This window comes from Rhizobium sp. N731 (assembly GCF_001664145.1).
In the GTDB taxonomy this organism is placed as follows: Bacteria; Pseudomonadota; Alphaproteobacteria; order Rhizobiales; family Rhizobiaceae; genus Rhizobium; species Rhizobium esperanzae.
In genome coordinates this window covers 57,672-173,014 of sequence record NZ_CP013604.1, presented here as the reverse complement: position 1 = coordinate 173,014, position 115,343 = coordinate 57,672, and the positions used below count along the sequence as shown (strand labels likewise).

Here is a 115,343-nt window from a genome sequence, read left to right as displayed (position 1 = left end):
TTCGGCGATCTTCTTTGAGTCCTCATAAGACCAGCTTCCGTGCTGGGTCGACGTGATCTGAAGTCCAGACTTGCTGAAGACTTCCATGGCGCCTGCATAACGATCTGCATCGATGGGATGCCCGGCGACGCCACGCAGAACCCATACCTTGCCCTTGTTGCCAAGCTTGTCGACGAGGAACTGAGCCATCACGCGCCCGAAATAGAAGTCGTCGCCCTGGACCTGAACCGTAAACTCCTCGGTGTCGACGCGTCCGAGATAGACTACGGTTGGAATGCCAGCAGCCTTTGCCTTCTTGATGCCCTCGACGGCGGAACCGGTGGTTAGCGGTGCGATGATGATCGCATCGACCTTCTGGGCGATCAGATCCTCGATATCGGCAACTTGTTTGGAGGCATTGAGATCAGCGCTCCGGAACTGGTAATCAGCGATCCGATCCTTGTTCTTTTTTACTTCATATTCGGCTTCAAACGCCGTCTGGTAGGTATGCGTTGAACCAGCGAGGCCGTAGTGGCTGTGTCCGATCTTCCACGGGCCTGACTTCTTGAACTTACCCGCGTCGACAATTGGGTTGGCGCCTTCGGAGGGCCAAGTGTCAGGTAGGAGACTGATCGCGTCGTCGGCGCGAAGAATCCCCGGCATTCCGAACGTGCCGGCTACAGCAATTGCGCCGCTCGCTTGTAGAAATGTACGTCTCTTCATGAAAATTCCTCCTCCGGCCGCTCTGGGCGGCATTGTCTGTTAAGGCGAGAGCCTTGCCTTCCCAAGCCGTGCCGGACTCTCCTCAATACGGCGGAGTGCATTGGTATGAACTATCAGACAATCTGTCAATAAATATAAACTTCGACGTTTGTTTTTTTCGACATCGTTTTGTTTTCACTTGCACATAGTCGCACTTGACGGATTGTCCGATAGTGCGACAATATTCGTGTTCGCTAAATCGATGGGAGGGTTATGAATGTCCACTCTGGTGATTGTCCGGCATGGCCAAAGCGAAGGGAACGCGCGCGGGGAGTTCACGGGTACGAGCGACGTTCCGCTCACACAGGAGGGCTGGTCTGAGAGCAGGCGAGCCGGCTCACTGCTCGCGAACCTCGGCATCTCGTTCGATATTGCGTTTAGCTCTGCCCTCTTGCGCACAGTCGACACTTGCAGAGCGATTTTGAACGAAACCAACGGCGATCTGCTGGAGCCAATCAGGAGAACCGAGTTGAACGAACGCGACTACGGACAGCTCACCGGCATCAACAAGAACGTGGCACGTGAGCGGTGGGGCCAGGATGTTGTCCAGGTTTGGCGCCGCTCGTACAGCACTCCACCACCTGGGGGAGAAAGCATACGGGACATAAGCGCGAGGGTTCTGCCCTTTTTGATAAGCGAAGTGTTCCCCCCCTTGTTGAGAGGGAAATCGGTTCTTGTGGTGGCCCACGGGAATACGATCAGGTCACTAAAGCAGGGCATCGAACGCCTCACGATCCAGGATACGCTCGCTATTGAGTCACCGACCGCCGCGCCAACTGTATACCGGATCGCGTCGGACCTCTCGATCATCGAGAAGACTAACGTCCTGGTTGGTACTGTCTGTTAAGCCTGGCTGGCAGTAGCATCGTTTGTAGTCGGTTGAACTTGGCAATACCGGTGTCTCGAAGCTGTCGATAGCCTTCAGAACCGGCTCGACGTCGGCAAGCGACGCCATCCGGCTCGCCTCACACGTTGCTACTAAATTTTCGTCTGCCGATCTTTCAGCCCAAAGCGGGACAAGACGCATGCTCCCTTTCGAACATGCATCGGAACCCTTTGATCACTTCAAATCAGCGTTCACTCGTGACTTTGCAAAAATGCAGCCCTGCTCCGGTTGAACTGATCTAATTTATAGAGTAATTATTGACTGATTGTCTGACGATGAGTACGTTCGCGCGAATTGCGTTGTGAGCCTTGGAGGACAGTTACATGAAGCAGGCATATGCGGCGGTCTCGCGCGAAAAGGCGAAGCCCTTGATCTTGGAGTGCATAGGGATTGAGGAACCTCGTGCAGACGAGATTTTGGTCCGCATCGTCGCATCGGGGGTATGTCATACCGACCTGGTGGTCAGGGACCAGGGATATGACGTACCTCAACCTGTTGTGTTGGGACACGAAGGCTCTGGCGTCGTCGAGGCCGTCGGGAGCGCAGTTAAAGATCTTGTGCCCGGTGATCACGTTGCTTTGAGCTACGCCTATTGCGGCAAGTGCGAAAAGTGCCTTTCCGGTACACCTTTCTACTGCGAGGACTTCTTCGGTCGCAATTTCCGCGGCACTCGTCCGGATGGCACCTGCCCGATCCATGATTCTCACGGGAAACAGATTAGTGGCTGCTTCTTCGAGCAGTCGTCATTTGCAACCTACGCCATCGCCAGCGAACGAAACGCCGTGAAGGTTGCAAAGGATGTTCCACTCGAGTTGATCGGACCGCTCGGGTGCGGGCTTCAGACCGGTGCTGGCGCGGTACTGAATTGCCTCAAGCCGAAGCCCGGCTCGTCAATAGCAGTGTTCGGTGCTGGTGCGGTTGGCATGGCGGCTACGATGGCCGCGAAAATCGCCGGATGCGCGACCATCATCGTGATCGACTTGAACGATGAACGGCTGGAACTTTCGCGCGAACTCGGGGCGACGCACACGATAAATGCCCGCAGATTGGACAGCGTTGCCGCGATCAGGAAGATCGTCCCCGCAGGCGTTGATTTCAGCTTGGAATGCACGAGTTCGCCGCGAGTTTTCCGTCAGGCAGTCGACTGCCTTGGTACGCCGGGAACATGCGGTCTCGTTGGCTCGTCCGCTCTCGGCACTGAAGGCACGATCGATATCGGGAACTTCCTTTTCGGCCGCACATTGATCGGCGTTGTCGAAGGACAAAGCGTTCCGTCCGAGTTCGTCCCGCAGTTGATCGAGTATTGGCAGCAGGGACTTTTCCCGTTCGACAAACTGGTTCAGTTCTATGACCTCGACCAGATCAACGAGGCGATGGCTGATTCCGAGAGCGGCAAAGTCATTAAGCCGATCCTTCGCATGAAGCATTAGTTTTGCGAGACTTTTCGAAAGACAAGACGGACCGCGATTAAATGCGATCCGTCGGAACAGCCGTGCTCAAGACGCCTGGCAGGGCCCACGCAAAAGCTCTAGAGTCTGTCAGGTTTATTTTGAACCATACCCTGCATGTCTGAGGTAGTTGGAGCACTCTTGGGGACTGAACGTCTTCAAGAGTTCTCCAATGCGTCTCCATGTTGTTTCAACGGTTCGTTCGTCTGCCTTTCTGACGAGTGTCTTGAGCTTTGCGAACATCATCTCGATGGGATTGAGGTCGGGGCTGTAGGGCGGCAGGAAGAAGAGATGTGCACCGACATCTCGGATCGCATCGCGGGCCGGCTTTCCTTTGTGGCTTCCGAGATTGTCGAGGATGACGATGTCACCGGCTTTGAGTGTCGGGACCAGACATTGCCGAACCCATGCGGTGAAAGCGATGCCATTGATGGGACCATCGAGGACGAAGGGGGCAACGATGCTATCGCGGCGTAAGCCGGCCAGGAAGGTCAGTGTCTTCCAATGACATGAGGGACTTCTGCAATGAGGGGCTCTCCCCGCTGACACCATCCGCAGGTGCGTGTCATATTGGTCTTGACCCAGGTCTCGTCGATGAAGACGAGACGGTCCGGATCAAGCCGATGCTGATGGGTCTTCCACCGCATCCGGAACCGGGCCACCTTCGGGCGGTCTTGCTCGCTTGCCACCAGCGTTTTTTTTGAAGGTCTTGCCTTCGCTGCGCAGAAAGCGCCAGACGGTGTCGTGAGACACGTTGATCCCCGCAGCCTTCAGGTCCGCCGACAGTGCGCGCACCGTCCAGTCGGACTTGACTTGTAGCCGCTGACGCACGGCGTCGGCGGCCGCACCCCTCAGTGTCGGTTTGACATAGCCGCCGATCTTCGCCGGCGCCAGGCCTTTACCTGAACGATCGAGCTGTCCGATCCGTACCGCTGTCGCAGCCGATATGCCGAACCGCTCCGCTGCGGCGCGAACCGTCATGCCATCATTCAACGCTGTAGCAATGCGCGTTCGCAAATCCAGAGAAAGAGGTCGCACCATCATCGCTGGCCTCCACACCAGCAATGACCTTGAATCACAAAATCAAAGACAAGGGAATCTCCGCACGATTCCGATTAGCGCTGACAGACTCTAGGACTCTGCCGGTCAAAGGCGGCCCCCTACAATCACCGGCAGGTAAGTGGCGAGGGCGGCTCCGTTATCCAAGGGGTCCAGAGAACACCTGCGCGCCAAACACTGAAAAGACGTTGTTCCGGCCGACGTGTTCAGCTGACGTGTCCTGGTCCAACAGGTGGCCAAACCGATCGCGCTTTGTCTTAAGATAAGTGATGTTGGACGCGCTAGATGCGGCGATCAGACTCTGGCGAGACGACACGATGACGCCTGACGTTCGCAGCGCCTCTATTTTTGTAGGATTGTTGGTCAGAAGCCGAACGCTGCCGATACCGAGGTCGCGGATGATATCCGCCGCTGCGTTATATTCGCGGGAATCAGATGCGAAGCCGAGTTCCCGATTTGCCTCAAGAGTATCACGACCATGATCCTGCAGGCTGTAAGCCGCAATTTTGTTTCCTAAGCCAATGCCACGCCCCTCTTGCCCACGCATGTAGATCACGCAACCAGCGCCCGCTAACTGGACCGCCCGAAGAGCCATTTCGAGCTGTTGACCGCAGTCGCATCGCATGGACCGGAACGCCTCACCTGTCAGACATTCAGAATGCACCCGTACCAGAACGTCTTCCTTCTCGCACAACTCGCCAAGTGTCAAAGCTAAGTGTTCCGTTCCCGTCAAACTATCGCGATAAGCAATTGCCTTGAAATCCCCAAACCGCGTTGGCATAAAGGACTGCGCGTAACGCTTTACCCTCGTATCACGACTCCTGCAGTACTCAATCAAAGCGTCGATCGTTACTATGTGCAGGCCATGTTCGATTGCGAACTTCTCGAGATCTGGCAGTCGAGACATGGTTCCGTCGTCATTGGCGATCTCGCAGATTACGCCAGCCGGCGCCAGGCCGGCAAGTCGTGCAAGATCCACGGCAGCTTCGGTGTGGCCAGGACGGCCCAGGACACCGAGACGATTTGCACGCAAAGGAAAAATGTGACCCGGTCGCGATAAGTCTTCCGGCCGCGTCTGCGGATCGATGAGCGACTTGACGGTTGCTGCTCGATCTTCGGCTGAAATCCCTGTCGTTGTGCCGTGTTTGCAATCGACGGAAACGGTAAATGCCGTCTGCAGTGAGTCCGAATTACGTGTGACCATCAGGGGGATCTCGAGTTTGTCGAGACGTTCGGCTGGAAGTGGCACGCAGATAAGGCCTCTCGCATATTTCATCATGAAAGCGATGTGCTCAGCTGTTATTTTTTCGGCAGCAACGACTAGGTCGCCTTCATTCTCCCGGTTTTCGTCGTCGACCACGATAACCATCTCGCCCGCTTCGATCGCCTCGATCGCCTCATCTATGCTCGAAAAAGACATGGAATCCTCCTCCTTATTATGGGCTGACGGCGCGACGCGCGGCATCGAGCTCTCTGTCGACAAGCGCGCGCAGGTTCTCAGAAAGAGCATCGTTCTGAAAATCTTCATCGAGAGCGAAAATGAAACGGCTATGTATTTGCGCTTCGAAAAAGTCGAATAAGGCTTCCATCGAGGCTTCGACGAGCGGCTTGTGACTCGATGCTTTACCGGTTGCAAAAGGGATCACATAGCGGCCCTTAAGCGCTTTCATGTCGACAAGGTCGAATAAATGCTTCAGCAACCCAGTGTAAGATGCTTTGTAGACCGGACTACCAACAACTAGCACGTCACTAGCCAAAATATCGTTGAGTGCCGCTTTAACAATCTCAGCGGCGCTGGAGGGCAACACTGTTGCCCCAAGGTGCGGATGAAGGTCGACAAGGTCCCAGCAGCTTGCTTCGTTGCCGGACGCGCGCACCCGATCCACCATGAAGTCTGCTACGGCCCGGGTTTTCGAGGGGCGCGATAAATTCCCCGTTATCACAACAACTTTCATGTCACAGGACTCCCAACATTCTCGCATAAGACAATCTTACAATTTTCACTCACACCGCAATGGAGGTCGTTGAGGACCCGTGGGGGCAAAAATAGTCCTGCGGTGTCCTGAGCCCTCACAACCCGTAATTTCCCAACCTCGAAGGCTGGATTGCTTCGCAGAAGTCTTCTGTCTCGTACGACTTTATTCTCTCAATGGGTGGGCTCGCCGTGCAAACGCACCTACTGTCTGCAATCCCTGCCGCTTTTACCGACCCAGCACGTTTGCGTTAGAACCTCCTGGACACGGAATGAGGCGTTGCCGCTTGATATACGGTCGCCGTGGCTCCACCTCAGTTACGACAGGTAGTATCCCGGTCACTTACGGGAACTCTGGTGAGCTTGCCTTCGATGGATCATGGGCGAGCCAAGGTGCCGCATGCGATACCCATACGTTTGACATCGGCACACTTCCAGGATCGGTATCGAACGTGCCGGCTCTAACGACTTTGAGCTCCGGGCTGGCCGGCCGCTCCGCATAAACGTGCGAGCCACATACCGAACAAAACCACCGCAGCTTTCCAGGCGTCGATTCGAAGCTATGAAGCGTATCTTGGCCTGTAAGGATCTTGAAGTGCTCGCTTTTCACCTTCGCAGCGGTATTGTGATCAGCGGCGTGTGACTTCCGGCATGTTTGACAGAAGCAATTCCACATGGGTCCATCAATTTCCTGAACCTGGTACGTAACCGCTTTGCATTGGCATGATCCGAAGATTGGCATCGGGTATCCTTTCACTGATTCATTACGTTGATTTCAAATTTCTCGTCGCCGCTAAGCCAGCGTTTGATGTTGCGCGCAGCCTGGCGGATGCGGTGTTCGTTCTCGACGAGCGCCAGACGGACGTAGTCGTCGCCCATTTCGCCGAAGCCGATACCCGGTGCAACGGCGACGTCGGCCTTCTCGACCAGCAGCTTGGAAAACTCCAGCGAACCGAGATGACGGAACTTTTCCGGGATCTTCGCCCAGGCGAACATGGTGGCGGCCGGCGGCGGCACGTCGAAGCCGGCCTTGCCGAAGCTTTCGACCATGACGTCGCGACGACGCTTGTAGACGTTGCGAACCTCCGCAATGTCGGAACCGTCGCCGTTCAGCGCATGGGTCGCGGCCACCTGGATCGGCGTGAAGGCGCCGTAGTCGAGATAGGACTTGACGCGGGTGAGCGCCGCGATCAGCCGCTCGTTGCCGACGGCAAAGCCCATGCGCCAGCCGGGCATGGAAAAGGTCTTCGACATCGAGGTGAATTCGACCGTCACATCCATTGCACCCGGCACTTCGAGAACCGATGGCGGCGGAGCGCCGTCGAAGTAGATCTCGGAATAGGCAAGGTCGGAAAGCACGATGATGTCATGCTTCTTGGCGAAGGCGACGACGTCCTTATAGAAATCGAGCGTCGCGACGAGGGCCGTCGGGTTCGACGGATAGTTGAGGATCAGCGCCAGCGGCTTCGGGATCGAATGCCGGACCGCCCGCTCCAGCGGCGGGAAAAAGCTCTCATCCGGCTCAACCGACATGGAGCGGATCACGCCGCCCGCCATCAGGAAACCGAAGGCGTGGATCGGATAGGTCGGATTCGGGCAGAGGATGACGTCGCCAGGCGCGGTGATCGCCTGCGCCATGTTGGCGAAGCCTTCCTTGGAGCCCAAGGTGGCGACCACCTGGGTATCCGGGTTGAGCTTGACGCCGAAGCGGCGGGCATAATAGGCGGCCTGGGCACGGCGCAGCCCCGGAATGCCCTTGGAGGAGGAATAACGGTGGGTGCGCGGATCCTGCACGACCTCGCACAGCTTGTCGACGATCGACTGGGGAGTCGGAAGGTCAGGGTTTCCCATGCCGAGATCAATGATATCGGCGCCGCCCGCTCGCGCGCTTGCTTTCAAACGGTTGACCTGTTCGAAAACATAAGGCGGCAAACGTTGAATTCTGTGAAAGTCCAGCACACTATTTCCAATCAAATCGCAGATACCTCCCGCGCCGATTATAGAAACCGACGCGGGAGGCTGGGAGGTCTCCTTCCGGAGAACATTCATTACTTCTTCGGCCGCCAAGCTAACGGATCTTCAGGACGTTCGAAGTAGTTTGCAGCGACGTCTGCAGGCCACCAGCCGCTGTTCTTCGGCTCGATCCAATCCGTGGAATTGGGATCGCAATCTTCCTTCAGCACTTCCTTCACGTCATCAATGGTGTAAGGAAGCGCAGGACGAAGAATCGACTGGATCTTTGGTCCCTGGCCTTCGAGCGTTCGCATCATGACGTCCCACACAAGGCGGGCATCAGACCGCGGCGGCCAGAAATGGAAGCTCTTGCTTATGAAATCAGGGTTCTTACGCCAGTAGCAGGCTGCGGAAGCCTCACCCCCGAGCACGATAGGCATCATGTCGCGGCCGGATTGCTGTACTGCGTTCACGACACCGTTTTCTGAAGCGGACTGAACGAGAATGCCATTAACCTCAGCAAGATTGGTGGCAAGAAACTTCTGAACCTCAACCTGGGCGACCTGGTCGGTCCATTTGCCAGCTATCGTGCCTACAATTTTGATACCGGGGAATTTATCGAACGCGTTCTTCGCGCCGATGTCGAAGCTGTCCGATGATGCGAAACCGGGGATGCCCGATACCATCAGGACGTTGCCTTTTTCACCGATTTCCTTGGCAAGCCATTCAGCAGCCTTGTAACCACCGTCGGTGTTATTCTCTGTGGCATTGATTGCGTAGGGTGATGTGACATAGCCCGAGACTGAGAAGACTGGCACGCCTTTCGAATGAGCATACTCTATGGTCTTGTTAAGTGCGGTAATGTTCGAGCAGCAAATGACGATCGCATCAACACCGTCGTCAACCATCTGCCGCATCTGCTGGATTTGGACAGCGTCTTTGAGGTCAGACTGCGTGACGATTAGATCGGAGACTAGGCCTGCTTCCTTATATTTCGGAAGCAATACGTTGGTGAATTCGTCCAGGATGTTCGCGCGCCAGGTATTACCGGCATATGTGGATGCATAACCAATTTTCCACGGCGGTGGACGTTTTGGAACAAAATCCTTGTACACCGTCCCCCCGAGCGGAATGGCGGGATCGATATTCTCGTAAAGCGCCTTTTGGTCCGGCGGCAACGAATCGAGGCCGTCAGCCTTCGCCACGCCGTTCATGTGATAAAGGCTCGACAGCGTAAAAAGCGCTGCAACGATTTTCTTCAGCATTCAGGGCCTCCTCCCCTTGTGGTTCCGCTCAACCGCCGGCCCCTTTGGCCGCCAGCCGCGAAAATCCTGCCAGAATCTGGCAGAGTTCGTGTCGGGACAGCAATCGCCGTCCCGAGGACTGGTTCAGTTGCGCAGACCGGCTTGCTTGAGCAGCGGCATGACACGGTCGTTAAAGAAGGGAAGTTCCTCGTTGTAATCGACCATTGTCAGCAAGGCGCCGTTGACGCCTGTATTGCTGAGATCCACGAGCTTGTCGGCGACTTGTTCTGGATTGCCGACGATCGGGTATCCACCCCAGCCAGCGACGAAGCGTTCCTTGAATTTTTGATACATTTCGGCAGAATGGTTTTGAGATTGCACCTGCAGAACTTCACAGATGTTCTCGCATGCCTCCCAGTCACCCTTCTGGTTGACGTAGTAGTCGTAGTATTCCTTTGCTTCCTTCTCCGTTTCGCGAACGATAACGGGGCAAGCTGTGAATGTGCCAAGATCACGGTTATATTCATTACGCGCCAGGTCCTTCACCTTTTTGACCCAGGCAGCGCCGGATTCCATGTCTTGCATGAAGCCGAAGTTGAAGTCGCAGAACTTGGCGGTGAAATGCAGTCCCTTGCCCGAGGCGCCGGCGCAGATCAGGAGCGGGCGACCCGCCTTGTTGTAGGGTTTGGGTTCACTGAAGGCGTCTTTGACTTTGAGGAACTCGCCTTCGAAGGTAACGCCATTGCGTTTCCAGAGCGTCTCGACGATATCCATCCATTCAGTGGCGTATTCATAGCGGGTGTCGTGCTCCATCATAGGAACTCCGAACATTTCCATTTCGGGAGTGAACCAGCCGGTAACGAGATTGAGGCCGTATCGACCCTTCGAGATGTGATCGATTGTTGTCGCCATCTTGGTTGCAACAATCGGGTTTAGCGTCGGAATGTGAGTCGTTGAGAAGAACTGGAGCTTCGTGGTGACCGCCGCGAGAGCGGCCGCCCAGGTGAACGTATCCATGTTCACGCCATTGAAGTTTGAAGGACCGCCAAAACCACGCCAGCGTGCAATCGGCACCATGCATTCCCAACCGGCTGCCTCAAGCTTCTTTGCAATCTCGACGTTGTGGTCGAAGGTAGGTTCGAACGTTGTCTCAGCGAGCGTAATCGCGCATGCATTCGAGCAATTCGTGCCAAATACGCCGAGCTTGAGCTTGTTATCATTGAACATTGGGTTTCCGGCAGCGCGGAAATCGTCTTGTGCGGTCACTGTAGTCCCTCCTCGGGCCGGCAACGGATGATGCTCAGCCCACTCAAATGCGTTGAATAACTAGATGCCCATCTCGTCGAAAACTTCCGCTGCCACGCGGAAGCTGTCGATGGCCGCAGGAACACCGCAGTAAATCGAAACCTGGAGGAAAACCTCCCGAATTTCCTCTTTGGTAAGACCGTTGTTGATTGCTCCGCGAACATGCAGTTTCAGCTCATGCGGACGATTGAGGGCCGAAATCATCCCGAGATTGAGGATGCTGCGCTGCTTGCGCTCCAGGCCCGGCCGATTCCAAATTGCGTCCCAGCAGTATTCCGTGACGAGGGTTTGCATCGGCCAATTGAAGTCGGTGGCTTTGCTGACCGACGCATCAACATAGGCCCCCCCCAAGACTTCGCGCCGGGTCTTTAGTCCGCGCTCAAAGCGCTCTGTGACTTCACGTCCATGAATTTCTCTTGCGGGTGCCATATTGCTCACGCTTTTCTCCTTGCCGCCCTTGGGCTTTCGATGAGTGATGTGATTGGTGGTTAAAGCCACCTACTATGCGGCCGATCCACTGATGGACGACGACCTGACGAGTTGACCGTTTTCGTAGAGAAGCGGCGCGATTGACTCGATGAACCGTGCTTCGAGCACTTCTCCGAGCACAACATCATGCGTTCCAACGTGAACGACATCTTTTAGCTTGCAGACAAACGCCGCCTGCGCATCGGACAGGACCGGCATGCCGTCGAGAGACAGCCACTCGCCGTAATGAAAGCGCTCTTCACCCTTCAATTGCCCACTGAACAGCGGCACAAGATCGGCATGTGAAAGATGCAGCATGTTCACGGCGAACTTCCCGGAGATCTTCAAAGGCTGATTCACCGAAGCCGATTGGTTGATGCAGACAAGAACAGTTGGTGGGTCCGCGGTAACCGACTGGACCGCGGTGGCGGCCATGCCATGACGGACCCCGTTGAGTTCGGTCGTGATCAAGCAGATGGTTGATGTGAACCGACGCATAGCTGCCTTAAAAGCCAACTGCGCCTCAGTGCTGGTATCGGCCATATTGTCCTCCCACGGCCAAATTCGATCGAGCCTAGATAAACAGATCAGCAGACAATCTGTCAACCGGATTTTCACAATTGACAGATTGTCTGCTAAAATGTCTTCTAAGGCACCCAAAAATGAGGAGATGGTCGATGGATTTGAATCAAAGGGTTTGTATCGTCACAGGGGGCGGCAGCGGCATTGGTCGTGCGACCGCCGAGCTTTTCGCAAAGAACGGCGCCTATGTGGTTGTTGCTGATGTCAATGAAGACGCCGCGGTTCGTGTGGCGAACGAGATCGGCTCGAAGGCTTTCGGTGTTCGCGTCGACGTCTCGTCCGCCAAGGACGCGGAAAGCATGGTTGAGAAGACGACCGCAAAGTGGGGCCGGGTCGACGTGCTCGTCAATAATGCCGGGTTCGGAACGACGGGGAATGTGGTGACCATTCCTGAAGAAACTTGGGACCGGATTATGTCCGTAAACGTCAAAGGGATCTTCCTTTGCTCAAAGTACGTCATTCCTGTTATGCGACGGAACGGCGGAGGTTCGATCATCAATACGACTTCCTACACCGCAACCTCAGCAATCGCGGACAGGACTGCCTACGTAGCATCGAAAGGAGCAATATCTTCGCTGACGCGCGCGATGGCCATGGATCATGCGAAAGAGGGAATTCGTGTCAACGCGGTCGCTCCAGGGACAATCGACTCTCCTTACTTCACGAAAATCTTCGCCGAAGCGAAGGACCCCGCGAAGCTTCGCAGCGATTTCAACGCCCGTGCCGTCATGGATCGGATGGGGACAGCTGAAGAGATTGCTGAAGCAATGCTTTTTCTTGCGTCCGATCGTTCGAGGTTCGCGACCGGTAGCATTCTGACGGTCGATGGCGGCTCCTCGATCGGAAACCACCTGGTCAAGTGAAGGAAAGGGCGGCACTCGTCATGCCCTTACATTTGAGGCAGGAACACCGGGTATAAGGCTCCAGCCTCGTTGATCATTGACGTGTTCCTAACCCGTCAATGACAGCACAGAGCTGTTGGCCTAGGCGCAGCTCTTGTCGGACTTGCGGCACGCTCCAGCAAATATGATAGAGAAGGAGAAGGACTGCCGGCGACAACTAGATCTAACAGCGGAAACTGGATCAAGGACATTTCGCAATTTTTGTCGAATAACCCCACGATGTCGGTCAGATGACGTCATGCGAGTGCCGACCTTCCGGAATAGCCGCATGCTGGTTCCGAATGCCCTCTATCGCAACGCTGTCGGCATAAGTTTAGTCCGGAATACAAGGTGATACGATCGTGTCCCGGGAGGTGGTGTAGGTCGCGGCTGATGGCCGTGCTTTCCCGACATGGGTCGGAAGGGGATATCAGCGTGCCACAGCGGGGCAGGCTGATTTGGGGATCATCGCTCATTTGGGCCATGGTCTCAAGCGTCATATACCTGGCGCGTTGAACGGCCCATTCGTCATTCTGTTCGAGCAGCAATGCACCGACGAGACGGACGATGGCTTCGTCGTTCGGAAAGATGCCGACGACCTCGGTGCGTCGCTTGATTTCGCCGTTGAGACGCTCAATTGGATTCGTCGAGTGCAGCTTTGCCCGGTACTCTTTCGGGAAGGTCATGTAGGCGAGCACGTCCTCTTCAGCGTCGTCCATGATGGTGGCAAGCTTCGGCACTTTCGGCCTGATTTGATCGGCGACACTGCGCCATTGTGCGGCTTGCTGCCTCCGGGGTCTCCTGGGCAAAGGCCGTCGCGATGAAGGCGGATACGACCCGCCTGCCGCTCTTTCCAGCATGCGCGAGCACGTTCCTCATGAAGTGAACCCGGCACCTTTGCCAAGTGGCATTGAGAACCTTGGTGACGGCGGCCTTGAGACCTTCGTGCGCATCGGAGACAACAAGGTTCACACCACGTAATCCTCGACGTGTCAGCCTGCGCAGGAATTCCGTCCAGATCGGTTCGGCCTCCGAGGTGCCAACTTCCATACCCAGGACCTCGCGCCGACCGTCACTGTTGACGCCGACCGCGATAATGACGGCGACTGAGACGATGCGGCCGCCACGCCGGACCTTGAGATAGGTCGCGTCCACCCAGACGTACCGCCACTCACCTTCAATCGGCCTGTCGAGGAACGCCTTCACTTTGACGTCGATCTCTTCGCATAGGCGGCTCACCTGGCTTTTGGAGATGCCGCTCATACCCATGGCCTTGACCAAGTCGTCGACAGAACGAGTCGAGATTCCCTGGATATACGCTTCCTGGATAACGGCCGTCAGAGCTTTCTCTGCCATCCGACGCGGTTCAAGGAAGCTCGGAAAGTAGCTGCCTTTGCGCAGCTTCGGAATGCGAAGCTCGACGGTGCCAGCCCGCGTCTCCCAATCGCGGTCACGGTAGCCATTGCGTTGTGCGAGCCGCATCGAGTTCTTCACACCGAAGTCTGCACCCGTAGCCGAGCCTACTTCCAGCTCCATCAGCCGCTCGGCAGCAAGGCCGATCATCTCACGCAACAAATCTGCATCGGCACTCTTCTCAACAAGGGAGCGCACGTTCATCATGTCATTGGTCATCGGTGATCTTTCCGTCAGGTTGGTCTTGAACAACCCGACCCTAGCGGAAAAACACTGATGGCCGCCCGCAAAGCCGATCACCCGCTACAGCGCAACGAGAAGCGCGCGGGCGCTCGGCTTTACTCCCTACCATCACCTACGCCACGTACTGGGACACGATCGGTAAATGGCCAACGCGGTTGCTTTGTGATCAGCCGTTATCTTCGACGAACCGAATAGCGTCTTGCAAGAAGCTCCGGAAATAGTCAGGATTTTCGCACATCGGAAAGTGCCCAAGCCCCTCCATAACGACATGACGGCTGCCAGGAATGAGGGCCGCTAGCGCTGCTCCGTCTGCAGGCGTCGCAGAGTAGTCATAGGTCCCGGAGAGAAGAACGGTCGGTGTTCGCTTGGCATCAATCTTCGGACCGACGACGGCACCGTCGAACTCGTCGCTGTAGAACGAAAGATCGCCGGGATAAACTCCAGGAGCACCCTGCGAGTAGATCCAACTGGCGCGGCGTCGCTCTTCTTGCGGGCTGAGCGGGCTCATGATTCCGCGGACATAGGCTGAGTTATGAAGCGACCCATGAACGTTGACGTTGTGTTGAAAGGGGTTGCGACGGCCCTTTGACTTCAACGGCGGCTCGACCGCAATTACACCCATTAGACGTTCCGGTCGCTCCGCCGCCAGCACCATGCACATCGCCGCGCCCATAGATCCTCCAACGACGATAGCTCTGTCTCCGACGAGCTGGTCGAGTATCGCCGTGCACCAGGTCAGGTAGAGATCCGTTGTGAGTTGATAGGGCGAGCCGTCCCAAGTTAAAGGAGGCATCGAACGTCCGTGAAACGGCAGATCAACTGAGATCAATCGGTTCGTACGCGCAAACCCAGTGTCGGAGAGTTGCGGTAGAAACTGACGGCCGTCTGCGCCAGCCGTATGGAGGAAAAGGATAGGAGTTCCTGCACCGGCTTCCTCGTAAAAGATATCGTGTTCTACGCCGCCGACCTCTACCCGCTTATAGCGTCCGGTGACCTGTTCAATATTTCGATCGACCTTCGGCGCAACTAGGGGCGGAGACGCTACGACGATCTCGAACAGTCGCTCCAGAGCGGGACGCGCTTGAGCGATTGCTACGGGCGAACCAGATAACGTGAACTCAGGGTTAGCGAGTTGAAAGGCGGTGAACGAATGGTAGGTTGCCGGCGGCGGCACCTGCATAACCTTTTCCCAAGCTCCTTCTGGGGCACTCAGTATGACGTCAGCATTTTCGTCCGCGCCGTCCAGTGCGACTATCCCGCCTCCCACAGCAAGTGATGACTTTTCTGGTCCAACTTGCAACGAGATCCGTGTTGTAAGACCTGGGGTCAGTCGCGGTAGCTCCGGATCTTCGATCGCCAGGGTTACGCGTTTAATCAGCTCGGCATGGGCGCCCATACGTCCTCCCTAACAAAATGATGTTGTTGGGAAGCCGCACTTCCTGTGTCTCACCTCCCATAAGAGAGGTAAGCAGATTTTCAGACAATCTGTCAACCTTAGCCGTCGCCTGAACTTCGTTTTGTGGAACTACTCGGAGGTTTCGACGGGGTTCTTGCTCAAGTAGTCCAACGCCACCTTAGCCGCGATTTCGATATGGCGCTTGCAAAGCGCGGCTGCCCTGTCGCCATCACGCAACGCAATAGCGGCCGCAATCTCTCTTATCTCGAAAACGCTGTTCTGCAGCCGCCCTGGCTGGGTCATCGATGTCATCCGCAACAATGTGACCCGGTTGTGCAACGACGTGAGCATTTGCTTCACAAACACGTTCTTGCTGCCGGTCATCAAACAATCGTAAAAAGCGGTCTTGGCTTCGATGATCCGCGTTCCGGAACCGCTCTTGGCTGCGGCTTCGAACGCTTCCACGGTCTCGAGGAGAGCAACGATCTCTTCATTCGAACCGTTCTCGGCGAACTCCTGGCCGGCAAAGCTTTCAAGCAGCGCGCGTACACTATAAAGCTGCCTAGCCTCCTCGTAGCTGATAGTGCTGACAACCGGCCCCCGATGCGGATAGCTAGTAATAAGCCCTTCAGCTTCTAACTGGCGCAGCGCCTCGCGAACTGAAGTTCGGCCAACCCCGATGAGTTCGCACAACTCGCGCTCCACCAGCCGCTGCCCGGGCTTGAAACGGCCACTTGAAATAGCCTGCCGGAGCTTATCCTCAACAAGGATTCGAAGAGAGGCGTTTTGACGTGTAATCTGGAGGTCGATCGTTCCCATTCACAACAAACCTTCGATGAAATTTCTAGTGACGCACAGAATCAATATACTGCCGGAGCGTTTCGTAGGACAACCCGATTGTCTGCAAACAGCAAAAATTTCAATCGGTTTATTGTGGGTCACAGGAGAACTCTAGCGAACTGGAGGTCTGGCGCAAGGGGAGAAAATTTCTGTAGCACCTCAGGGTCATGACCCGGAATGATGAGTCCGTTTGCTCCGGCAAGGACGCGGAGCTTGTTGTAACCCTCGATTACCTCTAGGTAATCTGCAAACAGGGGAAACGCGCCGTCATTTTCAAGATAGTGCTGGAAATGAAGCGCGTCGGAAGCGATAACCAGCAAAGCGCCGCCTGTTGCCACCGTAACAACTTGCAAACCTTTCGAGTGACCGCCAACCAGATGCACCCTGCATCCAGGAACAATTTCCCCATCCCCATCATGGAACCGTACCCGTGACTGAAAAACGAGCCGGACCGCGTCGACGACACCTTCTGTAGCAAAAGGCCGACGCATTCGCTCATGGCACATACACCGCCCCGTTCCATACGCCATCTCCCGATCCTGAATGTGAAAAGTGGCGTTAGGAAAGGCCGGGAGGTTTCCGGCGTGATCGTAGTGCAGGTGTGTCACAACGACATCAGTAATTTCGCTGGATTTGATGCCAAGGCTGCTCAGTGCTGCCACCGGATGGATCAAGAGGGTCCGCCCTCTGGCCGCGCCCTCTCCGGCTTCGAAACCAGTGTCAACAAGAATTAATCGGTCCTCGAGACGGATCAGCCACACGAAGTAGTCGATTTGTGATGGACGATCATGAATGTCATCCGTCTCTAGTATCAGGTCACTTACTGGTCTTTGCGCGGTGCCGTAATGGATGGCGAGCACTGTCCACTCGTTCAAGAGAATTCTCCCCGCCATCAGTCCATCAAGACTAGGTGTCGATTGATCTCGGCCCTGTCAAGACGGTCGAAAACCTCATTGATCTCATCAAGGGGGCCAGTGCTCGACAGCAATTTGTCCACTGGCAGCTTACCTTTGAGGTAAAGGTCGATATAGCGGGGTATGTCGCGCGATGGCACGCAGGAACCCATATAGCTGCCCTTGATCGTTCTCTCCTCTCCGACCAACGGCAAGGGCGAAACCTCGAAACGGGAATTTGCGCTGGCCAGTCCGGCCGTAGCGGTCATCCCTCCGCGCCGGGTAATCTCATATGCAAGCTCGAATGCCTTTTTGGATCCAGCCATCTCTATCGCGTAGTCTACCCCGCCGCTTGTCGCGCCTTTTACTTGGGCAACAATATTCGGCGAGGTGGCCAAAAAAGTCTTCGTCGCTCCCAGCTCCTTGGCAAGATCCAGCTTCGCTTGGATTAGGTCGATCGCCACGATATCGCTTGCACCGCTCGCAACAGCGCCAAGTATCGCCGAAAGGCCTACGCCGCCGAGCCCGATTACCGCCACACTACGGCCTGGGCGGACCCCACACGTGTTCATCACAGCTCCAACGCCGGTCATAACGGCACAGCCGAAGAGAGCAGCTGTCGCCAAATCGATATCTTTGGTCACTTTGACTACCGAGCTCGCCGACACGACAGCATATTCGGAAAACGCAGAAACGCCGCTATGGTGGTTAATTTCGTATCCTCTCAAACGGATGTGCTTGCCGCCGGATAGAAGCGTTCCTGCAGCATTGGCCTGGTAGCCCGGTTCGCAGAGGCTGGCGCGGCCTTCAGCGCAATATGAGCAATGGCCACAAACCGGCAGAAATGACATGACTACATGGTCACCAACCTCAACCTTCTCGACACTCGGTCCGATTGCTGCGACGACGCCAGATGCCTCATGGCCTAGAGCGACTGGAAGCGGACGCGGTCTGTCCCCATTGATTGCGGACAGGTCAGAGTGGCAGACACCGGCAGCCTTGATCTTGACCAACACCTCCATGGGGCCAGGCGGCGTCAGTTCCACAAGCTCAATCTTAAGAGGTTTCGAATTTGAATAGGGCTTCGGCAGACCCGACTCCCTGAGGATTACCGAACGCATCTGCATCTTTGAGATTCCTTATCGATGTGCAAGCAACTGCATTGGAGAGGGGATATAGCGGAATCCGTCTCCGTTTCGCACCACATGCCCGGCACCTGGCCATGCGAAGTGATAGGACATTACCGCAATGCGATCTGTCGCCAGCATATCAAGCACGCGCGTGCGGGATCTAGCTGACAGCTTCGGGTCCGTGTCGTATCGGAATTCCATCATCGGCCTCTCCATCAACAGGATATGATGGTGCGTAAGGTCGCCGAGAAAACAGAGGCGATCGTTTCCCGACTGCAGCATAAAACAATGATGACCGAGCGTGTGGCCGGGGGCCGAAATCGCGTGAACGCCCGGCAAGAACTCCTCGCCGTCTTTGAAAAAGAAGGTCCGATCCTTGTGGGGAAGCAGGTTTCGCCGAGCGTTATCGATTTGAAATTGAAATGAAGAATCGATCGACGACCCGTCCGTCCAGTCCGTGAAGTCTCGCTCACTGATGAAGATGTCGGCGTTCGGGAAATTTAACCTTCCATTGGCATCGCACAGACCGCCGATATGATCGATATGGGCGTGCGACAGAACCACCGCATCGATCTCCGTCGGATCTCGACCTGCCTCTCTCAGGCTTGCTAGGAGCCGACCTGTGGTGGGCCCGAAAGCTTTGGAAGACCCCATCCCGGTATCAAATAGAATTGTTCTTCCATTTATCTCAACAAGCGGCACGTTTTGCTCGAGTACAACTTTGTTCGTTGGCAGGAAATTGTCCTCTAGCATCAGGCTGACCGTGCGTGGCTCTACCCCCAAGAAGTTCAGGCGAGGATCTCCTAGCTCTAACGGCCCGTCGGACAGTACCGTGATTTTTCCATCGCCAAATTCGAACGGATAAAAATACGGAAGCTTGGCCAGGTGATGCATACTAAGAGACACTGATTTTCCTCCCATCAGGTGCTTGGCTACATTTTTGGCAGATTGTATGATAATCTGTCAAATATTTTTGAAGAAAGCCATATCGAGAGCGACTGCCTTGCTTTAGGAGCCGGTGTACCGCGTTTTCCCCGGCCTACCGAATGCCGCGCAGTAGGAGCAGAGCATTCGAGAATGCGGCTCGCGGGGCCGCACAACGCATGGTCGTTGACCCAGCGTTGCCCCCTGTTCCGCGAAAAACCGCAGACATTCAGAGATTGACGAGGCTCAAGTTGAGTTGTCTCACAGCGCGCACCGCATCACCGTCCATCAGACAGGTGACTTTTTCCCATATTCGCGCTCATCATCGCGAAGCGGCGTAACGATCTGAAACGAAGCCGGTGGCGGACGCGCGCACCCAAAGAGCGATCAATTCCATCTTCGGCAGGGCCTTGCTGTAAAAGAAGCCTTGCGCCGAACCGCATCCGTTCGCTGCGAGAAATGCTGCCTGCTCGGCGGTCTCAACACCTTCCGCCACCACGTCCTGTCCAAGACATTGTGCAATGGACAGAATCGCTTTGACCAATTCTTCGTTCCTTTTGTCCGAGCTATTTATGAATGACCGATCGATCTTCAGCGTGTCGATCGGGAAGCGGGCTAGATAGTTGAGCGCCGAGTAACCGGTGCCAAAATCATCGATAGCAATCGAAAATCCCATTTGACGCAGCTTAAGAAGCGTCTGCAGGGTCTCGCCCTTCCGATCGAGAAGCAGACTCTCCGTGATTTCGATTTCGATCCATTCCGCGCGGCAACCGGTTTCACCGAGGATTGCAGCGATCTCGTTTACCAACCGTGAGCATTGGAATTGCTTACCCGAAAGGTTGACTGCAATCTTGTGCAGGTGGTGGCAATCGGCGTTCAGCTCCTTCGCCGTCTTGCACGCTTCACGCAGCACCCATCGCCCGAGTTCAACGATCAGCCCGGTATCCTCAGCGACCGGAATGAATCGAACCGGCGGAATCATGCCCATCTCGGGATGAGGCCATCTCAACAACGCTTCCGATCCTATCATAACGCCGCTGTCCAGAAGCACCTTGGGCTGGTAGTGCAGCTCCAATTCTTCGCGCTCGATAGCGCGGCGCAATTCAGATTCCAACTGCATGCGCTCCTCCACGCCCACAGTCAAATCCTTCGAATAAAAGCGAAAACTGTTTCTCCCCGAGCGTTTGGCAAGATACATCGCAGAGTCGGCGTATTTCACCAGATCGTTGACATCTGTGCTGTCGTCGGGCGAGATCGCGATGCCTACACTGCATGACACGTAGACTTCCTTGCCATCCAATAGGAAAGATTCCTTGAATCTCTCGAGGATCGAGCACGCAACCCAATCGAGATCGTCGGTTGTCTGGATTTCCGGCAACAGAATCGCGAACTCGTCGCCGCCGAGACGCGCAACCGTGTCGAGATCGCGGACAGATTTCTTAAGCCGGGTAGCGACCTGGCAGAGTAGTTGATCACCCACAGGGTGACCCATCGTATCGTTCACGACTTTGAAATGGTCGATGTCAATCAGCATTACCCCTGTCCGCCGACGTTGAGACGACGCGTCACTGACGACCTTTTGCAATCGCTCGTTAAACAGCAAGCGGTTCGGCAAAGAAGTCACCGGATCGTAAAAGGCCATTTGCCTGATTTTTTCCCGCGAGGCGTTCAGTTCCGTGACATCGCGAGAGACCCCGAGGACTCCTGTAACCTCTCCCCCGGCGCCGAGGACCGCAAGTTTACGTGTTTCGAGAAGAATGGACTGACCGTTCTCCGGGGAAACCACCCAATTCTCGTCGATAAGTATGCCACCGGCTTCGATCGTGGCCTCATCAGATTTTCCGGAAATGTGAGCTCTCTCAGCCCCGAACAATTCAAGGTCCGTTTTTCCAACGACCTCCGCCTCTGATTTCCCGGTCAGCCGCTCAAATGCATGATTGCACAAAAGGTGTACGCCATCGACATTCTTTACCCAAACCATGTCAGGAATGGTTTGCAGCACACTTAGCAATTGCGTCCGCACGGAGTTGATGGCGTCTTCCGCCTGCCTTCGTTCCGTGACATCACGCGAAAATGCCAGGAGCGTGGTGGCGGCGTCAGGATCGGCGCTTGGTCGTCTAGCCACCGACAACTCGAACCATCGGGTCTCGCCGTTTGGCAAGGATACGCTAATGCATCGACCGTAGGCAACTCCTTCACTGCTTGCAGTTCGAAGCGCCTCCATTGCAATAGCCGCTTGATCAGGCGCAAGAACTTGGTCGACCGTCCTACCCAGTAGCATTTCCCGCTGCTGGGCTAGTAGTTCGGGATTTCTGGTCCAGACCTGAAGATATCGCCCATCCTCGTCGACCTCAAACAGAACGTCTGGAATAGCGGTGACGATCCCTTGGGCTAGTTCGAGAGCGTTTTTGAGTTCCTGCTCCGCCAACTTGTGTTCGGTTATGTCGATGATAACGCCAATCAGACCCGCGGGCTCGTCGTCGTGACCTCTGAAAACTGCCTTGTTGCAGACAACATCCAGGATGGCGCCGTTTGCGAGAGCGATCTTACGCTCGGAGACTTGGGCTCCACCCCTTTCAAGAAGGCCTTTCTCTTCAATAGAATAAATTTCCGCCAGTTGCGTTGAACTGAGATCAAAATCTGTATTCCCGATGATCTCGTCGCGCGAGCGACCGAGGAGATCTTCGAAAACCTTGTTGCAACCGACATAGCGACCGTGCAGATCTTTGAAGAAAATTGGGAGGGGCAACACGCCGATCAATGCTTCAAGCAGCGCTCCTCGGTCGGCTGAGGTATCATGATGCAGCGCTTCGTCTCTCCGGCGATTGCGCCTTTTCTGAAAAAAGGAGCGTTGCCAAAGCGGTTGTAAAGTCGAATTCATCGTGAAGCTCCTTACCGAGGGCCAAGACAGGATGCATCATCCATCCGATCAGGAATTCCGGGAACGCCACCCAAATCATTCGAGCAACAAATTGATGCAGATATGTCAGTAAGGCGTCGAACCGCGCGTCGGCCTGAGCCGGATAGTGCGATCGGAAATGAACTTTGCTTTCACATTCGAAGCAACAACCTTCGCGGCAGCACGTAGATTGATTGGCGCAATGAGTATGTTGTCCCGTTTGGCGAGAGGAGGGCCGGAGGAAGAATGCTACCGCGGAGCAAATATGTTCGGGGGAACCGGATCGCTTGTCTCATGTCTCCTGAGGCGACCCGGGCATTTCCCAATTTGAACTGTCATTCCTTAGCGCAGCCTACCTTGCACGAGAGCCGATCATGAAGGCACCGCATTCCACACAGACCCCGCATGCGATCTTCAATTGGCCGGCTTCCAGGAGAGCGGATCCGCTGGGTTATCGAAATATTTAGCAGCAGCGCTGGCAGACCACCAAGCTGTATTCTTCGGCTCGATCCAATCCTCAGAGTTAGGATCGCAATCAGCTGGCAAATCCGCCATTACATCCTCTATGGTACTGGGAATTGCTGGCCGCAGGATTGTCTGAATTTTGGGGCCCTGTCCCTCAAGAGTTCGCATCATTACGTCCCATACGAAACCCGCCTCAGAGCGCGGCGGCCAGAAATGAAAACTCTTGCTTACGAAGTCGGGGTTCCGTCGCCAGTAACAGGCTGCCGAAGCTTCGCCCCCTAGAACGATTGGGATCATGTCGCGCCCGGACTGGCGCACCGCGTTGATAACACCATTCTCAGCTCCCGACTGAACGATAATACCATCAATTCGACCGGGATTCGCTGCAAGGAATTTTTGCACCTCGGCCTGCGCGACCTTGTCTGTCCACTTCCCGTCGACATGACCTACGATCTTTATCTCGGGATAATACTCCAGAGCCTTCTTTGCGCCGACGTCAAAGCTGTCCGAGGAGGCAAAGCCGGAGATCCCCGAAACGAGAAGCACATTGCCACTTCCTTCGATTTCTTCAGCGAGCCACTTCGCCGCCTCAAACCCGCCTTGCATGTTGTTCTCAGTTGCGTTGACGGCGAACGGCGATGTTACGTAACCAGAGTACGAGAACACAGGCACTCCTTTTGAATACGCATACTCTATCGTAGGATTAAGCGCCGTGAGGTTCGAACAGCAGATAATAATTGCATCAACGCCGTCGTCTACCATCTGCCGCATCTGCCTGATCTGGACAGCGTCTTCAAGATTTGACTGGGTGACGATGAACTCGGAGACCAGCCCCGCTTTCTTGAAAGCTGGAACAATCTTGTTTGTGAACTCATCAAGAATACTCGCACGCCAAGAATTGTCAGCATATGTCGATGCGTACCCAATTTTCCACGGCGGTGCTCGCTGTGCCTTAAACGTGCGGAAGACAGATTCACCTGTAGGCAACTTTGGATCGAGCAACTCGTAGGTTTTTCGTTCCTCCCGCGGCAATTCCGTAAGGCCACCGGCGGCCGCTACAGAAGGGATCACCAAGCCGGTGATTAGAATAATGGCTCTTGTAATTTCACGTATGCGCACGGATTTGATACCTCTCGTGTCTCTGAGCATTGCAAAGCAGTTGATCTCTTGAAGGTTGATCGGCTCTAGGTGGGTTTTTTACAGTCAGACGGGCGGCGAAAGGGAGACCAAGAGCCTAAGGCCGGATTTCGCTTCCGTAAGCGGATTTCCCTTCAGTAGAACGCCGCTATCACAGTGGCCATCCGACGCGTGGCAGTCTCGTTCGATGCGCAGCTTACGCCACTAACCTAACCCGACGCGTCGACTTATCTTCGGTCAATTTGAATGAAGCGAGCCGCTCGCTGAGTTCGTTAGTCTGATCCGAGAGAGTCTTTGCCGCGGCATTTGTCTGCTCGGCCATGGCAGCGTTTTGTTGTGTTCCCTGGTCAAGTACATTGACGTTATTGTTGATCTCGGCGAGGGACGCCGCTTGCTCGCGGCTCGAATTGACGATTTGATCAATCCGATCGGAAATCTTCAAGATCGACGCCGTTATGTTGTGTAACGCCTCACCTGCTTTCCCCACGTAATCTGAGCCGATCGCCACCTCCGAAGAGGATTCCGAAATCAGGTGGCGAATCTCGCGGGCTGCAGCTGATGATTTCTGGGCAAGTTCGCGCACTTCCTGGGCTACGACTGCAAAACCCTTTCCGGCATCTCCAGCACGAGCCGCCTCGACACCAGCATTTAGTGCCAAAAGATTTGTCTGGAACGCAATCGTATCGATCAAACCAATGATTTGGCCGATCTTGTGGGACGCGTCTTCTATTCTGCCCATTGCGTTGATCGCATCGGTCACAATGGTTGCCGCACCCTCGGCGTGTTCTTTAACAACGGACACGAAAGCCTGGGTTTCATAGGCATTCTCGGATGATTTTCTGACCGTGACCGTCACCTGTTCGACGGCGGCCGCAGCCTCCTCCAGTGAGGCGGCTTGCAATTCAGTTCGCCGCGACAGATCATCTGAGGCTTTGAAAAGCTCGCTGGTTCCCCATTGAATTTGATTGGTATTCTCGTCGATATGAGACACTGTCTCTCTCAGGATCGAAAGCGAGTGATTGAAATCGCGCCTCAGCGGCTCAAGATTGGGATGGAATTGGCGGTCAATTTCTTGAGAGATGTCGCCACGCGCCAATCGAGATAACGCCTCTCCTAGAATGGTGACGGCAGTTGCGACCTCCTCCTCCATCTGAGCGCGTTCGCGTTCACGATCCATCCGCTCCTGTTCAACGGTTTTCCTATCGGCTTCCGTTCGTGTCTCGATGTCCATCTTCGAGACAGCATTTTCACGGAAAACCTCGAGTGCGCGAGCCATTTCACCTATTTCGTCTCTCCGGTCACGTCCGACAATCTGCGATCGAAGATCGCCCTTTGCCAGCTCTTGCATGCGCTTCGCGATCCGTTCGATCGGGGCGCGAAGTGTCGCCATCAGGCCGGCGCCAGCCGCCAAGGCTACCAAGACGCCGGACACTGTGGCGATAGTTGACAGCAAGCGGGCAAGATTGCTTTCATTGCGAGCATCGTTTTCCTGAGTTGCTGCAAAGGTTACGAGGTTTTTCCAGATCTCCTGGCCGGTTTTGTCCGCCTCAGAATATTGCGCTTGGCGGGCTTCCGCTATCTTGACCAGCTTCTCTGTGTTCTCTTGGATAGAATCCACCTGGGCGAATAGATCTTCCTGCATTTTATCGAAGCCAGATATCGAGCTGGCAACGCCTCCAACTGCCACGGTGTCACGCGCCAATTTTGTAAGTTGCTCAACGAGGCGCTGCTGATTCTCTGCGTTGGCTGTACGGAACAGGTTATTGATTTCGATTTCGATCGAATCGGCGTCCTGGCCGATCGTTGTCGCCGTCGCAACAAGCATTTCGGAATCCGTCAACGCTTTATCCAACGCCCGGATCGCATTTGTTCCTTCAATCATGTGCTGGATCGCATCCACTCGCAGGTTCGTCGCAAAGCTCTGTAGGTCAGAGCCGGCAAGCCGTGTGGAAGGGTCGACAAATTCGGGGTTGGCGATTAGCTTGGCGATAGTCCTCTCAATTTTAGTAACGGCCTGCTCGTCAGCAGTCGAGACTACCCGCTTGACTGTTTTTAGCGACTTTTTGATCACAAGCCCTTGCTGGGCGACAGTCGGAGGCTGCTTCGCTCCGTCCGGCAAGCTCACCAAGTCTTCCGCCATGTGTTGCATAACTGATGCCGTATCGAGTGAGCGGGTAGCCTCCCGGAGCATGGTTTTCCCGGAGTTCTCCTGATTGCGTACTTGTGAGCGCACATCAACCGCAGCCAATTTAAGGGCGCCTCCGACCTCCTTGATCTTCGACAAGTTGGAAACAATGTCGCTGCGAACGGATTCCTCGTCATTATGCAAAGACCACATGCGGCCGATGCTGCCCGAGATAACGGACATTGCCGATACACTGTTTTCGAGCGCACCAGTTTCGCTCCCGCTACCTGCCGCCGCTTCCTGGAGCGACTGCATGGTTGCGCTCTGCCCGTTTAAACTTGTCAGCGCCTCATCTCGGTACTCCGTTGAGCTTTGCGCCAAAAAGCGGTTCATGCTTTCCGCGACACTTCGAAACCCGCTCAAGGTCTGAAGAACCTCATTTGAAAGCCGAAGACGAGACTGAAGCAAGCCAGTTGCTTTTAAGCCGACCCCACCAACTGCCGCCAATATCAGGATCAAGGGTACAAGTACCAATAACACCTTTGCTCTTATGGTAAAGGTGGACAACAGGCGATCGACGAACATACTTACCTCCAAAGGGCTCAAACGGTGCTGGGGCCTCGCTTTTGGAATAGTAATGTTTGAGCCTGAACGAACATGGATAAGAGTTTCACTAAAACAATCGAAACTTTTTTACGTGTTGTTAGGATTTGACCTCTTACCCATTGCGTCTTTCGAGAAACTTAACGGAAGGTTAATACCTGCAGATTTGCCGGATCAGAACGTGTGAGTGGATCTATCTGCACCGAGGATCGATCTCCAGCACGTTCCCTGTCAGCTTTCCGGACAGTTCCGAATTCGCCAGGAATTGCACGGCGTGGATCACTGTTCGAAGCACGTCATTTTCGCTTGAAGACGTAGAGTTCACATCGCTGGCGTGTACAGCATTTATCCTCAGCCCGGAACCGAAATATTGCCTAGCAATTGCGGAGGTAGTAGTGCGCAACGCCGCTTGAAGGACGGCTTCTGCTTCCAGCGAGGTCGTCTCTTCGAACCATGCGACGTCCACTACGGCAAGCTCCGCGCCCTGAAGTCGAGAGCTAAAGGCACCTGTAACTCTGATTAGATTGGATACGGCATCAAGCCCCAGATTCGCGCTGGATAGCAATCCCGTTACAGTTTGGGTTGTTTCATTTCTGCGGAAAACTATGTTCACCAGAACGTCGACCCGTCTCCAGCGCAAATACACCTGGTCAGCCATTGAGTTGACGTAAACGTCTCTGTTCGGGTTGACTTTGACCGGTAAAAAATTGTTTCCCTGGCCTTCAGCCAGGGAGGCGAAGTCGGCGGGATTGGCGTCGCCTACGGCGACCCGATAGCCTTTTTCTATAAATGAGCGCGCCAAACAAAGACCAACAGGATTTGACGCGCCTATCAAGACACAGACTTTTTCCCCAGGAGAAATGTTGGCGTCACTGTCACGTTCAACCAGTACCTCGGTCGATGGAGTATGACACGCCTTGTGAGTCAGAGACGCTTGTATCACGCGCCGGTCGCCGCTTCCGGCAGATTAAGAAGGTCGACAATTTGTGCATTTTTGGCCAAGTTTAGCACTTATAACTCCCGGTCCGTCGCTGCGTCTCCCGCGAACAAGCAATGCGCAGGCGATATAGTAAAATTTTTGTCCGACAATCTGTCAATTCCTTTTTGCGATTTTCGGCGGACACATGTCGAGACCGGCGTCATTTTGAGGCCTCATGCCCGCAATGCCGTAAGCATCGGTATTCCGACACCCGGTTGAGTTTGATGTGGTCTTTCCTGTTAATCTTCTCTCGCCGCCACGTTCCGATTTGATCGCGCTTTTCGCGTTCGCGCGGCACAGACAACAGCACGCCTATGGCAGCACAAGCTGTTTGACCATCATCAGGTTTCGTCCTTAAGCTCTTCTTTTGCCCAATCAGACGCCCGGAGTCCGTACCCGCTAAGAAGAGCGCAAAGTCAACTCAATGCGACGAGGCGCGGCTGACGCATTGATATTTGCCGCGACCGCCTCGCTTAGTAGGCCAAAAGAACTCGTCGACGTCTTTGCGTCTCCGAGTGTTGAGCCTGGAGCGTGCCTCTCTTATACGTCATAACCGAAGTATGCTGATGCGCAGGTTAAGAGGACCAGCGTGTGGCGAAATCGTGGGGCCATCCTACAGCACAATCATTTTTCTCCGTGTCGACTCAACGGCCTCCAAGGTCGGTTGGCGTAGGTTCTCTCCCACTCATAGCACTCCCACCCTTCCCGTGACGGGCTGCGATCGAAAGCAGCCCGTCACCCCTCGCCTTGGGAGGCATCTTTAGATTGATTTGCCGTGCGGGAACTCCACTAGAACCGTGGCAGATTTCCCTGATGCTGCCTTGCCTTTGATCAGGAATAGCATTAACGTATATCAGACAATCTGTCAATCTGTTCGAGGCTTGTGGAAGCCAGTCATCGCATCATTAGAGGCTTCCCAACTGCAGCGCTGAAAAACTAGGAGGCCATCTCGAGCGGGAGAACGTGGATGTCGGTGCTGGTGATGATCCGCCATGACGAAAGCCTAGGGAATGAGAGATTCAACCGGCCTCCACAAAGGTCCGAATCGGTCATGTACGCGATCAAAATCGCTCGCACGCCATCCGGTCTCGAGCTTTGAAGGTTTGGAAAACTAGTCCCGGCATGTGCGAGTTGGTGTTCATAGATAGGTTTATATTGGATGACCGAAAGTTTGTTCAGCAAGCCCGATGAAGGGACCTTAGTGAAAGACAACTTTATCGAGGGCTCCGATCCCGAACGTCTTTTGCCTTTGATATCATCGCCCCTGGCGTCCTCTGACCTTGCTCAACACGACAGTAGATCGCTTAACTCTCGCTGCAGTCGAATTTCCCTTGATGGTTTTGGCGTTGCGGATGCCCATCATGAAGAGGCGTTCTCGGTCATGATAGATTCCCCAGTTGACGTCGTAACGGTCTTCCTGCCGGCGTCCGGGAATGCAGTCTTTCATTGGTCTGGGCAACAGGTAGAGTCGCCGCATGTTGCAAATGCTCCGCTGAATGCCCGACAAGATGGCATAAGATCTCAACTGTCATTGACGATCGATACGCAATCCTTGCGTGACAAGCTTTCTCGCATGCTCGATCGGACGATCAGCGGAAATCTGCAAATTCAGCCGACCCTTGATCTTGCATCGAGCGCGGGAACGCTCATGCGAGAACTAGCCCTGTCTGCCCATCGCGGCCTCAGTGCCGGGGGGGCTCTGCGACAATGCCCGTCGGCCTATAGCTCGCTCCTCGACGCGATAGAGTACCTTTTGATCGAAAGCTGTATGCATCGCTATACCGATGAACTTCGTCGTCCGGCTCCGTCTCCCACGCCTCGCCACGTGAAACGGGCAATGGAGTTTATGGAAGAGCATATGGCTCAACCCATTTCCCTTAACGATATCGCCGCTGCGGCCAAGGTCAGCGTGCGGACTTTGCAGCACGGCTTCCGACAATTTCGTAATACCAGCCCCACAATGCACCTCCGAGACTTGCGTATGTGCGCAGCTCGACAGGAACTGCTGCAAAACGGCGCTAAAATCAGCGTTTCGGAAATAGCGCTGAAGTGGGGCTTCACACACCTCGGCCGTTTTGCTGCAGAGTACAAGAGACGTTACGGCGAACTGCCATCTAAAACAGTGCATATGAGCGATGTTCTGCCGCATAGGCGATCTATGTGTGCTTCGCAGGCCTCTCCGCCCGAAAGCTGACCCGGAAATAGCCCTTCGCGATGGCGCTGTGGTTCGCAGCGCTCCACCGGGCTATACCATCGCTGCGCCCTTAATTTTTCGGTCTGTCGCCACAGACGGTCAGCAGCCGAGCGTACAGTGCTTCAAGGTGATTGGTGATTTGGATCATTTGCAGCCGCTCTTGCTCCAGGCGCTGCGACTGTGCATCTTCGTGGCTTTCTAAGTGGGTATCTGTCTTAGCCTGTTGCCCGAAATTGATTGCGATAACTTTGGACATCTTCGAACTCTCGTTGAATTTCGTTAATACTCCGCGTCTTGAAGGAAGACAGTCGCGGAAGGTGAAAAAGCAAAAGTCTGCTAGGCAGCTGCGATGCGTCCTGATTGGTGCCAAACCTTTGCTCAAAACTAAGGAAGCATTCCATCCCTTGTTCAAGCGGAGTGATTCCGTAGCTGAAGGTTGGGTCGAAGTCGCGCCTAAGTCCGAACCGGTTGGATCCGATCGCCGTTGATCGATAGAATGCCAGAGACCTGATCGACGACCGGGCCGATGATACCATCTGCTACCTCAACGACGACAATGGCGCTGTGGCTAGACCGATGGGATTGGTTATCTCGGCAGCAAGCTCTATCACCGGAATGACAGAACCGGCAGATCCCTGAACCGAGAACATGCGTTAGGGGCAGCGGCGTCGCCTCTGCTAACCCCCGGATTTCCGGGATCAACGTCGTCTTCATGCAGAACTGCTGGCTGCCAGATGGAAACCGATAATATCCTGCGATGAATTATGACATGATTCATTAAAACTCTTCCCATTCCTTAGTCGCGACAGCGGCTGTAGTACGTCCGCCGAAGGCGCCGGCAAGCTTCTGGGAGAGGGCACGCGCTGGCGAGGCGGCCGGCTTACCGTTCTGGTGGGCAACACGCCGTACAAAAGTCGAACCGTCGAGCCTGAAGCGCGCAATAAGCCGCGCCAGATTGGAAGCCTCATCCGCCAACCGGTTGGTGGCCGCCGTCGATTCTTCCACCATCGCCGCATTCTGCTGGGTTGTCTGATCCATCTGGTTGACCGCAGTGCTGACTTCCGCCAGCCCGGTCGATTGCTCTCGTGCCGCCGTCGAGATCGTATGAACGTGCTCGTTCACCTTGATCACGTGGCCTCGGATTAGACCAAGGGCATCGCCTGTGGCCGTTACCAGCCTGACCCCAGTTTTGACCTCGTCGCCGGACCGGTTGATCAGCGCCTTGATATCCTTGGCGGCAGTGGCGGAGCGCTGTGCCAGTTCACGCACCTCCTGAGCCACAACGGCGAAACCCTTTCCAGCGTCACCCGCACGCGCCGCCTCGACGCCGGCGTTGAGGGCCAAAAGATTGGTCTGGAAGGCGATCTCGTCAATGACGTTAATGATCTGGCCGATTTCATCCGAGGCCTGCTCGATGCGGCCCATGGCGGCGACCGCGTCTTTGACAACCGCGCTCGACTGCTCGGTGCTTCTGCGTGCCTCATCGACCATATGGCTGGCTTCCGTGGCTCTTTCTGTCGAGCTTTTTACCGCCACCGTGATTTCCTCAAGCGCCGAAGAGGTCTCCTCCAGGGCCGCGGCTTGCTGTTCCGTGCGCTTTGAAAGGTCGCCTGAGGCGATGCGCATCTCGCCGGCTCCGCCGTTGATCGTGTCGACGGCGGAGCGAACCTCGCCTAATACGGATCGAAGGGCTGCCATGGTGGCGTTGACATTACTCTTCAGTTCACCAAAGGCTCCCTGAAACTCGCCGCACATGTTTTCCGTCAGATCCCCATCGGCAAGCGCTGAGATAACTCGGCGAGTTTCGGCGATGCCCCGGTCAACAGAGGTGACCAGTTCGTTGACGCTTCCTGCAAAACGGTCGAGAGCCGCATCGCCGTATTTCTTGGTGATGCGATGGGTGAAGTCACCGGCTACGGCGGCTGACACCACCTCGGCAATGCTCGACTGCAAGTCGGCGCTCTTGGCCTGCAACGCGGCCTCCTGCGCGTTCAGATCGCGGGCCTTGATGCTGTTTTGCTTGAATACCTCAACGGCTCTCGACATCTTGCCGATTTCGTCGGCGCGCATTGCGAAAGGAACCTCAGTGTCGAGATTACCATCTGCCAGTACGCCCATCGTGGTAGTCAACCGCGAGATCGGATCGGTAATCTTCCGGATGCAGTAAAGCAGGGCTATAATGCCCGTCGTAGTTGCCAGCGCCATGGCAAGAATGGTGACCAAAACCGTCGATGAAACGGCGCCCATCGTATTTCCGACGGCCGCGACTCCACCACGCTTGTTAACTGCGACATCCTGGTCAAGGAGCGCTCCGCTATCATTATACAGTTTCGTCGTGGCGTCACTCGTTAGAAGAGCGAATGCTTCATCCTTCTTGCCTGCCTGCATTAGTTTAACAATCCGCTCGCCATCCTCCTGATATTGCGTCCACAAAGCGGAGAACGCGTCATAGGCCTGACGCTCCTCGCCGGATGTCACCATCGGCTCATATTCACCACGGGCATTCGCGAGATCCTCCATCTTCTGGCGGAAGGTGGTGATATTATGCGCAAGGCTCGTCGAATCTGATGAGTTTGTCACCAGCCTGAACTGCAGGATGCGGTAGTCCCCGGTGATCGTATTGATCCGATTTATCACATCGATCGATGGCAGCCAGTTGCTGGCAACTTCGGATATATTGCTCCTAATGGACAGCAGCTTGACGATACTCACGATGCCCTGGCCCGCCGCGAGAAGAGAGAGCAGAACAAATATCAAAGATAAAGCGAGTCTAATGGACTTGGGCATAAAGGCAAACCTTTTAGGTGAGGTGGACGATCGACTTGTCTACTCAAATCTTCCAATTGCCGTTTCATTCATTCGAACGGCAGATCAATCTTGTGGGTCTGTGACATAGCTGAGAATACCTATTGGTTGCGTTGGTTAATGAAGCCTTTCCTGCCCGTCTCGAATGCAAAAAGACGACGTTTTAAGGATAGTCAGGCGTCCAATGGATCGTCCGCGCTTACAAGGAGGATGCAGCCGGCAAAATTTCATTTGGCGCCGTTCGAAGAGCATCATCGTTTTCAGCAACCGAGTTTCGCCCCGCCACGAGCGACCTAGAGCAAGTCCTGCGATCGATGAATCGATTGTGATGTGACGGCGTCCATCGAAGCTGATTCAACTCCACAGAGAAGAGGTGGATGATGGGACAAGCCCTGAGCGATGATCTTCGAATACGGGTTTTGAAAGCGTCTGCGGCGGGCATGTCGGCTCGACAGGCTGCGGCCCGTTTCGGAGTTGGGATTTCGACGGCGATCCGCTGGATTGCAAGAGCGAAAGAGGGTGAGTTAACTGCTCTGCCACAGAGCTGGAGACGACCTTCGGCAGTGGATGCACACGAGGAATTCGTTGTCGCGTTGATCAACGAGCGTAGGGATGTGACGCTCGATGAGATGGTTGAGCGCTTGTCCGTCGAGCGGCAGGTGAAGATCAGCCGCAGCGCACTTGGCGCCTGGCTTCGAGGCCGTGGGTGGACCTTTAAAAAAGACCGCACACGCACTGGAGCAGGACCGACCGGACGTCTGAAGCGCCGGCGCGCCTGGTTCGATGGTCAATTGGACCTCGATCCGGAGAAACTGATCTTCATCGACGAAAGGTAAGCGTCCGGCGAACGCATTTTCGGGTGTCGAGAGATGGAATCTATAGGCCGCGTTTCATCTCATCGGCCATGATGCGGTCGATTATTTCAGGATCGCACTGTGTGTCGATGAGGAACTCGCGGATACCGCCGTCCCACGTCCTGATGTCGGCGAGTAGGCTTTGAAGTTCTTCGATGCCATTCTCGGTCAGACCCTTCGTGCCGTCTTCACTGCCATCGCCGACGTAAACCAGTTCGCCTTCGGAGATGTTGTCCGAGTTTGCGGTCACTTCTTCGATCAGTTCGAGGTTTTCGCCGATCATGCCGGCGACTTGGCTGAGTGTGTAGATGAACCTCGAGCGCGCCATCAGGCGGCCTCGCATCGAGCTTTTGCCGGCGTCCAGTTCCAAGGCAGGAGGTCTTCAATTCGGTCTTCGGGGTGATCCTGGATCCGGGTCAGGACATCCGTCAGATAGACCTCTGGATTATGGCCTTGCAGTTTGACCGTCTCGATGATGGTGAGGATGTTGGCGATGCGCTCGCCGCCCTTGTCCGAGCCGGCAAACAGCCAGTTCTTCCTTCCAATTCCAAGCGGACGCATGGCTCGTTCAGCGATGTTGTTGTCGATTTCGACACGGCCATCGTCGATGTAGACGCTCAAGGCTGCCCATCGCGACAGGGCATATCGCATCGCCTCGGCCAGCCTCTGCTTCTGAGGCAAAGTCGAGAGTGTCGCCTCGATCCAGGCCTTGAGTTCGTCCAGAACAGGCCGGGCATGGTGTTGGCGCAGGGTGCGCCGCTCGTCAGCCGACATGCCTCGGATACGGTTCTCGATATCGTAGAGAGCGCCGATGCGTGACAGCGCTTCCTCAGCGATCGGAGACGGCTTGAGCTTTATCACATCATGGAACTTGCGGCGCACATGCGCCATGCAGGCGGCTTCAATGATCTGGTTGCCATAGAGCTTCTTGTAACCCCCGTAGCCGTCGGCATGCATGACGCCGCTGAAGCTTGCCAGGTGATCAGCCGGATGTGCGCCCCTGCGGTCGGGGCTGTAGTAATAGGCAATGGCTGCGGGAGTGGCGGATTGATAGCCACTGCCGTCAAAGATGTAGACCCAGACCCTGCCGGTTTTTGTCTTGCCCCGCCCGGGGTCGAGAACATCGACCGGGGTATCGTCCGTATGTATTCGGTCGAGTGCGGCGATATGGGCCCTGATTAACAGGACAAGTGGTGTCAGCAATGCAGATACCCGGCCGACCCAGTCGGCCATTACGGATCGGGAGATGTCTATCCCCAACCGGTCGTACATCTCTGACAGGCGGTAGAGGGGAATGTGATCGTCGAATTTGGCGATCATGATGTGGGCGAGCAGCCCCGGCCCGGGTTTGCCGCGCTCGATCGGCAAGGTCGGCATCTCGCCAGCCACTGTCGTATCGCATTCCCTGCAGATCATGCGCTTCTCGACATGCCGGACAATCTTGACCGACGCCGGCACGTGCTCCAGCACCTGGACCACTCTGTCGGCCGCCTTCAGGAACGAAGTGCCACCGCAGGTCGGGCAATTGCAGGGAGCTGCATAGACCAGTTCTTCGGTGGTGAGATCATCGGGTAGAGGCTTGCGCTTCGGCTTCTCGGATGCGTCGTCCAACTCCGGCAGAGGCGGTTTCCCGGAGCGCTGTTCAGCCTCGGCCCGGGAGGCCTCGATCTCCTCCAACATCAGCTCGAATTGCTCGATCTTCCTGTCGATCTTTTCCGAAGACGCGCCATGTTGCCGATGTCGGAGAAGCTCCAGTTGCGCGCGAAGAAGCCCGATTATGGAGTCTCGCTTGATGACCTCGGCTTCCTGGCTCTCAAGTTTTGCCGCCTGTTCCGCGACGAGTGCGCGCAAAGTATTGAGCTCGTCCTGACTGTCCAGCGGCGCTGTTTCCATATCCGCGAAACTAGCCGATTTGCCTCTGACGCACCAGCGTTAAGCTTCCCATGCCCCTGCAAAATATAGCTTTTATCCCGTTCGGCCGGGAGCGGAAGTCCACGCCGGGCGTCGCCAATCGATCCCCTCAACGAGCATCGAAAGCTGCGCCTGCGTCAGGTGCGCTACACCCTCTTTCGCCGTCGGCCAGGGAAAGTATCCGCGCTCCAAAATCTTGTAGAACAGACAGAACCCCTGGCCATCCCACCAAAGCAGCTTGATCCGGTCCGCGCGTTTTCCGCGAAAGCCGAAGATTGCGCCCGAGCCCGGTGCCTCCCTCACGACCGTCTCCACCAGCGCGGACAGACCATCAATGCCACGCCGCATATCGGTCACTCCGCAGGCCAGATAGACCCTCACATTCCCCGATGGGCCGATCATACCGCCTCCACGCAAGCGACGAGCGGGCCAAGCAGCTTCAACTCAACGTCAACCGCAACCTTCAAGCTCCGACCGTTTCGAAGCAAGATCTCAACGATCGTCGGCCTTGTTGATGCGGTAGACGGCTGGCTTACGCCAACCTCCTCCGTGATTTCCACCGGGAGGAACACCGTCGGCCGATCGGCATAGTTGAATGATTGCCGCCACAAGCGGATCTGGCCCGGATGAATGTCGTGCCGGCGCGCCACATCGCCAATGCGAGCACCGGGCTCATCAGCTTCCGCAAGTATCCTCAGCTTCGCCTCGTCCGACCAACGCCGTCTGCGCTCGGTACCGGACATGATCTCTATGCGAGCCATGAAACCTCTTCGTTCTGGTATTAATGTCAGCACTAATGCTGGTTCTAATGCCAGAACATCGCCTGATTTGGCCGATCAGCAAAAACAGCTCACCGTACGCTCACGACGAAAGTGTGCTGCAGAGGCACGGAAGGAGTTCAGTGTGAGCTAACCCCGTAACGTGAAGCTGCGTGAATGATGGAGGATGGCCCTCCGGGATCGGCTTTCAGGAGCGGGTCTTAAACCAGTCCGAGCTGCTGCGGTAAAGAGCCGTGGTGGTGAGCGCCGGATGAAAAGTTCGGACGAGATCCGAGCAGGTGCGTGTCCGAAAGACGAACGAAAGTGAACCCTCCGAAGACGCGCCGTTATGAATATAAGCGTCGTCGAAACCAGGACTGTTTCGTCATCCTGGGACAAGTCCGCCGGGTGCCTGATGATTGGGCGGGCGGCGACCGGCGTAGAGGGGGCGTGTTGGACACAGGCTTTCACCCGGAACTGCAGGAACCAGGCTCCTGATGCCAAGGGAGAAGCCCAAGCGGAGAAACCGTAAGGCGAGAGTACCGATGCAGGAGACTGGGGCGGACCGATCCGTATGAGCGTTGAGGGCCCTGTAATGGGGCCGGAGCAAAGGGATCGGATCAGGTGGTCGTATTGTTTGGAACAACTGGAAACAGGATGACTCGATAGGTACGACAGACAAGCCGTTTCGGATTGAGAAGCGGCAAGTGTACGAAGCTTACAAAGCGGTCAAAGCCAACCGTGGTGCAGCCGGGTGGACGGTGAGACCCTGGAGATGTTTGACAAAGACCTTGCGAGAAATCTCTACAAGATCTGGAATCGGCGGTCAGTGATCGGATCGCGCAGATGGTGGTCAAGCAGATGATTGATCCGGAATCCGACATCAAAGCTGTTCGACAATCTTCCGCATGATCTCTTGCTGAAGACGGTCAGAAAAGACGTTAAATGCAACTGGGCTCTGCTCTACATCGAAAGATGGTTGACCGCGCCTATGGAAAAGAACGGAGAAGTCATTGAGCGGATGCGTGGTACCCCGCAAGGGGGCGTGGTCAGCCCGATCCTATCGAATCTCTTCCTGCATTACGCGTTTGACGTCTGGATGACCCGGACGCATCCGGATCTACCATAAAGGCCTGGCGCCGGCGAAGATCGGCGGCTACGTCAAACCGACACTGAGGGTGCGGCCGCCGACAACTACACCTTGACGCGTCGCTGGTTGACGCGAATGGCTTTCGCTTGACCCTCCACGCTGGCACGTGCAGCATCGTCGGCCTGATCGATTTCAGGACGAACGCGTGCATCGATCGGGTGGTGATCATGCTCCTGCTCAGGACTCCGATACGTTGAAACGACAACGCCACGGTGCAACAGCTCGTTCATGTCGTGTTACCTCTTCGAAGGATACAAGCTATCTGGGAAAGACTTACCTTGTAGGGCATTGGCGGAAGGATCGACAATCGAAAAGACAGGCAGAAATCTCGTCTGCAAGGCCGGCCCCAGAAGGGGTCGGAAGGGAAGATCCGTAGGACAGCTCCCGCGAAACCTCTAGAAAAGTCCAGCCTTTTGAGACCTCGCAACCGGCGGAGAGGATGTTGCTGTCCTGCCTCTATTCAACAGACCTCTCCCCCTTTAAGTTCAGTCGGCGAGCGACCCTTGGGCGATCGCTATGCGCCGATCCCGCCCATGCAGACGTATTTCATGGATAAGAAGTCATCCATTCCGTACTTTGAGCCCTCTCGGCCGAAGCCGGATTGCTTGACTCCGCCGAATGGCGCTAATTCGGTGGAAATCAGACCCGTGTTCACGCCAACCATGCCGTATTCCAGCGCCTCTGTGACCTTCCAAACGTTCCTGAGGTCGTTGGCGAAAAAGTAGGCTGCCAAGCCGAATTCCGTATCGTTCGCGAGTTCGATGACTTCCTCGACAGTATCGAACTTGAACACCGGAGCCAGAGGCGCGAAGGTTTCCTCACGCGCAACCTTCATATCCTTTGTGGCACCCGAGAGAAGCGTTGGTTGGACGAACGTGCCTCCGCGAGCATCGCGGTCACCACCAACCACGACAGTCGCACCCTTGGTCACAGCGTCATCGATATGACCATAGAGCTTTGCTACCGCTTCATCGTTGATCAACGGGCCGATCGTCGCCCCGCTCTCAAACCCGTCAAGAACCTGCAAGGCACTCACGCGCATTGCCAGCTTCTCGACGAACCTGTCATGGATCCCGCTCTGTACGTAAATACGGTTCGCGCACACGCAGGTCTGACCCGCGTTACGAAACTTAGAAAGCATAGCCCCCTCGACCGCCTGGTCGAGATCTGCATCGTCGAAAACGATAAACGGCGCATTGCCGCCGAGTTCCAGGCTCAGCTTCATGATCTTCTGGGCGCCTTGCGCCATCAAGATACGGCCAACTTCGGTCGAACCGGTGAAGGTCAGTTTCTTGACGACCGGGTTGGAGCAGACCTCCTCGCCAAACATTCTTGCATTATCCGTCGGGAGGACGCTGAACAAGCCATCGGGTATTCCGGCACGCTCCGCGAGGATCGCCAATGCAAGCGCCGATAACGGAGTCTCGGCAGCAGGCTTGAATACGATCGCGCAGCCGGACGCGAGCGCCGGCGCGATCTTGCGGCACACCATCGCCGACGGAAAGTTCCAAGGAGCGATGGCGGCCACAACGCCAACCGGCTGCTTGATGACAAGCAGTCGCTTGTCGGCCTGGTGACCTGGAATGGTGTCACCATAGACACGCTTGGCTTCCTCACCGAACCATTCGATGTAGGAAGCGCCGTAAGCAATCTCGCCACGCGCTTCCGCCAGTGGCTTGCCCATTTCCGATGTCAGAATTACGGCCAGGTCTTCAGCGTTAGCTACCACCTCTTCGTAGAACTTCCGCATGATCAGCGAGCGTTCCTTCGCCGAAACCTTAGCCCACTTCTTCTGTGCAGCCTTTGCAGCATCGATAGAGGCTCGCACTTCAGCAAGGCCAGCGCTAGGCAAAGAGGCAAGGACGTCCATCGTGGAGGGGTTTAGCACGTTGATGCGTGTGCCGTTTACCCCTTCGCTCGACCACTTTCCTCCAACCAGCATCTGCTCGCGAACGAGAGTCTGGTCCTTTAAACGGCCTAGCAGGGTGCTGGAGATTGCCATGGATCTTCCTTTCTATGCATTGATCATATCTGATTTCGAATGTGTGGTGACCGTGCGTATATCGCGACCATCGGAACGATGAGCAGACCGACGACAGCCTGCTGCGCCGGAAAGTTCAGTCCGAGGCCAACTAGAAGCGAGGTCAGTACAGTCAGGACAAGAACACCGAGCACTGTCGCGCCATAGCCGCCCGCCCCACCAAGAAGCGACGTCCCTCCAATCACCACCGCTGCTACGGTGGTGAAAAGATAAGGGTCGCCCACGCCGACGAAGCCACCACCGGAAAACCCTAGTAGCAGCATGCCCGTGATTGCAGACATGGCACCGCTGACGCTATGGATGACGGTCCAGACCTTGAATTCGGAGATTCCGAGGCGGGCGGCCGCCGTCCGGCTTCCGCCGACGGCGTAAATGCTGCGGCCAAACCAGGTGTTGTACATGAACCATCCAAGCGCGATGGCGACGATAGCCCAGATCACGATGACCGGAGGCAGCGACAGGCCGAAAAACTTTCCGTTGAACGCCGAAATGTTCCTCAGCCATTCGGGTACCGGAGCAAACACTGTACCACCAAACGCCGAGCCGAGTGAGGTGTAGATCTGGACCGCACCGACGGCCGCGAAGCCAACTCCGAGCGACATGATCAGCGCTTGCCCTTGGAGACGGAAGCTCAGGGCGCCATTGGCGGCCCCGACAAGCGCACCGAGGAGCATGACAACCAGCATCGCGAGGGGAGCGGGAATACCTGCGACCATAAGGCTGGGAAGGAGGATGTTCGCGCCTCCAATAATATATGGTATCGAAAGATCGAGCGCACCGACCAGAGCGCACAGGGTCTGGCCAATGGAGGCAAGCCCCAGAAACGCTGCGAGAAGAAGGATTGAACGCGCGTTTTGGGATGATACGAAGCCGGGGACCAGCAATGCACCGAGTGCTAAGAGAGAGGCCAGAAGAACAAAGCCAATGACGATGCTCCGATGAGCCTTGAGCGGGTTAGACTTCTGAGCCGATTTGATTTCGGAATTCATAACTGTCGCGACCATTATCTTGCTCCTTACACAACCGCGCGGCGACTGATGACAAAGACGTTCACGAGAAGTGATCCGACGAGGATTAAGCCGAATGCCATCTGGGTAACGAACCCCGAAACCGTGCCGAAGTTGAAGGTGGAGAGGAGATAGGAGATGAGGAACATGTTGATCGCGCCAAGCGTAGATCCAAGTGCTCCACCACGACCACCGGAGAGGCTCGCACCTCCGAGAACCAGGGCCGTAACAGCCTGAAGGGTGTAGGTGCTGCCCTGCGTCGGATCACCAGAGGAGATCAGCGCCGTGTAGCTGAGGGCGGCAAGTCCAGCGAATGCTCCACCAACAACGTGGGCGATGATGCGGACTGCGTCCACTCGAACGCCGCTCGTATACGCCATGCGCTCATCCGCACCCGTCATGCGAAGGTTGCGGTAAAACATAGTCCCCCTGAGAAGGAGCCATAATGCATACGCTGCAACCAGCAACAGCAAAACAGGTGACATGATGTCGGTCCCCGCCCCCCAGCTAAGCATCCAGTCGGGCGCGACTCCACCCGGTCGGGACATCACCATCAGGTTCAACCCGGAGAGGACAAGAAAACCCGACAGCGTAACGATTATCGGAGCGACACGCACATAAATGATAACCAGCGCCTGGAGTAGCTGGAATGCCGCTCCCAGGCCGACTGCCCATACTATCACTGCGATAGGGTTGGTAATTCCGTTACCCACAAGCCAGGTAATAAGGGTAACGTTGATGAACCCCATCAAGGGGCCAACTGAAAGGTCCACTGCTCCACGACCCGCCATGACAATGGGGGTGAGGGCAAGCGCCGTTAGAATCAAGGGCGTGGCGACAAGGATTGCACCTGCGAGGCCGTTGTTCGTGAATAGCCCGTGTCCGCGTAGGGCAACGGCGACCAAAAGGACAATGAATAGGCCGGCCGGCACGAAGAGGGAACGGTCCTGGGTGATTTGACGGAATGCGATTCCAGACATCATGCAGTCCTTTCCAGATCGAACTCGATGGAGGCGTTTGGCGATTTTCCAAACATTGCGGCCAAGATTGGCTCTTCCGCTATGTCCTCGCCTGCTAGCGACCGGAAAAGCCTTCCAGCAAAGAAGACGTCGACGCGGTCCGCAAAGCCGATGAACTCTTCGATTTCGCTTGATAGATAAATCACGCTGCCACCCTTCTCCGTGAACAGGCGCAGTTCGCGGTAGAGATCGCGCTTCGTTCCGAGGTCGACACCGCGAGCGGGATCGTTAAGGACGATGACGGACGGTTCGTTTGCAAAGGCACGGCCGATCAAAACTTTTTGCTGATTTCCGCCCGACAGTGAGGTGATCTTGTTCGCCGGACTTCCAATCTTAATCCGGAGCCGATCCACCTCGCGTTTGAACATGGGTTTGAGGCCGGCCTTATTGATTATACCAAGAGGACCGAGGTTCTTGCGATAGACGCCGATGGCAAGATTTTCGAAGATGCTCTGCTGAGGGAAGATACCTTCACGCTTGCGGTCGCCGGAAATATACGAGATTCCTGCTTTGGTAGCGTCTTCGAGCGATGCGACCTTTTTCATTCTCTCGGTGCTGGATGACCAGACTTGGACATTACCACCAAAAGGCTGGATGATACCCGCAACGGCGCGTACGAAAGCGTCCTGCCCCTGCCCGTCGAGTCCTGCAACACCGATGATCGCTCCTTTCGGTAGATCGAAATCGAAGGGCGCTGCCGCGCTGTGAGTAACGAGGTCTCTTACCGCTACCACGGCCGGCGCGGCGGCGCCTACTTGCTTTGATTCGTACGCCTTCGCGTCGCTTGCGTTTCGGTCCGCGGGCGTCATCATTGAAAGCAGGTTCTCTTCAGTTATTTCATGCTTCTCGAGCGTACCAATCGTGACGCCGTCGCGAAGGATCGTGGCTCGATCGGCGATGCGGACAAGTTCAGCGATCCGATGCGTTACGATCAGCACGGTCGCACCTTCCCTACGGAGACGATCAATTTCCTCGTGGAGGCGGATCGTGGAATCGAGGTCTAATGCCGCAGACGATTCATCGAGGATGAGGACCTTCGGCCTGCGCAAGACCGCTCGCGCAATAACTATCCATTGCTTGACGCTCAGAGGCAATGCCCCAACGTTCTGATCGAGATCCACGGGCTTGCCGACGAGGCGTTTCAGGATCTCCTCAGCCTCGGTACGCCGACCACTGCCGCCCTGCGAGCGGAAGATGCCGTCGCGCCCGACATACAGGTTTTCCAATACACTGGCCTCGTCGGCCACCAGCACTTCCTGGAAGATCGTTGTCAGCCCGATGCGCTTGGCGTCAGTCGGAGTCGAAATCTCTTCTCCAAGGACCGAAACGCTCCCGGAATCTGGGTGCAACACTCCAGACATGATCTTCGCCATCGTGCTTTTGCCACTTCCATTCTCTCCGACGATGGCGTGCACTTCTCCGGCCCGGGCTTCAAAATCACACTTCTTTAAGGCCTTAGTCTCGCCGAAAGACTTGGCAACATTGATCAACTTGATCGTAGTTTGGTTTTGCATCGGAGATCCTCTAATCCCAACGGCCGCGCGAGGCGGTCCTCCCACAAGAGAAACTTCTGTCCGGTGGCAAGACCCACCGGGCAGAACAGTTTCACTTCGACACAGGCTTCCAGGGATCAGCCGGGCGTTCGAAGTAGTCTGCAGCAATCGCAGCAGGAAACCACCCGTCCGCCTTGGGCTCCACGAAGTCTGTCGAGTTCAAGTCGCAATCTTCTGGTATTGCCGCGCGGACTTCATCGATGGTGTAAGGCAAGACGGGTCGAAGGAAGGACTGAACCTTAGGGCCTTGTCCCTCCAATGTGCGGAGCATGATCTCCCACATCTGTTGCATCTCGCGACGCGGCGGCCAAATATGGAAACTCCTGTCCACAAACTCGGGGTTCTTGCGCCAGTAGCACGCGGCGGAAGCTTCCCCCCCGAGAGTAATCGGGATCATGTCTCGACCTGACTGCAGCATTGCGTTGAGAACGCCGTTCTCTTGGGCCCCCTGCGTGAGGATCCCATCAATCTTCGTCGGGTTCGTCGCAAGAAACTTCTGAACTTCGACCTGGGCCACCTGGTCGGTCCACTTCCCTGCAACTTCACCGACGATCTTTATGTCGGGGTACTTAGCAAGTGCTTCCTTAGCCGCTTTGTCAAAGCTGTCCGAAGAAGCGAAACCGGGAATACCAGAAACGAGAAGGATATTGCCCTTCTTTCCTATTTTTTCCGCCAGCCACGTCGCCATCTCGGCACCGCCCTGCGCGTGATTGGCCGCGCCATTGATGGCGTATGGCGACGTCACGTAGCCCGAAAATGAGAACACCGGCACACCGGCTTTGTAGGCATATTCGATCGTCTGATTAAGAGCCGTGACGTTCGAGCAGCAGATGATGATTGCATCGACGCCTTCGTCCACCATCTGACGCATCTGCTGGATCTGAACGGCGTCTTTAAGATCCGACTGGGTGACCACGACATCAGACACCAGGCCCGCAGCCTTTGATCGCGGTAAAAGATCGCTCATGACCGCATCGAGAGCTGCGGCTCGCCAGGTGTTGCCAGCGTAGCTGCTTGCATAGCCGATCTTCCACGGAGGACCCTTTTTGGGCTTGAAGTCTTTGTAGGCGCTCGCCCCCAATGGAATCTGCGGATCTACAGTTTCATAGATCTTCTTTTCTGTAGCCGGTAGCTGATCGACACCATCCGCGTAAGCGGTTGTCGCCAGGGCGCTAACCGAGATCAGCGCCCCAAGTGTGACATTCAGAATGCACCTCATTGAAGTTCTCCTCCCGAGAAAAGGATCAGGCAACCTTAGACCGAGCTGCTGATGACTGTTGGATCTCCTCAAGAATCGGCAACAGATACTTCCGGAACTCGCTATAGTCCTCAGTAACGGGAAAATGTCCGAGCTTTTCCATTGTCCAAAACTTGGAGCCTTTGACCAGGTCTGCAGCAATCTTGGTATCGGCCGGGGACGTGTTTGGATCGTATTCGCCCGTGAGGAAGTATAGCATACATTTCGACGTATCGATTTTGCTGGCTTCCTCTGGCGACACATCGTGGTCGTAGTAGTAGTAATAAAGATCACCCGCGAAGATTCCCGGTCCACCGCAGCTGTATTCCCACTGGATTTCACGGACATTCGCTTCTGGCGAGTACGGTGAGATATTCAGCATCATCGCCGCACCGATGGAGGTGCGATTGACGTTTGGATTGTCGAACTCCCTGCGGATGCCAGCCATACCGACGTCGACGTACTCCGCCGCCGAGCGCAACGCACCTTCGACCGAGATCGTGGCGCGGAAGTTGTCCGGATAGTTCGATGCCAGGTCGATCGCGAGATGGCCGCCCATGGAGCTGCCCAAATAAACGGGGCGGTCTAGGTCGAGCGCTTTTGAGAGTTCGAGCTGGAAGTCCATCATGAACTTCTTGGTCATGTTGTATTCCTTCTCCCACCAGCGAACGCCGTAGGGGGGAAGGGACTTGCCGTGATACGGCAGATCGAACGCGATGACGCGAAAATTTTTTGTCACGTCGGAATCGCAAAGCATATGACGGTATTGGCGACCGTCGGACCCTGCCGTATGACCGACGAGAAGCGGAATCCCCTGGCCCGCTTCTTCGTAATAGACGCGGTACTCGATACCTTCTACGGTGAGATAGAGATAACGGCCGATAATGGGGTCAAACTTGGTCATGCTGCTGCTCCTTCAGAACGGGCATTGCGCATCAGGGTGGTCATGCGGTTGAGAGCAGGCAGATACGCGAAGGTTTCGTTGTTACTGCTAAGGTAGAGGCCATGCTTGATGTTTGATGACTGCAAGCACTGATAAAACGGCAAGGGTTTGTGCTGAAGCAGCGCCTCCCACTGTGAACCGGTCCCGCGTATGACGATAGTGCACTTGTCGTCGTCGTATTCGGCCTCTTCCACCTTTAGCAACGTACCGTCCTCGAAATGAAGCGCTACACTGCGGGTAGGGAAATCGCATTTTAATATACCGTTAAGATAACGAGTTTCGCGCTTGAACTCGAAATCCTCCCGCACGAATTCTATGAATTTCTTGAGATCTATCGCCATTTTAGGCTCCTCCCTTGTTGATAAGCGCTGAGAACTCCGCGCATGTTGTACATGCCCCCTCACGGGACAGCACATTCTCAAATGCCCATTTCGGTGAATACTTCCTGGGCATGCCTGAAACTGTCGATGCCTGCTGGCACACCAACGTAGATAGCCACCTGAAGGAAGATCTCCTGGATCTCCTGTTTCGTAACACCGTTGTTGATGGCGCCGCGGATGTGGCCTCTGAGCTCGTGCGGTCGGTTTAAAACCGCTATCATTCCAAGGTTGAGGATCGATCGAGCGCGACGGTCGAGGCCAGGTCGGTTCCAGATATTGTCCCAACAATACTCGGTGACGAGTTCCTGCATCGGCCAGGTGAAGTCGGTCGCCTTTCCGAGGGCCGCATCAACGTAAGCGTCCCCCATCACCTGCCGACGAGTAGCAAGTCCGCGCTTGAACTGCTCCGATGGAGCTGTTCGCTCGCCGGCCTTAGACCCCTTATCTTTCCTGTCCAAAGTGGCCATTGGGTTTCGCTCCCTTCATCATATTTGACAGATTATCAGACAATTTTCAACTGTCAGTTTGGCGTAGTTTTTCGCGGTCAGGCCTGATCTTTCACGAACTGCGCAATTTTCGTATGGTCGACATCGGGGCCTAAAGCATGCCGAGCAGCATCCCAGGCATCAGCGGTACCGGCCAATGTCGGCAGCTGGAGATTGAGCGCCTTCGACAAGTCCGCTGCAATCCTAATGTCTTTCGCCATAAGCCCCAAAGCAAAACCAGAGCCAAAAGTCTCCGAGAGGATGAACTGCTTCATCTTCACTTCTGTTGCGTTGTTCTTGCCAGACGACGAGTTGAGAATATCGACGATCGTTCTAGGATCGAGACCAAACGTTCGGCCAAGAAGAACGCCTTCGATAGCTGCCAGAACCCCGGCTCCCGATACGAAATTGTTGATGGCTTTCATGGCGTGCCCTGAGCCGATCGGGCCTGTCCTAAAAATCTGGCCGCCCATGGCGCACAGGATGGGATCAGCTTGATCGATATCGTCAGAAGCACCGCCTGCCATGATAGTAAGAGAGCCTTCGACGGCTCGCTTCACTCCGCCTGACACGGGAGCATCGACCAGCCGCAAGCCCTTCTGATGCAAGCGCTCTGCGAGCTCACGAGTATCATTGGGCGCCGATGAGCTCATGTCGATGACAAGCGCGTCAGCACTCAGGGATTGCCAGGCCCCATCCTTGAAGAGCGCGTCTTGAACAATCTTGCCGTTGGGAAGCATGGTAACCGCAACATCGGCGCCATTGAATGCTTCCGCTACCGTCTCTGCCGGAACGCCGCCGACGGCCGCGAACCTTTCCCTAGCCTCGGCCGATAGATCAAAGCCAGTGACTTCGAATTGAGCCGACAACAGATGTTGTGCCATCGGCCCGCCCATTGCGCCGAGACCAATAAAGGCGACGCGCAGATTTTTTCGTGGTGACAACGTCCCGCTCCCGAATGTGAGGCAAGCACAATCAGCTACCTCCGTTAGTGAGGAGTAGTTAACGACCTATCAGACAATCTGTCAATCGGAAAATTCATGCTTGGGCCGGCCCTCCCTCGCTACGACGCCAATTTTGCCGTCGCTTCTTCAATCACCTCACTTAAAATGACCGTGCAAGCAGCACCCATCTTATCGTCCGATGGACACCAGAGAGGTTGTTGCGTTGTCAAAAGCACCGTGCCCTGAAGGATTTAATTACACCCGGCCACCTCCAGCATCAGACAATCTGTCAATTTTCGGAAAATCTTATGGCATCAGCCTGAGGTGTTGTTGCGCAGGTACTCGAGTGCGACTTTCGCAGCCATATCAATGTGGTGCTTACAAGCGGCCGCAGCCCTGGGTCCGTTGCGATTTTGGATCGCTTCGGCAATCTCTTTGATTTCTGCAATGCTATGTTTGAGGCGCCCCGGTTGTGTCATCGAAGTCATGCGCAGAAGATTGATCCGGTTGTGCAGCGATGTTAGCATTTGCCTGACGAAGACGTTTTTGCTGCCATCCATCAAGCAGTCATAGAAGGCGTTTTTGGCAGCGATGAGCCTGTGTCCCACGCCGCTTTCCGCCGACGCTTCGAATTCTCTAACGGCATCTTGCAAAGTGGCAATATCTTCCGCCGTTCCATTTTCGGCGAACTGCTGACCAGCAAACCCCTCGAGCAGCGCGCGGACGGTGTAGAGCTGAGCGGCCTCCTCATAGGTTATGATACTGACAACTGGACCCTTGTGGGGGAAGCTTGTGATCAATCCCTCTGCCTCAAGCTGCCGAAGCGCTTCACGGACGGACGTGCGACCCACGCCGATCATTTCGCAAAGCTCGCGCTCGACGAGCCTTTGCCCCGGCTTGAACTTGCCCGTCGCAATAGCCTGTCTGAGCCTTTCTTCGACTTGCACTCGAAGAGAGGCATTTTGCCGAGCGACCTGCAGCTCCACATCTACCATGATCAATGTCCTACGTAGCACTAATGAATTTGAGCTAAATATATGGCTGCTTCGCGGGGAACTTTCAATCAGATTGTCTGATGAGCGGTCATTAGCAACTATTCTAGAGGATTGAGCCCGCTGTGTAGAGGTCGGCTTCCCGATCCATGAGGAACCGATCGGTTGGCGCGCCATAAGTGGAAATTCTAGTCCAAATGGCCTAGGTCGTGTGGACAGTTATCTGATCCATAGCATTGTCGCCGCGATAGTGACGACGGCGAGGTAGTTTTCGGCGGTTTTCTCGAAGCGCGTCGCGACCCTTCTGAACTGCTTGAGTTTAGAAAAGCAGCATTCGATCAGGTGTCGCTGAGCATAGAGATGTTTGTCGAGCGGGTATTTTCGCGCACGCGAAGGATTGTTGGGGATCACTGCCACGGCGCCCTTATCGGCGATGGCATTGCGCAGGTGATTGCTGTCATAGGCGGTATCGGCCATGATGATGTCGGCGGGTAGGCCCTCGATCAGGGCGTCGGCTTGCGGCGCATCGCCCTTCTGGCCTGCGGTCAATGTGAAGCGGACCGGGCAACCGAGACCCCGCACGGCCATGTGGATCTTGGTGCTCAATCCGCCGCGGGAGCGGCCAAGGGCTTGATCTTCAGCCCCTTTTTTGCGCCGGCAGCGTGCTGATGGGCGCGGATGATGGTGGAATCAACAATCAAGTACTCGAAGTCTGGATCGTCCGCCATCGCCTCGAATATGCGCCACCAGATGCCCTTCCGGCTCCAGCGGCTGAAACGACGGAAGACACTGTTCCACTCGCCGAACACTTCTGGCAGATCGCGCCAGGGCGAGCCCGTTCGCACAATCCAAAGCACCGCTTCCATAAACATGCGGTTGTCGCGGCCGGACGAACCGCGTGTGCGCTCGTCACCAATGATGTGGTGCGATATCCGCTCCCACTGCTCGTCCCGAAGGATCAGACGATCCAAAACACCCATGACTGCCTCCAAAAGACAGTCTTGAATCTGATTTGCTCAGCCTTGGGAATCCCAAGAGTCCACACCGCCTAGTTCAATTGGTGTCCTGATGGCCGACAATGTCCGCCCGCCGATTTCTCAAAACCAGCCACGGTTGCGACCCTGATCGACGAGGTGTCCACGGTCACCGACACCACCGCATCTTCCAGGAGCACCCGTTCGACTAAGGGCCGGGTGCAGCTTGGCAATCGGCAAAAGCCGCATCAGCAGACGATAGTGGTTCCGATCGCGCTTCCAGTCCGGAGGCGGCATCGATCTTGAGCACCTCAAGATCCGCCATCTTTCTTCGCCTGCCAGCCTGGCTCGTACTTGCGCTATCGCTCCCGCGATTCCCATTCTAACCACTTTTCTCTCTGACCATCTCTCTTGAAAAATTGTAACCTTCGTGCTACATATCTAGTGCAATCTGTAGTGCGAAGGTGACAAATTCCGACACCTCACAACGCTCCGGCCGCTGTGCGGCGCGCGCTGCGCAAACTGGGCGCAGACATCCACGACGCACGTCGACGTCGCCGCCTGCCTATGGCGGTAGTAGCCGAACGTGCCTTCACCTCACGCTCAACGCTTCAAAAGATCGAGGCCGGCGACACCAATGTCAGCATCGGCATCTATGCAGGCGTCCTCCAGGCACTCGGCCTGCTAGATGGGCTGAGCCAAGTCGCCGACATCCGTAACGACAGCGTCGGCCAGTCTCTGGCCAATGCAGAGTTGCCCAAGCACGCTCACCCAAGGCGATCACCGGGATCGTCACGCGATGGCTGATTTCGAAGTTCATCTCGACCTTCACGGCCGCACACGTCCCATCTGGCCCGGAGCAATCGCGCCCGTGGTGCCGAAACAATCGTGTTTGAGTATGATCGTGCCTGGCTCGAGGACCCCGGCCGCTTCTCGCTGCAGCCCGCTCTAGCTCTGAGCTGGGGAGAAAAATCACGGCTTTCTGTGGCTCAATAAAGCCAGCTGGTCGTTGTCCCCTGCCTATGACCTCAATCCAGTGCCTACGGATGTCAAGGCGCGCGCGCTGACGACAAACATTGATCTTGATGAAGGCACCTGCTCCCTTGACCTGCTGGAAGAAGCTGCAGGGCTCTACGCCCTAACGCTCGCCGAGGCTCGCGCGATCATTAAGGAAGTCGCGACACCGCAAGGTGGCGCGAGACCGCCAAGGCGGTCGGTGCGCGGTCAGCCGAGATCAACCGTATGGCCAGTGCGTTCGATCACGATGATTTGCAGCGAGCGCCAGCCCTATGACGAGAGCCTTCCTCCACAGTTTCAATCCGCCCTCTGCCGGCCCGATCACTGAACCGGATTACGGCATCGTTGCGTTGTAAAGGACGGATGTCCAATGGCAATTTTCCGATCTGCGGTCCTGGCTGAATTTGCGATGGAATTGTTTCAAGCGCCTCCGTGACCAACGAGCGAAAACCAATAATTATGTGATTCGGTGAGATCGAGACGCTACTCTACGAACAAACTATGTCACTGCCAGCGGATCCTCAATCACATCGACGATCGATGGCTGGCCAAGCACGTCCGCGAAGCGCTGTAGCATGGCAACAGTACTCGATGACATCTCCGCCCTGGAGCCCGGGATATAGCAAGCGGCTGCATAAGCGAGTTGCCGTTGCCTCGGTTCCGTTAGCAACAGCGGCAGCGTCTCCATTGCTTGCTCCGGCTCAAAGGTGACGATAGCCGTCTGCACGCGAGTGATTTCGGCCAAATGATCAGCGCTTAGTGAGCGGAAGGGCTCGTCCTCGGTCAGCACCCGTGACCAGCGCGCCAGGCGGTCGCGTCGGATCCCGCCACGATCGCTCACCAGGAGTACGACCATACGGATGATGGCATCGGCGAGTCCGCCGATCGCGATCCTCCTGAGCGCATTGGCGATGTCCGGCTGCCATCTCATATCGTCAAGTGTCGTCCCTTTGCGGTATGCTTCGTGGGGATTGTCAAAATATCGCTGCCAAGGGTTGTTCCAGATCATGTGAAACGCGAGCTCATAACCCATGTCGCGCCAGTCGCGCATGACCACGATCGCCTGTTCGACAGCCTTGAAATAGAGCGCTTCCGCAGCCAGGAAAGGATTTTCCGCTGCTGCGTTCGCCCGGGAGTTCCGTACCTGCTCTGAAATTGACTTATAGCCAACCATGATCGGATTCTGAGAAGACAGCAGCGATCGCTCCAGCCGCTTTGGATGGAACATTCGGCTGGCGTCTGCTGAGATGTCTGTGACCGCGGCCTGCACAAAGGGGCGGGCAACTGTGTGATAGATCTGCGCTTGCAGTTCAGAGACGCGGGCGACGGCAGCGAAGGGACCTCCATCGTCATGGCCATCGTTAAACTCACGGATATTCTCGAAGGTGCGCTCGATCAGTTCAACACTATAGCTCTTGTGTCCAGCATCTTCTTGAATGTCCGTGATGCGCATCTCGTAAAGGCCAGGCAACAACGCCTCAATTGCCTCGAGCGTGCTTGCAACCTCATTGTATTCTTTGTTGATTACTCTCGAGGAAACGAATGTACCGAGGTGACCGACGTCGTTGTGTACCATATAAATAATGTGCTGGCCGAGAAGGCGGATTTCCTCCTCGTTGTCATAGATTTCGGGGATCCAATTCAGCGCCTGCTGCGGCGGCGTGACATTGTCGCCATGACTGGCAAATATGATAATAGGCGCCCTGATCTTCTTAAGGTCGAAATGCCGCCGGTCCGGCTCCCCATACGCCTTGTTGTGCGCCAGTCGATTACCAACAAAGAGGTGCTCAACTATCCAGCGGATCTCGTCTCCCCGCATCAGGCAGAAGCCGCCCCACCACTTCTCAGCCTTAAGGAAGGCTTCGCTCGCCGCATCCACATCTCGGAACAGTTCGACATACTTCATGAATAACTGGCGCTCGGGATTGAGCGTTTCGAAATTCTGTACGAGATGGGCGCCGTCGAAGATGCCTCCGCCCAGATCTGACAAAAACATGGTTATCCAAGCTCCCCCGAAGAGGCCCGCCATGTAGCGGAGGGTATTTTCACCGATATTTCCCGAGGTAGGTGTCACCGGCGATCCGTTGAGGATGATCGGGCCAGCTAAGTCGAGATTTGTCGCAACCATCAGAAGGGTAGCCCAGCCAGCTTGGCAGTTGCCGACTACGACTGGAAGGCGGGCAAGCGGATGCAGGCGCATGACCTCACGAACAAAGGCCGCTTCCGCATACGTGACATTAGAGAGATACTGCCCCCCCTCTGGCTCTCGGCGGAAGGACACCAAATAAACCGGGTGACCTTCCCGGAACGCTACGCCGACCTGGCTGTCTTCTTTGTGGCCACCGACGCCGGGACTATGTCCGGCGCGCGGGCAAATGATTATGAAGGGGCGCTTCGTGTCATCGACGTTAACACCTTGGGGCGGGATCATTCGAAGTAACACGTAATTGGATTTCAAGGGCAGATCGTTTCCATCCATAACTGTCTCGTAGTCGCAGAAGAAAACCGGCGGACAGCCTGCCGCTTCATGTTCGAGGAAGATGTCGCCGCGCTGTCGGAGAAGATCCATGCACAATATGGCGCGCTCACTAGCGTCGCGCAGGTATTCCGCCCAAGCGTAGCCCAAATTCCCATTGCCGTGCACCTCGCGTAGACTCTCGGCAAGACGTTCGGCCTCAGTAAAGAGCTTTCCCTGGCGGGTAGAGTGGCTGTCGCACATGACTTGCACGCGGCGCAATAAGGCAACCTGCAGAATTTTAGCGGTTTCAGCGCCCGCTTCCGCCAAGCGTTGGAACATCGGGAATAGACTTTGGGTCACTTGGCTCTCCAGTTCCGTGGATGGCGCTTCAATCCACCGGAGCGGGTTTAGAGATGTAAGAATATCCGCCATCGTTTCAACTCCTCTATGGTTATGATCCCGTACGCATACATACGTGCCAGATCGATCGTGCTTCCGTCTGGCGAGGTGCTCGGTAGGCAATGCCGACGCCTAGGAAAGCAGTTTGACGACTTCCGACCCCAACGAGTTACCGCCGCATTCATCCCCTGCAATGTCTATGCCAAGCACTGGGTCAGCCAGCTACGCCGGGAGAGGGGCAGCAAGCTCGTCGCCAGGGAATGCCACACAAAGTCTTCATTCAGCCTGGATCAGCAGTTTCTCCCAGCTCGTTGGAGACTATCGGAGGACAGGAGGTGATGGATTCGCCTGCGGTGTGGGATCCCACCAACTAGGATGTTTCAGCGGCCGTCCGCGTGGCTTTGGTTGGGGCTAAGGCTGGTGGTGGCATGGTTTATAGACGATGCCTTCTGTCTGACGCTCACCGATGACGGCAGTCTTCATCCGGTCGCAAAGCACTCCCGCGGAGCGCCGCCGAGAGCCTCGAAGGCCGCGATGTGGAAACGCAGGCCGGTCATCTCATGCATGACGAAGCGTGCCCAGATGGGACGGCTATGACCCGGCACTATCGTGAACTGCCAGATGATCCTCGGCGCCAGTTAAAGTGCCGACCGCGTGACACCGCCATTTTCGCTGGCGTTAGTGTTGGTCAGGTTTACAGCAGATCACCGATAACAGTGGACAGGTTAAACGGAACGATTCCGATCTCACCACGCGGCATCCTGTCGAGCAAGTCGACCGTGCGGGCAAAGGTTTCGACTTGCTGAAAGGCGTAATCAGGGTCGAGCCGGTCCAAGCCTCCGCCCGGCAAGACCTGGCAAAGATAGTCCGGTATCGGACAGCTTGATATCGTCGGAATTCCTGATGCGTATAATGGCTGTCCTTCGCCCAACATCACCTGCGCCGCCGCTGGGGCGACTATCAGCGCGCGTACCTTTTTGCGCCCGCGTGCGGCAGCGATGTACACGCCACTCATCGACTTATTACTGGTATAGATCAAATCGAGTTCCGGCTTCCCGGTGGGCGCGGGGTGCCCTTTTGCAAAGTCATCTCGCCACTCGGTACATCCAAGATGCTCAATCGTAGCTCCTGCAACGGCTTTAGCATGGCCGGGTTTGCCGTCCCACAATTCTGGATGCATTTCGAGCCAGGTCGCCGTCGCCTGATTCCCGTGGCGGCCGAACTGGGCAAGCTGGAAATGACCCGTGACGAGTACGAAGACGAGGCTTCGGTTGCGGGCAGATTTCGGTAGCGAGGAGAAATAATGCGCCAGAGCGAGTACCCCAGCACCGCCGTTCTCTTCGCACGCATTAGGTCCATCGGTGTGGGTGTTGATGATGATTGTCTCAAGCAGGTTGCAGCCCGGCAAAACCGCATAAATCGTATCGGTCGCAACGTCTTCCAACGTGCCATCCAAGGTCAGGCGACCGCTCAAACCGTGCTTGATCGCGGCTTTGATCCGCTCTCCTTCAGATTGCGCCACCCATATTGCAGGTAAGCCCCAATACGGTGTGGTGAATGGCAGCACCTGCCCCTTCAACTGCACTTCCGAGACGCCTTCGAAAATGCAAACGACGGCTAAAACCCCTGCTTCACGCGCCTTGTCGATCGGTACGCCAAGCAAACCGGTGATAAGCGGCGTGGTTACGGCTTTGGGAAAGTCTATGCCTTCCGGCAGGCTGCCGCGTCGATTGGTCACCAGTTCGAGGAATGCCGCCAGATCCCGACGCTTTACCGTCACCACCGCAATTTTGCCGCGGGCTTTCTCAAACGCCTGAACCCGACCGTTGAAAAGAACCATCTTACCCGAGATACCGCCGGGAGGTGTAAGCCCGGAATACGGGAACGGCGCCGCTACCTCAATTACTTCACCATTTGACAGTTTGAACGCGGTGGTTCGTGGCATCCACCGGCGCATCGTGAGTTGATCGCGCTTCACCTCAAGGCCCATCCCTCTCAACTCACCAGCAAGATAATCGATTGCCCGTGCTTGCGCCGGGCTGCCGGTCAATCGGGGGCCGAAACTGTTGAGCCTTTTGATCCAACTCCAAAGTTTCCGCTGATCAGGGAGTGCGGGGATGGACGGCTTTCGCTGCTCACTGAATCCGGTGCTGGGAAAAGCCGGGAATACGATCCCGGCGAGAAGAGCAGTGAGCCCAACAGTCGAAAAATCTCTTCGTTTCAAGACTAACCTCCGCGCCTCTCTATCACGAATGGAAGCGATACCTATGGCCGCACGCCGCCCGTGTCCTTGCAAATCCAGTGCCATTAAAAGCACACGTCTAATCTTCAGTTTTGAATTGAACGCGCAGTCTGAATCGGTTTTGGACCGCGTGCGAAGTCAATGCAGCTTTCGGACAGACTCCGCGCAAGCATCTGAAGTGGTTGAAGAGTCACTTTACTGATCTAGGAACGCGTCGTTGGTTCAATGCCTTTAAGAGCGACTTTATCTTGAGCCTAGTCTCGGGTCGGCCAAAAACCTTTGCCTGCTTGCAGACGACCATCAGTCGCCGAATGCAGCGGCAAGACTGTAAACTGTTGACCACGATAGGCGCTGCGCGTTGGACCTTTGTCACAACAACCTATCAAAACCCTCTATTTTATCCGGCGGACTTTCATTGCCGCCAAGGTTCTGGAGCTAGCGGCAAATCAGCCCCGACTGCCAATCTATTCGATGCTTGCGTCGCTGATAGTGATGCTGGCGCCCGAACCGCCGCCTGTTTGAGGCTCCAGCCGGATAATGACGGTCTGTGGCTGACGGCAAGACGGGTCATCGGGCAAGGGAAACCCAAATCGTTGAGGCTTTGCCCCGTCCAATACCGAAAACGCCTTGTTCGGAAAAATACCAAACCTACCAATTTCGCGAACGTTACTGCCGCAGTCAAGCGAAACGACCGTCGTCACTGGTCCTGAAGTCGACGGTTCATAACCAGTGACAGTAAGGACGACCCGCGCACTGGTATCAGCCGATGAGTGGACTGCTCTGCTCGATATGGTTATCGTCGCGGGCTTACTGGTCGTTGCCCGCATGTCGCTCTCGTTAGCTTGAACCGGGCTGACGATGCGCAGCATCGATAATGCCGCCGCACGAATAGCGATAAGCACCCAACGATGATAGCGCATCGATGTCTCCACAACCCAGCCAGTCCGGATGTTAGGCGGACACTATGGCTATTTCTAGCTTTGCGGGCTCTACGGCGCCGGGTTTGCCCGCTCCCGATCCGACAGGAATGAGCTGCAGGTCGATGGCCTCGCCATCCGTCTGCCCCCTTCCGCCGTAAACCCGCTGGATCGCGTCCGTCAGATCGAGGACGAAGGATGGTTTGCGATGATGGTCGCCGTCATGACCGAGAACGGCGAAAGAACCGACGTAATGGGGATCGGTGACGGGCGTATCGGCCTTAAGGTCGTTCTTGCCGAGAAACACCCGAACGCTGGTCGTGCTGGCACTGGTGATCTCGACATCGCGCAGGAATGCCAGCACACGAGGAGCGGAGGCCGCCTGCTCCTGTGCCGCGCCGAAATCCATTGTATCCATGCCGGATGGCAGAGGCGGTTGGCGGACGATCTCCTGCAATGCGCCCGCCGGGATCTTGATCGGCAGCGAAAGCGGCACGTTTTCCGTTGCCGCCTTGCTGTTGTCCGTGGAGGTGGTCGTCACGCCGGCGACTGCAGCATCGGTCGCCGTCGCCGCGATCACGGACGTGAGTTTATCGTTCAGGGCCAGCGTTTTGGCGCTCGCCGCCGCGACCTTGAAGTAGGTCCGGAAACCATAATTGTATCCGAGTTCCTCTGGAACATAAAGGTCAGAGACCTTCGGGGACCAGAAGTTGCCGTCGACATCGTAAAAATTGTCGGTGAACGGCATGTCGGCCCAGAGCCGATCCGTGCTGTTGGCGTTGCGCAAATTCCACGTCGCCCAGATGCGGTCGATGTTGCAATGATGCATGAAGAAGATCGGATCGCGGGGCGACGACATTTCCGGCATCCAGCCACCGATATTGTTGTGCACCTGATTGTGCGGTGTGTATTCCAGCGTCCCCTGCGTGCCGCTGCTGGTGGTGACCCAGGAAGGATCGAGTGAGTTCTGTCCCTGGGGGCGGGTGGTGCCGAAGACCTCGTATGGCTTCGCCGTTAGGATGGTGTTGAGAACCTGTGGCCCAACTATATTGTCCGGCATCGGCTGCGTGATTGGCCAGGTGCGCGACGAAACATAAAGTGGATTGTCCTTGCCGTCGGGCGTCTTTTGCATTGTGAACACTTCGGGCAGGTACGGATTGTCGGTCCAGTCCCAGAACGGCATAGCGAAATCGTTGTTCTTGGTCACGTGCCGAACGATGCGCTCGTACATAGCCGTATAGGCCCTGTGCCACGGCAGGAAATACCAGTTGCCATGCGGGCAGTATTTGACGACGTCACCGCTGCCGTGAATTTTCGAGAGGTTGACCCAGTTGAATTTGTCGCTGGCGGGAAGGGCGTTGAGAAGGCGCACTGCGTCGCGATAGGTCTCGATGATCGGGTCGTTCCAGGCCAAGCCCTGCAGTGAGCGCCGCCAAGGGATTGACGGTATCTGCGCGAAGGCTTTTGTCCCCGGTAGGCCGCTGGCGAGCAGGCCTGCTGCAATGACGCCACCCTGAACGATGACATGTCTGCGTGTGATGCTCATCTTACTCTCCCTTGGATTTGAATTGTCCTTCGCCAAGATTAATGCCGCTTTTAGGACGGTTCCGCGCCGTCTGGGCGCGGGAGCAGTGGGCAATTCGCACCACCATAGAGCTTGCGTTGGCTCTTTCTGAGTTTCGGTGAATCGGCGGCACGAGAAATGAAGCAAGCGACGTGCCACTCGAAAATGCAGCGTAAAATGCGAGCTAAAAACGCTACTACCGATCGTCTTCCTGCATTCCAGTTGGAATCCAGATTCCGGAAAACTTAGTATCGCATTCCATGATCGTTCGAGCGACGGCTTGCCGACCAGCCACGGCAAGCACGTTCGGTTGCGAAAACCTCAAATGATCAAGCTGAAACAGTTGTTCAGACCGGTGAGAGGGCCCAAGATGCTGAAAACGCCCTGTGCGACGATAGAGAAGCACGCATCTCGAACAGGCTTTCGCTATCGGACCCCCAGCAATGACGGAGCCGTAGCCCGCTCGCTCTCAAATTCAAAACTGCGAAGCAGGCACCACTCCGTGGCTTGACGGGTGCGTAGAGCAGAGCGGGACAAACCGATTGTCGTGATCTCGACAAATGCGACAAAGGGCGGCGGCTGTCCGACATTTGCGAGAATAGCGGCGGGATCTCCGCGCGGGAACAACGGGCTCACCAAGTGATCCCACTTTCAGTCCCATTGTGCCCACTCATTCGGGCTTACTGTCGGACCCTATCGAGACCTCGCCGCAGCTGCGAAGCCCCACTCATATCCGTTTGAATTTGGCATCAAGGCTTGACGCTTGCCGTCCACACGGGGCAATTCGGGCAGTGTATTAGCCTGCTGTCCCGCTCGTTTCCTGACCCGACATCACAGCGGGGCAGGCCGATTTGGGGATCATCGCTCATTTGGGCCATGGTCTCAAGCGTCATATACCTGGCGCGTTGAACGGCCCATTCGTCATTCTGTTCGAGCAGCAATGCACCGACGAGACGGACGATGGCTTCGTCGTTCGGAAAGATGCCGACGACCTCGGTGCGTCGCTTGATTTCGCCGTTGAGACGCTCAATTGGATTCGTCGAGTGCAGCTTTGCCCGGTACTCTTTCGGGAAGGTCATGTAGGCGAGCACGTCCTCTTCAGCGTCGTCCATGATGGTGGCAAGCTTCGGCACTTTCGGCCTGATTTGATCGGCGACACTGCGCCATTGTGCGGCTTGCTGCCTCCGGGGTCTCCTGGGCAAAGGCCGTCGCGATGAAGGCGGATACGACCCGCCTGCCGCTCTTTCCAGCATGCGCGAGCACGTTCCTCATGAAGTGAACCCGGCACCTTTGCCAAGTGGCATTGAGAACCTTGGAAACGGCAGCCTTGATGCCCTCATGTGCATCAGAGACAACAAGGTTCACACCACGTAATCCTCGACGTGTCAGCCTGCGCAGGAATTCCGTCCAGATCGGTTCGGCCTCCGAGGTGCCAACTTCCATACCCAGGACCTCGCGCCGACCGTCGTTATTGACGCCGACCGCGATAATGACGGCGACTGAGACGATGCGGCCGCCACGCCGGACCTTGAGATAGGTCGCGTCCACCACAGGTCGTCGACAGAACGAGTCGAGATTCCCTGGATATACGCTTCCTGGATAACGGCCGTCAGAGCTTTCTCTGCCATGCGGCGCGGTTCAAGGAAGCTCGGAAAGTAGCTGCCCTTGCGCAGCTTCGGAATGCGAAGCTCGACGGTGCCAGCCCGCGTCTCCCAATCGCGGTCACGGTAGCCATTGCGTTGAGTGAGCCGCATCGGGTTCTTCACACCGAAGTCAGCACCCGTGGCCGAGCCGACCTCCAACTCCATCAGCCGCTCGGCAGCAAGACCGATCATCTCACGCAACAAATCTGCATCGGCACTCTTCTCAACAAGCGAACGCACGTTCATCATGTCATTGGTCATCGGTGATCTTTCCGTCAGGTTGGTCTTGAACAACCCGACCCTAGCGGAAAACACTGATGGCCGCCCGCAAAGCCGATCACCCGCTACAGCGCAACGAGAAGCGCGCGGGCGCTCGGCTTTACTCCCTACCGTCAGCTACACCAGGTGCTGGGACACGATCCGCGTTGCCGGTTGCTCACACCGCGCCACTTGGCGTATCAAAACCGCCGAGGCTCTAATCGCCGCTGGATGAAAGTTCAGTGGCAGGTCACGCAGGCTCAAGACCCTCAAGGGCCTCACACTACGAGTTCGTCTGCAAGACATAGACTTCGCAGCCTGAACGTTTCACCCTCGATCCGCTCCATGAAAATGCCGGGACTGAACAACGACGGCTGAGTGCAGGCATCAAGACTTAAGTCTGTCGTAAAGCAGACAAAGCGAATACAAACGTGGTGCGAACTGTCGGCTATTGGCTGACACGAAGATGCAGAACCCTCGACGTGCTGGAGGTGCCCCAGGCACCTGCTATCATCGCAGGTTGGGGCCAAGGCTGGCCTGCTCTGATCCCCGGTAGTGGGCGGGGTACACCCTGCCGATTTCAATGAAGCTACGCCTTTTTTCCCGGCTGATCTCGTCCACCGTTCAAAGGCCCAACCGCCACGTCAGCAGCGTTTAGGCGAATATACGCTCCAGCATCTCTCTTAACTGCAGCGCTTCGCCGCCATCTGAGGTTTCGCGACCGCACGCGCTTGCCATGGCAGGTCCCGCAATCCGTCGCCCAAAGCCGTTATGGATGCAATACGAAATTTCCCGGCAATCTGGACATCTGCCGCGTGAGACCTGGAATGCAATATTCGAGTTCTGGTGCCTATTCAGCTCGCATTCGTGCTGCATGTCCGAGTGGCACGTCCCTTGCTTCACTTCATGCTACTGATTCACCGCAGAGAGCGAGGATGAACTGACGTAAACTCTATTTCTATCGCCCCAGTCGCTTTGTCGGAGATGGGTCACGAGCCGCATCGACGGGGCAGGAAGGCCTCAGATCGGGATTTAGCCCCAACGAAGCTGAAACCAGGGAGGCGCTCGCGCCGTGCTGGCCTTCGCGCCAAGGGCCGGCGAATTCTCCTGCGATATCGTGGCGCGGATGCACTCTGAGCCTCGAGAGGTAAGTGCTACCCTGCTCGTCAACGAGACGCCAATGAGCGTGCGGCGTCACGGAAACATATGGGACGGATTTTTTCCACGGTAAACGTCCGTACTTTCGAAAGCTGGCAATGGTGAATCCTTCAACATACTCTGCGCAACTCGCCGACGGCACTATCTCGGTTCACGTGGATCGAAGCCTTGTACCCCCCATCGAGATGTTCGGCTTCGGGCAGCGAATCAACCCGAACCGCTCGTTTCTGTTTGTTTCCAAGGTTCTTGGTCGATTCCTGCCGATCCGCCCTTCGGTCATGGGAAATGCATTCGACCTCCTTGCACGTCAGATTCCTGCCGATATTCCTGGTCCGGTTTTGTTCATCGGAATAGCCGAAGCGGGCATTGGCCTTGGTGCGGGTGTCCATCGGCGGTTCCGCGAACTCACTGGTCGCGGCGATGCAATATATATCTGCTCCACTCGCCATGATCTTAAACTGCCGCTGCTGTGCGAATTTGAGGAAGAGCATAGCCATGCCCCGCGGCACCTCCTGCACGAACCATGCGAGGCAAGGCTCCGCGACTTGGTTCATGGTGCGACCGGCTTGGTACTCGTTGACGATGAGGCTTCGACAGGTAAGACATTTGCCAACATCTTCGCTGCCCTTCCCGCAAAAATTCGTTTGAAGCTGAAGCACACAGTCCTACTTACGCTTACCGACTGGTCAGAAGGCGCTGCCCGCGCGGAGATCACGGGAACAGTCAGTGAGGCTACTATCGTTTCCGGACGGTACAGTTGGACTCCGCGTGGGGATTTCACGGCAGCTACTCCGCAGGTCCCTTCCTGTGACCGTCCTAAGCGGCCCGAGGTCTGTCCCGACGTCGCTCGAGACTGGGCGCGTCTCGGCGTCGTCGATCACTTGCAGGGTCTCAATGCAAACGCTGCCGATGACGGGATTACCCTCGTACTCGGAACGGGCGAACACGTGTGGCAGCCCTTCCTGCTTGCGGAGCGCTTGGAAAAGGAGGGCGCTGAGGTTTTCTATTCATCGGTGACGCGTTCTCCCCTGTCGAAAGGCCACGCGATCGGTTCAGTACTTTCGTTCTCCGACAACTACGGCGGAACAGTTCCACATTACCTCTACAACGTCGATCCAGCGCTGTACTCGAAAATTATACTCTGCTCGGAGACAGGCCCGGAAAATGTCTGTGCCAGCCTGATGTCCGCACTGGGCGATCCCATTGTCCTTTCAGACGTAGAAGGTGAATGAAGCCGCCTTAGGCCATGCGGTCTGCCGCTTCGAAATCGGCTCACTCGATCGGACATTTCCGCCAGTCCACGGCGACACAACACTGCTGTCGCGTTATCTAAGGACATCACTCCCATGGGGGATACCTATGACAGCATCGCCTCCCCTGCCACACTGGGCTCCTACGCCGAATACGACGTGACGCTCCTTCTCAAGAGAGTGGATATTCAGCCTACTGACACGGCCACGAGGGAAGAGGCCATCCAATCCGGGCGGCGGCATTACTCGGAAATGATTTCCGCCGAGATGGCCCCGACCCGCGAATACATGGAGCTGTTTGCTAAGGCCATGGCCACTGGTGGCCCGCGCATGGGCGCCGAGACGGCACGCCTCGCCCTCGCGATCGTGCAGTCGGTCGAGGGTCCTATTACCCTTGTCAGTTTGGTCCGCGCCGGCGTGCCCTTCGGCATCCTTCTCAAGAGGGCCATCGCCTTACTCGGCCGGGACGTCGGACACTACGGGTTGTCGATCATTCGCGACAAGGGCGTTGACGACGAGGCTATGCGCCACATTCTTGCCAGGCGTCCTGTCGAGAGCATCGTCTTCGTAGATAGCTGGACGGGCAAAGGAGCAATTGCGAACCAACTCGAAAAGAGCTTCAAGGACTACTCAGACCGGCCTGCGCGGCTAGTTGTATTGGCCGACCCCTGCGGCTGCGCATGGCTCGCCGCATCGGGCGACGACTGGCTTATTCCCTCCGGAATGCTAGGATGCACCGTATCCGGGCTTATCAGCCGCTCGATCCTCAACGCTGCCCTCGTCGGTCCCGGTGACTTCCACGCCTGCGTCCAGTGGGATAATCTCGCGGAACACGATATTTCCCGATCATTCGTGGATGGTATGTGGAATGATGTCTCCACTGTGATTGCAACCGAAATCCCGAGCGTCTGGAGTATCGAGACCCGCCGGGCGCATCGCGATGCCGCCGCCGCTGCCGTCGCCTGGGTGATGGGGGAGGACGCCGTAACGAACATCAACCGAGTAAAGCCGGGCATTGCGGAGGCGACCAGGGCCATCCTGCGACGTGTGCCGGAAAAGGTGTACGTCTCGTCGCCAACCGATCCAGAACTCGCGGCCCTCATGTACCTGATCGACAACAAAGGCGTCCCGTATGTCGTCTCCCCTAGAAAGATCGCCCCCTACCGCGCCGTCACGCTGATCCGGCACGTCTCCTAATCTCCACGTATGTCTACTTACGAGCTCGGCGCGCAGGTCAAGGAAACTGAGATGTGACAAATTCCGTATCGTAAAATTCATTGCCAATGGAGAATCCGCGAAAGCTCACATCTGGCAATCGATCAAATATTTAACCAGTCGCATTTTGGAGTACGCATATGAAGCCCATTGCTCTGGTGGACCTCGACGACACCTTGTTTCAAACCAAGAAAAAGATACCGGAGATTGCGGAAGCCGATCTGGTATTGGCGTCCAAATCCATTAATGGAAGCAACTCCTATATGACGAAGATTCAAGCTGCCTTTGTCGAGTGGCTGCTCGTCTCCACGGAGGCCATCCCGGTTACGGCGCGCGGCTCTGAGGCTCTTTCGCGCGTTACGATCGCGTTTGAAAGCTACTCAATCGTATCGAACGGTGCCGTCATCCTCAAAAAGGACGGCAAGCCTGACGCCGAATGGCATGAGGTCGTCGCAAGGGAGCTCCGGCCGCTTGCCGGCTTTTTCGATAAGCTCCTCGATGAGGGCAGGACCAAGGCGAGGGAACTTGGCGTCCACATCCGGTGCTGGTCGGTGATGGAAGCTGATCTCGCGACATATGTTGTCTTCAAAGAGATTGACGGAGACGGCTCACGCCTTGAAGAGATTGTGCCGATCATTCGAGAAAAACGGGGTTGGGTTCGACACCACAACGGCAATAACCTTGCGCTAGTTCCGCCTGCGATCTCAAAACGGGTGGCCTCACAATTTCTGCTCAAAAAGCTTCGGACGGAGCATCCAGGTCGCCCAGTGATCGGCTACGGTGACAGTGTGAGCGACTTCTCCTACCTGTCCCTCTGCGACTGGTGGGGCGCTCCGGGTAACTCTCAAATGACAGACCTTGTCGTTTCCGCTGTTGCGCGTGAGAGATAGGTGACACGCGTACTGCGAACGTGGTGATATGTGAGGAGGGTGCAGGAATGATCCTGCACCTCCAGTCTTTTAGTAGAAACTTCCTATGGGTAAAACGCCGCGCCATATCGCGGTAAGAACCATGGCAAGCGCGGCGAGGATCGCGAGATTCCCGTCGGCTTTTACCACGAGTACGTAGAGCTTGTATTTCAGCATGATATGACCTTTCGATGAGCTCATTAGGAACTGCCGTCTCGACGGTTCGTGCCTTACTTGCGCAGAGCGAAATTTCGCGCCCATGATCCTCTCGGCGTCGATCCGCCGGAAATGGTCGACGATGGGTTGATCGTCATAGACCATGGCCGCGCTCTTGACGCAGCCGAACATCATGGCCTTCAAAGACGCGACCGGGCCCTCGCCCGCAGCCGGCGCTGGAGATAGGAAAACTTGGTTGCTTGCCAAACGCGTCCTGTCGATCTTATAAAAACGCAACGTTAGCCGAAGCGGGATCCATTTGGGATCCACGGCAACCAGCCGCCGGTCTCCCGCTCGAAACAGCAGCACATCGGCGCGCATGTCCGGCGTGAACCGTTTGCCGAACCAGCCAAGATCTTCGAGCACACCATCGAACGATGCCCCGTCGATTGGCGACTGTCTATCCATTCAAGCGGCCAGTGCGGCTGCTCGGCGTCACGCTTTCAACGCTGACGACCTCCGATCGGCAATGCACGACCCCAGTCCCAACTTGATCTCGGGCTCTGACGGCCCATCGCCCCGAAATAGAAAAGCCTGCCGCGGGAGGAGGTGCGGCAGGCTTTCCTAAAAGAACCGAACGGCGACCTGGGAGGAGGAGTGCCGCTGTTCCCACAGACGTCCCTTTGGGAGGAGGAGTGGGCCGTCTAAACTTCGAAGCGTTGCGGGAGGAAGCATCGCTTCGATGAAAATAGCAATACTCGGGCCAGCGCCATGAAGCCAGCGTCTATGTTGCACTGCAGCTATGCACCCGCCGCAACAATCGGCAGGACATCGAGCATTCCTACCCCTGATTTTGTCGGCGGCTCTGCCGCTGTTACAGAGTGGAACCGCTACAACGTCAATTTCGATATCGAAAGCCCCAAAGAAGGCCGTGACAGTTCGCGGCGGCCCTGCCGTCATGGAAAGTAGCGCCGCTGGAGACGGTGGCCGGCAGCTAAGCTGGATCGGTGCGGTTCGCGACAGTCATTAGGGGACACCCGGTGACAGACAGTATGAAGTGGCAGTCGCTCCCAGAAGCGCAAGATGTTCTGCGGGTATGTTTTCACCGTTAAGACCCGGCTGTACAATCCCGATCCGGTACTCGATGAACTTGCGTCGGGCAGCCTTTCGAAGCGTGGCCAAGTCATTCAGGCTGCCTCGAATGAAACGGGCCCGGCCCTTAAGATGTGATGTTTCTCTCACGGTCAGGTGGTTGATGAGGTTCTTCAAGCTCCATGTCCCCTTCACCCCCTTCTGTGCTTGACCGCAAACGAGGTAAAGATCGTCCGCCCGGCGCCCCATTACTGCCTGCGAGTATTTCAGATGCCAGAGAAGTACGGTGACGGTATCGTCCGTCTCCCCGATCGCCACGACGTCCGCGCTCTCCCAGGTGTCATCGTCATCTCTTCCGGGAGAGTGGGCAGACAATCCTCGCAATGGGCGTTCCGCTGATCGCACCTCCTTTGGTTTTCTGACCACTTTACCGCCCGAAGCGTGACCTCTCGCTTTTGCGGCAAGTGTCCGAGCGTAAAGCGAAGCTATTGAATCTTGTAAAGAATTCGGTTGCGCAGCGGGCGGATTCCCGCTATCTTTTTCGATAGGGCAGTACGCGCTGCCCTGGGGTGTGGAAACCCCTACACGTGGTTGATGCCGGCCGTAACGGCATCACACTCCTTGACCTTCGGTCGAGGAGCCTGTGGCGTATGTCCAGGTTCCTCGGAACTAAAGGCCACAGGACCGTCTAGCACGGTGTTCCAACTCCCCGATCAGTGGGTTTAGCGAGTTTTCAGCGGGGGCGCACCGCGTGAAACTCTCCATCGGGGTGTCCACCATGAAGCGCTATGCAGCAGCACAGGTCCGGACTTCGAGGCCTGCGCAAGCCGAACAGTCGAATTTAGCGCGCGAGTTGGTGCATCCAGTTGATCGGCATGTCGGACAGCAAATCCGTATCCGCCGAATGCAGTCGAATGTATCCCTAGGGGATCTCGGCGCCGGCATCGGGGTCAGCTTGCAGCAGGTACAAAAATATGAAAGCGGTAAGAACCGCGTCAGCGCTTCGATGCTCTACGAGCTTGCCAATTGCCTCAAGATCCCTGTTTCGAGGTTTTTCGAAGGCCTTCCAGATCCCGAAACCACTCATGGCCAGCAAATCATAACAGAGATCGATGAGAAGATTGCCTATATTTCCACGGCGGAGGGACGGCGTCTGATAGACGACGTTTTGCTCCTTTCTCCGCGTGTGCGCAGCCGGGTCGTTGCCCTCGTCAGCTCGATTGTCGATGAAGAGATGGAAGAACAGAAGCCGGTTGGTTCATCTGCTGGTTCTTAGCTCCCTACCGGTCGATTTTCTCCGCTGCTTCAAGCGAAAATTCGACGCGCAATACCGCCTTCTGTGCTCGCGAAAAATCGGCGGCGACGTGTTCTGCCCGCTCTTGCGCGGCGCGCCGGGCGGCTTTGTGTTGCGCAAGCGATAGGCCGGCATCGGCTTCATGGCTGCGCAATACGGATTGTCGCATCAGCGCGTCCTGAAGCTCGGCGGCGGCGATGACACCACTCTTGCGTAATACGTCGACGACAGGATTGCCGGCGGCCCGGCTTGCCGCGATGTCGAGCGCTTCGGAGGCTTTCGTTTCCCGCTCCCGCGCGCTTTCGGCATCCGCCCGCGCCTCGGAGAGGCTGCGGGAAATATTGTCCGCCCGCAGGCTGCGGATCTGCAGCAACTGCCTGAGAGATTTCAACGCCTTCATATCAGCCGCTCAGGCACCGTTGTTCGTCGTCAGGATTTCCAGCTGGCCGCCCTTGATGACCTTGATGCTGTCGGCTTGCTGCCGGCTCAGCACGTCTTCGACGGCCTTGGTGAAGACGGCGGGCCCGCGCACCAGCACCAAGCCGCTGGCGGGATCTTCACGCAGCGCATCGTCCGGCAGCAGCGGGAACAGCGCGCGAATGGCGTTTTGCTCGGTCTTCCAGCTGCGGCCGCCGCGATCGAGGACAACGGTGGAGACCTCCTGCTTCGGCGCGATGATGATGCGGCTGCCGTCATAGGCGACGAAGAGATTGCTGGCATCGCCAAGCTTGACAAAGGCCTTGGCTCCGCTTTCCCGGACGGACCAATGCTCGACCTTGCCGCTCAGCGTCCCGACTGTCGTGACCGGGATGCCGGACATGAAGGACAGCGTCTGGACGACATCGCCAAGCGGCAGGGAGACGACATCCAGGCGCACCTCCCGCTCGCTGGCGCCGGCCGGTGGAGGAAAGGAGGCCAGCAGTCCGATAGCGGCCATGTAAACAAAACGCGCAAACATCTGAGTTTACCTCACGATCCGGATATCGCCCGACAACTAATGAACGAATGAAGGCAGGGGCTGCGAAATCCAATCTATTAATAATTATCTGATCTACTGTTGCAGATCATCGGTCCGCTGGGAACAGGACGGATATCCATTTCGCGCATTTGTTGTACATATCGCGAATTAATAACTTTTTAACATAAGCTATTGAATTCGATCTTGAATTCTGCAAGGCTCTGGCCGCCAAAACCATGCAAGGAGTTCAAGACATGGCTAGTACTTCGACACTTGATGCGGGCATCGGCTCGGCGATTTCCGCCTTCAAGTCGGCCCAGAACGAAGCGACCGAGCAGAGCCTGAAGGTTGCAACCGAAATCACCAAGATCAACGGCGTCGCAAACGCCATCAAGAAGATCGGCCCAGGCTGATTGAAACAATGGCGAGACGGGTTCGCCCGTCTCGCTTCCCCGCTTTCGAAGACAATAAAAGCCGCTCGACGGACGGTTCGGGAACAAGATGGTTATGGATCTAGATTCCTCTTCGCCGACATTCAGAGGTAACGCCGGCAACGCTGCGTCAGGCAGCGGCGGACCGGTCTTGCGCATCACGCGCGCCGGGCGCAGCTCCAATCTGCCGCTGACGACAGAGCGGCAGGTGGTCGGCGGCAGCGCCGATTGTGACCTGATCGTCCTAGGCGCCAAACCGGAACCCGCCTTTGCCATCAGTCTGCAGCGCTCCCGCGGCTCCGACACGGTGTCGTTGACCGCGTTGCGGGATGACGTCGTGATCGACGGTCGTTCCATCCCGCGCGATCGGACAATGACCCTTACGAAGAGACAGACCATCTCCTTCGACGGCACGATCTGTGAGCTCGAAGGTCTCGGCGCCGGGCGCGTGCGGTTCGCGCCGCGCCGGATTGCGGCTGCCGGCCTTCTCGGGCTGGCGGCGTTGCTTTTGCTGGCCGGCCTTTACAACAGCGATGCGCCGGCTCACGAAGCCCCGCTCGTCAGGGTTTCCGCCGCACCCGAACCGGCGCCGGCGGCGGCGGCGATCGCGGCCGAAATCCGCCAGGCCATTCGTATGGCGCAGCTTCCCCAAGATCTGAGCATCGTCGCCACCGCCGACGAAATTCGCATCGGCGAAGGATCGCGGCCTCTCGGCCTGCCCGACAAGACCAAGCTGCGCAGCATCATCGCCTCGATGAGCCGGCGCGGTTCCGTTTCCATCGTCGATCTCACCGCCCTCTCTTCCGGTCTCGACGGCTTCGTTGCCGCCGCCGGCTATACGCCCGTCAGATTCATCATCGGCTCCGACGGTCGCCGCTACGAGGAAGGCGATGTCGTTGCGAGCGGCTGGCGCATCAAGGAGATCGGCAAAGACCAGATGATCGTTTCCCGTGACAGTGAGGACGATACGGTCAATTTCGCCTCTGCCGGCAATGCCGAGCCGAAGCTCGCCGAAATTTCCAGCAGCGAACAAGAATAGGCGATGGCGTCGGAAGCCGGATCATGAAGGTAAGGTCATCCGCCATCGCCATGCTTGCGCAGCGCACCGATATGCTGCTTGCGGTTTTTTTCGCCTCCGTCGTGACGATGCTGGTGCTGCCGCTTCCGACAATCGTTCTGGACGTGCTGATCGCTTTCAATCTCTCCTTCGCTTTCGTGGTGCTGATCACCACGACCTATCTGAAGAGCGTGCTTGAAATCGCGACCTTTCCCGCGGTCATTCTGATCGGCACGCTGTTCCGCCTGGCCTTGACGATTTCCTCGGCCCGGCTCGTGCTGGCGGACGCCGATGCCGGCGAGATCATCATGGCCTTCGGCGATTTCGTCGTTGCGGGAAATGTCGTCGTCGGGCTGATCATTTTCCTGATCGTGGCGCTGGTGCAGTTCATCGTGGTGACGAAGGGCGCCGAGCGCATCGCCGAGGTCGGCGCCCGTTTCACGCTCGACGCCATGCCGGGCAAGCAGCTCGCCATCGACAGCGACCTGCGCAACGGCCATATCAGCACGGAAGCCGCGCAGAAGCGCCGGTCGCGTCTCGAACAGGAGAGCCAGTTCTTCGGCGCGATGGACGGCGCCATGCGCTTCGTCAAGGGCGATGCGGTCGCAGGATTGGTGATCGTCGCCGTCAATCTCATCGGCGGCCTGGCGATCGGTATCTTCCAGAAGGGCCTGAGCTTTGCCGAGGCCGCCCATCTCTATACGCTGCTGTCGATCGGCGACGGCCTGGTCTCGCAGATCCCATCCATTCTGATGGCAGTCTCGGCGGGTATCGTCGTGACCCGCGTGTCCGATGACGGCAATGGCAGCCTCGGCAGCGATATCGGCCGCGAACTCTTCCGGGAGCCCCGCGCATTGGCGATTGCGGCGGCGCTGACGATCTGCGCGGGCTTCGTGCCGGGATTTCCCACAGGCGTGCTCGGCGCAATCGGCCTGTGCCTGGCGGGCCTTGCCTTTATGGTGCATCGCCGGCGCACCGGCCCGGCCGCAGCCGGATCGGCGAATGCCGTGGAAAGCGCCAATTCCTATCCGCTCGACCGGACGAAATATGGCGATCCCGTCGTCGCCACCGTCTCGGTGGAAACGCTGGCGCGGCTTGAGGCGATGCGGCTCGGCGAAATGCTGGACGGGCGGATCCGCATGGCGGCGCGCGCCGTCGGCGTCTCCGTGACGGTGCCGACGTTCAACGCCGATCCCCGCATGGCCGAGGATCTGATCCACCTTCAGGTCGAAAACGTGCCCGCCGGTCTCGTCAGCTGCGGTCCCGAACGGACGGCCGAACAGATTGCCGACGACATCGTGCGCATCGTCCGCCGCCATATCGGCGCCCTGTTCAGCGTCGACGACGCGGCACAATGGCTGGGCAGCCTCGAACCGCGTCTCGGCAAACTGGCGATCGACGTCGCCACCCAGGTGCCGCTGATGCTGACGGTCGCGGTCGTCAGACGCCTGCTGGATTCCGGCGTGACGCTTTCCCAGCCGCGCGGACTGCTGGAAGTGATGCTGCACGCCGGCACCGATCACGCGCCGGATGCCCTGGCCGAAATGGCGCGCGCCGCGCTGGTCAAGCAGATCGCCTTCGGGCTTCTCGACCGGCGCGGATTGCTGCCGGCGCTGGTGCTTCCCGCCGAATGGGACCACTTCATCCGCTCCTATGACGCCGCTGGAGCGACCGAGAAGATCGAGATAGCCGAAAGGCTGCGCCTGCTGGCCGAGAAAGCCAGGCAGGCTCTCGAGGACGCCAACGAGCGGGGATACGATCCCATCATCATCGTGCCGGGCGAGTGGCGCCTGCTCACCCAGACGCTGATGATCCACCACAACTGCCGCATTCCGGTGCTGGCGGCGGAGGAGATCGACAGGGATATAACGATCGAAACCATCGGAGAGATCGGGCAAATCCGGAACGCTGCCGGCTCCAAACAAAGGCCGGGCTGATAGAGCAAGTGAAGTAGACGAGACCAACTGGGGATGAATGCAATGTGTGGCGTAGATGGACAAAGGCCCATAGACTTCGACAGAACCTCCCGTTTCGACCTTGAGTCCGATTGCCTTGGCGGCAGCAATAGGGCCGACACGGATTTCACCGCCATCCGAACCCGCAAGGTCTCGCCCTTCGAAGATTTCTCCGGCAACCCGCCGACGCTGACCTCCTATGTGCCGAAGTCGCGGGAAACGTCGGAAAACGGCATGGATTCCGACCCCAAGGATCTGCTGCGCAAGCACATCAACTGGCAATCCCACTCCAAGAAGGTGGATCCATCCGACGAGAAACAGGCCACGACTTTGCAGACCACGACGGAAAAACCCGACCTCTCGAAAGAGGGCAGCGTCATCGTCGTCAACGAGCCGATCGTCGTGGATGGCGGCGTGTTCGACGGCAAGGGCGCGACCTATACGGCCTCGTCCAAGCTCGGCGATGGCGGCCAGTCCGAAACCCAATCGCCGCTGTTCATTCTCAAGAACGGCGCCACGCTCAAGAATGTCGATCTCGGCGAGAATGGCGCCGACGGCATTCACGTCTATGGCGGCGCGACGCTCGAAAACGTCAATTGGCAGAATGTCGGCGAGGATGCGCTGACGGTAAAAAGCGCCGGCGACGTCACTATTATCGGTGGCTCCGCCAAGGGCGCGACCGACAAGATCTTCCAGATCAATGCCGACACGAGGTTCTATCTGAAGGATTTCGTCGCTGACGGCTTTACCACGCTCGTGCGCACCAACGGCGGCAAGCAGATCGACGCCGACGTCACCATCGATGGCGGGGCGTTCTCCCACGGCAGCAACGTCTTCCGCACCGACAGCTCGCTTGCCAGCGTGACGTTCCTCTCCGATATCACGCTGGACGATGTGAAGAACTGGACGCGTGTAGGTGACAACCAATCGGGCGTCTGAGACGCCCGACCACCGGAACCGCAAAGCGAAGATCAAGCGGGCGGCTTAGGCTCCCGCTTTTCATTGCCGGCCTGGTCCTTGCCTGCGCGGCGGGCTGCTGCGCATTTCCGCGCCGATTTGCCGGCGCGCCGATTTCAGCTTCGGGTCGCCCTGGGTATCCTTGTATTCGCGCCGCGCCTCGGTCTTGGTCATGCGGTGTTCGTGCCTGAACAGCGCGCGCGAAATGCGGATATCGAAAAAGGCCGCCGCCACCATGATGCCGGCGGCAATGACGAGGATCGAGCCGAGGAGATGGGCTGTCGTGGAGAGCGTGCATGCTTCTCCGCAAAGAGGCGACCAGAAGATGCTGTTGAGGAAATAGAGGATCGCACCGCCGCCGGCGGCGGCGAGCAGGACAAACTTGACGAGCCCCTTGACGAACTCGGCGATGCTCGCGAGCGAAAAAAGCCTCTTGATGCCCTCGAACGGATTGAGCCGGGTGAAATCGAAGCTCATATGTTTGAACGATACGGGAAACCCCTGCCCGTCGAGGATCGACACCAGGATGGTCGCGGCAAGACCCATGGCAAGCGGCAGCCACATGAGATCGAGCAGCGCCACGCCGGTTTCGCTCAAGCCGACAGTGACGGCGTCGGAGAGGTCGGCCCGCGCGGCGGACTGCAGGCCGCTATCGAAACTGCGGGTGAAATCCTCGAGGATATCAGGCAAGCCCCAGGTGACGTAGACGGCGATGGCAAGAACGGAGATCGCAACCGGGATTTCCTTCGAGCGGGGAACCTGGCCCTCGCGGCGGAGCCGATCGAGCTTCACCCGGCTCGGCGGCAGGGTTTTTTCTTCGGTATCGTCATTTTTGGCCATGGGTCACCTCCAGCATGGCTTTCACCTCGTTGAATCCGTCGATCCAGAGATCGTGGAAATAGCTGGAGATGAAGGCCGTGTAGATGACGAGAATGACCACGACCGCGAAGTTCTTGATGGCCGGCAGGCTATCGTTCAGCGGGAATTGTTTCGACGAGCGGCCAACGAAGGCCAGCGACAATTCGAGCGCGCAGGTGACGATCATGAACGGGGCGGCAAGCAATCCGGCCGCTTTGAACAGCCGGCCGAATACACCGAGGATCATGTCGAGCGGATCGTCGGGCATGGCGGGCATGAGCTTGAAGAGCGGCCAGAACTCGAACGACTTGTAGAAAATCGCGACCAGATCGATGATGCCGCCGGCGCTGACGAAAATCACCAGGGCGATCGACATCATCAGCGAACCGAGCGGCGCGGTTTCCAGCGCGTTGATCTGGTCGAAGAGATTGGCGGCATTGGCACCGCGATAGACATCAGTCATATCACCCGCCGCCTGGGCCGCCCAGAAGGGAATGCCGAGCCCCATGCCGACAAGCGCCCCGAAGCAAAGTTCCTTCATCGAAAGGGCGGCCAGATCGAACCAGGACGTATCCCCCAGCGCCAGCGTCGAATAAGCGAAGGCGACGGAGGGCGCCGACAGGCCGATTGCGAGGCCGAAACGCAGGATGCCGACGATGCTGAACAGCGAGAAGATCGGGAAGATCAGCAGTATCCCGAGCGCGCGGGCGGCGCCGAGCATGGCTGCGGCCGGTGCCGCGACCTCGATGCCGACGAGCGGAAGATGATCCGGCCCCATCCGCCTCGCCTCACTGAACCATGGTCGGGAAGTCGTTGAGGATGTGAACGGAATGTTCGATCAGCGGCGTTGCCAACACCCGGCCGAACAGCAGCAGGGTGATGGAGATCACGAAAATCTTGACGATCTGCGCGATGGTCTGTTCCTGGATCTGCGTCGCCGCCTGGAAGATGGCGATGACGAGGCCGAGAAGTGCGGCAAGGCCCAGAATAGGGCCGGCCAAGGCGAAGGTCGCCATCACGGACATGCCGATTTCGGCTGCGACCTGATCCTCACCCATGACGGCAAGCCTTTCCGGTCTGCGCGGCAGGCACCCGAACCGGTGCGTTCGTCATGGCAGGCTGCTCACTGCGCATAGGATAGCACCAGACCTTCCAGCAGTCGCCGCCAGCCGTCGATCGAGACGAAGAGCAGCAGCTTCAGCGGCGTTGAAACCACCGTCGGCGACATCATCTGCATGCCGAGCGCCACGAGAATGGCGGAGACGGCGAAGTCGATCATCAGGAAGGGCAGATAGATCAGAAATCCGATTTCGAATGCCCGCGTCAGTTCCGAAACGAGGAAGCTCGGCGTCAGAACGGTGATGTCGTCGGAGGCGATCGGGCTAACCGGTGCGTTTGCCCAGATTTTCTGCGATGCCTGGACGAAAAAGTCGCGGACCTCGGCATCGGAAAATTTCAGCATGAAATCCTTCAGCGGTGCCGCCACCTTGACCATGCCGTCCGCCATACCACTGACCGTGGCGAAATCGCCGCTATGGGCGAGCAGCAATTGCCAGCTGTTCTGCAGCACCGGGTTCATCACGAAGGCCGAGAGCACGATGGCGATCGCAAAGACCAGGAGATTCGGCGGTGTCTGCTGGATGCCGATCGCATTGCGCACGATCAGGAGAACGACCGAAATCTTGGTAAAGGAGGTTGCTATCACGGCAATGACCGGCAGCATCGAGATCGCCGCCATCGCCACGAGGCTCTGGGCAAGAGGAAAGGTCTGTTCCATCAGTCGTGCAGCATTGTCACGCGAACGGCGCTCAATCCATCCACGGAGATAATTTCCCCCCGCCCGATGACACGGCCCTGGGCGATGATATCGACGGCATCCGTCAGCGGCCTGTCGAGATTGAAGACATAACCTTCGCCGATCGTCTCGAGTGTGCGAAGCGGAAGCTCCAGCCGTCCTGCATCGAAGACCAGCTTGATCGGGATGCTGTCGACAGGCGACGGACGCGGCTCGCCCTGCAATTCCTGATCGACGGTTTCATTCGTCATGAAATGCCTCATTGGTCCGGTTGGCGTCGACAGAAGCGGCTGGGTGAGGACCGCGCCTTTGTCCGATCGCATGCAGGTTGCAAGGTAACGTTCACCCGTGATCGCGATCACGGTCTCCGGCGCCGCCCCATCGATGACGATGCCGTCCCCCAATCGCAGGGATTTGATCTCACCGACCGACAGCACGGCATAACCGCGCCGGATGCCGACGGTCGTCGTCAGGGCATCGAGCGTGCGGCGCGGCAGGCGGCTCGCCCAGCCGACCAGCCCGTTCAGAAAAGCCTCGTCGAAGCGGCCGCTCAAGGGCAGGCTCATGCCGTTCCAGCCGATTTCGAAGCCGAAATTGCCGCTGGCATCCGGCTGCGGCTCCACGCCGATCTGCAGCAGCGACAGGCTGATGCCGATCTTGTTCTCGATTGCCTCGAAGGCCTCGACGAACTGATGTTCGACCACCGCCGCCTGTTCATGCGGCGACAGTTTTTCCCAGAGGAGCAGCGGTTCAAGCCTTTCGGCCAGCAACCGCAATGCGCCGGCCGACGCAATCAGCATCTGCTCCCGTTCGCCGATGCGGCAGAGAAGACCGACCGGATCGACGATCCGCGCGGCTGCGATATCGGGGGACAGTGGGCGAACGGAAAGCGTCTGCTCCCGGACCGGAATTTGCCAGGCGGCGCGCATCATCGTGTCGGAACGGGAAAAGAAGCTCTCGGCCATCGATGACCGGGGCCATGCGGTCGCTGCGATATTCATCGGACAAGCTCCTCGATCGCTTCGACGATCACGCCGAACGGCTGCGGCTTGCCCTGGCCGTCAAACAGGAAGCGCTGGATGAGCCCGTGTTTGGCGACGGCCTCGTCGACGGCGGCATCGCGCCCCTGGCGATATTCGCCGACGCGAATCAGCAGTTCCACCTCGTCATAGAGGGCCAGCAGGGCGCGCAGCCTGTCGGCGGCCTGGCGATGGCTCTCGCTCACCACCGCGCTCATCGTCCGGCTTCGGCTGGCCAGCACATCGATCGCCGGAAAATTGCCCGCCCTGGCAATCTTGTCGGAGAGCACGATATGGCCGTCCAGCAGCGATCTGGTTTCTTCGGCAATCGGATCGTCCTGCTCTTCGCCTTCGACGAGGACCGTATAGAAAGCTGTCATCGTGCCGTTTGCGCTGTTGCCGGCGCGCTCGAAGATCTGTGGCAAGACGGCGAATACGGAAGGCGGAAAGCCGCGTCGCACCGGCGGTTCGCCGGCAGCAAGCCCCACTTCGCGCAAGGCGCGGGCCATGCGGGTGACGCTATCGATGACGAGCAGCACATGTTTTCCCTGCTCGCGAAAATATTCGGCGATCGCCGTTGCCGTCATCACCGCCTTGAACCGCTCCAGCGCCGGGCGATCGGATGTGGCGACAACCAACGCCACATTCGAGGGGACGCCTTCCGGCATGTTGCCGGCAACGAATTCGCCGACCTCGCGTCCGCGTTCGCCGACCAGGGCGCAGACGATCACATCGGCCTTGTTGTTGGCGACGATCTGGGACACCAGCGTCGACTTGCCGGCGCCAGGCGCGCCGAAAATACCGATGCGCTGGCCCTGGCCGCAGGTCAGCAATCCGTCCAGGGCGGCAATCCCCGAGGTAAACGGCTGGCGGATGGGGCGCCGCGACAGAGGATCGACCGGCTGGCCGTAGAGCGGCTGCAGGAAACGCGCGTCCTCGCCGGCGGGGTTGGCGGAGGGACGCAGGATATTGCCGTGTGCGTCGACGATCGCGCCGAGCAGGAAATTGCCGACGGAGACGGCCGGTTCCCGGCCGGTCGGGACGATTTCCGTGCGCAGGGAGATGCCGCGGGTTTCGCCGTGAAGCGAGAGAAGCGCCGTCTCGCCGTCGATGCCGACGACATCGGCAAGGCCGATGCGACCTCGGCCCGGCTCATGCAGTTCACAAAGCTCGCCGATCCTGACCGAGGGGATGAGCGCCCGCACCAGCAGGCCCGAAACACTCTTTACGCGCCCGCTCTGCCGCCGCACGTCCGTTTGTTCGAGTCTCCGCTCCATCCGAAGCAACGCGTCAACCATGGACGAGGGCCTCGATCACGGTGGCGAGCTGGTCTTTCAAGCCGATCTGGCTGCGTCCCGCCGACGTCTCCAGAATAATCTCGCCGGCAGACATCAGCGGATCCGTCTCGATAGTGATGCGGTGATCGATATCCGCAATTGCCCGGGCGATCATGGCGGCATCGTCGGGGGCGACATGCAGGGCGATCTCCTGGGCCTCAGCGGTCTGGGATATGGCGTGGCGGACCAATCGCCTCGTGCGCTCGTCGGCCTCCATCGATCCGAGGATCAATCCGACCGATTTCAGAACCACCGCCTCGACCCAGCTGTCGAGATTGGCAATTTCCTGTTCGGCTTTTCCGAGCGAGGCGGCAAGCCGTGCGGCGGCATCGCGAACGCCCTGTTCGAACCCGTCGCGATAGCCGTTTTGGGCGGCCTGCTCGCTGGCGGCGGCAAGTGTCGCCTGCGATTGGGCGGCGTCGTGGCGGGCAGCCTCCAGAATTTGCGCCGCCTCTCTGATCTGGCCGAAACTCTCCGCCGGAATGATGCGGTCGTGGCGCGCAAATCCCGAGCTCATCGTCCGGCGCCTTCCTGTATGGAGGCGACCTCGTCGACAGCGGCCGTCGCCAGAACGAGCGCCGGGCTCTTCAAGAGGGAAGCCGAGCCGTTTTCGGCCATGTCGCGCCAGCCCGCCCACCGCCATGCCGCAGAGATCCGGTATTCGTCTGCCAGAAGCGCCAGCATCGACCAGCCATCGGCCTCGACGACATGCCTTGCCTGCTCGCTCAACAGATCAAGCGGCGGCGTTGCCGTGGAAAGATTGATGTGGCCGAGGGCGAATGCGACCGCTTCCTCGCCGTAGACGGCCTTGAGCCTCGCAAGGGTCGGGCGATCGACCGCGGGGCAGAAGGCTGCGAGATGATAGGCGAGGCCCGCCCGGAGCGCGGCCGTTGCGCGTCCGCCCGCGTCCATGGAAATCAGGCGGCGGGCGCCGTCGGCAAATGTGGCGGGGTCGCCATGGGCTTCCGCGATCTCAGTGAAAAGCCGCCGATACAGCCGCGGTGACAGGGTAGACCCATCGGCAAGGAGCGGCGCGGTCCCATCCCATCGGGCGGCCGGCAGCATATCCGCGGAAAGCAGCGCTGCCCTGCGGATCCTCGCGGCATCCGAGATCGCCTCGCCGTCCGAACGCGGCGTGCGCATGCTCAGCGCTCCTTCCGCTGCGGCAACAGCAGCAGCAGGCATGCCCCGATGGCGAGGATGATGGCGCCGATCACGGCCAGATTGGGGCCTTTGAAAGCCGAGAGAGCGCTTTGCACCATCGAGAATGGCGCCGCAGCGGGTGCCGGCGTCACTGGTGCTGCTGGGGCGGGCGCTGCGGCTGTGGCAGGAGCCGCCGGCGCGCCGACCTCCGACCAGGGGCTGACCACCACCGAGACATCTTCGTAAGAGAGATCACGGATGCTGTTGACCAGAACGGATCGGCTTTTCATGTCGATCTCGTTGAGATTGGCGCCGGGGCGATATTGCAGCACGGCCGCCGCCCTCGCCTTCTCCTTGATGAGCCCGCGGCCGTTCTCCTCCGGCAGCACCACATGGACGCGCGCCGTCGCCACGCCGTCAAGCCCGGAAAGCGTTTCGGCAAGCTGCTGCTCGATGGCGTAGCTCATCCGGGCTTTCTGTTCGTAAGGCGTCACAAGGAAGCCGTTGCCGGGAAAGAGTTCGGCGACATTTCCGAACGACTGACGCGGCAGACCGGCGCCCGCCAGCAACTCGATCGCCCGGGCATGATCGGCTGATTCAGCGATGATCGCATAGGTCCCGCCCTTTTCGCTCTTCATGGTGACGGAGATGCCGGCGCGTTCCAGCAGGACCTGAGCATCCAGCGCATCGCGCTGATCGAGTCCCGTCAGCACGTCCTGGCTGCAGGCGGCGAGGAACAGGCAGAGGGCGAGCATGGCGGCCTTCGGAAGGACTTTGCGCGCGGGCGAAGAGATCGATGATCTCGCAAGGGCCGATGAGATCATGATATTCACTGGCCCTGCGTCAGCCGTTTGGACGACGACATCACCGACTGGGTGAGTGACGACAGCAGCGTCGTGCCGGTTGCGAATTGCTGTGATTTCTCCAGCCGGTCGATCGATGTCGTGATGTCTTCGATCTTCGGGCCGCTGTGATCCTTGTCCGCGGCAAATCGCACCAGCGGCGTCTCCGGCTGGCCGCTCCCGGCCACGGGCATGAAGAATGCCGACAGCCGGTCGAGAATGCTGGAGGGCCTGGTATTGCCTTCCGGTGAATAGGAGGGCGGGACGGCGTCGGACTCAGGCGCGATCTTGCGGCCCTGGGTGTTGGGAATAGAGGTGAGTTCGGTTGGCCGAAGGCCGGCGAAATCCGCCGGTTGCAGTCCGATCCGCTCCGCCACGATCTCCGAGGTCTTCAGCACATTGCCTGTCGATACGCCGTCGACGGGCGGCGTGAAGGCGCGGCCGGAAAGTTCTTCTCCACTCATTGCAATTCCTCAACTCGGTACACGTCAACTGCAAACGATGAACGGGAACGCTACTCGTCGCTGCCTTCGTCGATCGCCTCCTTGGCGAAATTGAAAAGCGAATTGTTCAGCATCAGGGTGTTGGAAATCATGCCTGGCAGAAACGCGTCCACGGCAGCGGAGAGTATCTCGCTCTCGCTGTTCGGATCGACCTTTTTCGTCGTGCTGCCGGTGGTGTCCTTGGAACCCGTCTTATCGGTCGTCAGCTCCACCGAGACAGGGTTTGCGAGCGCCAGGTTGAGGTCGGAGTTCACTGAATCTACGGCCATATGAGCACTTCCATCAAGGAGTTATCAAAATGAATGCATGATTTGATATGGATAAAAAAACGGCCGGTCAATTGTTTAAACTTAACCGATGGTTAATTTTCGGAACTTGCAATCGGCATTGACAACTTTATCGACCTTTATATTAAAATTGAACGTTTTTTATCCGTAAAGCGCAGCAGATATCCAGATTGCGCATGAAATTCATACTTAAATTTATTGCTATCAAATGTTCACAGGCCAGACTGCCTCTACGCCAACCGGGCCTGTGAGTACCCAGATATTTGGTGTTGCGAAAGCGTCCCGGATCAGCCCACCGCCGTACCGCGGCGCTTCTCGATATCGGCGATGATCGCGTCCCAGTTCTCAGGGGTCAGCTCGCGCTGTTCCGGGTCGCGGGGCGCGGGGGCGACGCCGCCCTTGGCGCCGACGATCGGGCCGGTCTTGGCGTAGATGCCGACCGTGTCGTTGACAGTGCGCTTAAGCATGTCGTTCATCATGTCGGTCTGCTTGTGGAAGGCTTTTTCCTGCTTGATGCTCTGGTAGATGGCAAAGCCCGCCCAGGCCGCCCAGGACACCGCGCAGGCGACTGCGAAGGCGAGCGAGAAGCCGCCGGAGACGAGCGCTACCGTTGCGCCCGTGCGCCCGAGGAAGGTGGAATTCACCAGCATATTGGCAACGCCTGCGATGCCCTCGATCGCGCCGACCGTGTCCGCCGCGGTTCCGATACCCATGAAGATGAGATCGACCGGATCGCCCTTGCCACTGGTGAGCCCCTGCAGGAACTGGTAATATTCCACCGGCAGCCAAGCGACGCCGGCAACGGCGCCAACCGTCGTCCCGGTATTCTTGAAAAAGGCGGAGAGCACGCTGCGCTGCGCCCGCGCCAGCTCGTCGGAAACGCCGACGAGTGAACTGATCCCATCCAGCAGCGAAAAATTCGAGGCTTTGATCGCCGAGCCGAGCGCACTGCCCATGTGCGCGAGAGCGCCAAGGGCGTGCAGAACCACGATGCCGATGCTGTCCCAGGTCGGGCTCGTCATGTTGAGGCCGGCATAGATGGAGCGGGATGCGGTAAGCACCGACATCACGCCGGAAGAGAGCGCCGCCTTGTATTTGACAGGATCGACCCCTGCCGGCGCCGCCGTCGCGGTCTTGTCGATCAGCTTGGCAAGGTCGGCCTTGATCGTTTCGACGCTGCCGCCCGGTCGCATCGTCGCCCAAAGCGCGGTGAAGATCGTCGTGAAATTGGTCTTGTATTGCGCCATGGCATCGGCATTGCCCTTGAACAGGGTTTCCGCCAGCGCGTCGAGGCTCGGGGCGATGATCTTCTTGATCGCCTCTTCGGCGGTCTTGCCGTCGACGATGATTGGATCGATCACATCCGTGCCGGGCATCAGCGTCTTCATCAGGCCTGACATGGAAAGTCCCATGTCCTTGAGGCTCGATGTCAGATATTCGCTGTCGATATAGGGCAGATCGAGACTTTGGATGGTCTTGCTCCAGCCATTGTCCTTGGTGGCGAACATGCGCTCGGCGATCCAGGCGTCGCCCCCGCTGCCGGCGAAGAAGCGCCCGCCGTCTGAGCCGTTGGCGGCAATGCCCTTGCCGGCCAGCCCGGTGCCGATCATGATCGCCGCCATGACGTCGTTGAACGAATAGCTGGCGAGATTGCTGGAGGGCAGCGGCGAGACGCTCTTGTCCCACTCGGCATTGGCCGGCAACTTCGAGACCAGGCTGGCGCCCATGACGAGCCCTTCCAGCGCGGTCTGCACCGCATGGCGGTAGCCCAAGACCTCCTTGCCGCCGGGTGCGCTCAGGCGCGACGTCAGGCGCTCCAGATTGCCGGCGAGATCGCCGATGCCGATTTCTCCGGCGCCTACCTTGTCGAGCAGCGGACCGAGAAGCGCCTTGACGTCGGCCTTGAACTGATCGCGCACCTCGGGGCTGTCTGACCCGTAAAACTGGTTGGCCATCGCCTGGATGGTCGGGTTGAACAGGTGGGTGATATTGTTGGGCACGGTGCTGCCGAATTCGGAAGCGGCAACCTTTTTCAAACCGTCGAGGTCGATCTTGAGATCGGGGAACAGGCTGCCGCCGAGCCCGAGCGACTGGTCGAAATCCATAACCGGCAGGATGGAGCCGAGCCCCTTCAGTTCCCGCTCGGTCTTGTTGCCGGCCAGTCCCATGCGGATCAGGCCATCGAGCGCCGTCGTCGGATCGGAGATCGTCGGCAGCACGTTCTTGTCGAAGAATTCGGCATAGGTCTTGTCGGCAATCGCCGAGCGCTGCTTTACGAAATCGTCGGGAAGCACCATGGAATAGAAGCCGAGGGCGGCATTATATTCCTTGAGAATGGTGGTGACGTCCTTGCCGGATTTGAGACCGTCATTCAGCAGGCCGCCATTGACGATGTCGCGCTCAAAGGCATCCTCGACCTTCGTACGCAGGTCCTTCATCTTCTCGTCACGCGTTATCGTGTCGTTGATGATCTCGGAAGCGTCCTTGTTCGTATCGGGCGGCGCCACGCGATAACCGGAGAAGATCAGCTTGAAGGCCTTCAGCGCCTTCTCCGTCATCAGCGAGTTGACGTCGGGGTCCGAGCCCAGGATGGCGATCGACTTGTCGAGATCCTTCAGGATCTCCTGGTCGTTGTAGATGCCGCGCTGGTTGTCGCCGAGGCTGTCCTTGTATTGGCCGAAGGTCGCCTTGGTCTGAAGCAGATCGAGATACATGATCAGTTTCTGCTCGGCAGTGTAATTGTGAGGGTTTTTGACGACGTCGATGCTCTCGAAGGATTTGTCCTTGTCCTTCAGCCCTTCCATGAAGCCCTGATTGATCTCGCTCATGAAATCGGAATTGAACAGGAGATCGATGACCGGCTGGATCGGCGCGGTAGGGCGGGACGTGCCATTCGACGTGGCGGCCAGCGAAACGAACTTCGGACTGCTCGTCTGCGCCGATATAGAGGAGAAAATCGTCAGGGCTGCCGTCGTGGTCCCGTCAGAGGCAAAAGGCGATGCCTTCTTGACCGTGGTGCTCGTGGTTTTGCCCTGGCTCGTGGAATTTTCGGACTTTGGATCGGAATTGGCGTTTAGCCGGAGAAATGAAACCGTATCGATATCCGAAGATGCTGGTGCGATCGATGACATGCGTTCCCTTTGATTTTCTTTTTCCGCTTTTCGCGGATGACGTCGTTTACCTTACGTTAGGCATAAGATCGACCTTTGCGTGATAATTCAAGCCCGATCGCGACATCGCGGTTGCATAAAATGCAGCGGCCTCGCGCCTGGAGATCAAAAATCACATTTTTACCGAGGGGTCGCAGGGTATTTCCCAGGCTGTGGCGGTCATCGTTGCCGCCCCTCTGCCTCTACCAGATGAATGACGGGTCTGGCCCAAATTCGAGATGCACGGACTCGCCGGTGTAGCGTTCAAGCTTCTCGTTCAGCTGCTTTTCCATTTTGTCGAGCTTCTTCACGCCATTGGCCATATCCCACAGGCCAAGCGCTAGCCCGACGGCCGAGGCAACGAGGCCGGTGACCAGTCCGGCCGCGGCAAGGCCGGTTTTGGCGGCGCTGCTGAAGATGGTCACGACTTCCGGCGCCACCGTTCCGAGTCCGGAAAAGGCACGGGACATGGCATTGGTCAGATAAAGCATCGCCTCGGAGAAACCGATGAGCGCGTTGCCGGTACCGGCAATGCCGCCGATTATTTCGAGCGCGCCCTTGGCGCGGTCGCCGGCCTTCATCGACCGCGACGCCGAATAGAAGCCGAGGCCGGCCATGGCGAGGCCGCCGGCCGCGCCGAGGATCTTGCCTGCCGCTTCCATCGTCTTCGGCGAGAAGTTCATCGAGATCCCCTTGCCCCAGCTGCCAGGCTGATTGCCGAAGGCGCTGAACGGTTTGCCGGCAACGTCGAGGTTCTTGCCGAGACCTTCCATCGTCATGCCGACGATCTGTGTCGCCGAGCCGACCGCAGCGGCGATATCGGCCGGCGTCCACTTGCCGCCGACACCGAGGCCGCGCGCCACCAGCACGCTCGACATCGTCAGCATCTGCACGGCGTGCATCAGACCGGCCTTGTACACTTCGGCATCGATGCCGGCAGGTGTCCGGGTCTGGCGCGGCAGATCGAGCGAATCCTTGAAGGAGGCAAGCGCATCGTCGAGCTTCATACCGCCGCGCATCATCCGCAGAACGCCGTCGACGTCGCGTGCTATGTCCTGTGCCAGGTTCTGTTTCAGCGTCTCGCCGCCATCGGCCGGGCCGTTTTTGCTGATGAAATCCTCGGCGAAGGTGTTTGCCAACTGGCTGATGGCGTCATTCGTTGCGCCGGGCACGAAGGTGTCATCCGGACCCGACAGCAGCGGCTCGAGATCGACACCCTGGCCGTCGCCGATATAATGTTCCCTGATGACGTTCGAGAAGGTGACGTTCGCGGCGTCGAGATGCGCGTCGATATAATCCTGGGGCAGGAGATCGACGAGCGTGTTGAGTTCGGAATAATAATCCTTCAGGGCATCTTCGAAGCTCTTGCCGGCGCTCAGCGCCCGGTCGATCGCCTTGCCGCCGCCGATATCGATCAGATAGGCGTCTTCGATGTTGGTGAGCAGATCGGAATTCGCCGGGCGTTGCAGATATTCCTTCATGCCGCTCGCGAAGATATCCGAGAGATGCTGCTGCGTCGCCGGATCGGCCGTCAGCTTTTCGATCCGCGCATCGAGGTCCTTGCCGACGCGCTCGCCATCGGGCACGCTGTCGCCATACTGGTTCATATAGCCATTGAACTGCTGTTTGATCTCGATGAGATCGTAGAGCAGCGTCGCCTTCTGTTCCGGCGTCAGCTGGTCGAGGTGGTCCATGTTGTCGGGCGCGACGAAATCCCGGCTCACGTCCTTCACGGCGTCGCCGAGAATGCCGTATTTGAGTTCGTCGAGCTTCTTCAGCGTCGGCTCATAGGCGGTCGACGGAGCGTAGCCGCGCAGCAGCTTGCTTTCCAGGATGTCGTTCTCGTCGATCGGGCGCTCCACGACCGGCTCGATGGCATCCGAGCCCGACATGACAAGGTCCATCTTCTTGAGGCTCGATGTCAGATAGTCGCTGTCGATATAGGGCAGATCGAGATTTTGGATGGTCTTGCTCCAGCCATTGTCCTTGGTGGCGAACATGCGCTCGGCGATCCAGGCGTCGCCGCCGCTGCCGGCGAAGAAGCGCCCGCCGTCTGAGCCGTTGGCGGCAATGCCCTTGCCGGCCAGCCCGGTGCCGATCATGATCGCCGCCATGACGTCGTTGAACGAATAGCTGGCGAGATTGCTGGAGGGCAGCGGCGAGACGCTCTTGTCCCACTCGGCATTGGCCGGCAACTTCGAGACCAGGCTGGCGCCCATGACGAGCCCTTCCAGCGCGGTCTGCACCGCATGGCGGTAGCCCAAGACCTCCTTGCCGCCGGGTGCGCTCAGACGCGAGGTCAGGCGCTCCAGATTGCCGGCGAGATCGCCGATGCCGATTTCTCCGGCGCCTACCTTGTCGAGCAGCGGACCGAGAAGCGCCTTGACGTCGGCCTTGAACTGATCGCGCACCTCGGGGCTGTCTCCCCCGTAAAACTGGTTGGCCATCGCCTCGATGGTCGGGTTGAACAGGTGAGTGATATTATTGGGCACGGTGCTGCCGAATTCGGAAGCGGCAACCTTTTTCAAGCCGTCCAGGTCGATCTTGAGATCGTTGCCCGGGTCGGTTTCGGGCGTGCTCACCTTTGCATCGACCAGGATCGCGGTGGCGCCGCTTTTGCTCTGGGTAAATCCGACGAAGCCCCGCGCAGCGGAGATGTCGAGTGCCTGCCCGTTGCCGCTCGGCGCGATCTTGCGTATTTCGCCGGCGTCGATGGTTTTTGTCGATGCAGAACGGCCAGTCACGTCTTTCTGGCCGAGGTCCACGACCAGGGTTTCGACCTCTTTCGATCCGCTGCCAACACGTTCCAACATGATTTCGTCACTCCTGATCGACGGCCGCACCCTGAACGGAGGCCCGGAAAGCCTCGTTAGGTCAGAAGTTTTTCAGTGATATGACAAATGGGTGCTATCGGAGCGGCAAAATTGAACCATTGACCCCCACATAGCGCTTCCAAATTATACCGCAGTACAAATGCTGGTGACACCGCAGTCGCCAAGGTGCGGCGCAATAGAGCACGCTCCCGTAGGGAATGCGCTCACGAGACAGATCGAAGTCGGTCCTCGGGCTCGGTTTTCAGACTGCATTGTCCGGCAAATCGGTATAAGCCGTCCTCTCGAACAAATCAGGGGACAACATGGAAACCGTGGAAATCAGCAGCCGCAGCGACTTCGGCCTTTGGGCAATTGAGCGGGCGCGGGAAATCGTAACGTCCGAGGGAACTGCTTTTGCGATGGCCGCTCGCGATATGGACGACGAGGCGCTTGCAAACGCTGCAGCCGCGCTAGGCAAGGCCATCAGCGATGCGATGGTGGAAGTGTTTGACGGCCTGATAGATGAATCGTGATTGTGAAGAGACAGCGGGTCACTGACCGATAAAAATTGGTCAGCACCGTCCGGGCTCGCCGTCTTCCCCTCTCATTGCAAACTGTCAGAAACTTGCATATATTTCTGACAAGAGAAATGCCATGCAAAAGCTGACATAGCAAATCATGGGACATGCTGAACGACTGCCGGAAGGATCCGCGCTTTCGGCAAAGAGTTTTTTGCATCTCGGAAATCGAGCCGCCCTGGATCAGGCTCTGTCGCGCCTGGCCGAGCGTGGCGAGCTCGTCCGGGCGGGCCGTGGTATCTATATGCGGCCCGTCAAAAGTCGCTTTGGCAGTCGGCCGCCGACGGTCGAACAGGCCGTAGAGGCGGTGGCGCAGCAGCGCGGTGAGGTCATCGTCTCGAATGGCGCCGCCGCGGCAAATGCCCTGGGCCTGACCTCCCAGGTCCCGGTCCGCTCCGTCTACCTGACATCCGGCCGTAGCCGGACGATGACCCTTGGACAGCAGACGGTCGAGCTCAAGCACGTGCCGCGCTGGCAATTGGCCTTGGCCGATCGACCTGCTGGCGTGGCGGTCCGCGCACTTGCATGGCTTGGGCCGGAGAGGGCCGATGAAGCACTGTCGCGGATCAAGCGAAAGCTGCGGCCGGAGGCGTTCGGCGAGCTGGTGGCGGCGGCTCCGCAGTTTCCGACCTGGCTTGCAAGAAGCGTAGGAAGGGCTGCGCATCGCTGATCTATTCCTGAGCTTGTCAAAGATGACCGGCGCGAAGCCTTGGCTGTGGCAGCCGACCACAGCGGACGGCCCATTCATCTCCTCGAAAAGGATGTCTGGGTCGTCTGGACGCTGCAGACGCTCTTTTCGTCCAAGCTCGGTGAGCATCTCGTCTTCAAGGGCGGCACCTCGCTTTCGAAAGCCTACGGTGTCATCAAAAGGTTCTCCGAGGATGTCGACCTGACCTACGATATCCGCGCCCTGGCGCCGGACTGTTGGCGACAATGACGAAGCACTGCCGAAAACCCGCAGCGAGGAGAAACACTGGACCAGCGAGGTGCGAAAGCGGCTTCCGGTCTGGGTGGCGGGCTCGGTGGAGCCGGTTATGGCGCGTTGCGCGTTCAATCTCTTCCGGCGGCAATCCGCCTCGAGGACGATACGCTCTACCTCGACTATGAAGCGGTGAGCAGCGGATCCGGCTATGTCGCCCCGAGCGTCATGCTCGAATTCGGAGCGCGTCGACCGGCGAGCCGGCCAGTATCCGCGATATCGACTGTGACGCGTCGGGCCAGGTTGATGGTGTCGAATTTCCGAAAGCGAGTCCCCGCGTCATGCACGCGGAGCGGACGTTCTGGGAGAAAGCGACCGCCATCCATGTCTTCTGCCTGCAGGAGCGCCTTCGCGGCGATCGTTTTGCCCGCCACTGGCATGATGTCGTCCGGCTGGACGATGCTGGTTTCGCCGACAAAGCATCCGCGGATCGGCAACTCGCCAATGCCGTGGCGAAACACAAATCCATGTTTTTTGCGGAAAAGGCGGCCGACCGCTCGCCCATCGACTACGCCGCAGCCGTCAACGGCAATCTGGTTCTGACGCCATCCGGAGAAGGTCTGCGTGCGCTCGGCGAGGATTACGTGCGCATGGTCGACGACGGCCTGCTGCTCGGCGATTCCGAGCCGTTCGAGCACCTGATCGAGCGATGCACGCAAATTCAGGCGCATGCCAACAAAAGCGACGCGTCAAAATAAGCAATTGCCGGCCCACAGCCGCACCTGCCCATTACTGTGAGTGCCCTGTCACCGACGCGGTTTGGCTTCGCGCCAATTATTAGGCGTTTGCTCGTGGCAGGCACCCTTGATGTGATGAGAGTGACCCGGTTATTCCGGCTCCGGCCTCGGCGAGGATGTGGCCAAATACCGCACGGGCGCGGGTTCGTTTGAGGAAAGTTGCGCCACGTAAAACGAAGATCCGGTGTGTTTGCAGTGAAGGCATTCTAATTCCCAATTTCAATCTCGCCGGAAGCCCGAGCAAGCTCAAAATCGCTGACGCGAGAATCGACACGGATGTTCCACTTGCCGCAACGGCACGTTCTCGCGCCAAGTGCCATCCTCCCACTGGCGCGCCGCACGCTTGATTGGCTCTATTCCCGCAGGGGGGGTCGACAAGACGACGGTCACTTCTTGGCGTCCAGCGGATCGATGTCGCCTTTCATCAGGAAGGCCGCAATCTCGACAGGGCCAGCGCGCCCGGGCGTGACGATGATTTTTGCCATCGCCTTGTCTGAATGAAGATGCGTCGAAGCCGGCTGTGCTGCCGCAGCGATAGGCGCGCGGTGGCGGCGTGAATCGCCAAGTTGCCGCAACGGCCAGCACGAGGAACTCGACCAACGTCTCGGCGGCGAAATAGCGGAAGGTGCATTCCGGTAAACCACGGCGATCGAAACTTAAATCCGTCGCAATCTTCTCGACACTCACGTAGCATGAGCCTCGCGAACAAACGCCGCCACGCCACTATGGCAATTTCACTTCTCCTCCTCGGGATGCCGACTAACACGTTCGCCCATCCCCATATCTTCGTTGATGCGAAATTCGAGGCGGTCGCGGCGCCCGATGGAAGCCTCCAGGAGCTGCGCGACACATGGCAGTTCGATGAGGTGTTTTCGTCGTCAGTGCTGCTCGACTACGACAAGAACCGCAACAATGCCCTCGACCCTGCGGAAGTTGCTGCCGTCGCCAAAACAGTCCGGGAGTCGCTTGCGCAGTACAACTATTATATGAACATCACGATCAATGGGAAAACACTCGCGCTTGCGAAGCCGGACATCCTGCATGGGACCTATGAGAACGGCTCCCTCACCCTGTCTTTCGCACAGAAGCCAATGGCCAAGACGCCGCTCAAAGGATTGATTGTTTTCGGCGTTTATGATCCGACACTCTATACTGCTCTCGATTTTGCCAGCGATGCCGATCTGAAAATCTCGGGCGAAGGCTTTAGCGGTTGCACTCACAAAGTCGTCAGGCCTGGCTCGAAAGAAATCCTTTCCGAAAATCAGGCGATGCTGACGACGATGTTCTTCAACGATCCAGTGGGCACAGACTACTCGCAGATTGTTGCGACCCGATTGGAAGTGCGCTGTTAAGGAGTGTCGAGGCATAATTGCGAACTATCGAACCTCGTTGTCGCCTCTGTCATGATGATCGATGTCATTCAGGTCTTTGTTTACATCACGGAGAGCACCAGATGCGTTCCAGGCTCAACCTTTTGCTAGCAACGGGGTTGGTCATCCTGGCACCAATGCTGTCCGGATCAACTCCCGCACGTGCCGCGGGCAAGAGTTCGCCTTTCCCGGCTTGGATAGCAGACTACGTCGGCGACGGGAAAGGCCAGATCACGCGCGTGGTTCTGGAGCGGGCGCGGAGGTTATATCTGGAGAAGGTCGCGGAGGGAACGGTCAAGAACGCCTGTTACTTCGCAATGGATGCGACACGACCCAACGATCTGACAGTTGGCTGGTTCTACGTGATCTGCGAGGCGAAGCAGTCGTTTCGGGTGATCTCGGCAGGGCATGGTGGCGGCCTCAACCTCCCTGGCGTGGTCAACTTCTCCAACGGCCGGGAATGCGCTAAGAATTTTGGCAACGCGCTGGACTCAAACTTGACCGCCGGCGCGTATCTGACAAGCGAGATCAAGACCTCGTTCAAAGGCTATTATCTGGCGCCTTCTAACAGAGAGGCGGTTTTGACCCGCTCGTTTGTTCAATTCGATGGGATCGGCGATACCGCCAACGCCAGACAACGCGCCATCGGCGGGCATGCTGCGGCGCTCGTCTCTGGGATCTGCATGCAGAAAAAGCCGGAGAGCCCATATGCCGATCGGAAAGGCTATGTCCCTGTCGAGAAGTTGGTCACCTATGCGGGCGGGCGAAGCGACGGATGCACCAGCTGGTCGCCGGAAGAGACCCCGGAAGTCTTGTCGATGGTCAAGGATAATCCGACGACGCTCTATATCTACCCGGAGGCGCGCGACATCGCCGCGGTCGGCCGGGCAACGACATCGGGCAAGTCGCCAGTAAGCGCTGGATCATACTGGAACGCTACCTGCCTTGGCGAGATCGGCTCTCCGCAGTTCTGGCCGAAAGAGCGGCTGGAGCCGATCATCGCAAGATATAAGCAGGATCATCCAGCACCACCGCCGCGTCCAATTCCCCTCTGCCAAGCATCCAATTGAAAAGCGGGTGGCATCTGAGAAAACGATCGTCGTTTTGAATGTCACCTTTAGCTTTGACGACCAAAGTCCTCTGCGTATAACATTGCTGCAGCAGCCTCCTCGTCGCCGCCAATGCTTGGAGCACACTGAGATGGAACTCGCTCGTTCTATCCTGAATGCCGCGACACTCGCAACCTCGGGAACCACAGGCACAAACACGCACGAATTTTGCTTTTCCTCGCAGGGCAAAATTATTCTGGCAGGGTGCTGCTGGCGAGCGCCCGGCAGGAGAAGCTGGAAAGTGGCAAGGTCGTGCGCGTCGACAGCACGTCACCGCCGCACTGATCCATGAGCCGAGCGACCGTAGCCTATTATGGGACGCTGTCCGGGTGACGGTGCGGCTGTTGCAGCAGGCCGTGGCACTGGGTAGAGCCATCCCATGGCACGACCACCGCCGCGCGGCAAAGAAGCGGGCTCGAGCGATCGAATACCCGCGGCCGCCCCAAACGGATCAAGCACTACCGCGAACTGCTCAAGATCACGCGCACGACCTTGAGTTATCTGCAGCAGGCGAGTGAACAGTTGCCCCTGACGGCTGGCCCGGCCGGCGAACTGTGGCAGACCCAGCTCCGCCACTATAAGCTGCTGATCGACCGGATCATCGGCCAGACCGAACGGCGGGTCCTGGCCGGCGAGCCGGTGCCGGCTGGCGAGAAGCTGGTGAGCCTCTTCGAGCCGCATGCCGACATCATCGTCGAAGGCAGCCGCGACGTCGACTACGGCCACAAACTCAATCTGACCACCGGCAGAAGCGGACTGGTCCTCGACCTCGTCGTCGAAACCGGCAACCGGCAGACAGCAAGCGTTTGCTGCCGATGCTGGAACGCCACATCGCCTTTTATGGCCAGGCGCCGCATCAGGGCCGGCTATGCCAGCCGCGATAATTTGAGCCGAGCCAAAGCCTGCGGCATCCGCGACATGGCCTTCCACAAGAAGTGCGGCCTCAAGATCGAAGATATGGTCGGTAGCCGGGGTCTATCGCAAGCTCAGAAACTTCCGCGCCGGCATCGAGGCCGGCATCTCATGTTTGAAACGCGCTTGTGGCTTGGGGCGCTGCACCTGGCGTGGGCTCGACCACTTCAAGGCTTATGTCTGGTCATCGGTGGTCGCTTACAATCTCGCCCTCTTTGCCCGCCTCCGGCCGGATCGTCGGCGTTGGTGAGGCGAACAATGCTGTCCGCGATGGCGAGGACGTTCTTCGACCGGTGGCCGATCCGTCAGCAGCCGATGCTCGGACGCTTCCAGCGCCTCTATCCGCCGGTACTCCGTCATGTCGATTTACGATCCGAAAAATAAAGCATCCTTCCGTCGTCCCCATGGATGGGACTTAAATGCAAGCGGTTCCAGAACTGCTCCCCGTTCTTCTTATAATTCAAGATCTCGACGCTCACCTCCCGCTCGTCGGCGATGCAGCGCGAAGTTCGGCGACGGCGATCGGAGACGTCGCCGGGCCCTAAAGGAAACGACAATTCCGGCCCAGCACCTCTCCGGCGGCGCAACCGGTCAGCTCGAGGAATGATCTGTAGGCCAGCCCGATCGGCAGATCCGGCTTGCGCGCGTCATTGACGACCATCGGCATCCTATTCGTTCGAACGCGACCGCCGCAAGTTCTTTCCGGTCGGCCAAGGCTGCTTCTGACGATACCGAAGGTAAGTCTTTGTCAAATTGGGTCGTCATCCTTCCACGCTCAATAAGAGGTCCGATAACGTCGCACGCCGTCTTTTTCCTAAAAGACGATCGACCGACTTGGCCTATGCGGCAGGCTTCCCGACCAGCCCGTCCGGGAGTCACGGTTCGATGGCGTTGTCATTGCGCCTGTATGGGATGAGGTAAGGCAATTCCGCTTGCGCGACCGGAAGGATCAGGCGCAGAATAAAATCATGAACCCCATTTCCACCTCCAGTCGCGCTCGGGAGCGCTTTCTCGAAGCAATCCTTCAGAGTGCCATCGAATATGCGATCATCGCCCTGGATCTCGACTCCCGAGTGATCACCTGGAATGAGGGTGCCCGCCGAATTCTCGGATGGGATGAGACCGAAATCGTCGGCCATCCCGTGGCCGTTATTTTCACTGAGGAAGACCGCGCGGCGGGCATTCCTCAACGGGAAATGACCGCCGCACTGACCCAGGGCCATGGAGATGATGAGCGCTGGCACCTTCGAAAGGACGGCTCGTTATTCTGGGCGTCGGGCCAGATGATGGCGTTGAGATCGGATGATGGCGAACTCGAAGGCTTCGTGAAGATCCTCAGGGATCGAACCGAGCAGCGGGAAAATGAGGAGCGACAGCGCGTCCTGATGCACGAACTTTCTCACCGCATCAAGAACACGCTGGCAGTCGTTCAGGCGATCACCAACCAGTCATTCCGGAACGCCGCCAGCATCGAAGCCGCGGAGCAGTCGATCTCGTCGCGCATCAAGGCATATGCAAACGCGCACGATATTTTGCTGCAGAAGAACTGGTTATCCGCAGCCGTCGATACGATCATCGAAGCGACCGCGGTGAATCTCGGCGTTGAACCGAGCCGCATCAAAGCAAGCGGTCCGGCAGTCAGCCTGAACCCGCAAGCGGCTCTTGGCTTCGCCCTCGTGCTGCATGAGCTTGTCACCAATGCGACAAAGTACGGGGCTCTATCAGGGGATACAGGAACTGTCGAGATCGAGTGGTCCGTGCGCAAAAATGTCGGCGACGATCGCTTCAATCTCCATTGGCAAGAGAGCGGTGGCCCAGCCGTGGAAGCCCCAAAGAAGAAGGGCTTCGGCTCCCGCTTGGTCAATACGAGCCTGTCCGCTTTCGGAGACGTCTCGTTTGACTACGCCGCAACCGGCTTCAAGCTCGACCTCGAGGCATCGCTTCAGAAACTGCAATATCAAAATTGTCCGGATCTTGAAGTATGAAGAGATGTCAAATGCTGCCCCGAGGCTCCGTGTCGTCGCCGATGCCAAGATCAGCGAAACAACTGGCCTTCATGCGCCTACTCGGCCTCAGCCTCTTCGATCTCCTGAGGAGACAGGTGGTAGATGACGAGTTTTTCGACGACGTATTCCAGGTCCTGGTCCATCCTGAGAAGGTCGGTTGATTTGCCCAGGTGGCCGCATTCACCGAGATAGTCGAAGCACATACCCCACACCGCATTGCGAAGCTTAAGAACCTTCCTCGTCGTCTCCGGCGAGAAATATGGTTCTTCACTGAAATCGAGGGCATCAGACACGTCCCGCGCTCGCCGCGACATAGCGTCCGACGAGACCTCGAACCATCTTCCGCGAACACTTCATAGCACTGCCTGCAACGTTCTACTGCAATCTTCAGTACATCATTAAGCGAGATGTCTTGGTCGTGTCTGAACAACACCGTAGGCATGCCGGATCCTCCGTATTCGAGATGGAATAGAGCGCCTCAGGAATGTTCCCATTTCGTTCCTTTCAAAAAAGGAGTCAGGGGCGCGCTTTTTTCGATGGTCGTCATAAGGCGCTCACTATCCAACGGGTCCACCGGATTTCGTCGGCTATGCCTTGCACCATGGTCTCGGCCTCGGAGGACAGCTCTTGCGGCCGCAGACGAATGGTACTGCAAGGCCTTCGCTGATCAGAATGCTGCCGACATCCTTCCCGTCAACCAACAGCATCCCGAAAGGGCGCCATGGTTGCATTTCTTCGTACCTTCGGTGTCCGGCGGACAAAAGCACGCGACTTTTCTCAGTTCGGTGCTGCCGCCGGCAACCAGCTCTCGAAGCCGCGCCAACGCCCGCTCGCCCTGTTGGCGCTCATATTAGCATTGGGGCGAGAACTTCTCCGGCGTGTTGAAGCCCACCAAACGTGTTCCGGCGGCATCGCCAACGACGTGTACGGTGTCTCCGTCGGTCACCGTGAATTCCTGGGCCACAGATGTCCTCGCTGTGCCGGAGTTGACTGAAATTGCCCTCCCAAATCGGATACCTGCTGTGCGACGGCCACAGCAGCAACGATCAGGAGCCCAATGGCCAGCCGTCTGCCTGCTCTACCAAAACTGGGGACGAACATTTTCTTGGGCTGGTGGCGAGATCGGGGAAAGGGAACGACCGCGGATTGCGATGGGGCGGGCCGAGCGCGCTGCCTTAGAATCTCGAAAGTCTTTCGCCACTGTTGAGAGGCGAGCATTTCCGCCAGAACGCTCAAGGCGAGCGTGGATGTCGGCAAGAAACGTTCGCTGCCAACCCGTCAAGTTTTGACGTTGCAGTGCCGCTTCGATGTCGTGTCGCAGGTTTCCAGCCGGTTCCATGGCTCTATCGCTTCGTGCGGATAATCACACCTAAGCAGGAGGACCGGAAGAAATTGTAAACTGCAACCTCATTCAGCGACCAGGGACGGATTTCAGCCCATCGCGGGCGTGAATTGGCCGCTACGGGTCGTAGCGGCGCCGGCGAATTATTGCACCTCATAAACGCCTGCGTTATCAGCAGCGTCGCGCAGCCCCTTAAATGACGCGTGCCGCAGCTTCCCGTCGTGCGTCCACGCTCGATATTTGATCTCGGCAACAAGCTTCGGATCGACGAAGACCGCATTTCACTTCCGTCCGTATCGACAGGGGGCTTGCCGATGGTCAGTTTGTCTATCTGTTTCCGGAACTCACCCGCAGAATATTCGCTGAAGCCGGTTCCCACTCCCCCCACATACCAGCTCTTTTCCTCTGCGCGGCGAGCAGCAGCCGCCCAATGCCCGCAATGACGCCGTCGACTTCTCATGCCCAATGATTAAAAAGCCATCGCTCTGGACACATTTGATCTTCACCCAGCCGACCGGGTCGATAGGTGGCGTCCCTTCGCTTGGCGATGATCCCCTCAAGCCCGTGGTCGCAGGCGATGCGCAGGAGAACCTCTCCGTCCGTCTCGATCTCCTCGGACAGTCGAAGGGCGTCTTCGCCGCCTGCCGGCACCAGCCCTTCCAGAAGATGGCGTCGCGAGGCGAGTTCGGTTCCAGTGAGGTCGTGGCCGTCGGCTGGAAGCTGTCGATCGATTAAGAATGCTCAGGGCGAAGCCTGGTTATGCAGTCAATCGGGCAGGTCAGTGAACGGCAGCCGACGTCGGCGCGTTTACACGTGTTGCCCACCTGCCGACATAGGTGCCGATGAGCAGCGTCGTGACATCCTCTAACGATCTCGCGCCTTCGTTGAAGAACTCGATGGCGGCCGAGCACAAGGTTTGCGACGCCTGGTCGTCGGGTTCGACCTCGTAATAGCGGTACCAAGCCTGTACCGCTTCCGAAAGCATGCGGAAGTGTTTGTCGTGCGTTGGCATGTGACATCCTCCAGCTATCGACATAGCGGAGGAGCGATCTACAACAAGACCTCAGTCTCCAACTCTTCGGGATCCTGACGGCGGTCGTTCCCCACTCAAAGGACGCCACAGTCGAGAACGGTCACTGTCAATCGGCGTCCAAAGTTCACCCCTTATCGGCGTCCAATTTTGACCCCCCATATGCTGTAGATCAGCGCTTTGCCGAGGCGATGCGATATGCCCTGTCGCGATGGGCAGCCTTGAGCGTCTACATCGACGATGGCCGTGTCGAAATCGACAACAACATCGCTGAACGAGCCATGCGTCCGCTTGGAATTGGAAGGAAGAACTGGCTGTTTGCCGGCTCGGACAAGGGCGGCGAGCGCATCGCCAACATCCTCACCATCATCGAGACGGTCAAACTGCAAGGCCATAATCCAGAGGTCTATCTGACGGATGTCCTGACCCGGATCCAGGATCACCCCGAAGACCGAATTGAAGACCTCCTGCCTTGGAACTGGACGCCGGCAAAAGCTCGATGCGAGGCCGCCTGATGGCGCGCTCGAGGTTCATCTACACACTCAGCCAAGTCGCCGGCATGATCGGCGAAAACCTCGAACTGATCGAAGAAGTGACCGCAAACTCGGACAACATCTCCGAAGGCGAACTGGTTTACGTCGGCGATGGCAGTGAAGACGGCACGAAGGGTCTGACCGAGAATGGCATCGAAGAACTTCAAAGCCTACTCGCCGACATCAGGACGTGGGACGGCGGTATCCGCGAGTTCCTCATCGACACACAGTGCGATCCTGAAATAATCGACCGCATCATGGCCGATGAGATGAAACGCGGCCTATAGATTCCATCTCTCGACACCCGAAAATGCGTTCGCCGGACGCTTACATTCCAATTGCGGAGGGCAGCGTTGATGGCCCGGAGTAGGGAACGCGCAGGATGTCAAGGAACCCCTGCATCGTACCATCTTCGCCTCCTGCGCCATAGACCACACTGAGCACGAAGTCGCATTGGAGGACGGCGCGGAGCAATTGCTCTACATCGTTCGGCTCAACAAATTCAACTGAACGGCAAAGGTTCTGGAGGTGCGGCAATAGTACATCTTTAGTTTCAAGAGATGCTGCGCGCTCAGTTGATGATCCTCCAGCAAGAAGAACTAGCCGCAACGGGGATAGAACTTCTCGTGCGGCCGATAGCAGTTTCGCGTCATGCATTTTGTCGTCCTCCGTGCTGGCGAACTCGTTCTGATTACCCGCCTGGGCGGCATCGTCGAACAACTCGACGTACCTTTTCGTACACATCGCTCCAGACCCGGACGCCGTCCCTTCAATGGCTCTGGGCTGGGCGTGAGGGCCTACAAGTGAAACAGCGCGTTTCTCGGTTTGAATGACGATGCTACCCTGACTTCGTGCTTTTCTCCTCGGCTCGTCGCTCACACTGTCGCCCAGACCTAAAGTCCGGTTGGCAGCTGCACGCAACTTGCATCGATTGCAGCAACAGGCGTGCCAACTGGGCCAAAAAGAGCCACCACGAAATGTCTGCTTTTTATTGAATGGCTTCGATGAGAGTACGGCAGGACGCGGGGCTGAACACCGCCGTGTCATCAATTGCACAAAGTCGACGGAAGCTGTGTCGGGGTGCTGTAGTCTCAACGTTTCGACCCCAGTTTGTCCTCGCCTCCAAGAGGGCGAAGTTGACCTCCGTCTTCCCGGTTTCCGTCGGTGGCGCAACCAACTCCGATGACAGTAAGCGTCCGGTCAAGCCCTCCGCGGGAAAGTTGGAGCCTCCACGGCAGAAGTTCATCGATCCGGTTGATGGAGTGATCGGCGATGCGAGTGAGGCCGTCTCCTAGGTAAGCCTCTGGATCGCCGCCGTTCAGCTTTGCGGTTTATGCCGACCGTCGAACTATGCCGAGCGCCTCTTTTCTTGTTTGCATCAAACCGTGCGTTCCCGGCCGGTTCGGCGGGTCGCCGTTGTTTGGCGCTTGGCATAGTCCTCATGCTCAGAGGGCGTTCAGGAATTCGAGAAGCCGGTCGCTTGGTCGAAATCGCTCGACCTTGGCGCGTTCGTACGGCTTCAGCTCTGCGAGTGCAGATTCCCTTCAGTACGAGATGCGCATGAAGATAGGTCAGCGTCGTTTCCATCGCTTCGTGCCCAACCACAGGGCAATGACCGAGCAGTCGACGCCCGCCTGCAGCAACTGGCATGCAGCGGCACCAGCCGTGACTTGCCAAACTTTGTCTCTCGGATGGTGAGGACGCCCTGGTCGAGATCGACATCGGCCCGGAGCAGGCTGAGCGCTTCGGAATGGCGCAGTCCGGCCACTGCTATCAGCCCGAACAGGCAGTGATATGTCCAGCGCCGCAGGGCGTTGGCCGGCGGCAACGACAGTGCTGCCGCCAGAAGTGCCTGAATCTCGACCTCACTATAGATGGAGGGTTTTGTCCGCCGTGTCGGCGCCACAGCGTCGCTCGGTGGCACTTCCGTCAAAGGATCGAAATGAGTCAGGTGCTGGGCAAAGCAGCGCACATCAGCCAGTCGGATTGACCAACTCGGCTGCCGGTCCATCGAGGTGACCCACTCCATTGCCAGATCATTCTTGATGGTCTCGGCGCCGCAGGCTTCCATGAAAGCGACGAACTCCGCCAATCGTTTTGCCGGACCGTCATATTTGTATCCCAGCCCTTGGCGCATGCCGATGTAGCGCTCAAACGCGGTGCGAAGCCGGCTCATTGGACACCTCCCGGCCAGGGTAGGCTCAGTTCACGCAGCTTCTCAATATCGAGCTTGGCATAGATTCTTGTACTGTCGATGCTTCGATGGCCGAGCAGTTGGCCGATCTCGGCAAAGCTGGCGCCCGACCGCAAAAGGTCGGTCGCAAGGCTGTGGCGAAAGAGGTGAGCACCTTGGTGCGCATAGCCGTCAATGCCTGCCAGTTCGAGCGCCTGCTTCGCGATCATTGTGATGGCGCAGCCGGAGGCAAATCCCACGTGCGGCGCAAGTGTTCGCAAGAAAACGGCGTCGACACGCCGAAGCGGGCCGCCCATGCCGGATTATAAGCGACGATCGCTGTTCCGACGTCGTGACGCAGCAGCGCCAAGCTCAATGACCTCGATCCACAAGCGTGGCTCGCCGATGTGCTCGCTCGCACCCGACACCTCGATCAGCAGGCTCGAACAATTGCTCCCCTGAAATTGGCAGCCACCGAAGTCCCTACAACCCTACAACACCCTAGCCGGATGGTTACGGAGTTTCAGAAATCCCAACCGACATGAAATGTCGAGCTTCTGTGCATCACCCCATCGACGCCGCCGTTCGTGACCAAGAATTCCACGCGCATCGCGAGCCTCGCCTAAGACACCTCGCAAACGAGTCGTAAACACGTGTCTTAAGCCATCACAACTACAGCCGGCAGTCGACCGTCACCGGTGACAAGGGCCGTTAAAGTTCACCTAGTCCATCGGCAGGACCTCTAAGTCCAGCTTCAAGCGCAGGGCCTCCGGGTCATAGGCCCGGCCAAACCGGTTGTTCAGGAAGTCGGGCAGTGCGACCTCTTCTTGCCGAACGACGCCATTCTGAGGCAGCTTTCCGTCGGCCAGAAGGTCAAGAACCGTTGTGATGCCGGCGGCGGTCGTGATCTGAATGGAGCTCATCGCTTTACCCGCCACCACGCCAGAGTAAATCTTGTTGGCATAGGTCTCCTGCAAATAGCGACCGTCTTTCCATCCGCAGACGGTGACGAAGATGACCACAACGTCTTGCATCGTAGCAGGCAGAGCGTTCTCGAAGACGTCTTTCAGCAGGTCTCGGCGATTCTTCAGATTGAGGTCATTCAGCAGAGCCTTGATGATCGCCTGGTGACCGGGATATCGGATTGTCCGATAGTTCATATTGCGGACGCGGCCTTCGAGCGTCTTGGCCAGGGTGCCCAGACCGCCGGATGTGTTAAAGGCCTCATAGGTGATGCCATCCAAGGAGAATTCTTCCCGTTCCTCCAGTGCAGGGACCGTGACGAATTTGCCCTCTACAATAGCTTCGCACGGTTCAATGTATTCGTTGATCAGACCATCCGTGCTCCAGGTGAGATTGTAGTTGAGAGCGTTGGACGGGTATTGCGGCAGTGCGCCGACGCGCATCCGAACGCTATCCAGCGTGTCGAAACGCTTTGCGAGGTCATTGGCAACAATCGAGATGAAACCGGGAGCAAGACCGCACTGAGGAATGAAAGAAACGTTGGCGCACTTGGAAAGCTCTTCGACCTTCTTTGTCGTTGCGACATCTTCCGTGAGATCGAGGTAGTGAACGGAAGCTTCCAATGCGGCCTCGGCCACTTTGCCGGTCAGGTTGAATGGCGCCGCGGACAAAACGGCGAATTTTCCCTTCAGCAACTTTACGAGCTCAGTCTTGTCGGTGATGTCGACTACCTTACTCGAAATCGCAGTATGCTTGTCGAGCTTATCTAGCTGCGCCTGATCGCGATCTGTTACCACGACGGTGTAGTCGTTCGTCGCAGCCAACATCAAAGCAATAGCGCCGCCAATCTTGCCTGCGCCAATGACCACTACATCCTTCATATCAGTTCCCTTGCAACTATCCACCTTCTGCGATCGCGGACGTAGTTCATATCAAGATTGTCACCAGTGCCGTTTAAAGATTTATCAAAAGTGGCGGCACCTGAAGCGGGTGTCTCTTCCAAGTTCACGACATGAGGCTCCCTGATATTTTGGAGTTGCAAAGCAAAGATAGCAAGTCGATGACATTCATGCCGTGCCCACTGATCATAGCCCGGAATATGCTATTTTTTGCCAATCCCCAAAGTTGCACTCGAGGAGATATATCTCCTCAAACAACGAAGTCAAAGCACGGCATCTTGCAAGTACTTGTTTGCGGACGCCGCGCAATATCACTGATCGCGACGTTCGGGATAGTCGGCTAGCAACTTCGATAATGTCCCAGATTGCGTTCTGTCTAGGACACGTTCGCCATGAGGCATGGCATCAAAGAGGTCCGAGTACGGCCGCCTTACTCAGTATGCTGAACCCGACTGGTCATTGAGGTCGTGGCGCTCTATCCCCGTGAGCGGCGGGTTGAAGATGCTGACGAGGATCAGGTCTCGGTCGCCGCCCCCGCGCAAATAGTGCTTGTCGTGCTTGTCGAGCACATAGATGTCGCCTGGGCGGACCGGATAGACATTGCCCTCCATGTCCTCAACCTCGCCCTCCCCGGCGATGCAGTAGCAAGCCTCGAGATGGTTGCGGTATTGAAGCAGCGACACGGTGTTCGCCCTCACCACCGTATGGCAGACGGTGAAGCCCATGCCGTCCTTTTCCGTCAGCAGACGGTGGCTAGTACCGCTGCCCCACTCCACGAAGTGATCCGTAGCTTCGACGTCCAGTAGGCTGCGCACAAACATCGCGTTCTCCTCATGTCAGAAGATTTCAAAGTTGCCGTAATCCCAGTTCAAATATTCCTTCCTATCTGGCAGCATTTTGCAATCGCCTCACGATGGCAGCCCGATACGGCGAGATCGCCCAAAGCGTATGCAGTTACGGGCAGCGACTGCCGCTTCTGATGATCTCCTTTCTACTAAACTGCTTCGAACAGGACCGCGCCGCGTCCGGGCATGCCTCAATGGCCTCCAGTCTTGTAACGGCCCTCAGCGAGCTGCTTAAGCGTCTGACGCATTGCTTTCCTTAGTGATTGCGGAATCAACGGTGGACGGCTCCGGACTCGCAATTGGCTGTTACAAAACTTGTGCCAATTTAGTGGTCGAGGCCGAGAAGAGTGATTCTGACGGCTCTTCAGCTATTTAAACTAGGGTTGACCATGAGATTTGGCCATACAAGCCTATGTTGCGGACCCGACAGTACCAACACAAGATGTCGGATGTCGGTCAAGCAGATGCTCCACGACTATGTTACCGTCGGAGAAAGGGAAAAAGATAAATCGCATAGAGGCCGATTTGTCTGGCCGGCGCGTGCCGCCGCATCTCCCAGGCCTTTTCGCCGGCGACGCGGCGGACGATCTGTTCCACCCATGCCATGCCTTGCCGGTCGTCGACAAGATATTCCGTGGTAGATCAAGTTTCTGAATGAAGGCAAGTTTCGCCGTCATGCTGAGGTTGTTGTCGAGAGATGCCTGGCCAGCATCACCGCTCATCGTATTGAAGCCGGTCTGCCCGTCTGCCTCGGCAATAGACCCTTCCAGCAATGCGACAGTAGTTGCTGAAAGGCGAGCGCTCACCCCGGTCAACCAGCTATCGAAATAATGCTGCCGTTGCGAACGCACCAGGCGTTCCAGTTCCTTGTGTGACGGGCCGTATATGCAACGGTCCCGGCACCACAGGAAAACCTGCTCGAGCATGGCGCCAACCGATTGTCCGGTCGGACATGCCGGTGTCGTGGTCTCCCGTCTGGCAGAGGTGGCGGACGCAGTTGGCGTAAGCTACGGGGTTGCGTCCTATAGTTCCTCATCCAAAGCCGCGGTTGACGCCCCAACGCTAGCAGCCGCCGAAACGTTCACGTCGGGTTCTGCGCTCTCCGCAACAAACACTGTCTTGGGCAAGCCGGCCTTTGCCGATCGTTGAGCAAGTTGGCCCGGCTTCCGGCACCAGACTTTCATCAAGGTGATCACCTGTCGGCGGCAGCGGCGGAATTGGACTGATGAGGTGAGGGCACAGATTCTTGCCCACAACGTTCTTCAACTCGGCCCAGTCCGGCGATATGTTCCCTCATCCTGGTTTCAGGCATGCCTTCAAGGCCCTGTCGGCTCGACACTTGGACTTTACAGGCGCCTGGCTGCTGGCCGACTGCCGCGCCCGTTCCGTGATGATAAAAGTATTGTGCCGTGTTGGGTTCTTCACAAATATGTCCAGCACCCGACGTAGTTCTCTGCTCGGAAGCGGTTAGGGTCTGCGCCTTGACGCCGAAGATGGCCTCTACAAGTTGGGTGACAATGTCCGGAGAGTTCTGCTCGCGTTGGTTAGACGGGCAGGCTGGCTCTTTTAGCTATTTTGCATCGATGGGCAGGCTCAAGGTTTTCTTGGAAGTCAGCATTGTAGCTGCCTCACCATGGCGTTGAATAGGCTGAGTCGACCAAAGTGCTGCGCCCATTGCCGAAGATTGCGATGAGGCATCAGCGTCCTTCAGCAATCTTGCCAAAGAATGCAGGCTTGCGAGATCGATGTGCGGGACCGCCAGGCTGCGCCAACGACCACTCACTGATCGGTCGAAATCCACGATGGGACCTCAAGAAGTCGACCAGAAGAAGAACCAGAAAGGCTGCAGCGGAAATATGCGTCCCTTTGGACACCGCCTCATGCACGTGAACGGGTTGCCCGGACCAGGGATGCCACGGATACAAAAGCTCGCGAACCTCGGTCCCGTGGGTGTTCTGTCGTCGTGTTGTACAACCATTTCCGGCCGCACTGATCGCTCGGATACCAGACCCCGGCAAGCTATGCCGATACAATGCCGCAACCGGCTCCAACGCTACGCAAGATGAAGGCTTCGCGTTTCCGCCGGTTGCTCACACCGCGCCACTTGGCGTATTCAAAACCGCCGAGGCTCTAATCGCCGCCGGATGAAAATTCAGTGGCAGGTCACCTCTTCCATCCCTTGGTGTCCACCTATTTGGGTGGACACCTCATGCCAAAGCTCACTCAATTGCAGAAGGTGCGGAGAAAATCGCGCTTACGATCGTTCAGAAAACATTGCCTGTTTTTGGAGGCGCAGGCGGTGTTTGGCCGGGCCATTAACCAAGTACCGGTTTTGAGGCATTCTCTCACTCAACTCACCCAGCTTCACCGCCAAAACTGCATACGTTGGAACTCAACCACTGCCCAATATGGTCATTGATTTGCGGCACATTCAGAGCGCCAAGACAGCGCCCTTTTGCGTGACAGTTAAACTCAAACGGATGTCGGTGGCCGAGAACCCAGCCATCACTGCAAATTCCCCCGCCTCTATCCGCCAACGCCGCTCGGTCGTGTCGAAGAAGGCAAATGTTCGGGCGTCAAGTATGAAACGCAACCTTCGTTTCTCACCGGGTTCCAGGGCAATTTTCGAGAAGGCTTTCAGCTCTTTAACCGGTCTGGGTATAGATGCTTCAACATCGCCGACATAGATTTGCACCACTGCCGAACCTGGCCGCTCGCTGATGTTGGTCAATTCCAGTGTCACTGTCACCGCGCCGGCAGCGTCCGGTAGCCCTACCGTCAGGTCCGACATCGCAAAGCTTGAATAACCGAGACCATGACCGAACGGGAACAGCGGCTTAATGCCGTGGCGGTCGTAGTGCCGATAACCGACGAACACACCTTCGTCATATCGCACATGGCCGTCCTTACCTGGATAGACCGCGTCATCCTCGGTATGTGTGGGGTTGTCAGCCCAGCGCACGGGGAAGGTCTGTGCCAGTCGGCCCGAGGGCTCGGCCTTGCCGAGGAGCACATCGGCGATCGCGTTGCCAGCCTCCTGTCCGGGATACCAGCATTGCAGTACTGCACGAGCACCGGAAAGCCAGGGCATTTCCACCGGTCCACCGGTTTGTAGTACGACGATCGTGTTCGGATTGGCCGCAATTACCGCCTCAACAAGCTGGTTCTGCAGACCGGGAAGTGCAATACCGCGAAGATCGGAGCCCTCGGTATCCCAGTCGCCCGTTCTGCCCACGAAGACTACCGCATGATCAGCCTTTGCCGCGACGGCTGCTGCCTCGGCAATCTCCGCTTCGGCCGAAAATCTGCCTATTCCTACCCGAATTGCAGCGATATAGAGGTTGACGTGGTCGTGCCGGGCGTACTCGGCGACGACCTCGTATGTACGGCCGGCTTCGAGCGTGATTTCACCCACGACCTCTTCGCAGCCTTCTTCAAAGAATGTGGTACCACGTATCCAGGAAGCCCAAGCGTCCACCACAAGTCTGCCGTCCACATAGACCCGGCCAAGCCCGGCCGAGGTTAGTCCGACGCGATAGATGCCGGCTTCCGAGGCTGTGAAGATGGTGCGCATTCTAGCCGAAAAGCGAAGGGGATCGACAAAGCCCTCGGCCACGGGGGGCAACCATACACCAAGGCTCGACGGTTCCTCGACGACCTTCACCGGTTCGCCAGCTAGCTCCCTTCCTTGGAAAAACTCGAAGGTTGTGGGGTTTTCGATTAGCGGCTGAAACCGATAATTGTTGCAACCCTGAGCGTAGCACAGATTCTCCTCACCCAGCGCGTCCACCAGCCCCTGCCACGGACTGATGACATAGTGAGGGTTCAACTGCGCCGAGCCGCCTCCCATCACCTGCGCGACCTTAGCATTGGGTCCAATGATGGCGACCATACCTTGCTGAGCCAATGGCAGGACCCCGTCATTCTGTAGCAGAACTGCGCTTTCCGCTCCCGCGCGCCTGATCAATGCCCTATGTTCCGGTCGATCAATGGCGTACTCCTTAAACTCGCGATGATCGTTGATAGCGCCGGTGCGTTCCATCAAAGTCAGGATATTGCGCACACAGGCGCGGATCGTCTCGACACTAACCTCGCCGCCTTCGACCGCAGCCAGTAGCTTGGAGCCGCGATCGCGAGTCGGGCCCGGCATCTCCAGATCCAGCCCGGCATTCACGGTGGGTGCGGTCGAACGCGAGCCGAACCAGTCCGACATCACCACGCCGTTAAAACCCCAGTCACCGCGCAGAACCTCGTTCAACAGCCAATGGCTTTCCGCCGTGTAAGTACCGTTTAGCTTGTTATACGAAGACATCACGGCCCAGACCTTTGCCCGCTTCACCGCCGTCTCAAAGGGTATCAGGTAGACTTCGCGCAGCGTGCGTTCATCGATATCTGAAGAGATGGTTGTACGTTCAATCTCGGACTCGTTGCCGACGAAATGTTTTATCGTGGCACCGACTTTCGTGGACTGCAGACCTTCGATATAGCCGACTGCAAGTTCCGCCGTCAGGATCGGATCCTCAGAGAAGCACTCAAAGTTGCGGCCGTTTGTGACGCTACGCTGGATGTTAACGGTGGGGGCTAACGAGACGTGGGCACCTTTTGAAAGAACCTCGTCACCTAGGGCACTGCCGATTTCCTTGGCTAGATCCGGGTTCCAACTCGCTCCGATGGCGATGCCCACCGGGAAAGCCGCTGCAGTCACACCTCCGACAAAAGACCCCGCCCCGCGGGCGCCGTTGGGGCCGTCGGTCAAGCGCAATCTCCCTATCCCTAGGCGGTCGATGGGCGGTAAAGACCAGAACGTATCGCCGGAAAGTAGCGAGACCTGCTCCGCCAAGGTCATATTATCGAGTAATGCTTTCTTATCAATCATCTTCTCTGCTTCTTGAATCTCGATACTTACCTGTCCCAGATCGGCATCTCGAGATGCATATTGGGGAAGCTGGTGATCTCGGCGCCATGGAGCCGTCCATCCATAAAAAGGACGCCCGTTTGTTCATCAAGGCGTCGCGTCCCGCCGTCGCGAGGACGACGACATGTTCGAAGCCTTCACATAGCCGAGATGCGGTCACCGCTTTCCATTGAAAACAAGGAACATCGCGGCAATCGATTTCAGCAGTGAAAGTTGTGCCGGCTGCGGCAGCGCCGGTTCTGTTACGGAGTTATTCCTCCGCAAGTTTGTGAGACAGTTCGAACCTTAGCAAGCTTTATCAGACAATCTGTTGACAGACAACCTCGGTCGCGCAGCTTTCGTGTCGTCATTGATGATTCGATGCTTCCCTCGGAGGCGGATCCCGATTGATGAAGTTTCTTCACCGCCTATGGACAAGGATCGACCACAATGGACAGGCTGTTGTCCCGTTTCCGGCTACAGAGTAATCATTTTCGTACTGTCTTTCATAATCAGCATTTGCGCGGTGGGGTTTTCGGGGCACTACGCCGCGGGTCTCCTACAAGGCCGCCTGGAAACCTCGAGCGAGGTGATGCAGGTGCTCTCGGGTTTCCGTGACGTCTCCGCCTCGTCCGTCTGCATCGCCCTCACGCCGTGCTTGAATCCTCCCTACATATGCAGGCATTCCCGGTTGATATCGATCCAGATTGTCTGAGAGCTACCAGTATTCGTTGATCCTGCCGTTATAGCTTTGCCTGCTCGTCTGCACAAATTTAGATATCGAGAGATCAAAAACGGGCGCCTGGAGGAGAGCCGTGGCAGTACCGCATTCGTACCGGCTGGTCGTGTCAGACAGCCGAAGACTTGCGGATTCTCTACCATCATGGATGGCCTCGGCTCAGAGAGGGATCGGAGGCTGTCACGTATTTTTTTCCGCTTTCGGCATGTTAAAGGATGCCAGGCGATCTTGCTGCCAATTATTTTTCTGGCTGCGAGCGACCGCTTTCTGCCGGCACTCAAATTCCCCTGGTGAAGCAGGGCTATCGCATATGAGCGATGATAGAGATGAGGAACTGATCGTCCCACCCTGCCTTCTTGATCTTTCGACGAATGGAGGCCTTATCTGGATGGGCCCGGATGAGGTTGAGGGCAATCTTTCGTAACAGAGCAATGTTTGCCGGTCCGTGATCCTTACGGTTTCTGGCGGCATCCTCGCGGAACTGGACGTCGAGCACCCAGTGCAGTTTGTTTTCGATCTGCCAATGAGTTCTGGTTACCTCGATCAGGGCGGCAGCCGACATGACGGTGGAGAGCAGGAAGTAGCGGACATGGCTGGTCAGACGGCCATCGGCATGACGGCTTGTGGCCTCGACGGAGCCGATGGCCTGCAGGCCGGGGAAGTCGATGTCATTGACGGCGACGATGCAGGCACGGCGTCTTTCGCAGCGGTCATGGTCATTCTCGGCGGCGGTCTGGACGCCGAGTGGCTCGACGTCGTCCAGACGAGCAATCGTCTGTGCCAGGAGGCCGGGCTGATTGGCCTTCAACGCCAGGGCATAGTCGCCGCCGGCGGAAAGGATGGCATGAGCGGTATCGGCGCGGCAATGCAGGGCATCGGCGGTGACGATGGCACCTTCCAGCGACAAAAGCGCAAGCGCATCGAGCGCCCCTTGGACCTCGTTGCGGCCCGGCGCGGTCTGTTGGCCGATGACCAGGCCGCAACCGGCAGCCCAGACCTTGACGAGGGGCAGCGGCGTCGCCTCGTACCGCCTTGCCGTCGACCGCCACCACGCCTTCCATGCCCCTTGCAAAGGCTTCGGTAAAGCGGCTTCGAAGGCAACCTGATTGAGGCAGCGGAAAACGGTGGAGAAGGTGCCATGGCCGGCGATGCCATAGGGCAGCGGCACGATCGTCTTGAGCCACTTCTTTTTGGAAACGCCGAATCGGCCATGTCGGCGCAGCTTTCGGCGCCGCAAACGATCGCGGCAATGGCAATGAACAGGATCGACATCAGCGGATGACGTGTGTTGCGCCCCGAGGGTCGGGCAGATCTTTAAAACAGGTGGCAAATCGATTCATCCGTACCTCCAAATTATCGGAGAGTTCTTGAGTCGATTTGCCTCAGCAAAACAACTCCTTACCATCCATATGCGATTCTCCTGCCTGGTGAAGCTGTCTCGTCTGGCCGTCACTTCAATCGCCCGCAACCGGCGCCTTAAGGTAGTCGAGAAACGTCCGGAGAGCGGACGGCACCTGTCGATGCGAAACGTAGTATGCATGAAAACCCGGCCCGGTAGAGGTCCAGTCCGGCAGCACGACTTCGAGTGAACCGGCCGCAAGTTTGTCCTCGACCCGGGCCTGCAGGCAATAAAAGAGACCGCCTCCCTCCTCCGCCATGCGGATAGATAGTTCCGAATCTCCGAGCGTGAGAAGTCCCGGAACGTCGAGAGAAACCATGCGATCGCCGTCGCCAAGTTCCCATTTGCAGAGGTGATCTGTACCGGTTCGGATCCGGATGCACTCGTGCGTCAAGAGATCTTCCGGCCGCGCGGGCCGCCCTCGTTCGTTGAGATAGGCCGGAGAACCGACTACGATCCATTCGAGTTCGGATGTCAGACGCGACGCGATCATCCCCTCGGGAACCGTTCCCCCATAACGGATGCCCGCGTCAAAACCTTCGGCGACCATATCGATGAAGCGATCCTCGACGCTGACTTCGACCTCGACATCTGGGTAGCTCTTGCGAAAACTGTGCAGTCGAGGAGCGATCAGCAGCTCGGCGGCGTCACGCAGGGTGGTCACTCTCACTCTGCCCGTAGGCCCGCTCCTGAAACTGTCTAGGAGATCCATCGCAGCTTGAATGCCGAGGAAACGGGGCTCCAGTTCGGCAAGCAGCACTTCGCCGGCGGCGGTGAGACTGATGCTCCTGCTTGTCCGATGAAACAGACGGACGCCCAGACGGGCCTCCAAACCCCTGATCGAGTGGCTGAGGGCAGACCCGGAAACGCCGCGAAGCGCGGCGGCCTTTCGGAACCCCCCCGCACGCGCGATCGCGACGAAAGTTTCAAGGTCGGCCAGATCGGCCCGCGTTGATACCATGAGTTATGGATACTCGCACTTGTACTGAAAAAGATCGCCCTTGCCGGCGCCGACCTTGCTTCAGGCCGGCCGGCACCTTCAATCCTTATTTAACTGGCCCTGTATTTGGTATGTGATGGCCGAGGAAGCAGTCAAAAATTTGACCTAGTGATCCATGTTGGATCCTGCGAAGGACGGCGGAGATGGCCCGGTCGCTGAAAAACGAAAACGTCCGGGATTAGATCGTCATGCAATGAAGATCTTCGTGTCCACAGCCACGAGAGACGGCACCGGTTGGTTCCGCGAGGCGGTCTAACAGTCCCGGAGGTTCTAGTTCTGAGCTCTCGAAAACGCGGGCTACCAGTCCTGCCGGGTTGGATGGACGAAATGTCGTTGATCGTGATCTCCGGGGGCTGGTCTAGTGCATAGACCACGGCTTCAGCCATCGACGACGGCGGAATACCCTGCTTGTTGAGCTCTCCGGCGATCTTTCTGCCCGTCTCGTCATGAACCTTGTCGGCCCAGCCGGTATCGATCACGCCAGGGCTGATCATAGACACTTGGATCCCGCTACCCACGCCCACCTCCTTCCTGAGGCTTTCGGTAATACCGCGTATGAAGAACTTCGTGGCTCCGTAAACCCCTGCCGCCTCGCCGACATGAACGCCGGCGATAGAGCTCATATTCAGGATGCGGCCGGACCGGCGCTCCAACATCGACGGCAGCACCGCGGCGATCGCATGCAGATAGCCACGCAGATTGGTATCGATCATCTTGTTCCAATCGCCGACGGCGGCATCCTTCCAATAGGAAAAGAGCATGAGGCCGGCATTGTTGACCAATATATCGACCGGGCCGTACGTCGTTGTGGCGAACGCGACGAGGGCCTTGGTACTCTCAAAATCCGTGGCATCAGCAACCTTGTAGCTGGCAATACCTCCCGAACCGGTGATGTCTTCGACGATCTGACTGAGGCGTTCCTCATTGCGGCCGGCAAGGACGACGCGCGCACCTTTTTCCGCCAATCCTCTGGCGGTCGCCGCTCCAATGCCCGAGGAAGCCCCTGTGACGATGGCGACCTTGTTTTTCAGATGTGACATGACGTGCTCCTTCACTGCGGTTGGGTCAATTCGGCTTGCCGCGCGGCTTTGACGGGCTCGGGGGTCGTCCGGTTTTCCAACACCTGGCGCTTGGTTTCCTGATCTCCGCCGACGATATGGTCGATGCCGTTCATGAGAGCCTCGAACCCCTGCTGGGCGACGAGCGTCTTGTCGTTTTTTTGTTGGCCACCGAGCTTCGTACCGCCCATTCCAGCGTTCGCGTGGAAGTCGCTGTTGGTGGCGCCCGGAAGGAGTGCCGTCACCGTGACCCCGGTCGAGCGCAACTCCTCGCGCAGACGCGAACATATAACCAAATGCCTTCGACGGGCCGTAAACGGTTTCGTATGGCGTGGGCAGGGTCGCCGAAACCGAGGAGGTGATGAGAATCCTGCCGCGGCCGTTCTTGACCATATGTTGGACGACGCGTTTGGCCATATGGACGGTCCCGGTTACATTGATCGCAAGCAGGCGAAGCTCATCCTCGAGATCGTTATCGACAAAGGCGCCGCCAATACCGATACCGACGTTCAGAGCCGCGGCTTCCAAGGGGCGCCCCAGCCCGTGCGTAAAGGTCCAGAACCTCTCGACGCCATCGTACGTCGAGGCATCCGCTTTGAACGGATATGCTTCGGCATCAAGGCTTCGTAGCGCATCGGCGGCCTCGTTCACCTTGTCGCTTGAGCCTGAAATGGCGACATCGAATCCATTCTTGGCGAATTGTTTGGCAAGCTCGAAGCCTATTCCAGATGAGCCGCCCGTGATCATTGCGAGTGGTTTATTCCCTGTCATGATTTCACTCCTTTGGTTTGGTCAGCACCACGATCGTCTCGAGGCGCTGGTGACCAAATGCCCGTGGAGCCGATTGGTTACATGAGCAAAATTGATCGGGGCGGTGAGTGAAAATCATCCACCGATCTGGCAGGGACCAGGAGTGCGTTACCTTTTTGGTCCCGTCCGCGGTCGAACTGGCCAGGCATTCCCTACGTCACGAAGGCCCTTGAGTGAACACGGCTCATCGGTGCGTGCGATCCCGCTCACTTCAAGTAGCCGTCGCGCTACCCTATTCTTATAGTGCGATCGAACGGTCGTTCGCAGCCCGCGGATATGATCCGACGACCCAAGCGCCCGAGTAGCGTTGATGGACTTCTCTGCGCTGGTGCCATCGGCCGGCACGCTTCTCGGAGAAAAATTCCACGGCGACGGCTTGTCCGGCACACCTTCCAGCGGTGACGGTCCAATGACGGGAAAGACAAAAAATGAGCGAGAGAATGAACAGCGTCGTTGCTCCTGGCCGCGTTGCGGTCATCACGGGAGCTGCGAAGGGCATCGGCTTGGCAATCGCGAGGGCTCTCGCGGCCCGCGGCATGAAGCTCGCGCTGCTGGATCTCGACGCCGACGCACTTGAGGATGTTACTTCGACACTCGACACGGACATCCTGATCGTGAGCGGCGACGTATCAGATTTGTCGGCACTGACCAGGTTGCGGGACGAAACGATTTCGCGGTTTGGCGACGTGGCCGTTCTAGTAAACAACGCGGGCATAACGCAAGGAGCCGGCCCTTGGGACAATCCTGCAAAGTGGCGACGCCAGATCGATGTAAACTTCCGAGGTGTTCAGGCCGCGCAACACGTCTTCGTGCCCTACATGATCGAAGCCGGTCGCCAGTCGGCCGTTGTCAACCTCGGCTCCAAGGAAGGTATTACGACTCCTCCAGGTAACGCCGCATATTCGGTGGCGAAGGCAGCTGTCAAAGTCCTGACCGAACAGCTGTCGCACGAGCTTCTGAAGGAGACGGGAGGTCGTGTTTCGGCTCATCTCCTCGTCCCTGGCTACACGTGGACACCCATGAACATCGCACTCAAGCCGCAGGGCATTGCGAAACCCGATGAGGCATGGACCGCAGAGCAACTGGTGGAATACTTCCTGGTCCGTCTGCTCGACGAGAATTTTTACATCATCTGTCCGGATACGCGGTTACGTCTGCGATCGATGCCAGAAGGATCCGCTGGGCGGCCGACGACATGATCCTGAACCGGCCGGCGCTTTCACGCTGGCACCCCGACTGGATGGATAAATTCGCAGCCTGGTTGAAGGCAGGTCACTGACGGTGGAATGTTTGTAGAGGAGAGTAATCCAATGCCCAGACCCTATGTAATCTGTCACATGATGTCGCCGCTGGATGGCCGATTGATCGTCAATGATTGGGCCGAGGCAACCGGCCATTCGGTCGATGAGCTCGTGAAGATCTATGACGGCCTGCATGAGAAGATCGGTGCCGACGCCTGGCTTTCGGGAAGAGCGACGGGAGAAGAGTTCGCGGACGCCGTCGACCGCCCCTATCAAGCAACCGGCACAGCCGCGCGACCGATCCATATCGCCAACCCGGACGCCGGCGAGTTCGCTGTCATCGTGGATAAGGACGGTCGGCTACGCTGGGACAAGAGCGACATTGACGGAGCTCACCTTGTGGTCCTGACAGGATCTGACGTGGATGATGCTTACCTGGCGGGCCTCACCCAGGCTGGCGTTTCCTATATCGTCTCGGAGAAAGATGGCGTCGATCTGAAAAACGCGCTTGACCTTCTTGGAACCGAGTTCGGTGTGAAGCGCTTGATGCTGGAAGGCGGGGCGCAAACCAATGGCCATTTCTTGAAGGCGGGTCTTGTTGACGAGGTCAGCCTGGTCATCTTCCCTGCGATCGGAGGCAAGTCGAATACACCGGCCATATTCGAGGGCGGCGAGGATGGGCTTGCCGGCAGGGCGAGGCTCACGTTTATCAGCGCCGAAGCCGCTGGCCTCGGCTCCGTGCATCTGAGATATCGCGTTGGACGTCCATAAGAGACGTCCATAGGAGAAGATTGTGGAAGGGCTCCCTCCTGCCGTCGTCGAAATGATCGTCGAGGAGCAGGGCGCGATACTCCTGAGCAAGCAACCTTGTTTCGAGATCATCGCGCAGCGCAGAGAGCCGGAAGAACTGGCGTAGTCTGCCCGTGGTGTCTCTCCGATTAGGCGGTGTGATGAACGGTATGTGACGCCGACATTAATGCCCGCGGCGGTGACCGCGATATGAGCGTCAAGGCGTTGCTCGAGTGCAGCTCGACAAACAAACAAGGTGAGACGCGTATTGCCGCACGTAACGATGCTCCCCACAAAAATGTCGGGCCTACTACACCTGCTGTCAGGTTTGTCAGGTGCGCGCCATGGTGCTGTTCCGCCCGACTTCCTACCGCGCTCTCGTGGAAGTCCTTGAAGCATAGGCACAAGATTCCTTCTGAGGCTCGATCCGGCCAGAGTGGCATGAGTCTTGAAACTTTCTCGTCGCGCGGCGGCAGCTGTCTTCTCCCGAGAAAGCGCGCGAGTCAAAGTCGAATTGCAGGTGAACGCATGGTGACGCAGTAGAACTTTGTGGATGCGGTTCGACCCGGGGAGAACAAAACTCCGGGCAGAGGTTTGGGAGGGTTGTTTGTCTGTGTCTGACAAAATTGCGATCTTCGGTATGGCGAGCGTTTTTTCGGTCACCCATGCGCTATTCGCAGTCGCTCAAGAGGCCAGGGCCGTGACTAACCCCCTGGCCTATATGCTGCAACCTATCACAAAATCCCAGGGGATGCTGAAAACCTTCGAACAAAGCCGGGAGACATTTCCGGGCGAGGTTCTGCTCGATATGAACGCTACCTATCTCGACCGACAGATCTACAATCCGGCCACGGCGCGCTACGACCACGTTAAACTGCGCGGCTATCAAGACGCCCGCCAGACCGGCTTATCCGGTGCCGACACGCCATTGGTTGGACCGACCATCGATCTACGGCCCGGTCAGACGGTGCGGGTAACGCTTCACAACCTGTTCCCTCAGGATTCCACCTGCGGCATCGGCGGTGGCAGTGCCAATACCCCCCATTGCTTCAACGGTACCAACCTGCATTCGCACGGTCTCTGGGTAAATCCGTCTGGCAATGGCGATAATGTGCTGATCTCAATCCGTCCCGGCGTTTCGTTCCAATATGAATACAACATCGCCGTTGAGCATCCCGCCGGCACCTTCTGGTATCACCCACACCTACACGGATCAACCGCATTGCAGGTGTCGAGTGGCATGTCCGGGGCGTTGATCATCCGTGGCGATCGCATGCCGACACCGACCGAGACTGGCGATATAGACCGCCTATTGAAGCAGCCGGGCGGCTCCGATATCGCCGAACGGGTTTTGGTGCTACAGCAGATTCAATATGCTTGCACCGATAACAATGGCGACATCACTTATGATTGCCAGCCAGGACAGGTGGGCGGCATCGAAAGCTACGATCAGTTCGGACCTGGCAGTTGGCCGGCTTCGGGCCGCTTCACCAGCGTCAACGGCCAGGTGCTTGGTCAGTTGGCATCAGCGGAGGCTGGCTCGGTCGAGCGGTGGCGGATGATACACGCCGGGGTTCGCGACACCATCAATTTCGAAATCCGGCGCAAGACCGGGACGACCGCGTTCCGCACGCTTGCGGCAGCGGACACCGACAGATGGATCGACCAGAATTGCGGCAAGGATACTATTCCGTATGGGGTGGTGGCCCAGGACGGGCTGACAATGGCGCAGGTGCAGATGCGGCAGCAAGCGATCCTGCAACCGGGCTACCGCGTTGACGCGCTGGTGGTGTTGCCAGGAGCGGGTGACTACTGCATCATCGATGGCGCCGCACCGGCAGCGGCCAGCGTCAACCAGGAGGCTCCAAGCCGACGGCTTCTCGGCATAGTCACTGCAGTAGGCGGCCATGCCGTCAATGGCGAGATCGGCACCTATCTTCAGGATTGGCTGATTTCGGCGGCTGAGCGCACGATGTCACAGAATGTCGCCGGCAAGGTTATCGATGACCTCAAGAACGAGATGTCGCTCTCAAGCTTTATTCCCCATCCGGACATCGACGCGGGCGAGGTCACCGGCGAGCAGCAACTGGTGTTTAACATCGATGTGAAACAGCCGGGTGCCACCTTCTTCGAGGTTGACGGCAAACCTTATGATCCCAACCGCATCGACCGGACGTTGCCGCTGAGCGGAGTCGACGAATGGACGCTCCGCTCGGATTTCGTCAGCCACCCATTCCATATCCATGTCAATCCGTTTCAGATCATCAAAATTGTCGATGCGGCCGGCAACGATGTCAGCGCGCTTGGCGCCGATGACGACGGCGATCCGCAATATCCAGGCTTGAAAAATGTCTGGAAGGACACGCTGTGGATCAAGAATCCCGGCACCGATCCGTCGGCGCGCTACACGATCACCGTGCGGACGCACT

The 115,343-nt window shown here is 57.5% G+C and carries 87 protein-coding genes and 23 pseudogenes (2 of these 110 cut by a window edge); 34 read left to right on the top strand and 76 right to left on the bottom strand.

Annotated elements, in window-relative coordinates; translation table 11 throughout:
* A protein-coding gene (locus AMK02_RS24055) for a substrate-binding domain-containing protein (RefSeq protein WP_016737437.1) crosses the window boundary here: on the bottom strand, positions 1 to 702 show its 5' portion. The gene continues 387 nt to the left of window position 1, outside the view; the window shows 702 of its 1,089 coding nt (coding positions 1-702); the start codon lies at positions 700 to 702; the stop codon falls past the left edge of the window.
* 256 nt (positions 703 to 958) lie between these two features.
* On the opposite strand from AMK02_RS24055, the gene AMK02_RS24050 reads away from it, so the two are divergent.
* Both AMK02_RS24050 and AMK02_RS24045 read left to right on the top strand, forming a co-directional pair.
* Entirely contained in the window at positions 959 to 1,588 is a 630-nt protein-coding gene (locus tag AMK02_RS24050) for a 2,3-bisphosphoglycerate-dependent phosphoglycerate mutase (protein ID WP_008534389.1), read from the top strand.
* Positions 1,589 to 1,950: 362 nt separating this feature from the next.
* On the top strand, positions 1,951 to 3,057 hold the full coding sequence (locus AMK02_RS24045; protein ID WP_016737436.1) for an NAD(P)-dependent alcohol dehydrogenase: 1,107 nt from the start codon (positions 1,951 to 1,953) through the stop codon (positions 3,055 to 3,057).
* A gap of 114 nt (positions 3,058 to 3,171) precedes the next feature.
* Here AMK02_RS24045 and AMK02_RS30545 read toward each other — a convergent pair.
* From AMK02_RS30545 to AMK02_RS24000, 9 genes and pseudogenes are all read right to left on the bottom strand, one after another.
* A pseudogene (locus AMK02_RS30545) lies at positions 3,172 to 4,116 on the bottom strand (IS630 family transposase).
* A 157-nt stretch (positions 4,117 to 4,273) separates the two neighbouring features.
* Positions 4,274 to 5,554: a bifunctional 3,4-dihydroxy-2-butanone-4-phosphate synthase/GTP cyclohydrolase II gene (locus AMK02_RS24030; protein WP_037145498.1), complete on the bottom strand. Its 1,281-nt coding sequence runs from the start codon at positions 5,552 to 5,554 to the stop codon at positions 4,274 to 4,276.
* Between the two features lie 16 nt (positions 5,555 to 5,570).
* A complete protein-coding gene (locus tag AMK02_RS24025) occupies positions 5,571 to 6,089 on the bottom strand; it encodes an NAD(P)H-dependent oxidoreductase (protein WP_004671524.1) in 519 nt (172 codons plus the stop codon).
* A 360-nt stretch (positions 6,090 to 6,449) separates the two neighbouring features.
* On the bottom strand, positions 6,450 to 6,848 hold the full coding sequence (locus tag AMK02_RS30540) for a GFA family protein (protein ID WP_009987854.1): 399 nt from the start codon (positions 6,846 to 6,848) through the stop codon (positions 6,450 to 6,452).
* An 11-nt stretch (positions 6,849 to 6,859) separates the two neighbouring features.
* Positions 6,860 to 8,155, bottom strand: a complete 1,296-nt coding sequence (locus AMK02_RS24020; protein WP_011053357.1) for an LL-diaminopimelate aminotransferase — start codon at positions 8,153 to 8,155, stop codon at positions 6,860 to 6,862.
* On the bottom strand, positions 8,155 to 9,324 hold the full coding sequence (locus tag AMK02_RS24015; protein WP_016737432.1) for an ABC transporter substrate-binding protein: 1,170 nt from the start codon (positions 9,322 to 9,324) through the stop codon (positions 8,155 to 8,157). Before AMK02_RS24015 ends, AMK02_RS24020 begins: the two co-directional genes overlap by 1 nt.
* 123 nt (positions 9,325 to 9,447) lie before the next feature.
* Complete coding sequence (locus tag AMK02_RS24010; protein WP_016737431.1) at positions 9,448 to 10,569, bottom strand: LLM class flavin-dependent oxidoreductase; 1,122 nt, start codon at positions 10,567 to 10,569, stop codon at positions 9,448 to 9,450.
* Positions 10,570 to 10,629: 60 nt separating this feature from the next.
* Positions 10,630 to 11,037 carry a carboxymuconolactone decarboxylase family protein gene (locus AMK02_RS24005; protein ID WP_008534380.1) on the bottom strand — a complete coding sequence of 136 codons (408 nt, stop codon included), beginning with the start codon at positions 11,035 to 11,037 and terminating at the stop codon, positions 10,630 to 10,632.
* 72 nt (positions 11,038 to 11,109) lie between these two features.
* Positions 11,110 to 11,619, bottom strand: coding sequence for a flavin reductase family protein (locus tag AMK02_RS24000; RefSeq protein WP_008534378.1), 510 nt, complete (start codon positions 11,617 to 11,619; stop codon positions 11,110 to 11,112).
* Between the two features lie 134 nt (positions 11,620 to 11,753).
* Between AMK02_RS24000 and AMK02_RS23995 the strand changes: the two genes are divergently transcribed.
* Positions 11,754 to 12,521 (top strand): SDR family oxidoreductase, encoded by a 768-nt coding sequence (locus AMK02_RS23995; RefSeq protein ID WP_004671535.1) that lies wholly within the window; start codon positions 11,754 to 11,756, stop codon positions 12,519 to 12,521.
* Positions 12,522 to 12,985: 464 nt separating this feature from the next.
* Here the strand turns inward: AMK02_RS23995 and AMK02_RS23990 are convergent.
* The 10 genes and pseudogenes from AMK02_RS23990 to AMK02_RS23945 form a co-directional block, all read right to left on the bottom strand.
* Positions 12,986 to 14,171: pseudogene (locus tag AMK02_RS23990) on the bottom strand (IS256 family transposase); the annotation flags it as partial.
* 190 nt (positions 14,172 to 14,361) lie between these two features.
* Positions 14,362 to 15,591, bottom strand: coding sequence for an alpha/beta fold hydrolase (locus AMK02_RS23985; protein WP_008534369.1), 1,230 nt, complete (start codon positions 15,589 to 15,591; stop codon positions 14,362 to 14,364).
* A 129-nt stretch (positions 15,592 to 15,720) separates the two neighbouring features.
* Positions 15,721 to 16,410: a GntR family transcriptional regulator gene (locus tag AMK02_RS23980; protein WP_016737430.1), complete on the bottom strand. Its 690-nt coding sequence runs from the start codon at positions 16,408 to 16,410 to the stop codon at positions 15,721 to 15,723.
* A gap of 119 nt (positions 16,411 to 16,529) precedes the next feature.
* Positions 16,530 to 17,324 (bottom strand): N-acyl homoserine lactonase family protein, encoded by a 795-nt coding sequence (locus tag AMK02_RS23975; RefSeq protein WP_016737429.1) that lies wholly within the window; start codon positions 17,322 to 17,324, stop codon positions 16,530 to 16,532.
* The gene (locus AMK02_RS23970) at positions 17,324 to 18,451 is read right to left on the bottom strand and encodes a zinc-dependent alcohol dehydrogenase family protein (protein WP_004673287.1); all 1,128 of its coding nucleotides are present in this window, start codon (positions 18,449 to 18,451) and stop codon (positions 17,324 to 17,326) included. The genes AMK02_RS23975 and AMK02_RS23970 overlap by 1 nt, the downstream gene beginning before the upstream one ends.
* 12 nt (positions 18,452 to 18,463) lie before the next feature.
* Positions 18,464 to 19,348 (bottom strand): MBL fold metallo-hydrolase, encoded by an 885-nt coding sequence (locus AMK02_RS23965; protein WP_011053353.1) that lies wholly within the window; start codon positions 19,346 to 19,348, stop codon positions 18,464 to 18,466.
* A 352-nt stretch (positions 19,349 to 19,700) separates the two neighbouring features.
* Positions 19,701 to 22,259, bottom strand: coding sequence for a sensor domain-containing protein (locus tag AMK02_RS23960; RefSeq protein WP_004673285.1), 2,559 nt, complete (start codon positions 22,257 to 22,259; stop codon positions 19,701 to 19,703).
* A 432-nt stretch (positions 22,260 to 22,691) separates the two neighbouring features.
* Positions 22,692 to 23,891 (bottom strand): ABC transporter substrate-binding protein, encoded by a 1,200-nt coding sequence (locus tag AMK02_RS23955; protein ID WP_016737427.1) that lies wholly within the window; start codon positions 23,889 to 23,891, stop codon positions 22,692 to 22,694.
* A 184-nt stretch (positions 23,892 to 24,075) separates the two neighbouring features.
* Positions 24,076 to 26,589 (bottom strand): methyl-accepting chemotaxis protein, encoded by a 2,514-nt coding sequence (locus tag AMK02_RS23950; RefSeq protein ID WP_008534365.1) that lies wholly within the window; start codon positions 26,587 to 26,589, stop codon positions 24,076 to 24,078.
* 211 nt (positions 26,590 to 26,800) lie between these two features.
* Entirely contained in the window at positions 26,801 to 27,550 is a 750-nt protein-coding gene (locus tag AMK02_RS23945; protein ID WP_016737426.1) for an SDR family oxidoreductase, read from the bottom strand.
* Between the two features lie 1,195 nt (positions 27,551 to 28,745).
* On the opposite strand from AMK02_RS23945, the gene AMK02_RS30530 reads away from it, so the two are divergent.
* Complete coding sequence (locus AMK02_RS30530) at positions 28,746 to 29,780, top strand: AraC family transcriptional regulator (RefSeq protein WP_016737424.1); 1,035 nt, start codon at positions 28,746 to 28,748, stop codon at positions 29,778 to 29,780.
* Positions 29,781 to 29,850: 70 nt separating this feature from the next.
* Here AMK02_RS30530 and AMK02_RS23935 read toward each other — a convergent pair whose 3' ends face one another.
* Together AMK02_RS23935 and AMK02_RS23930 are read right to left on the bottom strand one after the other, a co-directional pair.
* The gene (locus AMK02_RS23935) at positions 29,851 to 30,036 is read right to left on the bottom strand and encodes a hypothetical protein (RefSeq protein WP_004673279.1); all 186 of its coding nucleotides are present in this window, start codon (positions 30,034 to 30,036) and stop codon (positions 29,851 to 29,853) included.
* Positions 30,037 to 30,557: 521 nt separating this feature from the next.
* On the bottom strand, positions 30,558 to 32,567 hold the full coding sequence (locus AMK02_RS23930) for a HAMP domain-containing methyl-accepting chemotaxis protein (RefSeq protein WP_004673275.1): 2,010 nt from the start codon (positions 32,565 to 32,567) through the stop codon (positions 30,558 to 30,560).
* Between the two features lie 398 nt (positions 32,568 to 32,965).
* On the opposite strand from AMK02_RS23930, the pseudogene AMK02_RS23925 reads away from it, so the two are divergent.
* Positions 32,966 to 33,415, top strand: a pseudogene (locus tag AMK02_RS23925) (helix-turn-helix domain-containing protein); the annotation flags it as partial.
* Between the two features lie 46 nt (positions 33,416 to 33,461).
* Here the strand turns inward: AMK02_RS23925 and AMK02_RS32615 are convergent.
* The 4 genes from AMK02_RS32615 to tnpA form a co-directional block, all read right to left on the bottom strand.
* Entirely contained in the window at positions 33,462 to 33,767 is a 306-nt protein-coding gene (locus AMK02_RS32615; RefSeq protein ID WP_009996984.1) for a hypothetical protein, read from the bottom strand.
* Complete coding sequence (locus AMK02_RS23915) at positions 33,767 to 35,332, bottom strand: IS66-like element ISRel19 family transposase (protein WP_009996985.1); 1,566 nt, start codon at positions 35,330 to 35,332, stop codon at positions 33,767 to 33,769. The genes AMK02_RS32615 and AMK02_RS23915 overlap by 1 nt, the downstream gene beginning before the upstream one ends.
* A 72-nt stretch (positions 35,333 to 35,404) precedes the next feature.
* On the bottom strand, positions 35,405 to 35,752 hold the full coding sequence (gene tnpB, locus AMK02_RS23910) for an IS66 family insertion sequence element accessory protein TnpB (RefSeq protein WP_009996986.1): 348 nt from the start codon (positions 35,750 to 35,752) through the stop codon (positions 35,405 to 35,407).
* Complete coding sequence (gene tnpA, locus AMK02_RS23905) at positions 35,749 to 36,111, bottom strand: IS66-like element accessory protein TnpA (RefSeq protein WP_009996987.1); 363 nt, start codon at positions 36,109 to 36,111, stop codon at positions 35,749 to 35,751. Before tnpA ends, tnpB begins: the two co-directional genes overlap by 4 nt.
* 578 nt (positions 36,112 to 36,689) lie before the next feature.
* Between tnpA and AMK02_RS30520 the strand changes: the two are divergent.
* A pseudogene (locus AMK02_RS30520) lies at positions 36,690 to 37,234 on the top strand (reverse transcriptase domain-containing protein); the annotation flags it as partial.
* Between the two features lie 68 nt (positions 37,235 to 37,302).
* On the opposite strand, the gene AMK02_RS30515 reads toward AMK02_RS30520, so the two are convergent.
* From AMK02_RS30515 to AMK02_RS30510, 12 genes and pseudogenes are all read right to left on the bottom strand, one after another.
* Positions 37,303 to 37,488 (bottom strand): hypothetical protein, encoded by a 186-nt coding sequence (locus tag AMK02_RS30515; protein ID WP_004668636.1) that lies wholly within the window; start codon positions 37,486 to 37,488, stop codon positions 37,303 to 37,305.
* A 284-nt stretch (positions 37,489 to 37,772) separates the two neighbouring features.
* Positions 37,773 to 39,260: an NAD-dependent succinate-semialdehyde dehydrogenase gene (locus AMK02_RS23895; protein ID WP_008534338.1), complete on the bottom strand. Its 1,488-nt coding sequence runs from the start codon at positions 39,258 to 39,260 to the stop codon at positions 37,773 to 37,775.
* A 23-nt stretch (positions 39,261 to 39,283) separates the two neighbouring features.
* On the bottom strand, positions 39,284 to 40,303 hold the full coding sequence (locus AMK02_RS23890) for an ABC transporter permease (protein WP_004668632.1): 1,020 nt from the start codon (positions 40,301 to 40,303) through the stop codon (positions 39,284 to 39,286).
* 11 nt (positions 40,304 to 40,314) lie between these two features.
* A complete protein-coding gene (locus AMK02_RS23885) occupies positions 40,315 to 41,289 on the bottom strand; it encodes an ABC transporter permease (protein WP_008534336.1) in 975 nt (324 codons plus the stop codon).
* Positions 41,286 to 42,839 carry a sugar ABC transporter ATP-binding protein gene (locus AMK02_RS23880; RefSeq protein ID WP_004668627.1) on the bottom strand — a complete coding sequence of 518 codons (1,554 nt, stop codon included), beginning with the start codon at positions 42,837 to 42,839 and terminating at the stop codon, positions 41,286 to 41,288. The genes AMK02_RS23885 and AMK02_RS23880 overlap by 4 nt, the downstream gene beginning before the upstream one ends.
* A 91-nt stretch (positions 42,840 to 42,930) precedes the next feature.
* Positions 42,931 to 44,097: an ABC transporter substrate-binding protein gene (locus tag AMK02_RS23875; protein ID WP_008534334.1), complete on the bottom strand. Its 1,167-nt coding sequence runs from the start codon at positions 44,095 to 44,097 to the stop codon at positions 42,931 to 42,933.
* Between the two features lie 25 nt (positions 44,098 to 44,122).
* Entirely contained in the window at positions 44,123 to 45,019 is an 897-nt protein-coding gene (locus tag AMK02_RS23870) for an alpha/beta fold hydrolase (RefSeq protein ID WP_004668623.1), read from the bottom strand.
* A complete protein-coding gene (locus tag AMK02_RS23865; protein WP_004668622.1) occupies positions 45,016 to 45,399 on the bottom strand; it encodes a hypothetical protein in 384 nt (127 codons plus the stop codon). Before AMK02_RS23865 ends, AMK02_RS23870 begins: the two co-directional genes overlap by 4 nt.
* A gap of 77 nt (positions 45,400 to 45,476) precedes the next feature.
* Positions 45,477 to 45,905, bottom strand: coding sequence for a carboxymuconolactone decarboxylase family protein (locus AMK02_RS23860; RefSeq protein ID WP_004668619.1), 429 nt, complete (start codon positions 45,903 to 45,905; stop codon positions 45,477 to 45,479).
* Between the two features lie 77 nt (positions 45,906 to 45,982).
* Positions 45,983 to 46,867, bottom strand: coding sequence for an NAD(P)-dependent oxidoreductase (locus AMK02_RS23855; RefSeq protein ID WP_011053340.1), 885 nt, complete (start codon positions 46,865 to 46,867; stop codon positions 45,983 to 45,985).
* 314 nt (positions 46,868 to 47,181) lie between these two features.
* Complete coding sequence (locus AMK02_RS23850) at positions 47,182 to 47,862, bottom strand: GntR family transcriptional regulator (protein WP_004668612.1); 681 nt, start codon at positions 47,860 to 47,862, stop codon at positions 47,182 to 47,184.
* Between the two features lie 216 nt (positions 47,863 to 48,078).
* Positions 48,079 to 48,839, bottom strand: a pseudogene (locus tag AMK02_RS30510) (IS5 family transposase).
* A gap of 465 nt (positions 48,840 to 49,304) precedes the next feature.
* On the opposite strand from AMK02_RS30510, the gene AMK02_RS23835 reads away from it, so the two are divergent.
* Together AMK02_RS23835 and AMK02_RS32275 are read left to right on the top strand one after the other, a co-directional pair.
* Positions 49,305 to 49,640, top strand: coding sequence for a helix-turn-helix domain-containing protein (locus tag AMK02_RS23835; RefSeq protein WP_026188835.1), 336 nt, complete (start codon positions 49,305 to 49,307; stop codon positions 49,638 to 49,640).
* A gap of 160 nt (positions 49,641 to 49,800) precedes the next feature.
* Positions 49,801 to 50,126, top strand: a pseudogene (locus tag AMK02_RS32275) (HipA domain-containing protein); the annotation flags it as partial.
* Between the two features lie 223 nt (positions 50,127 to 50,349).
* On the opposite strand, the gene AMK02_RS23830 reads toward AMK02_RS32275, so the two are convergent.
* The 6 genes and pseudogenes from AMK02_RS23830 to AMK02_RS23815 form a co-directional block, all read right to left on the bottom strand.
* Positions 50,350 to 52,740, bottom strand: coding sequence for a DUF3141 domain-containing protein (locus tag AMK02_RS23830; RefSeq protein ID WP_011053336.1), 2,391 nt, complete (start codon positions 52,738 to 52,740; stop codon positions 50,350 to 50,352).
* A gap of 402 nt (positions 52,741 to 53,142) precedes the next feature.
* Positions 53,143 to 53,336 (bottom strand): annotated as a pseudogene (locus AMK02_RS31400) (IS21 family transposase); the annotation flags it as partial.
* 65 nt (positions 53,337 to 53,401) lie between these two features.
* Positions 53,402 to 54,931: a hypothetical protein gene (locus tag AMK02_RS23825; protein ID WP_004668604.1), complete on the bottom strand. Its 1,530-nt coding sequence runs from the start codon at positions 54,929 to 54,931 to the stop codon at positions 53,402 to 53,404.
* Between the two features lie 482 nt (positions 54,932 to 55,413).
* The gene (locus AMK02_RS30500) at positions 55,414 to 55,869 is read right to left on the bottom strand and encodes a hypothetical protein (protein ID WP_004668602.1); all 456 of its coding nucleotides are present in this window, start codon (positions 55,867 to 55,869) and stop codon (positions 55,414 to 55,416) included.
* Positions 55,870 to 55,900: 31 nt separating this feature from the next.
* Complete coding sequence (locus tag AMK02_RS23820; RefSeq protein ID WP_004668600.1) at positions 55,901 to 57,412, bottom strand: tyrosinase family protein; 1,512 nt, start codon at positions 57,410 to 57,412, stop codon at positions 55,901 to 55,903.
* A 767-nt stretch (positions 57,413 to 58,179) separates the two neighbouring features.
* Positions 58,180 to 59,334 (bottom strand): annotated as a pseudogene (locus tag AMK02_RS23815) (IS256 family transposase).
* A 250-nt stretch (positions 59,335 to 59,584) separates the two neighbouring features.
* On the opposite strand from AMK02_RS23815, the pseudogene AMK02_RS32270 reads away from it, so the two are divergent.
* From AMK02_RS32270 to AMK02_RS23795, 4 genes and pseudogenes are all read left to right on the top strand, one after another.
* A pseudogene (locus tag AMK02_RS32270) lies at positions 59,585 to 59,709 on the top strand (IS481 family transposase); the annotation flags it as partial.
* Between the two features lie 878 nt (positions 59,710 to 60,587).
* A complete protein-coding gene (locus tag AMK02_RS32265) occupies positions 60,588 to 61,721 on the top strand; it encodes a phosphoribosyltransferase domain-containing protein (protein ID WP_011053330.1) in 1,134 nt (377 codons plus the stop codon).
* 114 nt (positions 61,722 to 61,835) lie between these two features.
* Positions 61,836 to 62,936, top strand: a complete 1,101-nt coding sequence (locus AMK02_RS23800; RefSeq protein ID WP_004675992.1) for a cysteine protease StiP domain-containing protein — start codon at positions 61,836 to 61,838, stop codon at positions 62,934 to 62,936.
* Positions 62,937 to 63,094: 158 nt separating this feature from the next.
* The gene (locus tag AMK02_RS23795; protein ID WP_004675991.1) at positions 63,095 to 63,844 is read left to right on the top strand and encodes a hypothetical protein; all 750 of its coding nucleotides are present in this window, start codon (positions 63,095 to 63,097) and stop codon (positions 63,842 to 63,844) included.
* Between the two features lie 270 nt (positions 63,845 to 64,114).
* Here the strand turns inward: AMK02_RS23795 and AMK02_RS32610 are convergent.
* Positions 64,115 to 64,462: pseudogene (locus AMK02_RS32610) on the bottom strand (DUF4334 domain-containing protein); the annotation flags it as partial.
* A 1,426-nt stretch (positions 64,463 to 65,888) separates the two neighbouring features.
* Here AMK02_RS32610 and AMK02_RS23780 point away from each other — a divergent pair.
* On the top strand, positions 65,889 to 66,386 hold the full coding sequence (locus AMK02_RS23780) for a helix-turn-helix domain-containing protein (protein WP_016737416.1): 498 nt from the start codon (positions 65,889 to 65,891) through the stop codon (positions 66,384 to 66,386).
* Between the two features lie 4 nt (positions 66,387 to 66,390).
* On the opposite strand, the gene AMK02_RS23775 is transcribed toward AMK02_RS23780, so the two are convergent.
* Positions 66,391 to 66,804: a hypothetical protein gene (locus AMK02_RS23775; protein ID WP_009995183.1), complete on the bottom strand. Its 414-nt coding sequence runs from the start codon at positions 66,802 to 66,804 to the stop codon at positions 66,391 to 66,393.
* 9 nt (positions 66,805 to 66,813) lie between these two features.
* Positions 66,814 to 67,362: a hypothetical protein gene (locus AMK02_RS23770; protein ID WP_008534289.1), complete on the bottom strand. Its 549-nt coding sequence runs from the start codon at positions 67,360 to 67,362 to the stop codon at positions 66,814 to 66,816.
* Between the two features lie 254 nt (positions 67,363 to 67,616).
* Between AMK02_RS23770 and AMK02_RS31895 the strand changes: the two genes are divergently transcribed.
* The 4 genes from AMK02_RS31895 (at position 67,617) to AMK02_RS23755 (ending at position 71,744) form a co-directional block, all read left to right on the top strand.
* Entirely contained in the window at positions 67,617 to 67,775 is a 159-nt protein-coding gene (locus tag AMK02_RS31895; protein WP_004672595.1) for a hypothetical protein, read from the top strand.
* A 94-nt stretch (positions 67,776 to 67,869) separates the two neighbouring features.
* Positions 67,870 to 68,832 (top strand): SctD/MshK family protein, encoded by a 963-nt coding sequence (locus tag AMK02_RS23765; RefSeq protein WP_237358372.1) that lies wholly within the window; start codon positions 67,870 to 67,872, stop codon positions 68,830 to 68,832.
* Positions 68,833 to 68,855: 23 nt separating this feature from the next.
* A complete protein-coding gene (locus AMK02_RS23760; RefSeq protein ID WP_046977187.1) occupies positions 68,856 to 70,787 on the top strand; it encodes a flagellar biosynthesis protein FlhA in 1,932 nt (643 codons plus the stop codon).
* 42 nt (positions 70,788 to 70,829) lie between these two features.
* Complete coding sequence (locus AMK02_RS23755; RefSeq protein ID WP_046977186.1) at positions 70,830 to 71,744, top strand: pectate lyase; 915 nt, start codon at positions 70,830 to 70,832, stop codon at positions 71,742 to 71,744.
* Positions 71,745 to 71,804: 60 nt separating this feature from the next.
* Here the strand turns inward: AMK02_RS23755 and AMK02_RS23750 are convergent, their stop codons facing one another.
* From AMK02_RS23750 to AMK02_RS23695, 12 genes are all read right to left on the bottom strand, one after another.
* Positions 71,805 to 72,602: an EscU/YscU/HrcU family type III secretion system export apparatus switch protein gene (locus tag AMK02_RS23750; RefSeq protein ID WP_046977185.1), complete on the bottom strand. Its 798-nt coding sequence runs from the start codon at positions 72,600 to 72,602 to the stop codon at positions 71,805 to 71,807.
* A complete protein-coding gene (locus AMK02_RS23745; protein ID WP_046977184.1) occupies positions 72,589 to 73,398 on the bottom strand; it encodes an EscT/YscT/HrcT family type III secretion system export apparatus protein in 810 nt (269 codons plus the stop codon). The genes AMK02_RS23750 and AMK02_RS23745 overlap by 14 nt, the downstream gene beginning before the upstream one ends.
* A gap of 10 nt (positions 73,399 to 73,408) precedes the next feature.
* Positions 73,409 to 73,678, bottom strand: a complete 270-nt coding sequence (locus tag AMK02_RS23740) for a flagellar biosynthetic protein FliQ (protein ID WP_046977183.1) — start codon at positions 73,676 to 73,678, stop codon at positions 73,409 to 73,411.
* A 65-nt stretch (positions 73,679 to 73,743) separates the two neighbouring features.
* Positions 73,744 to 74,397, bottom strand: coding sequence for a type III secretion system export apparatus subunit SctR (sctR, locus tag AMK02_RS23735; protein WP_046977182.1), 654 nt, complete (start codon positions 74,395 to 74,397; stop codon positions 73,744 to 73,746).
* Positions 74,397 to 75,416, bottom strand: coding sequence for a FliM/FliN family flagellar motor switch protein (locus AMK02_RS23730; protein ID WP_046977181.1), 1,020 nt, complete (start codon positions 75,414 to 75,416; stop codon positions 74,397 to 74,399). Before AMK02_RS23730 ends, sctR begins: the two co-directional genes overlap by 1 nt.
* Complete coding sequence (locus AMK02_RS23725; RefSeq protein WP_046977180.1) at positions 75,413 to 76,732, bottom strand: FliI/YscN family ATPase; 1,320 nt, start codon at positions 76,730 to 76,732, stop codon at positions 75,413 to 75,415. Before AMK02_RS23725 ends, AMK02_RS23730 begins: the two co-directional genes overlap by 4 nt.
* Positions 76,725 to 77,288: a type III secretion system stator protein SctL gene (sctL, locus tag AMK02_RS23720; protein WP_046977179.1), complete on the bottom strand. Its 564-nt coding sequence runs from the start codon at positions 77,286 to 77,288 to the stop codon at positions 76,725 to 76,727. The genes AMK02_RS23725 and sctL overlap by 8 nt, the downstream gene beginning before the upstream one ends.
* A complete protein-coding gene (locus AMK02_RS23715) occupies positions 77,285 to 77,914 on the bottom strand; it encodes a hypothetical protein (protein ID WP_046977178.1) in 630 nt (209 codons plus the stop codon). The genes sctL and AMK02_RS23715 overlap by 4 nt, the downstream gene beginning before the upstream one ends.
* A gap of 2 nt (positions 77,915 to 77,916) precedes the next feature.
* Positions 77,917 to 78,747, bottom strand: a complete 831-nt coding sequence (sctJ, locus tag AMK02_RS23710; RefSeq protein ID WP_046977177.1) for a type III secretion system inner membrane ring lipoprotein SctJ — start codon at positions 78,745 to 78,747, stop codon at positions 77,917 to 77,919.
* On the bottom strand, positions 78,744 to 79,220 hold the full coding sequence (locus tag AMK02_RS23705) for a hypothetical protein (protein WP_046977176.1): 477 nt from the start codon (positions 79,218 to 79,220) through the stop codon (positions 78,744 to 78,746). Before AMK02_RS23705 ends, sctJ begins: the two co-directional genes overlap by 4 nt.
* Before the next feature lie 50 nt (positions 79,221 to 79,270).
* Positions 79,271 to 79,528 carry a hypothetical protein gene (locus AMK02_RS23700; protein ID WP_008534237.1) on the bottom strand — a complete coding sequence of 86 codons (258 nt, stop codon included), beginning with the start codon at positions 79,526 to 79,528 and terminating at the stop codon, positions 79,271 to 79,273.
* A 305-nt stretch (positions 79,529 to 79,833) separates the two neighbouring features.
* Positions 79,834 to 82,374 (bottom strand): hypothetical protein, encoded by a 2,541-nt coding sequence (locus AMK02_RS23695; RefSeq protein ID WP_225884182.1) that lies wholly within the window; start codon positions 82,372 to 82,374, stop codon positions 79,834 to 79,836.
* Between the two features lie 25 nt (positions 82,375 to 82,399).
* Here AMK02_RS23695 and AMK02_RS32255 point away from each other — a divergent pair, with 25 nt between their 5' ends.
* Complete coding sequence (locus AMK02_RS32255) at positions 82,400 to 82,690, top strand: hypothetical protein (protein WP_004672580.1); 291 nt, start codon at positions 82,400 to 82,402, stop codon at positions 82,688 to 82,690.
* 208 nt (positions 82,691 to 82,898) lie between these two features.
* Here the strand turns inward: AMK02_RS32255 and AMK02_RS23690 are convergent, their stop codons facing one another.
* Complete coding sequence (locus tag AMK02_RS23690) at positions 82,899 to 85,508, bottom strand: hypothetical protein (protein ID WP_064807212.1); 2,610 nt, start codon at positions 85,506 to 85,508, stop codon at positions 82,899 to 82,901.
* A gap of 323 nt (positions 85,509 to 85,831) precedes the next feature.
* On the opposite strand from AMK02_RS23690, the gene AMK02_RS23685 reads away from it, so the two are divergent.
* The 6 genes and pseudogenes from AMK02_RS23685 to AMK02_RS23650 all read left to right on the top strand — a co-directional run.
* Positions 85,832 to 86,041 (top strand): hypothetical protein, encoded by a 210-nt coding sequence (locus tag AMK02_RS23685; protein ID WP_004672578.1) that lies wholly within the window; start codon positions 85,832 to 85,834, stop codon positions 86,039 to 86,041.
* Positions 86,042 to 86,186: 145 nt separating this feature from the next.
* Positions 86,187 to 86,756 carry a DUF6088 family protein gene (locus tag AMK02_RS23680; protein WP_237358371.1) on the top strand — a complete coding sequence of 190 codons (570 nt, stop codon included), beginning with the start codon at positions 86,187 to 86,189 and terminating at the stop codon, positions 86,754 to 86,756.
* Positions 86,749 to 87,763 (top strand): annotated as a pseudogene (locus AMK02_RS31890) (nucleotidyl transferase AbiEii/AbiGii toxin family protein). Before AMK02_RS23680 ends, AMK02_RS31890 begins: the two are co-directional and overlap by 8 nt.
* Positions 87,764 to 88,494: 731 nt before the next feature.
* Positions 88,495 to 89,154 (top strand): DUF1007 family protein, encoded by a 660-nt coding sequence (locus tag AMK02_RS23660; protein WP_016737409.1) that lies wholly within the window; start codon positions 88,495 to 88,497, stop codon positions 89,152 to 89,154.
* 101 nt (positions 89,155 to 89,255) lie between these two features.
* Complete coding sequence (locus AMK02_RS23655) at positions 89,256 to 90,242, top strand: hypothetical protein (protein ID WP_008534187.1); 987 nt, start codon at positions 89,256 to 89,258, stop codon at positions 90,240 to 90,242.
* A 240-nt stretch (positions 90,243 to 90,482) separates the two neighbouring features.
* Positions 90,483 to 91,443, top strand: a pseudogene (locus AMK02_RS23650) (ISNCY family transposase); the annotation flags it as partial.
* On the opposite strand, the pseudogene AMK02_RS31380 reads toward AMK02_RS23650, so the two are convergent.
* A pseudogene (locus AMK02_RS31380) lies at positions 91,421 to 91,958 on the bottom strand (PAS domain-containing protein); the annotation flags it as partial. The pseudogenes AMK02_RS23650 and AMK02_RS31380 sit on opposite strands and share 23 nt — an antisense overlap.
* Before the next feature lie 203 nt (positions 91,959 to 92,161).
* Between AMK02_RS31380 and AMK02_RS23645 the strand changes: the two are divergent.
* Positions 92,162 to 93,178, top strand: coding sequence for a sensor histidine kinase (locus tag AMK02_RS23645; protein ID WP_029532363.1), 1,017 nt, complete (start codon positions 92,162 to 92,164; stop codon positions 93,176 to 93,178).
* Between the two features lie 77 nt (positions 93,179 to 93,255).
* Here AMK02_RS23645 and AMK02_RS31885 read toward each other — a convergent pair whose 3' ends face one another.
* From AMK02_RS31885 to AMK02_RS23630, 3 genes and pseudogenes are all read right to left on the bottom strand, one after another.
* Positions 93,256 to 93,492, bottom strand: coding sequence for a hypothetical protein (locus AMK02_RS31885; RefSeq protein ID WP_158464442.1), 237 nt, complete (start codon positions 93,490 to 93,492; stop codon positions 93,256 to 93,258).
* 1,192 nt (positions 93,493 to 94,684) lie between these two features.
* Positions 94,685 to 95,252, bottom strand: a pseudogene (locus AMK02_RS30475) (ATP-dependent DNA ligase); the annotation flags it as partial.
* A gap of 67 nt (positions 95,253 to 95,319) precedes the next feature.
* Entirely contained in the window at positions 95,320 to 95,553 is a 234-nt protein-coding gene (locus tag AMK02_RS23630; RefSeq protein ID WP_016737406.1) for a hypothetical protein, read from the bottom strand.
* Positions 95,554 to 95,744: 191 nt separating this feature from the next.
* Here AMK02_RS23630 and AMK02_RS23625 point away from each other — a divergent pair.
* Both AMK02_RS23625 and AMK02_RS32605 read left to right on the top strand, forming a co-directional pair.
* Positions 95,745 to 96,086: pseudogene (locus tag AMK02_RS23625) on the top strand (IS66 family transposase); the annotation flags it as partial.
* Positions 96,086 to 96,391 carry a hypothetical protein gene (locus AMK02_RS32605; protein WP_009996984.1) on the top strand — a complete coding sequence of 102 codons (306 nt, stop codon included), beginning with the start codon at positions 96,086 to 96,088 and terminating at the stop codon, positions 96,389 to 96,391. The pseudogene AMK02_RS23625 and the gene AMK02_RS32605, both read left to right, overlap by 1 nt.
* Positions 96,392 to 96,431: 40 nt before the next feature.
* Here the strand turns inward: AMK02_RS32605 and AMK02_RS23615 are convergent, their stop codons facing one another.
* From AMK02_RS23615 to AMK02_RS30460, 4 genes and pseudogenes are all read right to left on the bottom strand, one after another.
* On the bottom strand, positions 96,432 to 96,824 hold the full coding sequence (locus tag AMK02_RS23615; RefSeq protein WP_237358370.1) for a hypothetical protein: 393 nt from the start codon (positions 96,822 to 96,824) through the stop codon (positions 96,432 to 96,434).
* 509 nt (positions 96,825 to 97,333) lie between these two features.
* A pseudogene (locus AMK02_RS30470) lies at positions 97,334 to 97,435 on the bottom strand (transposase domain-containing protein); the annotation flags it as partial.
* A gap of 188 nt (positions 97,436 to 97,623) precedes the next feature.
* A complete protein-coding gene (locus tag AMK02_RS32705; protein WP_016737404.1) occupies positions 97,624 to 98,280 on the bottom strand; it encodes a tyrosine-type recombinase/integrase in 657 nt (218 codons plus the stop codon).
* On the bottom strand, positions 98,277 to 98,594 hold the full coding sequence (locus AMK02_RS30460; protein WP_225882929.1) for a tyrosine-type recombinase/integrase: 318 nt from the start codon (positions 98,592 to 98,594) through the stop codon (positions 98,277 to 98,279). Before AMK02_RS30460 ends, AMK02_RS32705 begins: the two co-directional genes overlap by 4 nt.
* A 45-nt stretch (positions 98,595 to 98,639) precedes the next feature.
* Between AMK02_RS30460 and AMK02_RS31375 the strand changes: the two are divergent.
* Positions 98,640 to 98,739 (top strand): annotated as a pseudogene (locus tag AMK02_RS31375) (transposase domain-containing protein); the annotation flags it as partial.
* Positions 98,740 to 98,999: 260 nt separating this feature from the next.
* On the opposite strand, the gene AMK02_RS23600 reads toward AMK02_RS31375, so the two are convergent.
* The 3 genes and pseudogenes from AMK02_RS23600 to AMK02_RS30455 form a co-directional block, all read right to left on the bottom strand.
* Positions 99,000 to 100,121, bottom strand: coding sequence for a saccharopine dehydrogenase family protein (locus AMK02_RS23600; RefSeq protein WP_016737403.1), 1,122 nt, complete (start codon positions 100,119 to 100,121; stop codon positions 99,000 to 99,002).
* A gap of 452 nt (positions 100,122 to 100,573) precedes the next feature.
* A complete protein-coding gene (locus AMK02_RS23595) occupies positions 100,574 to 100,960 on the bottom strand; it encodes an ectoine synthase (RefSeq protein WP_016737402.1) in 387 nt (128 codons plus the stop codon).
* Between the two features lie 525 nt (positions 100,961 to 101,485).
* Positions 101,486 to 101,937 (bottom strand): annotated as a pseudogene (locus tag AMK02_RS30455) (Tn3 family transposase); the annotation flags it as partial.
* A gap of 1,016 nt (positions 101,938 to 102,953) precedes the next feature.
* On the opposite strand from AMK02_RS30455, the pseudogene AMK02_RS31365 reads away from it, so the two are divergent.
* A pseudogene (locus tag AMK02_RS31365) lies at positions 102,954 to 103,132 on the top strand (IS3 family transposase); the annotation flags it as partial.
* Positions 103,133 to 103,415: 283 nt separating this feature from the next.
* On the opposite strand, the gene AMK02_RS23590 reads toward AMK02_RS31365, so the two are convergent.
* A complete protein-coding gene (locus AMK02_RS23590) occupies positions 103,416 to 105,860 on the bottom strand; it encodes a beta-glucosidase (RefSeq protein ID WP_016737400.1) in 2,445 nt (814 codons plus the stop codon).
* A 468-nt stretch (positions 105,861 to 106,328) separates the two neighbouring features.
* Between AMK02_RS23590 and AMK02_RS32700 the strand changes: the two are divergent.
* Positions 106,329 to 106,509 (top strand): annotated as a pseudogene (locus AMK02_RS32700) (hypothetical protein); the annotation flags it as partial.
* 409 nt (positions 106,510 to 106,918) lie between these two features.
* Here the strand turns inward: AMK02_RS32700 and AMK02_RS23580 are convergent.
* The 4 genes and pseudogenes from AMK02_RS23580 to AMK02_RS23565 all read right to left on the bottom strand — a co-directional run bounded on the left by AMK02_RS23580 (position 106,919) and on the right by AMK02_RS23565 (position 110,845).
* On the bottom strand, positions 106,919 to 107,785 hold the full coding sequence (locus tag AMK02_RS23580; protein ID WP_237358368.1) for an ISAs1 family transposase: 867 nt from the start codon (positions 107,783 to 107,785) through the stop codon (positions 106,919 to 106,921).
* Between the two features lie 286 nt (positions 107,786 to 108,071).
* Positions 108,072 to 108,977, bottom strand: coding sequence for a LysR family transcriptional regulator (locus AMK02_RS23575; protein WP_004674388.1), 906 nt, complete (start codon positions 108,975 to 108,977; stop codon positions 108,072 to 108,074).
* 336 nt (positions 108,978 to 109,313) lie between these two features.
* A pseudogene (locus AMK02_RS23570) lies at positions 109,314 to 110,056 on the bottom strand (SDR family oxidoreductase).
* Between the two features lie 11 nt (positions 110,057 to 110,067).
* Positions 110,068 to 110,845, bottom strand: a pseudogene (locus AMK02_RS23565) (SDR family NAD(P)-dependent oxidoreductase).
* A 467-nt stretch (positions 110,846 to 111,312) separates the two neighbouring features.
* On the opposite strand from AMK02_RS23565, the pseudogene AMK02_RS23560 reads away from it, so the two are divergent.
* The 4 genes and pseudogenes from AMK02_RS23560 to AMK02_RS23550 form a co-directional block, all read left to right on the top strand.
* A pseudogene (locus tag AMK02_RS23560) lies at positions 111,313 to 112,163 on the top strand (SDR family NAD(P)-dependent oxidoreductase).
* A gap of 31 nt (positions 112,164 to 112,194) precedes the next feature.
* Positions 112,195 to 112,896, top strand: coding sequence for a RibD family protein (locus AMK02_RS23555; RefSeq protein ID WP_008534164.1), 702 nt, complete (start codon positions 112,195 to 112,197; stop codon positions 112,894 to 112,896).
* A gap of 22 nt (positions 112,897 to 112,918) precedes the next feature.
* Complete coding sequence (locus AMK02_RS32490; RefSeq protein ID WP_009982859.1) at positions 112,919 to 113,041, top strand: hypothetical protein; 123 nt, start codon at positions 112,919 to 112,921, stop codon at positions 113,039 to 113,041.
* A 480-nt stretch (positions 113,042 to 113,521) separates the two neighbouring features.
* On the top strand, positions 113,522 to 115,343 hold the 5' portion of the coding sequence (locus AMK02_RS23550; RefSeq protein WP_016737399.1) for a multicopper oxidase family protein. The gene runs 128 nt beyond the window's last position; only the first 1,822 of its 1,950 coding nucleotides appear in the window; its start codon is at positions 113,522 to 113,524; the stop codon falls past the right edge of the window.

Bases quoted from the DNA above. Each gene is read 5' to 3' on its own strand.
- AMK02_RS24050 (WP_008534389.1), top strand. From the start codon at position 959: ATGTCCACTCTGGTGATTGTCCGGCATGGCCAAAGCGAAGGGAACGCG.
- AMK02_RS24045 (WP_016737436.1), top strand. From the start codon at position 1,951: ATGAAGCAGGCATATGCGGCGGTCTCGCGCGAAAAGGCGAAGCCCTTG.
- AMK02_RS24030 (WP_037145498.1), bottom strand. From the start codon at position 5,554: ATGTCTTTTTCGAGCATAGATGAGGCGATCGAGGCGATCGAAGCGGGC.
- AMK02_RS24025 (WP_004671524.1), bottom strand. From the start codon at position 6,089: ATGAAAGTTGTTGTGATAACGGGGAATTTATCGCGCCCCTCGAAAACC.
- AMK02_RS30540 (WP_009987854.1), bottom strand. From the start codon at position 6,848: ATGCCAATCTTCGGATCATGCCAATGCAAAGCGGTTACGTACCAGGTT.
- AMK02_RS24020 (WP_011053357.1), bottom strand. From the start codon at position 8,155: ATGAATGTTCTCCGGAAGGAGACCTCCCAGCCTCCCGCGTCGGTTTCT.
- AMK02_RS24015 (WP_016737432.1), bottom strand. From the start codon at position 9,324: ATGCTGAAGAAAATCGTTGCAGCGCTTTTTACGCTGTCGAGCCTTTAT.
- AMK02_RS24005 (WP_008534380.1), bottom strand. From the start codon at position 11,037: ATGGCACCCGCAAGAGAAATTCATGGACGTGAAGTCACAGAGCGCTTT.
- AMK02_RS24000 (WP_008534378.1), bottom strand. From the start codon at position 11,619: ATGGCCGATACCAGCACTGAGGCGCAGTTGGCTTTTAAGGCAGCTATG.
- AMK02_RS23995 (WP_004671535.1), top strand. From the start codon at position 11,754: ATGGATTTGAATCAAAGGGTTTGTATCGTCACAGGGGGCGGCAGCGGC.
- AMK02_RS23985 (WP_008534369.1), bottom strand. From the start codon at position 15,591: ATGGGCGCCCATGCCGAGCTGATTAAACGCGTAACCCTGGCGATCGAA.
- AMK02_RS23980 (WP_016737430.1), bottom strand. From the start codon at position 16,410: ATGGGAACGATCGACCTCCAGATTACACGTCAAAACGCCTCTCTTCGA.
- AMK02_RS23975 (WP_016737429.1), bottom strand. From the start codon at position 17,324: ATGGCGGGGAGAATTCTCTTGAACGAGTGGACAGTGCTCGCCATCCAT.
- AMK02_RS23970 (WP_004673287.1), bottom strand. From the start codon at position 18,451: ATGCAGATGCGTTCGGTAATCCTCAGGGAGTCGGGTCTGCCGAAGCCC.
- AMK02_RS23965 (WP_011053353.1), bottom strand. From the start codon at position 19,348: ATGCATCACCTGGCCAAGCTTCCGTATTTTTATCCGTTCGAATTTGGC.
- AMK02_RS23960 (WP_004673285.1), bottom strand. From the start codon at position 22,259: ATGAATTCGACTTTACAACCGCTTTGGCAACGCTCCTTTTTTCAGAAA.
- AMK02_RS23955 (WP_016737427.1), bottom strand. From the start codon at position 23,891: ATGCTCAGAGACACGAGAGGTATCAAATCCGTGCGCATACGTGAAATT.
- AMK02_RS23950 (WP_008534365.1), bottom strand. From the start codon at position 26,589: ATGTTCGTCGATCGCCTGTTGTCCACCTTTACCATAAGAGCAAAGGTG.
- AMK02_RS30530 (WP_016737424.1), top strand. From the start codon at position 28,746: ATGACCGAAAGTTTGTTCAGCAAGCCCGATGAAGGGACCTTAGTGAAA.
- AMK02_RS23935 (WP_004673279.1), bottom strand. From the start codon at position 30,036: ATGTCCAAAGTTATCGCAATCAATTTCGGGCAACAGGCTAAGACAGAT.
- AMK02_RS23930 (WP_004673275.1), bottom strand. From the start codon at position 32,567: ATGCCCAAGTCCATTAGACTCGCTTTATCTTTGATATTTGTTCTGCTC.
- AMK02_RS32615 (WP_009996984.1), bottom strand. From the start codon at position 33,767: ATGGCGCGCTCGAGGTTCATCTACACACTCAGCCAAGTCGCCGGCATG.
- AMK02_RS23915 (WP_009996985.1), bottom strand. From the start codon at position 35,332: ATGGAAACAGCGCCGCTGGACAGTCAGGACGAGCTCAATACTTTGCGC.
- tnpB (WP_009996986.1), bottom strand. From the start codon at position 35,752: ATGATCGGCCCATCGGGGAATGTGAGGGTCTATCTGGCCTGCGGAGTG.
- tnpA (WP_009996987.1), bottom strand. From the start codon at position 36,111: ATGGCTCGCATAGAGATCATGTCCGGTACCGAGCGCAGACGGCGTTGG.
- AMK02_RS30515 (WP_004668636.1), bottom strand. From the start codon at position 37,488: ATGAACGAGCTGTTGCACCGTGGCGTTGTCGTTTCAACGTATCGGAGT.
- AMK02_RS23895 (WP_008534338.1), bottom strand. From the start codon at position 39,260: ATGGCAATCTCCAGCACCCTGCTAGGCCGTTTAAAGGACCAGACTCTC.
- AMK02_RS23890 (WP_004668632.1), bottom strand. From the start codon at position 40,303: ATGGTCGCGACAGTTATGAATTCCGAAATCAAATCGGCTCAGAAGTCT.
- AMK02_RS23885 (WP_008534336.1), bottom strand. From the start codon at position 41,289: ATGATGTCTGGAATCGCATTCCGTCAAATCACCCAGGACCGTTCCCTC.
- AMK02_RS23880 (WP_004668627.1), bottom strand. From the start codon at position 42,839: ATGCAAAACCAAACTACGATCAAGTTGATCAATGTTGCCAAGTCTTTC.
- AMK02_RS23875 (WP_008534334.1), bottom strand. From the start codon at position 44,097: ATGAGGTGCATTCTGAATGTCACACTTGGGGCGCTGATCTCGGTTAGC.
- AMK02_RS23870 (WP_004668623.1), bottom strand. From the start codon at position 45,019: ATGACCAAGTTTGACCCCATTATCGGCCGTTATCTCTATCTCACCGTA.
- AMK02_RS23865 (WP_004668622.1), bottom strand. From the start codon at position 45,399: ATGGCGATAGATCTCAAGAAATTCATAGAATTCGTGCGGGAGGATTTC.
- AMK02_RS23860 (WP_004668619.1), bottom strand. From the start codon at position 45,905: ATGGCCACTTTGGACAGGAAAGATAAGGGGTCTAAGGCCGGCGAGCGA.
- AMK02_RS23850 (WP_004668612.1), bottom strand. From the start codon at position 47,862: ATGGTAGATGTGGAGCTGCAGGTCGCTCGGCAAAATGCCTCTCTTCGA.
- AMK02_RS23830 (WP_011053336.1), bottom strand. From the start codon at position 52,740: ATGGCGGATATTCTTACATCTCTAAACCCGCTCCGGTGGATTGAAGCG.
- AMK02_RS30500 (WP_004668602.1), bottom strand. From the start codon at position 55,869: ATGCGCTATCATCGTTGGGTGCTTATCGCTATTCGTGCGGCGGCATTA.
- AMK02_RS23820 (WP_004668600.1), bottom strand. From the start codon at position 57,412: ATGAGCATCACACGCAGACATGTCATCGTTCAGGGTGGCGTCATTGCA.
- AMK02_RS32265 (WP_011053330.1), top strand. From the start codon at position 60,588: ATGGTGAATCCTTCAACATACTCTGCGCAACTCGCCGACGGCACTATC.
- AMK02_RS23800 (WP_004675992.1), top strand. From the start codon at position 61,836: ATGGGGGATACCTATGACAGCATCGCCTCCCCTGCCACACTGGGCTCC.
- AMK02_RS23795 (WP_004675991.1), top strand. From the start codon at position 63,095: ATGAAGCCCATTGCTCTGGTGGACCTCGACGACACCTTGTTTCAAACC.
- AMK02_RS23780 (WP_016737416.1), top strand. From the start codon at position 65,889: ATGAAGCGCTATGCAGCAGCACAGGTCCGGACTTCGAGGCCTGCGCAA.
- AMK02_RS23775 (WP_009995183.1), bottom strand. From the start codon at position 66,804: ATGAAGGCGTTGAAATCTCTCAGGCAGTTGCTGCAGATCCGCAGCCTG.
- AMK02_RS23770 (WP_008534289.1), bottom strand. From the start codon at position 67,362: ATGTTTGCGCGTTTTGTTTACATGGCCGCTATCGGACTGCTGGCCTCC.
- AMK02_RS31895 (WP_004672595.1), top strand. From the start codon at position 67,617: ATGGCTAGTACTTCGACACTTGATGCGGGCATCGGCTCGGCGATTTCC.
- AMK02_RS23765 (WP_237358372.1), top strand. From the start codon at position 67,870: ATGGATCTAGATTCCTCTTCGCCGACATTCAGAGGTAACGCCGGCAAC.
- AMK02_RS23760 (WP_046977187.1), top strand. From the start codon at position 68,856: ATGAAGGTAAGGTCATCCGCCATCGCCATGCTTGCGCAGCGCACCGAT.
- AMK02_RS23755 (WP_046977186.1), top strand. From the start codon at position 70,830: ATGTGTGGCGTAGATGGACAAAGGCCCATAGACTTCGACAGAACCTCC.
- AMK02_RS23750 (WP_046977185.1), bottom strand. From the start codon at position 72,602: ATGGCCAAAAATGACGATACCGAAGAAAAAACCCTGCCGCCGAGCCGG.
- AMK02_RS23745 (WP_046977184.1), bottom strand. From the start codon at position 73,398: ATGGGGCCGGATCATCTTCCGCTCGTCGGCATCGAGGTCGCGGCACCG.
- AMK02_RS23740 (WP_046977183.1), bottom strand. From the start codon at position 73,678: ATGGGTGAGGATCAGGTCGCAGCCGAAATCGGCATGTCCGTGATGGCG.
- sctR (WP_046977182.1), bottom strand. From the start codon at position 74,397: ATGGAACAGACCTTTCCTCTTGCCCAGAGCCTCGTGGCGATGGCGGCG.
- AMK02_RS23730 (WP_046977181.1), bottom strand. From the start codon at position 75,416: ATGAATATCGCAGCGACCGCATGGCCCCGGTCATCGATGGCCGAGAGC.
- AMK02_RS23725 (WP_046977180.1), bottom strand. From the start codon at position 76,732: ATGGTTGACGCGTTGCTTCGGATGGAGCGGAGACTCGAACAAACGGAC.
- sctL (WP_046977179.1), bottom strand. From the start codon at position 77,288: ATGAGCTCGGGATTTGCGCGCCACGACCGCATCATTCCGGCGGAGAGT.
- AMK02_RS23715 (WP_046977178.1), bottom strand. From the start codon at position 77,914: ATGCGCACGCCGCGTTCGGACGGCGAGGCGATCTCGGATGCCGCGAGG.
- AMK02_RS23705 (WP_046977176.1), bottom strand. From the start codon at position 79,220: ATGAGTGGAGAAGAACTTTCCGGCCGCGCCTTCACGCCGCCCGTCGAC.
- AMK02_RS23700 (WP_008534237.1), bottom strand. From the start codon at position 79,528: ATGGCCGTAGATTCAGTGAACTCCGACCTCAACCTGGCGCTCGCAAAC.
- AMK02_RS23695 (WP_225884182.1), bottom strand. From the start codon at position 82,374: ATGAGCGAGATCAATCAGGGCTTCATGGAAGGGCTGAAGGACAAGGAC.
- AMK02_RS32255 (WP_004672580.1), top strand. From the start codon at position 82,400: ATGACCGGCTGGATCGGCGCGGTAGGGCGGGACGTGCCATTCGACGTG.
- AMK02_RS23690 (WP_064807212.1), bottom strand. From the start codon at position 85,508: ATGTTGGAACGTGTTGGCAGCGGATCGAAAGAGGTCGAAACCCTGGTC.
- AMK02_RS23685 (WP_004672578.1), top strand. From the start codon at position 85,832: ATGGAAACCGTGGAAATCAGCAGCCGCAGCGACTTCGGCCTTTGGGCA.
- AMK02_RS23680 (WP_237358371.1), top strand. From the start codon at position 86,187: ATGGGACATGCTGAACGACTGCCGGAAGGATCCGCGCTTTCGGCAAAG.
- AMK02_RS23660 (WP_016737409.1), top strand. From the start codon at position 88,495: ATGAGCCTCGCGAACAAACGCCGCCACGCCACTATGGCAATTTCACTT.
- AMK02_RS23655 (WP_008534187.1), top strand. From the start codon at position 89,256: ATGCGTTCCAGGCTCAACCTTTTGCTAGCAACGGGGTTGGTCATCCTG.
- AMK02_RS23645 (WP_029532363.1), top strand. From the start codon at position 92,162: ATGAACCCCATTTCCACCTCCAGTCGCGCTCGGGAGCGCTTTCTCGAA.
- AMK02_RS23630 (WP_016737406.1), bottom strand. From the start codon at position 95,553: ATGCCAACGCACGACAAACACTTCCGCATGCTTTCGGAAGCGGTACAG.
- AMK02_RS32605 (WP_009996984.1), top strand. From the start codon at position 96,086: ATGGCGCGCTCGAGGTTCATCTACACACTCAGCCAAGTCGCCGGCATG.
- AMK02_RS32705 (WP_016737404.1), bottom strand. From the start codon at position 98,280: ATGAGCCGGCTTCGCACCGCGTTTGAGCGCTACATCGGCATGCGCCAA.
- AMK02_RS30460 (WP_225882929.1), bottom strand. From the start codon at position 98,594: ATGGGCGGCCCGCTTCGGCGTGTCGACGCCGTTTTCTTGCGAACACTT.
- AMK02_RS23600 (WP_016737403.1), bottom strand. From the start codon at position 100,121: ATGAAGGATGTAGTGGTCATTGGCGCAGGCAAGATTGGCGGCGCTATT.
- AMK02_RS23595 (WP_016737402.1), bottom strand. From the start codon at position 100,960: ATGTTTGTGCGCAGCCTACTGGACGTCGAAGCTACGGATCACTTCGTG.
- AMK02_RS23590 (WP_016737400.1), bottom strand. From the start codon at position 105,860: ATGATTGATAAGAAAGCATTACTCGATAATATGACCTTGGCGGAGCAG.
- AMK02_RS23575 (WP_004674388.1), bottom strand. From the start codon at position 108,977: ATGGTATCAACGCGGGCCGATCTGGCCGACCTTGAAACTTTCGTCGCG.
- AMK02_RS23555 (WP_008534164.1), top strand. From the start codon at position 112,195: ATGCCCAGACCCTATGTAATCTGTCACATGATGTCGCCGCTGGATGGC.